A 115,343-nucleotide genomic window follows, 5' to 3' on the forward strand; every position below is an offset into this window, starting at 1 on the left:
GCCGCCCGCCTCGACGGCCGCGTCTGCGGCAGCTGCTTCATGGAGCTGTCGCACTCCACCGTCCGCGAGCTCGACGCCCTGCCCGCCGACCGCATGCCCGAATGCCCCGAATGCGGCGCCTGGCTGGTGCGCAGCCCCGCCATCGCCGCCGCGGGCGCCGACGCCCGCGCCCTGCTGTCCGACGACCCCGCCCGCCCCGGAGGTGCCGCATGACCGACCGACACGACGACAGGGTTGCAGATTCCGCGGGTTCCGCGGGTGCCGACGGCTCGACGGGCGTCGGCTCCGCCGGCCCGGGCTCCGCGGGCGCCGACAACCCGGCGCGCACGGCGGGCTCGGCGATGGGCTCCGGCAACGCCGCCCCCGGCGCCGGCTCCGGCCGCACCGGCGGCCCCGGCTGGACCGGCGCCGTCGGCGCCCCCACCCGCCTGGTGCTGCTGCGCCACGGCCAGACGCCCATGAGCGTCGACCGCCGCTACTCCGGCTCCGCCTCCGACCCGTCGCTGACGGACCTCGGCCGCCGCCAGGCCCGCCTCGCCGCGCTGCGCCTCGCCGAATCCGGCTGGGACTTCGCCGGCATCGTCTGCTCCCCGCAGGCCCGAGCCCGCCAGACCGCCGCCTACGCCGCCGACGAACTCGGCCTCGACATCGCCGTCGACCACGACCTCCGCGAAACCGACTTCGGCGAATGGGAGGGCCTCACCTTCGGCGAGGCCCGCGCCCGCGACGCCGACGTCCACTCCGCCTGGCTCACCGACCCCGGGCTCGCCCCGCCCGGCGGCGAGGCCTTCCAGTCCGTCGACGCCCGCGTCGCCGACGCCCGCCGCCGCATCACGGAGAAGTGGGGCGCCCGCGACATCCTCGTCGTCAGCCACGTCACCCCCGTCAAGGCCCTGCTGCGCCAGGGCATCGGCTGCGGCTTCGAGCTCTACACCCGCCTGCATCTCGACCTCGCGTCGCTGTCCGTCGCCGAGTTCTACGCCGACGGGCCGACGTCCGTCACCCTCGTCAACGACACCGCGCACCTCTGACGGGGCGGCGCCGCACGGCCGCGCCCGGCCCGGCCCCGTGACGGCCCCGTCGCCGTCCCGCGCGCAGGCCCCGCGGCGGCCCCGCCGCAGACCCCGCGGACGACCCCGCGCGGCGGGGGCGGGGAGCCGGGGCGGGAGACGTCGTCACGCACCGTTTCCCGCAACACCCGCACCCTGCACTACACTCACCCACCGTGAGCGAGCCGGCCGGATGGCCGCGGCACGGGGACCAGCGCACCAGCGCCCGGCCCGGCGCCGAGGAAAGTCCGGACTCCACAGGGCACGGTGGTTGCTAACGGCAACCCGGGGCGACCCGCGGGACAGTGCCACAGAAAACAAACCGCCCGGCCACGGCCGGGTAAGGGTGAAACGGTGCGGTAAGAGCGCACCAGCGCCACGGGCGACCGCGGCGGCTAGGTAAACCCCACCGGGAGCAAGGCGAAGAACGCGCACCGGCATGGCGACATGCCGGTGCGGGTGCGCGGACGACCGAGGGCTGCCCGCCCGAGTCCGCAGGTACGCCGCTTCAGGCGCCCAGCAATGGTGCGTCGAGATGGATGGTCATCGCCCCGCGTGCGCGAAAGCCGCGCGGGGAACAGAATCCGGCTCACAGGCCGGCTCGTTCACCACTTTTTCTTTGTGCCGGGGCGGGGAGACGCACTGGAACAGGGATGCGACGCCGAACACAGCGTGACCTGGCGTTTTGGCTAGTACGGCGGCGAATCGTTCCTGCCCGGCGCCCGACTGCGGGGGAGAGATGCGGCTGGTTCCACCGCCGCTGTGGGGGTTAACGCCCTTTAGCGGGCCCAACACCTCAAATCGGGAGGCAAACCCCCAGGACCGATCGTGCGTCTGGCCCGCTAAAGAGCATTAACCTCGACCGCAGGGGCAGGAGGCGCTGCGATCGATTGGCTGCTGGAGCAGCGCGTGGCGGGAAATCCGTGAATCCGGCGGCAGGTGGAACCGTCTCAGGGGCCGCTGCGTCACATGGGGCATGGAGAACCAATCTGACATCGAACTTCGGAAGGCCCATCAGCCGAACGACCCCGGTGCATCCGTAGGACCCGGGAAGGCGGCCGGCTCGGCGAGCATCCGGGCCTGCCGGGACATCGAGTGGGCGCATCCCGCGCCGGCGGCGGCCAAGCCCGGCGTACCTGCACTGTTCCGCGGGCGCGACGGGGTCGAGCGGGAAGTGCTGCGCCGCAGGGCGCAGGCGGGAGTCCTCGTCCTCGTCGGCCGGAACGTCTACGTCGCATCCGAGGAATGGAACGGCCTGGACGAGCCGGCGCGCCGCAGGCTCCGGCACATCGCGGCCGGACTTGGCGCTCCCGGGTCGGTGCTCACCGGCCGCAGCGCCGCGTACGTCCACGGTCTCGCGGTGCTCGACGACGGGACGCAGCCTGTCGAACTCGGGCATTCGGGCGATCGACGGACCCGCGAGAAGGCCGGGATAGTCCGGAGGTGGCTGCGATGGGGAGGCGACGACATCGTGGAAGTCGATGGCGTGCAAGTGACCTCCGTCGCCGCGACGGTTGTGGACGTGGCCAGGTGGCACGGGTTCGCCGAGGGATTGATGGCGGCGGATTCGGCGCTGCGGCTCGGGCATTGCCGGTCGGAGCTTGCGCTGGCGGCCTGGTCGCTGCGTACCCCGGGGGTCGCCGCGGAGGTCGTCGCCCATGCTGACGGGGCGGTTGAGAGTCCTGGCGAATCGGCGGCCCGGGCGCCCCTCCTGCTGGGTGGCATCACCGGCATCGTGCCGCAGGTCAATGTCTTCGGGCCGGACAAGATCCTCGTCGGCCGCGTCGACCTGCTGTTGCCGAAGGAGCTCGTCGCCGTCGAATACCACGGAGGCGGGAAGTTCAGCGGAGCGTACGGCGACGGCGGCGACCGGTTCGCGGGCGAGTGGTGGCGGGAGCGCAACCTGCTGCAGGCGGGGCTCGGAGTGGTGCGGATCGGCTGGTCGGACGTTCAGGAGGGGCGTGTGTCGGACATGGTCCGGGAGGCGATCGCCGAGCGGGCCCGGATGCTCGCCGCCGGCGTCGGGTTCGCGGGATGGTTCCTGCCGAACGGGCACAGGTGGCCGGACGGCTTCACCACCCGGTCCCGGGCCCGGAGGGACGGTGCCGCGTGACGATGCGGGCCTTGCGTGGTCGTCGTGCCCGTCATGGCTGTCGAGGCTGGGCGGAACCGGGGCGGGGGCCGGGGGGTAACGCTCTTTAGCGGGCCAGACGCACGATCGGTCCTGGGGTTTTACCGCCCGATCTGAGGTGTTGAGCCCGATAAAGGACGTTAACCGCAGCGTATGCGAGGGGCCGATGGTTGAGGCCGGCCGTATGGGGCGTACGAGCGGGCGCAACGCAGGCGCCGCAACAATCCGCAAAGAATCTCATCCGCCCCATAGGTCACATCAGTGCCGCGGCGTCCCATGTATTACGCTGTACGGAAGTTGTTGCCCCGTCGCCCGTCGGTCACCGGCCGAAACGCCGCGACCGACGACGCGCAGGGCAGTCGATCGGCCGCCGCCACCCGCGGCGGTCACCCGGCGCCGGGCCCGCCCCGGCGGACGACCGACCCGACCGACCACCACCGACCCCCAGGTAGAGGAGCAGCCGTGGCCCCCACCGAAGCCCATCTCGCGGAGCATCCGCGCCTGGCGCCGTTCGGGCGCCTGCTGGACGACTGGGGCATCGCCTGGCGCGACACCGGCACGTCGACGGGCGACGCGGCCATCGAGTTCAGCGTCGGCGACTTCACCATCCTGCTGTCGTGGGCGTCGGTGCGGTCGACCTTCACCGTCGACGCGCGGTGGCGCGGCCTGGTGCCGGCGGACGACTACGCGACGGCCCTCGACTTCGTCACCGGCTTCAACGCCCGCCACGTCGCGCCGCGGGCCGTCGTCGACGCGGACGGCGGGTTGACGCGGGCGCAGGAGCTCGGCGGGCTCATCCACCTGTCGGCGCAGACGTACCTGCTGGCGGGTTCGGGCATCTCGGACGGTCAGGCTGAGCAGTTCCTGAAGCGGTCGCTGGTCGTGGTGGGCGACCGGTTCCGGCCGGCGTGCCTGGAGACGTGGCCGGGCGTCGACGTCGCGGCGGCGCCGTTCGAGGCGGATCCGAGGGCGGCGGCGGACCTCGCGGCGAACGCGGGCGACGCCGACGCAGCCGACGACGCCGACCTCGCGGACCTCGCCGGCGAGGCCGACGCCGACGACACCCCGACCGCCGTCTTCTCCTCCCTGCCGGAGGACTCGGGCGTGTCGATGGAGCTGCAGCCGCAGCCGGTCGTGCTGTCGGACGTCGTCCGCTACCTGACGGACCTGGGCATGCCGGACGTGCCGGTGGTCGACGACGCGGCGTGGATTGAGTCGCGCGGCACGGACGTCGACATCTACCTGCCGGGCGAGGGCACGGCGGACGCCGGTTTCCTGGTGTTCATGGCGCATGCGCCGCTGCCGCGCGAGTGGGAGGCGGATCTGACGCACGTCGGCCACCTGTGCAACGAGCGCAACGTCCGCACGGCGCTGACCACGACGACGGTGACGAATCTCGCGGGCGCCGGCCACGAAGGCTGGACGCTGGTGTCGACGGCCGCCGTCGACGTCGCCGAGGGCCTCACGAACGCGCAGCTCACCGAGGCGATGCGCGCGTGTCCGCAGACCGTCGGCCGCTCGGTGCGGTGGACGCTGGAGGCCCTGGCCGCCGATTCCTAGGCACCGGCCCGCGCGCACGAACGCCGACGGCGGCCCCGCAATCACCTGCGGGGCCGCCGTCGTCGCGTTTGCCCTACCCCGGCATCCCGACGGCGACGGCGTGCACGAGGCTGCGCTGCCCAGGGTTGAAGTTGTCGTCGGTGGCGATGAGCAGCACGCGCCGCCCGTCGGCGAGCTCCGGCCCCCACGCCATCGCCTCGACGTTGTCCACGTTCTCGCCGTTCGGGGACAGGTCGAGCAGGTGGTGCTTGACGACGGTCGCCTCGTCGCCCGTCAGCGCCGCCGCGGACAGCACGTCGTCGGCGCCGTCGGGCGTGACGACGGACAGCCGCCCGACCGTGCCCTGGCCGGGGATCCAGCTGCGCTCGAGGACGATGAGGGCGTCGTCGCCGGCGGCGAGGATCTCGCTGGCGCCGCGCTCGTCGGAGCCGGCGGGGACGCCGTCGAGGGGGTACACGTGCTCGGCGACCGGGGCGCCCGTGGCGACGTCCCAGATGGTCAGGCGGGCGGGGGAGCCGGGCTCCGCGGCGGGGACGGGGCCGTCCTGGGCCAGCGGGGCCTCGACGAGGGTGGCGGCGCGGCCGTCGCCGAGGAGCGTCAGGCCCTCGTAGGCGAGGTTGTCGCGGACGCCGCGCCCGTCGCCGGGCAGGTGGTGGGCGGGGACGTCGAAGCGGCGCAGCTCGCGGCCGTCGGCGCCGGCGGCGACGACTGCCGGGGCGATGCCGGAGTCGGCGCCGCCCTCGGAGGTCCACGCGAGCTCGCCGCCGGGCAGGACGCGGATGGACTCGGGGTCGACGGAGTTCTTCCCGTACGGCGCGCCGTCGGGGCCGGTCAGTGTGATGGCGCCGTCGACGGAGGCGCGGGCGGCGTCGACCGCCCCGGAGTCGTCGAGGGGGAGCGTGAGCTTGTAGGCGCGGGCGGGGCCGCGGTCGGCGCGGTCGTCCGACAGGGCCAGGTAGCGGTCGCCGCCGAGGTGCTCCAGGCCGGAGATGCCGCCGAAGGGAGCGTCGCCGACGGCGTCCGCGACGGCGGGGGCGACCGGCGCGCGGCCGAGGTCGATGGTGCCCAGGGGTTCGGCGGTCCAGCCGGCGGCCTGCGGGAACGCGGCGTCCGGGGCGGCGGCGCCGGGGCCGGGGGCGGCCGCCGACGGCGGGGCGGAGGAGCCGGGCGCCGGGAAGATGGCCGCCGCGGCGGCGCCGGCGGCGGCGACGGGCAGGATGGCCGCCGCGGCGATGACGGCGACGGCGGGGGAGGTCCGCCAGCTGCGCCGGACCGGGCGGGCGGCGCGGGCCGGGGTCGACGGGCGGGCGTGGTCGTCACGGGCGGTGGCGGGCATGCCCGCCATCATGGCGCCCGACCGTTGCCCTCCGGCCAACCCCGGGTTGCCGCCGGGTGAACGCGTCACCGCGGCGCGGGTGCCGTCGTCACGCGAAAACTACGTGAACTGCGCGTACGCGGGCAGATCGAGGAACCCGTTGCCGGACAGGCCCACGACGATGACGGGGCCGGACCCGGGCGCGCCGGTGGTGTGCTCGCGCGCGACCTCGATGGCCTTCGCGATGGCGTGGTTCGACTCCGGGGCGGGGACGGTGCCCTCGGTGCGGGAGAACTCGACGCCCGCGGCGAACGCCTGCTCCTGCGGCACGGCGTGGGCCTCCATGAGCCCCAGCTCGACGGCGTGGGACACCATCGGCGCCATCGCGTGGTAGCGCAGGCCGCCGGCGTGGATGGGGTCGGGGACGAAGTCCTGGCCGAGGGTGTGCATCTTCAGCAGCGGCGTCAGCCCGGCGACGTCGCCGTGGTCGTACCGGTACTCGCCCTGCGTCAGCGACGGGCACTTCGCCGGCTCGACCGCCAGGACGCGCGGGTCGGAGTCAACGCGGAGCTTCTCGCCGATGAACGGGAACGCCAGGCCCGCCAGGTTGGAGCCGCCGCCGGCGCAGCCGATGACGTAGTCTGCGCCGTCCTCGCCGAACATCTCCAGCTGGGACAGGGCCTCCTGGCCGATGACCGTCTGGTGCAGCATCACGTGGTTGAGCACGGAGCCGAGGGCGTAGCGGGCGTCGTCGGAGCCCATCGCGACCTCGACGGCCTCGGACACGGCCATGCCGAGCGAGCCCGGGGTCTCCGGGTCCTTCGCCAGCATCGCGCGGCCGGCCTCTGTGCGGTCCGACGGCGACGGGTGGACGGTGGCGCCGTAGACGTCCATGAGCATGCGGCGGTACGGCTTCGAGTCGTAGGAGGCGCGGACCTGCCACACCTCGACGTCCTGGCCGAAGAACCCGCCGGCGAAGGCGAGGGAGGCGCCCCACTGGCCGGCGCCGGTCTCCGTCGTCAGCTTCGTGATGCCGTCGAGCCTGTTGTAGTACGCCTGCGCGACGGACGTGTTCGGCTTGTGGGAGCCGATGGGGGAGACGGCCTCGTTCTTGTAGTAGATGCGGGCCGTGGTGCCGAGGGCCTTCTCCAGCCGCGGGGCGCGCGCCAGCGGCGAGGGTCGCCAGATGCGGTAGATGTCCCGGATGGGCTCGGGGATCTCGATCCACCGGTCGGTGGAGAACTCCTGCTCCACCAGGCCGGTCGCGAACAGCGCGCCCATCTCCTCCGCGGTGATGGGCTCGCGGGTGGCGGGGTGCAGGTGCGGCGGCAGCGGCTCCGGGAAGTCCGCGGCGAGGTTGTACCAGTGGGTGGGGGCCTTGTCCTCGGGGAGGAGGGCCTTCGTCATCTCTGTCATGCCGCTCACCCTACGGGGCGGGTCGTGCGTCGCCGCAGGTGGGTGCGGTTTTCGCGTGACGACGCCCCGATCCGGCGGCCCGGGCCCGGTGCGGCGGGGTCCGGGCGGCGCGGCCGGGCGCCGGGGGCGGTGCCGCGGGCGTGCCGGTCCCCGCCGCAGGCGGGCTCGATTCAGCGGGGCCCTGCGGGGTCCGGGCGGCCTACTCCTCGCCGGTGACGAGGCCGCCCTGCCGGGCGCCGTCCAGCGGCAGGGTGCCCGCCCCGGCGGAGCCGAGGGCGGCGGCGACGTCGGCGGCGTCGTCGGCGCGCGACCACGCGACCAGGGCGGCGGCGGGTTGCTGGCAGCAGCGCACGGCCGCGCCGGCGTCGGCGGCGGCGCGGGCGGGGGCGTGCAGCGGGGCGCCCTCGCCGGGCTCGGTCTCGCGGAGGCGGACGTCGAGGCCGACGGCGTTGAGCGCCGCCGTGACGTCGCCGTGGCGGAGGTGCCCGGTGACGGCGCGGGCGCGGTCGGAGCAGCCGGAGGCGTCGTCCAGCCAGCCGGCGGCCTTCCCGGTGGTGGGGATGTCGGCGGTGCCGTCGCCGTTCTCGGCGTCGAGCTCGAGGCGGGCGTTCAGCCACTCGAGGACGCGGTCGTCGGCGTCGGGCAGGCGGTCGAGCGTCTCGACGCCGAAGGCCTGGCAGGCGTCGGCGAAGAACGACGGGCGGGCCGTGGCGGACGACCCGGCGGTGACGTCGGGCGACCAGGCGAGCGTCAGCGCGAGGTGCTCCGGGCGGGGCAGCTGGCGGACGGCGCCGTCGACGTGGTTGTGGACGACGACGGCGTCGCCGGTGGCGCGCAGCGCGACGGTCCACGGGTGCGGCGGCAGCGGCACGCCGGCGCGCTCGCAGGCGGCGGCGTGGAGCGCGGCGGCGATGCGGGTGCGGGTCGGCACGTCGTCGCGGTCGCCCCACAGGTGGTTGAGGGCGATGGCCAGCGCGGACTGCAGCGCGGCGGTCTCGCCGAGGCCCCGGCCGGCCGGGATGTCGCACGCGACGGAGACGTCGAGGCCGCCGCCCGGCTTCGGCGCGAGGTGGGCGCCCTGCTGCAGCGCGGCGACGGCTGCGGCGACGGAGGCGGCGCGCGGCGGCAGCCCGTCGACGGGGGCGTCGGGCATGGGCACGCGGTGGACGTCGGAGCCGTCGCGGATGACGAGCTCGCCGCCGTCGGTCTCCGCGACGGCGACGGCCGCGTCGGCCGGCAGCGCCGCGGTGAGCAGCATGCCGCCGGTGGCGGCGCAGGGCTCGCCGAGGAGCTCCACCGACCCCGGGGCGCGGGCGACGACGACGTCCCCGGCCTGGGCCGCGGCCGCCGTTTCGCGGGCGCGTTGCGGGGCGGGGGTGCTGGGCATGCTGAACCTTTCCGGCGCTGGGGTCATGAGGACAACCCCGCATCCTAGCCCGTCGGGGTAGCGTGGACGCCGTCGGGCCGCGCCGCGGCGCCGGCGTCCCACGACGAGAGGAGCATCCCCGTGTCCGAGCAGAAGTGGTGGTACGACCCCGAGTCCGGCGAGGTGTCGCACGGCAAGGAGCGGGCGTGGACGAACCGCATGGGCCCGTACGACTCGGAGGCCGAGGCCCGCGCCGCGATGGAGCGCGTCGCCGCCCGCAACAATGCGGCGGACGACTGGGACGAGAAGGACGACGACTGGGGCGAGGGCTCCGAGTAGATTCCCCGGGTCGATCAGACGACGACGTCCCCCGGACCCGCAGGGGCGGGCCGGGGGACGTCGTGAGCCCGGGGGTTGTCCCGGGAGGGGAGGGGGCCTAGGCCGCGACGCGCTTGCGGCGGGCGAAGGCGTTGTCGACCGCGATGCGGCCCGCGCCGAAGGCCGCGAGCAGCAGGGCGCCGGCGGCGATGACGATGACGAGCTCCGGGCCGCCGTCGCCCACGAAGATGGTCGGGGCCGAGGAGTGCGCGAAGATCCAGGCGCCCGCCATGACGACGGCGACGAGGATGCCGACCAGGCGCGTCGCCAGGCCCGCGATGAGCAGCACGCCGCCGACGAGCTCCACCAGCGCCGCCGCCCACGCCGCGATCTCCGGGGCCGGCACGCCCATCTGCGCGAAGTTCTGGGCGGTGCCCTGGATCGTCCACTCGCCGAACTTCTGCAGTCCGTGGAGGATCAGCACGACGCCGAGGCCGACGCGGGCGATGAGGGCGAACAGGTCGCCGAGGAAGTTCGTGGTGGCCATGGGGTCTCCTAGGGGTCGTTCGGGGAATCCGTCGGAACGCCACACTAGGGGTCATATCAACAATGGCGCTACGGGAACGGCCGGATTGCCGACGTGATTGCGGTCACGTCAGCATCGAGTCCGGCCGGTGGGACGGGAGGTGCCGGCGGGGCGGCGCCGTCGCTTCCGAAGCCCGCCTCCGGGGCCGTGGCGGGGAGGTGGCCGGGCCGGGCCGCACCCCGCCGGCCCGCCCGCGGACACGCGAAAACCCCGGCGCGCCGCCGGGAGGGCGGCGCGCCGGGGCGAGGTGGCCGTCGTCACGCGAACGACGGGCGACGCGGCGCGGACGCTACAGCTTCTTGCGGAGCTTCGCGAACGCCTCCTCGATGCCCTCCATCCGCTCCTCGTAATCCGCGAGCGCCTCGACGCCGTCGGCGTACTCGATCTGGTACAGCACGCCGTAGCCGAACGTGTCCTCGCCGCGGCGATGCGCCCGCTCGGCCTTCTTCCGCAGCACCTCGCGCGCCGTGACGGTGTCCTGGAAATCGCCCAGCGACGACTGCATCGCCTTGCACGCCTTGTACAGCTTGCCCGTCTTCAGGCCCGAACCGCCCGCGGCCTCCGCCGAGTAGCGCAGCTTCTTCGCCGCCTTGCGCACGTCGTGGAACCGCTCCTCGCGCTCCTCGCGCGGCAGATCGTGATCGCCCCAGTCGCGCATCGCCTTCTTGTGCTTCTTCATCAGGGACTTGTGGGCCTTCGCCAGGTGCTCGCCCAGCACGACGCCCGTGTCGCGCGGCTTGCCCTCCGCCTCGTCGACCGCCAGCGGCGGATCCGCCAGCAGCGCGTCCAGCTCGTCCAGTAGCGTCAGGTAGCGGTCGCTGTCCAGCGCGAACACCACGTGGCGGTGGGCGCGGCGGTACTCCTCGCGCATGTCCTCCGCCAGGCGCTCCCGGATGTGGGGATCGAGGCCCTGTGCCTCGTCGCGCTCCAGGAGGTTCTCGAATCGCTCCGCCACGACCTCCGCGTCGCGCGCCACGCCGAGAATCGACGCCAGCGTCTTCAGCTCCCGCTCCACCAGCTCGAACCGCTCGCCCTCCAGGATCCCCCGGAAGGTCTGCAGGTGGCTGCGCAGCTCACGCGTCGCGACGCGCATCTGGTGCACCGAATCCCACTCGTCCGCGCGCACCGCCGGATCGAGCTCGACCAGGCGATCGCGGTTGGCCTCCAGCGCGTCGACCACCGCGCGGGCCGGGGAGCCCGCCGGCGGCTTCGGGGCGTCCTCCGGCAGCTCCACGTTGTCGACGGAATCGCCGAGCGCCGTCGACAGCTTCGACGGGCTCTCCGAATCCTCCGCGCCCGCCGCCAGGAACACCTCGCGGGCGTGGTTCAGCAGCACCTCGCCGCGCGTCGTGCCCGCCACGCGGTCGTCGAGCTCCAGCTCCCACTCGCGCCACTGCGTCTCCTCGCCGCCCGGCAGCAGGGAACGGGCCGTGACGTGGTCGTCGCAGAACTCCGCCACCGGCTCGCCCGCGGCATCGCGGAGGATCCAGACGTGGCGCTCGTTGTCGACCTGGGCGATCGGGTCCAGCCGGTCGCGGCGGATCAGGGAGCGCACCGGGCCGAGGACGTCGGCCGGCGGCGGCGCGCCCTCCTCGCCCAGCGGGCCCTGCACCTCCATGCGGCCGCGGTCGGCGGCGGCCGGGGTCTTCAGGTGCCAGCCCTCGTCCGGGCCGCCGGTGCGGCGGCGCAGCGTGCGCTTGCTCCGCGTCAGCCGCAGGTCCGCCGTGTCGTGGTAGATCGCCGACAGCCGGCGGACGTCCGGGCCGTCCGCCGACACGACCTCCGCCAGCGCCGTCAGCGCAGGCACCTCCACGTCGGGGCCGACCGCGAACTTGACCTCGATTTCCAGGGACTTCCGTGCGCTCATGCCTGTCCATGGTACCCGCCGGGGTGTCGGCCGGGCGGGCGTCGGCCACGGTCGGGGGAGGGGTCGGCGCGGGGTAGATGCGGTGCGGGTTCCCGGGTGGCGTCGGGTGCGGGGTCGGACGTGCCGGCGGCCGGCCGCTCCGCGGGCGGTCCGGGCACATCGGTTCCGGTGGCGATGATGTGGGGTTTCTGCGGCGGAGCGTGCCGGGGCGTCGGGGTCGCGGGGTGTCGGGGTCGTGCGGTGTCAGGCGTCGAGGTTGCCGGGTTGCCCGGGGTGCCGGGTTGAGGGGCGTCGGGTGCCGAGGTGCTCGGAGTTCGGGCCCGCGGATGGTTATGAGGGCGGGGTTAACGCGCTGTAGCGGGATCAACGCCACGAAATCGGCGGCAAAAGCCCAGGACCGATGTTGCGTTGATCCCGCTAAACGGCATTAACCCCCTCCGGAGTCCGGAGGGGGCGGGGGTGTGCGCGGGGTAGGCGGCCGATTGGGCGGCGACCAGCCCCGCTACTCCCCGAAGCTGTGGTCCGCGTCCGGGAACTCGCCGGCCTCGACGGCCTCGCGGTACGCCCGCGCCCCGTCGGTCATCGCCCGCCCGACCTCGGAGAACGTGCGGACGAAGGAGGGGCGGCGGCCGCCGTCGGGAAGCGCCATGGCGTCCTGCCACACCAGCACCTGGGCATCGCACCCCGCGCCGGCGCCGATGCCGACGGTCGGGATCGGCAGCTCGGCCGTGATCTCCTCGGCCAGCGGGGCGGGCACCATCTCGAGCACGACGGCGGAGGCGCCGGCCTCGGCGACTGCGCGGGCGTCGGCGCGGAGCTGGTCGGCGCCGTCGCCGCGGCCCTGGACGCGGAAGCCGCCGAGGTTGTTGACGGACTGCGGGGTGAAGCCGATGTGCGCCATGACGGGGATGCCGGCGTCGACGAGGGCGCGGATGCGCGGGGCGATGCGGACGCCGCCCTCGATCTTCACCATGTGGGCGGCGGATTCGCGCATCATGCGGGCGGCGGACAGGACGGCCTGCTCGTCGGAGGCCTCGTAGGTGCCGAAGGGCAGGTCCGCCACGACCAGGGACTTCGGGGCGCCGCGGACGACGCCGCGGGCGAGCGGGATCATCTCGTCGAGGGTGACCTCGGTGGTGGTGCCGTAGCCGTAGACGACGTTGGCGGCGGAGTCGCCGACCAGCAGCACCTCGACGCCGGCGTCGGCGAATGCGCGGGCGGTGGAGTAGTCGTAGGCGGTCAGCATGGCCCAGGGGCGGCGCTCGGCCTTCCAGCGGGCGAGATCGTGGAGGCGGATCTGCTTCGTGCTCATGCCCCGAAGTCTGCCATGCGCGGGTGCGGGTCCCCCGCGTCAGGGGAGGCTCGCCGCCCGCGTCGGGCGGTGCTTTGCGACGTCTCCCGCCCCGGCCCGTCGCCCGCCGCGCGCGGGCCGGGGCTCCCGGCGGCCGCCGTCCGCGGGCGTCCCGCCGTCGTCCGGAAGCCCCGACGGCGTCCCGTCCCGGCCCCGGCGCCGTCGTCGGCCGCCCTCCGCGCGCCCGCATCTCCCGGGATCGGGGTAGGTCGTGTCGGGCGTGTTTCGGCCCGGTTAACGAATCGCGGTCGCCGGGATCCGCCGCGTAGGGTCGGGCCCATGAACCGTCAACAGGAATTCGTGCTGCGCACGATGGAGGAGCGTGACATCCGGTTCATCCGGCTGTGGTTCACGGACATCCTCGGAAGACTGAAGTCCGTCGCCGTGGCGCCCGCCGAGCTGGAGGGCGCGTTCGAGGAGGGCATCGGCTTCGACGGTTCGGCCATCGAGGGCTTCTCCCGCCTGTCGGAGGCCGACACCGTGGCGCTGCCGGACCCGTCGACGTTCCAGGTCCTGCCGTGGCGCGAGGACGACGACGAGCTGCACAGCGCCCGCATGTTCTGCGACGTCGCGATGCCGGACGGCCAGCCCAGCTGGGCCGACCCGCGGCACGTCCTGCGCCGCCAGGTGCAGGCCGCCGCCGACCAGGGCTTCACGCCGATGGTCCACCCGGAGATCGAGTTCTTCCTGGTGGAGTCGCTGCGTACGGACGGGCAGCCCCCGATCCCCACCGACAACGGCGGCTACTTCGATCAGGCGGTGCACGACAAGGCGCCGGGGTTCCGTCGTCACGCGATCACCGCGCTGGAGGCGATGGGCATCCCGGTGGAGTTCTCCCACCACGAGAACGCGCCGGGCCAGCAGGAGATCGACCTGCGCTACGCCGAGGCGCTGACGATGGCGGACAACGTCATGACGTTCCGCTACCTCATGAAGCAGGTCGCCATCCGCAACGGCGTCCGCGCGACGTTCATGCCGAAGCCGTTCGCCGACCAGCCGGGCTCGGGCATGCACACCCACTTCTCCCTGTTCGAGGGCGACGACAACGCGTTCCACGATCCGGACGACGAGTACCAGCTGTCGCCGACGGCGCGGTCCTTCATCGCCGGCATCCTGGTGCACGCCCCGGAGATCTCCGCGGTGACGAACCAGTGGGTGAACTCCTACAAGCGCACCGTCTTCGGCGACGAGGCGCCGACGGCGGCGACGTGGGGCATGGCCAACCGCTCCGCGCTGGTGCGGGTGCCGATGTACTCGCCGGGCAAGGCGTCGTCGCGCCGCGTCGAGGTCCGCTCGCTGGACTCGGCGTGCAACCCGTACCTGGCGTACTCCGTCGTCCTGGCGGCGGGCCTGCGCGGCGTCGCCGACGGCTACGACCTGCCGGAGCCGGCGGAGGACAACATCAACGAGATGACCCGCCGCGAGCGCCGCGCGTTGGGCTACCGCGACCTGCCGACGTCGCTGGAGGAGGCGCTGAAGGAGATGGAGCGCTCCGACCTGATGGCGGACGCGCTGGGCGACCACGTCTTCGAGTTCTTCCTGCGCAACAAGTGGCGCGAGTGGCACGACTACCAGAGCCAGGTCACGTCCTGGGAGCTCCGGCATAACCTGGACTACTAGAGACGACCCCGCGCCCCGGGGCCGCCCCCGCACCGGGGGCGGCCCGCGGCGCATCCGGAGGAGGAACCGGCGATGAGCATCCGGCCGCGCACGACCCGCAGCGTGCTGCCCCGCCCCGCCGCCCTGGGCCTCGCCGACGGCGAGCGCACCATGGCGGACCTGACGGATCTGGGGTGGTGGAACGAGGACTCGCTGGAGCTGCTCTGGGGGCTCGCCGGCGCGGCGGACCCGAACCTGGCGCTGGGGGCGCTGGTGCGGCTGAAGGCCCGGCTGGACGCGGGGCGTGACGACGGGTCCGTCCCCGAGTGGTCGTCGTGGCAGGCCCTCGACGCCGCGATGCGCCGCACGGTGATGATGCGCACCCGCGTCTTCGCCCTGCTCGGCGCGTCGAGCACGCTGGGCGACCACCTCGTCGCCAACCCCACGACGTGGATGCTGCTGACGGCGGACCTGCCGACGCGGTCGGACATGTTCCGCGACATGCTGTCGTCGGTGGAGGCGACGCCGGAGACGCCGGTGCTGACCGACGAGGAGTCGGTGGCGGCGGCGGAGGAGCTCGACGCCCGGCCGCTGCCGGAGTCGTCGCCGGAGCTGGAGGGCCCGGGCCTGTACCGCGCCGGGATGACCGGCGTCGAGGCGGACCGGGCGATGAAGCGGGCCTACCGCAACCTCATCATGCGCATCGCCGCGGCGGACCTGGCGGGCACGTACCCGCGGGGGCCGCGCCGGGCGGGCCAGCCGCCGGTGCCGTTCACGGAGGTCGCCGGCATGCTGTCGGACCTGGCCGACGCGGCGCTGACGGCGGCGCTGTCGGTGGCGGTGGCGCAGGTCTTCCCGTCGAAGCCCGTGTCGACGCGCCTGGCCGTCGTCGCGATGGGCAAGTGCGGCGCCCGGGAGCTGAACTACATCTCCGACGTCGACGTCATCTTCGTCGCCGAGCCCGCCGACGCCCGCGCCACCCGCCTGGCCGCGGAGTTCGTGGCGGTGTCCAGCCGCTGCTTCTTCGAGGTCGACGCGGCGCTGCGCCCGGAGGGCAAGTCCGGCGCGCTGGTGCGCACCCTCGACAGCCACGTGGCCTACTACAAGCGGTGGGCGAACACGTGGGAGTTCCAGGCGCTGCTGAAGGGCCGCCCGATGACGGGCGACATGGACCTTGGCGCGGAGTACCGGAAGGCCCTGGAGCCGATGGTGTGGGCGGCGTCGGAGCGCGACGACTTCGTCGACGACGTGCAGGCGATGCGCGTGCGCGTCATCGAGAACGTGCCGGACGAGCTGCTGTCCCGCGAGCTGAAGCTCGGCCCCGGCGGCCTGCGCGACGTGGAGTTCGCCGTCCAGCTGCTGCAGATGGTGCACGGGCGCTACGACGAGTCGCTGCGCCCCGTCGCCACGATCACGGCGCTGCAGGCGCTGGTGGAGGCCGGCTACGTCGGCCGCGACGACGGCGACAGCCTCATCCACTGCTACGAGTTCATGCGACTGCTGGAGCACCGCCTGCAGCTGCAGAAGCTGCGCCGGACGCACATGCTGCCGGAGGAGTCGGACCACCAGGCGCTGCGCTGGCTCTCCCGCGCCTCGGGCATCCGCGCCCGCGGTGCGGAGGATCCGGCGGAGGCCCTGATGCGGGAGGTGAAGGACACCGCCGTCCAGATCCGCACCCTGCACCGCAAGCTGTTCTACCGCCCGCTGCTGAACTCGGTGGCGGAGCAGGACATCGGCACGATGCAGCTGTCCGCGGAGGCGGCGAAGCGCCAGCTGGCGGCGCTGGGCTACCGCTACCCGGACCGGGCGTTCGACCACCTGTCGGCCCTGGCCGCCGGCGGCTCCCGCAAGGCGCGCATCCAGGCGATGCTGCTGCCGACGCTGATGGAGTGGCTGTCCGGCACCGCCGATCCGGACGCCGGCCTGCTGAACTACCGCCGCCTGTCGGACGCGCTGCACGGGCAGACGTGGTTCCTGCGGATGCTGCGCGACGAGGGCATCGTCGGCCAGCGCCTCATGCGCGTGCTCGGCAATTCGCCGTACGTGTCGCAGCTGCTGCTCGCCGCCCCCGACGCGGTGAAGCTCTACGGCGACGGCGCCACCGGCCCGAAGCTCATGGAGACCGACCCCGGCACCGTCGGCCGCTCGCTCGTCGCCTCCGTCAGCCGGCACGACGACGCCGCGAAGGCCATCGCCGTCGCCCGCGCGCTGCGCCGCAACGAGCTCGCCCGCGTCGCCTCCGCCGACCTCCTCGGCCTGATGTCGGTGAAGGAGGTCTGCGACGCGCTGTCCCTCGTCTGGGACAACGTGCTGGAGGCCGCGCTGCGCGCCGAGATCCGCGAGTGGAAGGCGAAGAACCCCGGGGAGAAGGTGCCGGCGCGCATCAGCGTCATCGGCATGGGCCGCCTCGGCGGCGGGGAGCTCGGCTACGGCTCCGACGCCGACGTCATGTTCGTGTGCGAGCCGGTGCGCCCGGAATCGCGTGACGACGGGACCTCCTCCGGCGACGCCGCCGGATCCGGCGGCGACGGGGCCGGGGAGGGCGCGTCGTCACGCCCCGGCGGAGCCGGCGACGTCGACGAGAACGAGGCGGTGCGCTGGGCGATCGGCCTGTGCGACCGCATGCGCCGGCGCCTCGCCAAGCCCGGCCAGGACCCGCCGCTGGAGGTCGACCTGGACCTGCGGCCCGAGGGCCGCTCCGGCGCGCCCGTCCGCACCCTCGACTCCTACCTGCGCTACTACGAGCGGTGGGGCGAGACGTGGGAGCGGCAGGCGCTGCTGCGCGCGACGTGGATCGCCGGCGACCGCGACCTCGGCGAGCGCTTCCTGCACGGCATCGACCGGTTCCGGTACCCCGACGACGGCGTCGACGGGAAGATCGTCCGCGAGGTTCGGCGCATGAAGGCGCGCGTCGACAACGAGCGGCTGCCGCGCGGCGCCAACCGGCGCACCCACGTCAAGCTCGGCTCCGGCTCGCTCACCGACATCGAGTGGACCGTCCAGCTGCTCACCTTCCAGCACGCCCACGACGTCCCGGCGCTGCACAACACCTCGACGCTCGAGTGCCTCGACGCCATCGAGGAGGCGGAGCTCATCCCCGCCTCCGACGTCGCCGACCTCCGCGAGGCGTGGCTGACCGCCACCAAGGCCCGCAACGCCCTGGTGCTGGCGAAGGGCAAGCGGCACGACCAGCTGCCGCAGCCGGGCCCGCAGCTCGCGCCGGTCGCGGGCGCCGCCGGCTGGGACCCGTCCGACTCGACCGGCTTCCTGGAGCACTACCTGCGGGTGACGCGCCGGGCGCGCCGCGTCGTCGACCGCGTGTTCTGGGGCGAGGAGAACCCGGACCACGAGTAGCGGCGGCCGCGGCTCCGGCTGCGGTGCCCGCTGCGGCTCCGGCTGCGGTGCCCGCTGCGGCTCCGGCTGCGGTGCCCGCTGCGGCTCCGGCCGCGGTGCGTCCGAGGCCGGCCCACGCGCCGCGGCCCGCGCCACCGGCCACGGCGCCGGCGGCGACGCCGGCTGAGGCGCCGGCCGTGGCTCCGCACGTGACTCACGTCGCGCGCCGCCACGGGGTCCACCCGAAAGGTCAACCGGAGGGTTATATTCTGTGGCGATGATGACGACGCGACCGGGATCCCGTTTCCCCGGCGGCAGCGGCGCCGAGAAGGCGATGTTCGCGGCCGCCGGCGTCGTCACGCTCGTCGTCGCCGGCTCGATCGTCCTCGGCGGCGGCGACGACCGCGACATCGGGGTGGGGCCGAAGGAGCCGCTGCCGGCGGCCGTCGTCACGGACATCGTGGACACCGAGCTCTCCGACGTCCGCCTGCCCCCGTACCGCGAGCAGGACCTCCGCGAGGACGTCGCCGCCGCGGGGCTCACCGACCAGGAGGAGGTCGTCGGCTACGTCGACCGCCGGCTGGGGGAGTGGAACCTCACCCTCGACGGCGACCTGCGCGAGAACCACTGCCGGCCCGAGGCGGCGGCGTGCGTCGACGTCGGGAACCTCATGGCGTGGCTGCAGGAGAACGGCGAGGTCATCTACGGCCCCGTGCCGGTCGCCGTCGGCGGGCCGGAGACGCCGACGCCGACGGGCGACTTCTCGGTCGTCGACAAGCAGGTCGACGACCTGAACCCGGTGTGGGGCCTGCCGCCGCGGCCGTTCGCGGTGTTCCTGGACTGGAACGGGCTGGCGCTGCGGCAGGGGCCGCTGATGACGCCGTCGGAGGGGGCGGTGCACCTCGACGCCGCCGACGCGCCGACGTTCTTCGACCGCCTCGAGGTCGGCGAGGCCGTCCAGCTGCTGTAGCGGCGGTTGCCTGTTCCGCAACCTGCGCCCCGCTTCGTCGTCGGCTCTGCTGCCGCCGCTGCTACCGCCTTTGTCGCCGTCTAGTCGGCTTCGAGTGGCGGTTCCATTGCGGGCCATTCCGGCCCTCCAGGGGGTTAACGCGATTTAGCGGCCTGAACGCGACAAAAATCGCCGCGAAAGCCCAGGTGGCGAATCGCGTTTGGGTCGCTAAACGGCGTTAACCCCCAGTCGGCTTTCCGCCTACGGCATTCAACGGGATTCGTTGCCGCCGGCGGCCGCCCCGAGGTCGCCAGGCCGCGCATCCGGCCGCCCCAGCCGCGCCCGCATTCGCCGCCGGCACCGCCTCCAGGCGGTTAACGCGCTTTAGCGGGCCCAACACCTCAAAAACGCCGGCAAAACCCCAGGGCCGATCGTGCGTTGGGCCCGCTAAAGGGCATTAACCCCGCCGACTTCCCGGTCGAGGGCATCCAGCGAGGGGTCGCCGGCCCCGGCGCCCGCCCCGGCAACACCCCCGACCCGAAAAACGCCCGTCCCCCGCGGCCTCTCGGGCCCCGGGGGACGGGTCGGAAAGCGAAGGCGCCGGGCCGGAGCCCCGCTACGCGGTCCGGGGAAGAGGACCCCGGCCCGGTCGCCGGTCCGTCAGCCCAGCAGTGCGTCGAACCCCATGTCGGCGTCCGCGGCCAGGTCCTCGATGTCCCCGTTGTCGTCGTAGACGCCGTCGCCGTCGGTGTCCTGGGCGTACTCGTCGGGCTCGCCGTCGCCGTCGGTGTCGACGACCATGACGTCGGCGACGTCGTCCCCGTCGGTGTCCATCTCGACGGTCTCCAGCACGCCGTCGTCGTCGGCGTCGGTGACCAGGGCGTCGGCCTCGCCGTCGCCGTCGACGTCGATGGTCATCGCCTCGAGGTCGGTGTCGCCGTCGTCGTCGAAGGCCTTGGCGTCGACGTCGCCGTCGCCGTCGAGGTCGATGTGCATCGTGTCGTGGGAGCCGTCGCCGTCGGTGTCCTCGATGTCCTCGACGGAGATGGTCGTGGCGTCGATGGCGTCGATGTCGAGCGGCTCGCCGGTGGCTTCGCCGACCTCGAGGTCGCGCTCCTCCGCAGCCGGGCCGGAGCCGGAACCGGAGCCGCCCGAGTCGTCGTCGGTGTCCGCGATGGGCGTCGACCCCGCGCCGGAGCCCGAGCCCGACCCCGCCTCCTCGTCGGCCGGGTAGACCCCGTCGGAGCCGGAGAGGACGTCGCCGATGCCGTTCTCGACGACGTCGTCCTGCTCGGCGGTCGGGGTGCCGGAGCCGACCTCCTCGTCGTTGATGCCGTCGCCGTCGGTGTCGTAGCGGTGGACGTCCATGGCGCCGTCGCCGTCGACGTCGAAGCTGGAGACGTCGACCGTGCCGTCGCCGTCGGTGTCGGCCATGCGCATGTCCGTGGCGCCGTCGCCGTCGGAGTCGATGCGGATGGCGTCGATGACGCCGTCGTCGTTGTGGTCGAAGGTGCTGTTGACGCGGGCGTTGCTCATTGTCTTCCTCCTGCTGGGTGGGGCGTGCCCCGTGTGCTGTTGTCGTCGATGTGACGGGGCGGGGCGCGGGTTTTGTTCCCGGATGGGCGGTTTTCCGCGGGTTTTTTCGTTTCCGCTGGTCAGATGGTTCAGGCGGTGCTTTGCGACGCTCCCCGCGCGGCCGCGACCCCGCCGCCGGGGTCCGGGGCGGGGTCGCGGGGAGGGGAGCTGCGGGCCCCGTCGTCAGGCGTCGGCGGCGAGGTCCGCCGGGGTGCCGTCGGCCGGCGCTTCGGTGTCGTACCAGCCGTCGCCGTCGGTGTCCTCGTACATGGTGTCGAGGGTGCCGTCGCCGTCGCCGTCGACGCCCTTGACGTCGGCCATGCCGTTGCCGTCCATGTCGGCCTCGATGGTGTCGACGGTGCCGTCGCCGTCGGCGTCGACGAGGATCATGTCGGTCCTCGCGTCGCCGTCGGAGTCGACGGAGACGTTCTCGATGTCGCCGTCGCCGTCCCGGTCGTGGGCGACGGCGTCGATGTCCCCGTCGCCGTCGAGGTCGATGGAGTAGGTGTCGGGGGTCCCGTCGCCGTCGAGGTCCGTGCTGCCGATGACGCTGATGTTCTCCTTGGAGATGGCGCCCGGGTCGAGGGGCTGCCCGTCCTTCGCCCCGCCGCCGGCCGCGCCGCCGGCGGAGTCCCCGGCCGGGGCGCCCGCGTCGCGCGACGCGTCCTTGTCGGCCGGCGGGGCGGTGGCCTCGGCGCCGTCGCCCGCGTCGTCGCCGGCGCCGACCGGCGGGGCCTCGCCACCGCCGAAGACGGCCGCCTGCTGCTCCGGCGTCGCGCTGCCGCCGCCGTAGACGATGTCCGCGATCCCGTCGCCGTCGGTGTCCGACATGGAGGTGTCGAGCGTGCCGTCGCCGTCGGTGTCGAACTGGACGTGGTCGGGGTCGCCGTCGTCGTCGAAGTCGGCCACGCGGGTGTCCTCCACGCCGTCGCCGTCGGTGTCCATGTAGAAGGCGTCGGGGTTGCCGTCGTCGTCGAAGTCGTAGCTGTCGGTGACGGTGGCGTCCGGGTCGACGTCGAAGGCGCCGCGGGCGGGCACCTCGTGGGGCGGGGTGGCGCCGTCGGCGAAAACGGCGTCCTTCTGCGCCTGGGTGGGGTCCTCGGTGCCGTCGACCATGTCCAGGTCGCCGTCGTCGTCGTTGTCGGACATGGAGGTGTCGATCTCCCCGTCGTTGTCGACGTCGAAGCCGACGTAGTCGGGGTTGCCGTCGTCGTCGAAGTCCACGACGTTGACGTCCCGGACGCCGTCGCCGTCGGTGTCGAGGTAGAGGGAGTCGACGTTGCCGTCGTCGTCGAAGTCGTAGCTGTCGGTGACGGTGGCGTTCGGGTCGATCTCGACGGAGCCGCCGCCGGCGGGCTCCCCGGAGGAGGAGTCGGCGGCCGGCGCCTCCGCGGCCGGGGTCTCGTCGGCCGGAGCCTCGTCGGCCGGGGCCTCGCGGGAGGCGTCCTTGTCGGCAGGGATGTCCTCGGCCGGGGTCTCGTCGGCCGGGGCCTCGCGGGAGGCGTCCTTGTCGGCGGGGACCTCCTCGGCCGGGGCATCGGCGGCCGGAGCCTCCGCGCCCGCCGGGGTGAGCGCACCGTCGATGCCGTTCTCCGCGACGTCGCGCTGCGCCTGCGTCGGCGGGGTGTCGCCGTGCGAGCCGTCGATCACGCCGTCGCCGTCCTGGTCGACCTCGCCGTAGTCCATCACGCCGTCGCCGTCGACGTCGTAGCTGGCGTTGTCGATGCGGCCGTCGTAGTCGCCGTCGCCGAGGCGCATGTCGGCGACGCCGTCGCCGTCGGTGTCGACGCGGACGGAGTCGACGCGCTCGTCGTCGTTGTGGTCGAAGGTCTCGGTGATGCGGGGTTCGGTGGTCATGGTGTCCATCTCCTCGGATGTCGCCGGGGCCCTCGCCCCGTCTCTGCCGTGCTGTCGTCGATGGGACGGAGCGCCCACCGGGTGTTGTTCCCCGGTCGCCGGAAACTTTCCCCGGAGAATACGTGCTGGTGGCGCGGAGCGCAGCGTCGTTTTTCGAGTGACGACGGCACCCTCGCCGCGCGCAGTGGCGCGCAACGCCGTCTCCGCGTGACGACGGGGCCCTGCCGCGCCCGCGCCCCCGCCGCGGCGGGGAGCGTCGTCACGCGAATGCCGGGCCACCCGCCGCGGCGGAGGGGACCGCTCCGCGGGGGCGCCGCCACGCGGTGCCCGGACACGCGCCGACCCCGCCGCCGGCTGCTGCCGGGGCGGGGTCGCGGAGGAAGTGGCGCGGTGCGGGGGGACTAGACGTCCATCGCGTCGGAGTAGTCGGCGTCGCCGTCGCCGGCGTCGCCCACGACGTCGTCGAAGTCCCCCTCGGTGTCGTAGTAGCCGTCGCCGTCGGTGTCCTGGTGGACGACGTCCAGCTCGCCGTCGCCGTCGGTGTCGACCGCCATGACGTCGCCGATGGCGTCGCCGTCGGTGTCCATCTCGATGGTGTCCGGGTTGCCGTCCGCGTCGGTGTCCATGACCAGCGCGTCCGCGTCGCCGTCGCCGTCGATGTCCACGGCCATGGTCTCGATGTCGCCGTCGCCGTCGTCGTCGTACGCCTTCGCGTCGATGTCGCCGTCGCCGTCCAGGTCGATGGAGGCGGTGTCGACGACGCCGTCGCCGTCGGTGTCCTCCATGTCCTTGATTTCCATGGTCTCCGGGCTCATGTTGTCGATGTCCAGCGGCTCGCCGTTGCCCTCGCCGACCATCGGGTCGACCTCGCGGCCGGTGTCGCCCGGGGTGCCGGAGGGGGCCGCCGCGTCCGGGGCCGGGGCCTCACCGGCCGGGGCCTCGGCGTCGTCGGCCGGGGCGGCGTCCTCGGCGGGCCCGGTCTCCGCGGCGCCCGCGGCACCGGAGCCGGCGGCGTCGGCGGCGCCCGCGGCACCGGAGCCGCCCTCGATGACCGCGTCCTCCTGTGCCTGGGTCGGCGTGCCGTCGCCGTCGGTGTAGTCGATGACGCCGTCGCCGTCGGAGTCGCCGACGGAGGTGTCCATCGCGCCGTCGCCGTCGGTGTCGAAGTCCGCGTGGTCGATCTGGCCGTCGTCGTCGAAGTCGGAGGCGCGGACGTCGGCCTCGCCGTCGCCGTCGGTGTCCATGTAGGCGACGTCGACGTTGCCGTCATCGTCGAAGTCGTAGGAGTCGGTGATGGTCGCCTCGCCGGAGGCGCCGGCGCCGCCGGTCGCGTCCGCCGCGCCGGAGCCGGACCCGGAGGTGCCCTCCTCGTCGGCCGCCGGGGTGGCGGAGCCGGAGTCGTCGGTCGGGGTGACTGCGTCGTCGACGCCGTTCTCGGCGACGTCGCGCTGGGCGGCGGTCGGGGTGCCGGAGCCGGAGGTCTCGTCGACCCAGCCGTCGCCGTCCGTGTCGACCTCGGTGTAGTCCATGTCGCCGTCGCCGTCGACGTCGTACTCGGCCTTGTCGATGCGGGTGTCGCCGTCGGTGTCGGTGACGCGCATGTCGGCCACGCCGTCGCCGTCGGTGTCGACGCGGATGGCGTCGACCTGGCCGTCGTTGTCGTTGTCGAAGGTCTCGGTGATGCGGGGCTCGGTGCTCATGATGTCCAGTTCCTCACGTGGTCGTCGGGGCGTCTCCGCTCCCGTGTGCTGTTGTCGTCGATGTGACGGAGGGGGTGCTCCGTTTTGTTCCCCGGGTTCCGGGGATTTTTCCGGGATTTCCTCCGCCGCAGGTCAGAGGAGGAAAGCCACCGTCTCAGAGGGCGTCGGAGCAGTCCGCGGCGTCCGCCGCGCCGGATGGTTCTCCGGCGGGATCGCCGTAGTCCTCCTCGGGCATCTCCGCGACGGGGTCCTCGGCCGGGGCTCCGTAGTCCTCCTCGGGCATGTCGGAGGCGGGCATGTGGGTGCCGATGATGTCGACGGTCTCCAGCGAGCCGTCGTTGTCGTAGTCGCTGACCATCCGGTCGGCGTCGCCGTCGCCGTCGACGTCGGTGATGACGTGGTTGTGGATGCCGTCGCCGTCGGTGTCGACCTCGATGCGGTCGGCGATGCCGTCGCCGTCGAGGTCGATGAGCTGCGTGTCGACGGCCCCGTCGCCGTCGGTGTCGAGCTGCACGGTGTCGACGGCGCCGTCGCCGTCGGTGTCCGCGGAGCCCCGGACGCCGGCGGCCGCGGGATCGGTCGTGGGCATGGGGACGTCGGCGCCGCTGTCGCCCGTGGAGGCGCCGTAGGTGGTGTCGGTCATCGTGACCAGTCCTTCCGATGTCGAAGGGCCGGTGGCGGGTGCCGGTGGCCCGGTTTCAACCATGGGACGGGGCGTGCGGCCGGGATTGTTCCCGGGCCGTGTCGGATAGTTTTACCCATGATGGCGCCGAGTGGCGGATTATCGCCGCTTTCGGCCGGTGGGGAGACGAAACGGGGCAGGGGACCCTATGCTGGCTGCACCTGACGACGGCGGCCGCCCGGGCCGCCGCGCAACCGACGGGAGGAGATCTCGCGATGACGGGCGACGCGGGAGGCGGGGCCACGCCGGCGCCGGAGGAGGCGCTGCAGACGGCGGTCAAGATCCTGCGGCGCTACGGGCGCAACGGCACCGCGGCGCTGGCCGAGAGGCGGTTCCGCGACACCCTGCGCGTGCGCCGCGTGGTCGTCGTCGGCGAGGTCAAGCGCGGCAAGTCCAGCCTGGTCAACGCGCTGACCGGCCGCCGCGGCCTGGTGCCCGTCGGCGTCGGCCTGTGCACCTCCGCGCCGATCCGGGTGTTCACCCAGGCCGGGGAGGTCGACGAGTCGACGGTGACGCTGCACCGCGCCGGCGGGACCCGCGAGGTCCCGCGCACGGAGCTGACGGACTGGGTGCGCTTCGGCGAGGGTCACGTCGCGGAGGCGGGGGAGGACCTGCCCAGCGCCGTGTCCCTGGACATCGGCGGCAGCCCGCTGCCGGACGTCACCGTCATCGACACCCCGGGCGTCGGCGGCCTCGACGAGGGCGCCATCCGCCTGGCGCTGCACGAGTGCCGCAACGCCGGCGTGCTGGTGATGGTGTGCGACGCGTCGACGCCCATCACCGCACCGGAGATGGACGTGCTGCGCCGGGTGAAGGACGAGGGCGGCGCCGTCGTCGTCGCCGTGACGAAGGCGGACAAGAACCTGCGCCGCTGGCGCGACGTCGTCGCGGAGGACCGGCGGCTCATCGCGGAGCATCTCGGCCGGGAGGTGCCGGTCATCGGAGTCTCCAGCCTCCGCGCCCTCGACGCCGTCGACCTGGCGCTCACCGACCCGGAGCGCGCCCGCCGCATCGAGGAGTCCAGCGGCATCGCCGCGCTGCGCCGCGCCATCGTCGACGCGCTGGCGCTCGGCGACGCGCTGCCGCGCCTGGCGGGCCTGCGGGCGGCGCAGGACGGGCTTCGGCACGTCCTCGGCGTCGTCGACAAGGACATCGAGGTCGCCGGCCGCGGCGCCGACCTGCTGCCGGAGCTGGAGGCCCGCCGCGCGGAGCTGAAGGAGCTGCGCGAGCACGGCCAGGAATGGGAGCACTACATGCAGCGCTCCCTGACTCTGGACCGCACGGAGACGCTGAAGCGGCTGGATGCGGAGCTGGAGGAGCTGCAGCAGCGGTGGGGCGAGACCATCCGCAACCTCGGCATCCGCACGCTGAGCACCCGGCCGCAGGTGTTCACCGCCCAGATCGAGGCGGAGATGACCGAGGTGATGCAGCGCGCCGTCGGCTCCACGCTGGAGTCCCTGGAGCGCGAGACGATGCGGCTGTTCGACGACCCGGCGCAGTGGTCGTCCGTCGCCGCGTTCGCCATGGAGACGCTGGCGCCGCCGGAGGTGAAGGGCAAGGCCGTCGGCAAGCGGACGGAGAACCTGCTGGACCCGTCGCTGGCGACGATGGGCGTGATCGGCGCCGGCATGCTCGCCACCATCATCCCGCTGGCCCCGGTCGCGGGTGCGGCGTGGATCGCCGTCAACATCGGCTACCGCGCCATGCGCAACGGCCGCACCGCGCTGCTGTCGTGGCTGCGGGAGACGTGCCATACGACGCGGACCGCGACGGCGCGGATGATCGACGCGACGACGGCGGCGGTGCGCCCCGAGCTGGTGCTGCGCTACCGCGCGCACCTGCGCGACGAAGTCGAGGAGGTCACCGCCCGCATCGAGGAGGCGAAGGCCTCCGCCAAGCGCGGCGAGGCCGAGAGGAAGGCGACGATGGAGCGGCTGCGAAAGAACCGGGTGATCGTGGAGAAGGTCTCGAAGCGACTCGACGACGCCATCGCGACGGTCCGTGCGGAGGCCGGGGAGACCGCCCGCGCGGCCGGTGCCCCGGCGGCCGCGCAGGCGGCCGCGGTCCAGGCCCAGGGGGCGGCCCGATGAGCGCCCCGGTCAACGGCGCCCGCCCGGACGCCCCGATGGACCCGGTGTCGAAGCTGTTCCACCAGTGCCTCGACGCCCTGGCCGCCGGCGGCCACGACCTGCCGGACCACGCGGCCCGGCTGCGCTCCATCCTGGAGTCCCCGCCGCGCGTCGTCATCGTCGGACGCCTCAAGGCCGGCAAGTCGACGCTGGTCAACGCCCTGACCGGCAGCAAGGTCGCCGCGACGGCGTCGCTGGAGTGCACCAACGCCGTCGCCGTCTACCGCAACGGCAGCCCGGCCCGCGCGGAGGTCGTGGGCCTCGACGGTCGCCGTGAGCGCCGCGACCTCGTCGGCGGCATGCTCACCGACCTCGGCCGCCCGGCGGAGGAGGTCGCCTACGTCGACCGGTTCCTGCCCAGCCGCGCGCTGGAGGGCATCAGCCTCATCGACACCCCGGGCCTGGCGACGCTGACGACGGCCAACGCCGACGCCACCGGCCGCGCCCTCATCGACGGCTACGACCAGACCCGCGGCGCCTCCGTCGACGCCGACGCGGTGGTGTTCCTGTTCGACACGGCGCCGCGCCGCGACGAGCTCGACTTCCTCGGCCGCCTGGGCTTCACCCCGCTCAACGCGGTCGGCGTGCTCAGCCGCGCCGACGGCTTCGGCGAGGGCGCGATGGGCGCGGCCGATCCGCTGGACGCCGCGGCCGCCCACTGCGCGGGCATGAGCCGCGACCTGGCGTCGTCGGTGCGCCGCGTCGTCCCGCTGGCCGGCCTGCTGGCGGAGTCCGCCCGCGGCGGCCAGGTCACCCAGGCCGTCGCCCGCACCCTGACGGCGCTGGGCTCCCTCGACCGCTGGGACCTGCTGGAGGAGCTGGAGGCCGAGCGGCCCACCCGCGTACCCGCCGCGGAGCGGGACGCGGCGCTGGACCTGCTGGGCGAATACGGCGTCATCCACGGCGCCGCCGTCGCCCGGGACCGGGGCGCGGTCGGCCTGGCGGAGTGGCTGACGGAACGGTCCGGCATCGTCGAGCTGGAGCACGTGCTGCACGACGACGTGATGCCGCACGCCGCGCTGCACCGCGCCGGGCGCATCCTGGAGGGCCTCGACCGGCTGGCGTACTCGCACCCGGGCCGGGACCACATCCGGCAGGTCATCCACATCCTCACCTCGCAGCCGCTGCTGCGGAACGTGCTGCTGCACCGCAGCTTCCGCGGTCTGCTGGCGTCGGCGCCGCAGTCGCCGCTCATCCCCGCGGTCGCGGACCTGCTGCACTCCGGCTCTCCGGCGCGCCGTCTGGGCCTGACCGTCGGGGCGTCGCCGGAGGAGGTTCGCGCCCGCCACGCGGAGCTCATCGCCTGGCTGCAGGGCATGGCGATGGGCGTGCTGTCCGCCGCGGAGGAGGACGCGCGCGTGCTGTCGCTCGGCATCCTCGACGCCATGCGGCCCGACCTGCCCTGACGGCGAAGGGGGATGCGATGAGCGCCGGGAGGAGACTGGACGAGCGCCTGCGCCGGGCGGCGCGGGGCGACGGCGACGGGCGGCTGCGGATCCTCGCAGTCGTCATCGGGCCCCGCCGCACGTCCGCCGCGACGTGGACCCCGGGCGCGGTCGACTGCCCGGCGGTGCGCATCGGCGACGGGCCGAACGGGTCGATGCCGTCCGCGGTGGCGTGGGACGGCACCGGCTACGTCGTCGGCCATGCCGCGGAGCGCCTCATCGCGGCGTACCCGGCGGCGGGGGTCGCCTCGCCGTCGCCGCTGATGGGGCGGAAAACGGCGCAGATGGCAGGAGGCGAGGTGCCCGTCGACGAGCTCGTCGCGGCGATCCTCCGTCACGTCCTCCACGCCGCCGGGTACCGGGCCGGCGACGGCACGGTGGTGGTGATCGCGCGCCCGCGGGAGCTGGTGACCGCCGGTGACCGGGCCCTGATGAGGGGCGCGCGGCTGGCGGGCGTTCCCGACGCGGAGCTGGTGCTCGGGGACCTCCCCGGGGAACCGGGCGGAGCCGACGATCCGATGGCCGCGGCCGCCCTGGCGCTGAACCGGTCGGATCCGCGGGCCGCCAGGCGGCTGGTCCTGCGCCGCGCCATGGACGGCGGGGCGTGGGGGGGGCGCAGCACCTCCGGCTACGGCCGGAGGCTCCTCCGTCGTCTGCCCTGGGTTTTCGCCGTGATCATCCTGTTCTTCATCGCGCTCGCCGTCTACGAGGAGGCGGTGAAGGCGGACGCGTTGCCGGCCGACGTGCCGGGCGTGGAGCAGACGTGGAGCGTGGCGCCGCCCGAGGAGGCGCGCGTGCCCTCGCCGGGAATTCTCGGCGCCATGCGGCCCGAACCGCGGTAATCGGAGGGAACGAGGACCATGAACACCGGACATCAGTCGTATGGGGACGCGCAGCGGTCCGGGCGGGCCGGCGCCGGAGGGCCGCCCGGCATCATCGCCGTCGTCATCGGTCACCACAGGACCTCGGCCGCGGAGTGGACCCCCGGCACGCAGGGGTGCCCGTCCCTGCGGATCGGCGACGGGCCGATGGGCTCGATGGCGTCGGCGGTGGCGTGGAACGGGGAGGGCTACGTCGTCGGCTCGACCGCGGAGCGACTGATCGCGCACGATCCCTCGGCGGGCGTCGTCTCGCCGACCCCGCTGACGGGGCAGTACGCCGTGCCGGTCGGGGACCGTGAGGCGCCGGTCGAGGAGCTCATCGCGGCGATTATCCACCACGTCCTCCGCACGGGCCGGTATCGCCCGGGCCGTGGCACGAGGGTCGTGCTCGCACGACCGGAGGGCGTGGGGTCCGGCGGCGACCCCGTCCTGGCGGAGGCCGCCCGGCTGGCGGGCGTGCCGGCGCCCGAGCTGGTGATCGACGATCTGCCCAGGACATGGGAGGGCGCCGACGACCCCGTGGCCGCGACCGCCCTGGGGGCGGTGCAGTCGAACCCCGAGCTGGCCCATCGGGTCCGCGAGTCCACACGGGGTCCGGGAGCGCGGGATGCCTCCGACGGGCGGGACCCGTCGATGTGGATCGCCGTGGTCATCGTCGTGGCCACCGCGGTCGTCGGATTGCTCATCGGAGGCTTGCTCGCCCTCGAGGAGGCGGACCAGGGGCAGTCGTCGGGGTCGTGGTCGGCGGAGACGTCGGAGTCGTCGTCGGACGAGTCACCGGGCGAGTCGCCCGGCGGTGCAGCCGGCGGGGAGCGGAGGACGCTCGAGCGCGTCGATCAGGTTCCCGAGCCGGCCCGCGGCGTCCTGCCGTCCGCGTTCGTCGACGCCGCCGACTGGTGCATCCACACCGAGGGCGATGACGACTGGTTCTGCGGGTTCGAGGAGCTCCCGGGCCGCGACGGCCGCGCCCGGACCGTGAACCTGGCGATGACCCCGGAGGCGGTAGCCGGGGAGCAGTGGAAGTTCGAGGACCCGCCGCGGGGATTGCGCGCCGAGACGTTCGCGGACGCGGAGGGGCGCGGCGGCGTCGTCACGCTCTTCCCCGCGACCAGGGGCCCGGATCAGTCGTGGTACGTCATGGCGCACTATCCGGACGAGGGGATCGCCGCGACCTCGTTCGGCTTCGACGGGCGTGACGAGGCGGTGCGTTTCCTCGTTGCCCTCGGTTTCCTCGATGAGGGTGACGCGGGGTCCGGCGACGCCGGGGCGGACGGCTCCGGGGACGGCGCGGGCGGCTCCGGTGCGGGCGACGCCGACGCGGACGGCGGCGGCTCCGGCGCGGACGGCGGCGGTGACGCCCCGCGCCAGGGCGGTCGGCTGAACCGATGACGAACATCGTTTCCTGCGTTAAAGTTCGGTCCCATCCGGACCCCGTGACATACGGCACGCTTACACCGAGGATTCGCGAATATGAGTTCCTGGCATCTGGCCATTGATTTCGGCACGTCGAATACGGCGGCCGCCCACACCTCCGCAAGCTCGGGGGAGGTGGAGACTCTCCCGCTGTCGCACCAGGGCAACCTGATGCCGTCGGCGGTGTTCGCCGATGAGAAGGGCATCTACGTCGGGCATTCCGCCCGCAACCACGCCGGCTCCCGCCCGGACGCGTTCCTGGCGTCGCCGAAGCGCGTCATCGACCACGACGCGGTGACGCTCGGCGGCCGCTCCGTCGAGGTGTCGGACCTGGTGGGCGCGGTGCTGCACCGCGTCATCGAGACGGCGAAGAAGCAGCACGGCGGCGCCGACCCGGAGACCGTCACGCTGACGCACCCGGAGGCGTGGTCGGCGCACGCGCTGAACAACCTCAAGGCCGGCGCCGCGAAGGCCGGCGTCGACGCGTCGTCGCTGCACACGATTTCGGAGCCGCGCTCGGCCGCGCGCTTCTACTCCAAGGGCAAGGGCCTGGTCACCGGCGACCGCGTGGCGGTGTTCGACTTCGGCGGCGGCACGCTGGACATCGCGGTGCTGGAGAGGCGTGACGACGGGTCCTTCCAGGTGGTCACGGCCCGCGGCGACAATTCGCTGGGCGGCCGCAACGTCGATGCCCTCATCCGGAACTGGGTGCTGCGTCAGCTGGAGGAGGACGAGCCGCAGCTGGCGGGGTACCTGCGCTCCGCTCCGGCGAGCGTCACCGTCTCCCTGGACCACTCCATCCGGGAGGCCAAGGAGATCCTGTCGGACACCCCGTCGGCGACCATCACCGTGTCGACGCCGCAGGGCGAGACGAACCTCCTGCTGACGCGCGACGAGTTCGAGGAGCTGCTGGTCACCGACATCGATCGGGCGGTGGCGCTGACGCAGGCGACGCTGCGCGACGCCGGCGCCGGGGCGGAGACCGCGACGCTGTACCTCACCGGCGGCTCGGCGCGGATCCCGTACGTGCAGCAGCGCCTGGGCGAGGTGTGCCAGGTCGCGACGCTGGACGACCCGAAGACCGTCGTGGCGCGCGGCGCGCTGATGGCGACGCTGTCGGGTGCCGGGGCGGGCGATTCCGCGGCCGACGACAATCCGTTCGCGGGGATGTCCGGCGGCGCGGCCGCCGGGGCGGCGGGCGCAGGTGCGGCCGGAGCGGGTGCCGCCGCTGCCGCCGGCGCGGCCGCCCAGCAGGGCGAGACCGAGGTGCCCCGTCCGGCGGGCGTCGGCGCCTCCGACGCCGAGGCCGGGCGAGACCAGTCGGGCGACGGCCGCGGCGCCGGGGCGAACGCGAACCCGTACGGCGGCCCGGGCGCGGGGGCTGGTGCCGGTGCGGCCGACGGGGCCGGTGCCGCCTCGGGTGCCGCGGCTAACCAGTGGGGTTCGGGCGGCCCGCAGGGGGTGGCCAACCAGTACGGCTCCGGCGGCCCGCAGGGGCCGGGCAACCAGTACGGCTCCGGCGGCCCGCAGGGTCCCGGCAACCAGTACGGCTCGGGGGCTCCGCAGGGGCCGGGCAGCCAGTACGGCGCCGCTGCCCCGTCGTCGTCCTCGAAGGAGTCGGGCGGCTCGAAGGCCGTGCCGATCGCCATCGGCGCGATCATCGTCCTGGTCGTCGCCGTCGGCGGCTTCTTCGGCGTCAAGGCCCTGACGGGCGGAGGCGACTCCGCCGGGGAGGAGACCGCCGCCGAGGGCGCCGGGGCGGTGCCGATGGGAGGCACCGTCGAGGGGCTTCCCCAGGAGGTCGCGGACAAGCTGCCGACGTCCTTCCTGGAGTCGCTCGTGGAGTGCCATGGTTCGTCCCCCCTTTACTGCGATTTCACCGAGGAGGCGTCGACCTCGCTGGGCGGTGTGAGGAGCGTGACCGTCCAGGCGCCTGCCTCCGACACGACGGGAAAGAGCCTCATGGAGTACGCGGAAGAGAGCGACGACCCGGCGCCGATCGTCCTCAACGAGGCGAATCCGCGTGCCATCGTCGCGCCCAATCACGGCTCCTCCGAGGCGGCCTTCTACGTGTACTACGAGGACTCGGACATTCTGGTGTCCCGGTCGGGTGCGGGTACCGATTCCAACGCGAAGGCCCTGGCGGACCACGCCCGCGGGGTGACGAAGTAACTCCGCGGCACCCCCTTTCCGGCCGGTGAATGCATGCGCGAATACATGCATTCGCCGGCCTTTCGCATGCCCGCCTCCGCGGTAATGCCGCGCCCGCACGCGGTATTCGCCGCGCAATTCCCGCCATTTCCCTGGGCGGGGGCGCGCAGCTCCGAAAAGCGCTGCGCACCAGCGTATTCGTGGTGATAGATCCACTAAAAATGGTGACGGATCCGTTAATGGTGATTACCCCGAAATATCCGCCGGTTATGCGATGACGGGCCGCGAATCCTCGATTAATGTTCGTCCCACGACAGCCCATGTGAGCTCCCGCACACGGATACGAGGATCGCGTACATGACCCCCTGGCATCTCGCCATCGACTTCGGCACCACCAACACCGCTGCCGCGCACGCCGACGACGGCGCCCGTCCCGCGGTCCTCGCCCTCACCGACGACGGCGCGTCCATGCCGTCGGCCGTCTTCGCCGGCGACGACGGCCTGTACGTCGGCGTGGCGGCCGTCGCTCGCGCCGCCGCGGATCCCTCGGCGTTCACGCCGGCGCCGAAGCGCGCCATCGAGATGGAGTCGGTCCGCCTGGGCTCCCGCGACGTGCCGGTCGCGGAGCTCGTCGCCGCCGTCCTGCACCGCGTGCTGGAGCGCGCCCGCGCCGCCCACGGCGGCACCGACCCGGAGACGGTGACGCTGACGCACCCGGAGGCGTGGCCGCCGCGCGCCCTGGAGAACCTCCGCGCCGCCGCGGTCCTCGCCGGCGTCCCGGAGGCCGCGCTGCGCGAGGTCTCCGAGCCCCGCGCCGCCGCCCGCTTCCACGCCGCCGCGGCCGCCGGCTCCGATCCCGCCGGCCGCGTCGCCGTCTTCGACTTCGGCGGCGGCACCCTCGACGTCGCCGTGCTGGAGCGCGACGGCGCCGACTTCCGCGTCGTCGCCGCCCGGGGCGACAACTCCCTCGGCGGCCGTACGGTCGACGCGCGCCTGCGCGATCACGTCATCGCCCGCCTGGAGGACGACGACCCGGACCGCGCAGCGAAGCTGCGCTCCGCCGCGCCGGGTGCGACCGCCGCGTTCGACGAGGCGGTGCGCGCGGCGAAGGAGACGCTGTCCGAGTCGCCGGAGGCGGTCGTGTCGCTTGACGACGGCACCCTGGTCACCGTCACCCGCGGCGAACTCGAGGAACTGCTGGCCGATGACGTGGCCCGCGCCGCCGACATGACGGAGGCGACGCTGCGCGAGGCCGGCGCCGACCCGGCCGAGACGACGCTGCACCTGGCCGGCGGGTCGTCGGCGGTGCCGTGCTTCCGCGCGGAGCTGGAGCGCCGCTTCCGCGTGACGACGGCCGAAGACCCGAAGACCGTCGTCGCCCGCGGCGCCCTCGCCGTCCCGGCGGCGGGGGAGGAGGCGCTGGCTCCGGCGCCCGCCGAGTCCGCCGCCGCGGGCGGCTCCGCCTCCGGCGACGGCGTGGACCCGTCGGCCGGCTCCGCAGCCGTCGGCGCAGGACCGGCGGGTGCGGGAGCGGCGGGCGCCGCGGCGACCGCGGCCGCGCAGCCGGCTGCGCCCGCCCGGCCCGGCGCCTCCGACTCCGTCGACCACCCCGCCACCGCGGAACCGCAGGATGACGGGTCCCGCGGCCTCGCGCTGCCGATCCTCGGCATCGTCGTGCTGGCGGCGGTGCTGGGCACGGCGGCGTTCTTCGGCACCCGCGCGTTCCTGGAGCGCGACTCCGGCGGGGAGCAGGCGCAGGCCGCCCCCGCGGCCGCCGCTCCGGCCCCGCAGGACGGCCCGCGCACGCCGGTGCCGCTGCCGGCCGGCGCCCCGATCCAGGGTCTGCCCGAGGAGTTCGCGGAGGCGCTGCCGGAGGCCTACGCCGACCACCTGGAGAAGTGCTGGGAGGACACGGCGCCGGACTACCAGTGCTTCTGGAAGGACCCGGACGGACAGGAGCAGCGCGTTGGCGTCGGCTCGACGCACATCCACGCCGGCCGCGATGTCGCTGAGCGGAAGAAGAACGAGGTAGACGCCGAGCGCGGCGGCCGCGACGTCACCCGCGTCGGCGGCCAGGGCGGCGGCCCGATGGCGTACCTGTACGGGCCGTCCGGGGACGGGGGCTACGCCGTCCACTACCTGGACCGGGAGGCGGGGCTGTACGTGACGGCCGAGCCCATCGGGACGCGCGAGCAGGCGGACGCGTTCATCGCGGACCTTGGGCTGGAGGCCCCGTGATCGCGCCCGCCGCCACCACCGCCCGCGCCGCCGCGGCAGCCCGGCCCGCATCCGCGCCCGCCGCCACCGCCCCCACCGCGCCGACGCGACGAAAGGCACGACGAGCATGACCACCCCCTGGCATCTGGCCATCGACTTCGGCACGTCGAACACGGCGGCCGCGCACACCTCGGCCTCCGGCGGCCGCGTGGAGACGGTCGCCCTGACCCACCACGGCGCGCTGATGCCGTCGGCGGTGTACGCCGACGCCGACGGCATCGAGGTCGGCCACGTCGCGGTCAACCGCGCGGAGCGCCGGCCGGAGTGCTTCCTGGCCTCCCCGAAGCGCCTGATGGAGCACGACGAGGTGCCGCTGGGCGACGCCCGCCACCGGGTCGCGGACCTGGTGGGCGCGGTCCTGCGCCGCGTCGTCGACGTGGCGTCGTCGCGCCATGACGGGCAGCCGCCGGCGTCGGTGACGCTGACGCACCCGGAGGCGTGGCCCGCCCCGGCGCTGGCGAACCTCCGCGCCGCGGCGGCGGCCGCCGGCATCGACGACGGCGCGGTGCACCTGGTCTCGGAGCCGCGGGCGGCGGCGCGCCTGTACGCGCTGCGCGACGGCGGCGTCTCCGCGGGCGACCACGTGGCGGTGTTCGACTTCGGCGCGGGCACCCTCGACATCGCGGTGCTGGAGCGAGTCGGCGCCGACTTCCGCGTCGTCGCCGCCCGCGGCGACAACTCCCTGGGCGGCCGCAACGTCGACGTCGCGCTGCGCCGCCACGTGGAGCGCCGCCTGGACGCGGAGCACCCGGCTGTCGCGGACTACCTGGTCACCGCGCCGCCGAGCGTCGCGCTGACGCTGGGGCATTCCGTGAGGCAGGCGAAGGAGCTGCTGTCCGACGCGTGGACGGCGACGGTGACGGTGTCGACGCCGCTGGGGGAGACGAACCTCATCATCACCCGCGGGGAGTTCGAGGAGCTGCTGGCCGACGACCTCGACCGCGCCGCCGCCCTCACCCGCGCCGCGCTGCGCGACGCGGGCGCCGACCCCGCCACGACCGCCGTGTACCTCACCGGCGGCTCCGCCCGCATCCCGCTCGTGCAGGAGAAGCTGGCGGAGGCCGGCCGCGTCGCGACGCTCGACGACCCGAAGACCGTCGTCGCCCGCGGCGCGCTCATGGCCACGGCCTCGGAGCTGGGCGCCGAGTGGCGCGACGGCGGCGCCGAGGGGTCGGCCGCCCCCGCCCCCGGCGCGCACGCCCCGGCGCGTGCATGGGGCGGGGAGGGCGCCGTCGTCACGCATCGCGCGGATCACCCGCAGCCGCGTGACGACGGCGACCGCCCCGCCACCCTCGGCGAACTCGACCGGGGACGGCGCATCGGCGCGATCGCGGCGAGCGTCGTGCTGCTCGTCGCCGCGATCGGCGGCGGCGTCTACGCGTGGCGCGAGGGCCTCATCCCGGGGCTCGCGAAGGAGCGCGACACGACGGCGACGGCGAAGGGCCTGCCGGCCTACGTCGAGGAGGCGCTGCCGGACCGGTTCGCCGCCGTCATCGACGGGTGCGCGACGCACAAGTCCATCTACGGCGAGAGCCCCGAGCTGAAGAACCTCCAGAGCACCACCCGCTACGAGTGCACGAGGGTCGACGGCAACGTCTCGGCCGAGTACGGCATCAACTTCGGACCCCACTTCGAGACCGACGCCGAGAGCGCGGAGAAGAGCGCGGACACCTGGGCCGACCGCGCCGACGAGGGGATGCTGCGGAAGGTCCACGACGCCGACGGCTACGTCGTCTACGTCGACGCCGAGGCCGACGAGCAGGGCGTGTGGGGCGCGCAGATCGTGCTGCGGGACGCCGACTCCGGGCTCCTCATCGCCTGCGACAGCGAGGCGCAGCTGCAGCGGCTGCTCACCGACATGGGCTTCATGGGGGAGCGGGCGTGACGGCGGCGAGGGGAAGCGGCGGCGCGCGTGACGGCGCCGGCGCGCGTGACGGCGCCGGCGGTGGCGCGGCGCACGGCGGCGCCGGCGGCAACGGGGCAGCGGGCAACGGCGGAGACACGGGAGGCGACATGACCTGGCACCTGGCCATCGACTACGGCACGTCCAACACGGCGGCCGCGCACGCGGAGGCCGGCGGAAAACCGGCGGCTCTGACGCTGTCGCGCCACGGCGCGCTGCTGCCGTCGTCGGTGCACCTGCGCGACGGCGAGCTGGCCACGGGCGACGAGGCCCTGGCCGGCGGCGCCGCCGACCCGGCGGGCTTCCTGCCGTCGCCGAAGCGCGTCATCGACCACGACCGGGTGCCGCTGGGCGGCTCCTCGGTGGAGGTCGCCGACGCCGTGGCGGCCGTGCTGCGCCGCGTCATCGCCTCCGGCGCCGAACGCCACGGCGGGGCGGCGCCGACGACGGTGACGCTGACGCACCCGGAGGCGTGGCCGCCCGGCTCCGTCGCCCGGCTGCGCGCGGCCGCCGTCGCGGCGGGCGTCGACGAGGACGCCGTGCTGACCATCTCCGAGCCGCGCGCGGCGGCGCACTTCTACGCCGCCCGGGCGGCCGAGGGCGGCGACGCCGACGGCACGGGCGCGGATGGTGTGGGCGCGGTCGCGGACGGTGACGGGGCTTCGGCGGACGGCGCGGGCGCCACGGGCCGTGTCGCCGTGTTCGACTTCGGCGCCGGCACCCTCGACGTCGCCGTCCTGGAGCCCGACGGCGCGGGTCACCGCGTCGTCGCCGCCCGCGGCGACAACTCGCTCGGCGGCCGCACGGTCGACGCCCTGGTCCGCGCGTGGGCCCTCGACCAGCTGGAGCGCGACGAGCCGCAGCTGGCCGAGTACCTCGACTCCGCGCCGCCGAGCGTCGCGATGTCCCTCGACGGCTCCGTCCGCCAGGCCAAGGAGATCCTGTCGGACGCCGCATCCGCGACGGTGACCGTGTCGACGCCGCTCGGCGAGGCCGACCTCCTGCTCACCCGCGACGAGTTCGAGTCCCTCCTCGCCCCCGAGATCGACCGCGCCGTCGACCTCACCCGCGCCGTGCTGCGCGATGCCGGCGTCGACGGGCCCGTGCCGCTGTACCTCGTCGGCGGGTCCTCGGCCATCCCGATGGTGCAGGACCGCCTCGGCGAGGTCGGCCGCGTCGCGACGCTCGACGACCCGAAGACGGTCGTCGCCCGCGGAGCCCTGCGCGCCGCGATGGACGGCGCCGCCGCCGACGCGTCCGGCCTCACCGCGCCGGGCGTGGCGGGTGCGGCCGGATCCGGGGCGGCCGCCGCCGGCGCGGGTGCCGGGGCCGCCTCCGCCGCGGGCGGGGGAACGGGGGAGGGGGACGGCGCAAAGCCCCGCGCCTCCCGCGGGCGCGTGCTGGCGCTGTCCGCGGTCGCGGCCTCCGTCGCGGCGATCGCGATCGGCGCGGGCGCCGGCGCGATGACCGCCGACGACACCGTCGAATGGACCGCCGCCGAGACCCGCGAGCCGGTCCCCGGCCTGCCCGAGTCCGCCGACGCCACCGTCACCGACGAGATGCGCACCGCGCTGGAGTACTGCACCGAATACGAGCTCAACCGCCTCAACCCCTCCGGGCAGAAGGACCCCGGCACGGTGTTCGACTGCTCCGTGCGGATGAGCCAGCAGAACGTCACGGACCGTCCCGTGCCGTGGTCCCCGACGTTCATCGTCGGCGGCTCGACGTGGGAGGACGACGTCGCGACGTTCGCCGACGCCTACGAGCCGCTCGGCGAGGAGGTCCACGACATCACCGAGGGCGGCATCCGCGCCATCGCGAAGACCGAGCGCGGCGGCGAGGCAGTCGAGATCCTCGTCCTCTACCCCGGCGAGGTCGCGCTGTACGACGACGTCCGGCCCATCGACGCCGGCCCCGACCTCGTCGAGTGGGCGCGCGACTACGTCCGCACCTACGTCCTCGGCGAGCCGCCGGCGTAGCCGCCGCCCCACCGAACGGAGCCCCGCATGACCGGCACCTGGCACCTCGCCGTCGACTTCGGCACCTCCAACACCGCCGCCGCGCACACCACGCCCGACGGCGCGGAGGCCCTCGCCCTGACCCACGAGGGCCACCTCATGCCGTCGGCCGTGTTCGCCGGCGACGACGGCATCCACGCCGGCCCCGCCGCCGTGAACATGGGCGCCTCCCGCCCCGACGCGTTCCTCGCGTCGCCGAAGCGCATGATCGACCACGCGACGGTGCCGCTCGGCGGCCGCGACGTCGAGGTCGCCGACCTGGTCGCGGCGGTGCTGCGGCGCGTCATCGACGTCGGCGCCCGCCGCCACGGCGGCGCCGCCCCGGCGACGCTGACGCTGACACACCCCGAGGCGTGGCCGGCGACGGCCCTGGCGACGCTGCGGGAGGCCGCCGCCCGCGCCGGCGTCGACCCCGCGGCGACGGCGCTCGTCTCCGAGCCGCGGGCGGCGGCGCTGCACCACGCCGCCGGCCACGGCGTCCCCGACGGCGGGCACGTCGCGGTGTTCGACTTCGGCGGCGGCACGCTCGACGTGGCGGTGCTGGAGGCCCGCGGTGGCGGGGCGTTCGACGTCGTCGCGGCCCGCGGCGACAACTCCCTCGGCGGCCGCAACGTCGACGCCGCGCTGCGCGCCCACGTGCTCCGCGAGCTCGAGGACGAGGACCCGGAGGCCGCGCGCTTCGCCGCCTCCGCGTCGCCCGCGGCGCAGCTGGCGTTCGACCAGTCGGTGCGGCGGGCGAAGGAGATCCTGTCGGATTCGACGTCGGCGACGGTCGCCGTCGTCACGCCCGACGGGCCGCGCGGCGTCGACGTCACCCGCGCGGAGCTCGAGGAGCTCCTCGCCGACGACGTCGCCCGCGCCGCCGATCTCGTCCGCGCCGCGCTGCGCGACGCCGGCGCGGACCCCGCGTCGACGCCGCTGTTCCTCGTCGGCGGGTCGTCGCTCATCCCGCTGGTGCGGGAGGTGCTTGACGACGTCTCCCGCGTCACCACCCTCGACGATCCCAAGACGGTCGTCGCCCGAGGGGCGCTGGCGGAGGCGGCGCGCGCGGCGGCCGCCGGCGAGGTGGGCGGTTCGGCCGGCGGCGGGGCGGGCGCGGGCGGAGCCGGGGGCGCCGATGCCGCGGCCGACCCGGACAACCCGTTCGCGTCGCTCACGGGCGCTGCGGCGGGCGCGGGCGGAGCCGGGGGCGCCGATGCCGCGGCCGACCCGGACAACCCGTTCGCGTCGCTGACCGGCGCCGCGGGCGCGGCCGGCGCATCCGGGGCGGACGCCGACGCGACCGCCGGTGCCGCCGACGACGCGGCCAACCCCTTCGCATCCCTCATGGGAGGCGCCGCAGCCCCCGCCACGCGCGACGGCGACGACGCGGAGACGGCGGCACAGGCGGGGGAGGACCCGTCGTCACGCGCACGACGGCGACGGCTGATCACCGTGTCCGTCATCGCGGCGGTCGTCGCCGTCGGCGGCGGCATCGCCGCATGGACCATGGCCTCCGGCGGCGGCGAGGAGACGCAGGCCGAGGCCGCCCCCGCCAGCCGCGTCGACGGCCTGCCCCCGGCGGTCGCGGACGTGCTGCCGGAGGAGCTCGTCGCCAAGACCGGCCGCTGCCTGCCCGCCGCCGGCGGCTACACCTGCGACTTCTCCGACCACATCGCCGCGCAGACCGACTACGCCATGTTCCACTACCGCATCCTCGACGACCCCGCCCAGATGACCGAGACCCCCGAGGGCGACGTGGTGCGCGAGTCGGGGCCGCGGGTCGTCATCAAGGAGGCGTCCAACGCCACCATCACCGTCGACTGGGACGAGGGCACGCGCGTCCGCCTCGAAGCCGAATCGAACGTCCGCAGCCAGGCCGACAAGTTCGTCGACGACATGGGCCTGCGCTGACGCGCGGCGGGCGCCGACCCGCGGCCGGGCGGCTCCGCTCGCGGCGGGCGGGACGGCGGTGGCGCGGCACCCGTCGTCACGCAACTACAGCAGCGGCGCCAGCTCCGCCTTCAGCTTCGACCGCGCACGGCTGATGCGCGACTTCACCGTCTGAATGGGCACGCCCTGATGATCGGCGATGGCCTGGTACGTCATCTGCGCGTACTCCCGCAGCACGATGGCCTCCCGGAACTCCGGCGCCAACGCCGCCAGCGCCTGGCCGACCGCGGAACGCTCCGCGATGACCTCGTCATGTCCGACCGCGCCGTCCGCCACCTCCGGCGTGTCCTCGCCGTCGATGTCGTCCGTCTGCTTCCGCGCGCGGACTACGTCGATGGCGGCGTTCGACGCGATGCGGTGCGCCCACGTGGAGAAGCGGGAGCGCCCGTCGAAGCGATCGAGGTTGCGCCACGCCGCGGCCAGCGCGTTCTGCAGCGCGTCCTCGGCGTCCTGCCGGTGGCCGGTCACGCGCAGGCAGACGGCCCACAGGTGCTCGTAGCTGGCCTGCACCAGCTCTCCGAACGCCCGCTGGTCGCCGCCGCGGGCGCGCTCGAGCAGCTGGCGCTCGCGTTCGCGGGCGGCGTCGCGGGCGGTGTCGCCCGCGGGGTGGCCCGCGGAGTGGCCCGACTGGGCGGGCCGGGTTGTGCGGATATCAGGAGAGGGCATCGTCCCCCCATCCGTCATCGGGGTCGTCGACGGCGGCTCCCGAGGGGTCGGCCGCGTCGGCGGAGTCGGCGTAATCGTCGGACGGGGCGGCGGACCAGTCGTCGACGACCGGGTCGGCGTAGCCGGCCCCGAAGTCGTCGCCGGCGTCGATGCCGGCGTCCACGTCGAGGTCGTCGTCCGCGTCATCGAGGTCGGAGAGGTCGTCGTCGGCCGCGGCGGCGCCGGACGCGCCGCTGTCCAGGTCGGACAGGTCGACGTCGTCGGCCTCGTCGGCGGCTGCCGGGTCTGCGGCGTCGGTGGTCTCGTCGTCGGGCTCGAAATCCCCGGCGTCGGGGATGAGGTGGTCGAGGCCCTCGCCGTCGTGGGCGAAGGCGCCGGCCAGGATCCCGTCCAACGGAGGGGGCTCCGGCAGGTCGTCGACCGCGGGCAGCCCCAGGAGATCGGTGTCGGTGGTCATGGCGTTCCTCGCAATCGGGGTTGTCGACAGGGTATCGGTTTCACCGATGGGACTGTCCCGGTTGGGCGTTTTGTTCCCGTGAGCTGCGTCAAGACCCCTGGTCCGGATGCTCGGGGACGACCAGGGTGGGTGTTCCGGGGTGCGCGGAGAGCCCATCGGCACGCGCGAACGGCTGAGCAGGATGCGCCGAGGCCGGCTCCGGACGTGCGGAGGTCGGATCAGGGTGCGCTGTGTGAGGAACGGGGCGCACGAAACGGCAGCGGGGCGCAGTCGGGAGGCCCGAACCGATGGTCCGGGACCGCTCTCGGCGGTTCTCCTGCGTTTCAGCGTGGTTCGCGGGCTCGGGGGGAGGGGGGGGAGGGGCTGCATGGCGGTCAAGCGCAGGAAATCGGCCCGAAATCCTGCGTTTGAGCGTCACTCAGCGGCCGCCGCAGACGCGTGTACTACGTCCAAATGCAGGGCCCAATCGGGCATCCCGCGAAAACGCCCTCAGGGCCCCTCAGCGGCGTCGAGGGCGATTCCGGCATTCGGGTCCGGGAGCCTCCCGAAAACGGCTCAGCGGCCGATATGGCGCGTCCGTCCGAAAACGGCCCCGGATTTCGCGGGACGACGGCGCATGCATGACGACGCCCCGGCCACGCGGGCGGCGTGGACGGGGCGGTGGGTGAGGCGCCGACTGCGCGGGTGAGGCGGCGGGCCGGCCGGTGGACCGGGACCCTAGGAGGCCAGCTTGACCAGCTCGTCGAGCATGGCGTTCAGCTCGGCCTCGCGGCCCTCGGCGGGGACGAAGGAGCCGTCCTTGGCGAGCTCCTCGCCGAGGCCGATCCCGACGTGCTCGGTGACGGCCTGCATCTTGAGGTTGCCGACGATGTCGCGCCAGTGGGCGACGGCGCGCTCGCCGTGGTGGAAGCCGTAGCCGACGAAGGCGACGGGCTTGCCGGTCCACTCGACGAAGAGCAGGTCGACGGCGTTCTTGAAGGCGGCCGGCGGGGCAGCGTTGTACTCGGGGGTGATGAAGACGTAGCCGTCGAGCGGGGCGATGACCTTCGCCCACTCGGTGGTCTTCGGGTCCTCGTACTCGCCGTTGGCCATGCCCGGCATCGTCGGCTCGGTCAGGAGGTTGAGGTCCTGGGCCGCGAGGCGGATGTCGACGAACTCGGCGTCGTCGCGGCCGGCGGCGACCTGGTTGACCCAGTCGCCGATCTTCTGGCCGTTGTTGCCCTGGCGGGTGGTGCCGGTGATGATGCCGATCTTCATGCGGTGATGCCTTTCGTCGTGGTGGTCGTGGTGGTCGCCGGCCCGGGGCTGGCGGGCGCGGCGGGTGCCGTTCGCAGTCGTTCATGGTCGACGTCGGCGGGCCGGGGTGGGGCCGCGCCCCGCCGTGTTGATATGACAACACCTTGGGGTGGAGTTGACATGCCCGCAACCCTTGCGTGTGGTGGCGTGCATCACATCCCGCTTGTGGTGCCGCGTGAGGTGGCGGTGCTTGACGACGTCACCCGCGCCGCGCGCTCGCCACCGACGGAGCCCACGCCACCGACAGAGCGCATGCCGCCGTCCGCGCGTGCCGCGCAGGGGTCAGCACTTGTCGACGTCACCCGCGCGCCGCCGACGCCCCGCACAACGAAAAGCCCCCGCCCCGCCGCGTGGGAGGCGCGGACGGGGGAGGGGGCCGTCGTCAAGCAAACGTCACTCGGGGCGGTCGGAGCGGTACTCGCGGACCTCGGCGTTGGTGACCCACGTCGGGGCGTGGCAGCGGGAGTGGTCGAGGAGCTCCTGGGGGTCGTTGACGTAGACGTCGACGCGCTCGGCGGTGCCCTGGAGCAGCTCCTCCATGAGCCCGCGGGCGAAGCGGCTGATGGAGCGGACCTCGACGAGGTCGAGGAAGAGCGACGTGCCGGCGCGGGCGCCCTCGACGACCTCGCGGTCGATGGACTCGTAGGCCGCGAAGTCGATGTCGCCGTAGAGGCGCAGGAGCGTGGTCTCGCGCTCGCCGTCGTCGTCGAAGTCGACGAGCGCCCGGTTGCGCAGCGCGCCGGTGGGGCGGCCGGTGATGCGCATCATGTGCAGGCCGAGCTCCTCGGAGGCGGTGCGGAAGAACGCGGCGCCGCGGACGGAGGTGCCGACCTCGTCGAGGCGCGGGGAGAACGACGCGAGCGCGAGCTGGCCGGGGATGACGCCGAGGATGCAGCCGGAGACGCCGGACTTCGCGGGGACGCCGACGGTGTTCATCCAGCTGCCGGCGGCGTCGTACATGCCGCACGTCGACATGACGGAGAGGATCCACTGGACGGTCTCGGCGCGGAGGACGCGCTCGCCGGTGTCGGGCTGGATGCCTCCGTTGGCCAGCGTCGCGCCGATGGCGGCGAGGTCGCGGACGGTGACCAGGACGGAGCACTGGCGGCAGTAGCCGCGGTAGACCTCGCGCGGGTTGGAGATGATCGTCTCCGCCGACCGCAGGAGGTTGGCGATGGCGAGGTTGCGGTAGCCGGTGGCCTCCTCGTCGGCGAAGAGGTCCTCGTCGACGCGCAGCGGGCGGCCGGCGAGGCGGGAGAAGCCGTCGAGGATGAGCGCGTCGACGTCCGCGGCGCCGGAGCGGCAGTCGGCGAGCCGGTCGTGGAGCAGCCCGTGGACGGCGAGCGCGCCGGCGTTGATCATCGGGTTGACGGGGCGGCCGGACTTGCCGAGGGAGATGGAGTTGAACTTGTCGCCCGACGGCTCGACGCCGACGTGCTGCAGCACCGCGTCGAGGCCGAGCTCCTCGATGGCGAGGCCGTACGCGAGGGGCTTGGACACGGACTGGAGGGAGAACTCGACGTCGACGTCGCCGAACGCGTAGAGGTCGCCGCCCGGGGTGACGATCGCGGTGGCGTAGAGCTCCGGATCCACCTTCGCCAGGCCCGGGATGTAGCCGGCGTTCTGGCCGCCGGTGACGGTCAGGCAGCGCTCGGTGATGTCCGCGAGGGTCTGGCGGAAGGGGGAGTGCGTCGTGCGGTTGTCCATGGTCCGGGATGGTACGTGGCGTTCACCGGCGCGTCGCGGCGGGGTGCGGTGGCCGCGCGGCTCACCGCGGGTGCGGGGGAGGTGCTTTGCGACGGCCACCGCCGCGGCCCGCGCCCCGGATCGGCGGCGGGGCCCGGACCGCGCCAGTGTGCGGTGCCGGGCCCCGCGGGGCGGCGTGCGGGGGCACCTAGTCCAGATCGATGTGCTCGTGCGCGGGCTTGCGGATGACGGCGGACAGGCCGACGGCGACGAGCATGATGACGCCGCCGACGATGAACGCGACCCGCGTGCCGGCGAACTGCGCGTCGGCGGGGGCGGCCCCGCCGGACGCGGCCGCGCCGAGGCCCACGGTCATCGCGCCGATGAGGACGGCGACGCCGAGGGCGGCGGCCAGCTGCTGGAGGGTGTTGAGGATCGCGGAGCCGTGGGCGTAGAGCTCCTGCGGCAGCGACGACAGCGACAGCGTCATCAGCGGGGTCATCACCAGGGCCAGGCCGACGCAGAGGGCGCAGTGCATGACGATGAGCAGCCAGACCGGGAAGCCGGCGCCCATGGTGGAGAACACCCACAGCGCCGCGGCCATGAGCACGGTGCCCGGGATGACCAGGGGGCGGGGGCCGACGGAGTCGTAGACGCGGCCGATGAAGGGGCTGACGATGCCCTGCAGCACCGCGCCGGGCAGGACGATGAGGCCGGTGGCCAGCGCGGAGACGCCGACGCCGTTCTGCAGGTGCAGCGGCAGGACGGTGACGGTGCCGATGAGCATGCCCAGGCCGATGGCGATGACGGCGACGGACAGGACGAACGTGCGGACGGTCAGCGGGCGCAGGTCCAGCAGGGCGCGGCCCTGCGGGCGGAGCTTCTTCTGGCGCAGCACGAACAGCGTGAGGGCGACGATGCCGACGGCCAGGGCGACCAGCGGCACGTAGGTCGCGCCGGCGATGACCTGGCTCATGGCGCCGATGGCGTAGACCAGGCCGCCGAAGGCGAAGACGGAGATGATGACCGACGGGACGTCGAGGGCGGTGCGGCGGATCTCGCCGACGTTCGGCAGGAACACCAGGCCGCCGACGAGCATGGCGAGGCCGATGGGCAGCATCAGCCAGAACAGCCAGTGCCACGTCGCGTGCTCCAGGATGAAGCCGGACGTCGTGGGGCCGAGCGCGGGCGCGGCGGAGATGGCGACGCCGATGATGCCCATGACGAAGCCGCGCCGGGCGGGCGCGACGATGGTGAGCACGACGGTCATCAGCAGCGGCAGCATGATGGCGTTGCCGGTGGCCTGGATGGCGCGGGCAATCATGAGCACGGGGAACGCCGGGGCGAGCGCCGCGACGAGGGTGCCGATGCTGAAGGCGCCGAGGGCGACCGTCAGCATCGTGCGGGTGCTGAAGCGGTTGAGCAGGTAGCCGGTCGTCGGGATGACGATGGCCATGGTCAGCATGTAGCCGGTGGTCAGCCACTGGGCGGTCGAGGCGGCGATGCCGTAGTCGTCCATGATGTACGGCAGCGCCACCGACAGCAGCGTCTCGTTGAGCAGCATGATCATCGCGCCGAGGACGAGGATGCCGAGCACGAGGCCGGTGCGGATCTCCGGGGCGGGGTCGACGCGATCGGAGTCGACGGCGGTCGCGGGCGCGGGTGCGCCGTCGTCCGCCGCGGCCGGGCCGGGTCGGGTGTGCTGGTTCGGGGTGCCGTCGTCGTTCCGCTGGGCCACGGATCGCCGCCTTCCTGTCGTCATGGGGACCGGGATCGCGCGCGGGCCGCGGGGGAGTCGTCGACTCCGCCGGCGGCCCATCATGCGGATCACGATGATCCGCCGTCATCGACGTGTGCGCAAATCGGGTGGGACGCCCCCGGATCCGCATCATCACGGCGGAACAGGGTGCCGGAGCGACGATTGTCGGGGCCGGATCGTCGTCCGCCGAATGCGGTGACCTGCGTCGCAGTAACCCGATCCACCCCCGGCGGGCCGCCCCACCTGCGCAAATGCGCCCGTAGATATCGTGGTGGAAAGTATGGCGCACCGCCCCGGCGATAGACTGGGGCTCATGAGCCTCCGAGATGAACCGCCCCAGACCGCCGTCCGCATCGTCCGCGCCGACATCACGACCCTGTCCGTCGACGCGATCGTCAACGCCGCCGACCACAAGCTGCTCGGCGGCGGCGGGGTCGACGGGGCGATTCACGCGGCGGCCGGCCCGTCGCTCCTGCGCGAGTGCCGCGACCTGCGGGCGGGCCGCTTCCCGGTCGGGCTGGCCGCCGGCGGGGCCGTCGCGACGGGGGCGGGAGATCTGGACGCGAAGTGGGTCATCCACGCAGTCGCCCCGAACCGCCACATCGGTGAGCGCCGCCCGGAGCTGCTGCGCCGGGCGTTCAGGTCCGCGTTCGACGAGGCGCAGGCCGTCGGCGCGGAGACGGTCGCCGTGCCGGCGCTCGGCGCGGGCGCGTTCGGCTGGGACGCGGAGACGGTCGCGGAGGTCGCCCGCCGCGTCATCGAGTCGGGCTCCATCGTCGGCTACTGGCCGACCATCCGGGAGGTGACGTTCTGCGTCTTCACCGACGCCGTCGAGAAGGCGTTCCGGGGGAAGTTCCCGGACGCCGGCGGCGCGGACGGCGACGCCGAGGTCGTGGGGGAGTAGGGCGCCGTCCCCGCGGGGTGCGCCGGGGGAGCGGCGCGGGTGCCGTCGTCACGCGACGGCGCGCTGACCCGGGCTACGCCCGCAGCGTCGTGCGGCGGCGGGGGCGGCGGTGCGTCAGCCAGGACGACGCCGCGAGGCCGACGAGGCCGACGGCGATGACGCCGACGATGCCGACCATGTAGGCGGCGCGGAAGTCGTCCCACTCCCACGGGCCGCCGCCGGCGGAGGCGTCGAGGACGATGCCGATGATCTGCGCGGCGATCATCGTCGCGGTGAAGCCGCCCATGTTGGACAGGCCGGTGCCGGCGGCGAGGGCGCGGCGGTCGACGCGCTCGCGGACGGTGTCGAAGCCGATGTTCGCCACCGGCGTGATGACGGCGACGGGGATGAGGATGGCCAGCAGCCCGAACGCGGTGCGCGGCTCGTCGGAGGCCATGAGCGTCGTCCAGCCGACGATCATGAGCACGCCGACGGCCAGCGCCAGAAGGTCGCGGCGGCGGCCCGCCCAGCCGGACAGCATGCCGATGAACGGGCTGGCGATGATGCCCGCGACCGTCACGGTCACCAGCGTCACCGACGCCGTCGGCTGGTCCAGGCCCATGCCCAGCGTCATCAGCGGCATGCCCCACAGCAGCGCGAAGGTGTTGACGCCCATGAGGCCCACCCAGTGCGTGAAGAAGCCCTGCCAGCAGGCGGGGTGCTTGACGACGACGCGGAGCGCCGCCCACGGCCCCAGCCGATCCTCCGGCGCGGCGGCCTTCCTCTTCCTCTCCTTCCTGGCCTTCCGGGGGTCGCGGAGGCCGGCCTCGGCGGGGGTGTCGCGCACCAGCACGGCGGCGAGCAGGGCGATGAGCACACCGACGGCGGCCAGCGACGTGAACGCCGGGGTCCAGCCGGCGGCGGTGAGCAACGCCAGGAAGGGCACGGCGGAGAGGAACTGGCCCATCTGGCCGATGGCGCTGGTCAGCTGCGTCAGCAGGGGCGTGCGGCGCATGTCGAACCAGGCGGGCAGCAGGCGCATCACCGACAGGAACGCGGTGGCGTCGCCGGCTCCGATGAGGACGCGGGCGCCGATGGCGACGGGGTACGACGCCGTCAGCGCCAGGATGAGCTGGCCGGCGGCCATGAGCAGCGCACCGTACATCAGCAGGCGGCGGGCGCCGAAGCGGTCGATGAGGATGCCGACCGGGATCTGGGAGACGGAGTAGACGCCGACCTGGACGGCCGTGAACACGGCCAGCTGGGTGGCGTCGACGCCGAACCGGTCGACGGCCTGGACTCCGGCGACGCCGAAGGACGTGCGGCCCAGGACTGCGACGAGGTAGACGGCCACGGCGACGCCCCACACGGCCAGCGCGCGGCCCTTGGCGGGCCTGTGTTCGGCGGTGGCGGGGGAGGTCGTCGGAGTCGTCTTTCGCGTCGTGTTCTGGGCTGGATCGGTCACGGGCGGGGATTGTATCGGGGAAATCCGGAGTTTTTTCGGGCGGGTCGCGTGCGCGCGTGCGCATACGCGCAAATGGGGGCGGGTCCTGGGGCTTTCCCGCGACATGGCGTGTCCGCGACCGCATGACCTGCGGGGACGTGAATCACCGTCATTTATGGGTTGAGCCTTGAGGGCCGACTTGACGGCTTCTACGTTCGGCCCCATGAAGGCGAACAAGAAGAGGACCATGCACATCGCGGTGGCCGTTCCTGCCGCGCTTCTGATGACGACGGCCTGCGCGTCCACCGACGCGGACGGCGCCCTCGGCGGCGCCGACGCGAAGGCGACGAGCGTGACGTCCGCCCCCGCCCCGGGCGGCGACGACGCGGCCGGAAAGGACGGGGAGGCCGGCGGGAACGGCGCCGGCGGCGGCAACGGCGGCAACGGCGGCGGCGACGCCGGCACGACCGTCACCACCGTGACCGAGACCGCGGGCAACGGCGGCGGCAACAATGGCTCCGGCGGCAACGGCGGCGGCAACGGCGGCGACGGCAACTGCGAGGCCACGACCGCCCAGGAGGCGATGGACGCCCACATCGGCTCCGTCCCGCCCCCGCCCACCGGCGGCGGCTGGCGCTACGTCGAGGACACCTTCGACACCTGCAGCGACCTGACCTACATCCGGCTGGAGCAGGCGCACCAGGGCAACTCGCAGTTCGCGACGAAGCTCATGTTCTTCCACAAGGGCGAGTACCTGGGCGTCGACACGAACAACGCGCAGCAGGTGCAGTCCATCACCGCCGACGGAAAGTCCATCCAGGTCGTCTACCGCGACTGGGAGCAGATGGAGAAGGACGGCGCCGCCAACGTCGAGGCCCCGCGGTACAACCAGGACGTGCGCTTCTACTGGGACGGCGAGAAGGTCGCCCACGAGGGCCACATCCCCGGCGACAACTGACCTGGGCTCCGAACCCGGCTCCGCGGCCGGCCCCGCGCCGGCCGCGCCCGCGCCGCGCACGTGACCGCGTGACCCGCGCGGCAGACGACGAGCCCCCAACCGCGCCCCGCCCGGCCTCCCGGGCGGGGCGCCCGGCTGCGCGCCGCCGCGCGCCGCGGCCGGGGCGGGCCGCGCGCGGAGCGGGCAGCGGGGGCGCCGCGGCGCGGCACCCGTCGTCAAGCAACCACGGACGTCGCCCCCGACCCGGCGACCCGGGCCCGCGGCACCCCGCCCACCCGCTAACATCCACCCCGTGGACTACATCTCGACGCGCGACCCCCAGGCGGCCCCGGCCCGCTTCTCCGACATCCTGCTCGGCGGACTCGCCCCCGACGGCGGCCTGTACCTGCCGGCGGAGTACCCGCAGCTGGACGACGCGACGCTGACGCGCTGGCGCGGCGTCCTCGCCGACGGCGGCTACGCGGCGCTGGCGGCGGAGGTGCTGAAGCTCTTCGTCGACGACATCCCGGCGGAGGACATCGAGGCGATCACCGCCCGTGCCTACTCGACGCCGAAGTTCTCCGACCCGGACATCGTGCCGGTGACGGAGCTGGAGGACGGCCTGCACATCGGCCACCTGTCCATGGGCCCGACCGCGGCGTTCAAGGACATGGCGATGCAGCTGCTCGGCGAGCTCTTCGAGTACGAGCTCGCCCGCCGCGGCGAGACCCTCAACATCCTGGGCGCCACCTCCGGCGACACCGGCTCGTCGGCGGAGTACGCGATGCGCGGCCGCACCGGCATCCGCGTCTTCATGCTCACCCCGGCGGGGCGCATGACGCCGTTCCAGCAGGCGCAGATGTTCGGCCTCGACGACCCGAACATCTTCAACATCGCCCTGGACGGGGTGTTCGACGACTGCCAGGACGTCGTCAAGGCCGTCTCGGCGGACGCGGCGTTCAAGCGGGACAACCGCATCGGCGCGGTGAACTCCATCAACTGGGCGCGCCTGATGGCGCAGATCGTCTACTACGTGTCCTGCTGGATCCGCCTGACGGACTCCAACGACCAGCGCGTCAGCTTCTCCGTCCCGACGGGCAACTTCGGCGACGTGTGCGCCGGGCACATCGCGAAGGCGATGGGCCTGCCGGTCGACCGCCTCATCGTCGCGACGAACGAGAACGACGTCCTCGACGAGTTCTTCCGCACCGGCAACTACCGCGTGCGCACCTCGGAGGAGACCGAGGCGACGTCCAGCCCGTCGATGGACATCTCCCGCGCCTCCAACTTCGAGCGCTTCATCTTCGACCTGCTGGACCGCGACGCCGACCGCGTCGCCGACCTGTTCGGCGTGAAGGTCAAGGAGGGCGGCTTCTCCCTCGTCGACGACGCCGCGTTCCCGGACGCCTCCGCCGTCCACGGCTTCCTGTCCGGCAAGTCGACGCACGCCGACCGCATCGCGACCATCCGCGACATCCACGAGCGCCTCGGCGTCATGGTGGACCCGCACACCGCCGACGGCATCCACGTCGCCCGCGGCCTGCGCGACCGCGTCTCCACGCCCATCGTGTGCCTGGAGACGGCGCTGCCGGTGAAGTTCTCCGAGACCATCCTCGAGGCCACCGGCCGCGAGCCCGACGTCCCCGAGCGCTTCGCGGGCATCATGGACGCCGGCCGGCACGTGACGGACCTGCCGAACGACGCCGGCGTCGTCAAGCGCTTCATCGAGGAGTCCATCGCGGGCACCGACGTGCGGTAGCGCGGTCCGCGCCGCGTGCGCGTCACGTGGGGTCCGCGCGTGGTGCTTTGCGACGGGGCCCGCCCCGGCTGTTCCGGCCGGGTCGGGCCCCGTTTCCCGTGCGGCGCGCCGGACGGCGCCGGCGTGCCCCGCGGAGCCGTCGTCGCCGGATCCCCGTCCGATGACGCCGACCCGGGCGAAATCGGAGCGGGGCGAACCGAAGTGACGGCGGGGGCGGACACCGGCCGGGACACCTGCGCGTTCCCCGGAATGCGGGAGCGGCCCTGGGGCCCTACGGTCCCTTCCCATGGCCACCTCACCCCGCCGCCCGTCCCGCCATTCCCGCCGCCACTTCCTCGGTCTCACCGCCGCGACCGGAGCCGTCGCCGGCGCCGCCACGCTCCTGCCGCCGTCGCTGGTGCACGCGCTGCAGCGGCCCCGGCCGGAGGGCTCGCTCGACGACGTGGAGCACGTCGTCGTGTTCATGCAGGAGAACCGCAGCTTCGACCACTACTTCGGCACGATGCGCGGCGTCCGCGGATTCGCCGACGCCTCGGCCCTGCCCGGCGTGTTCGACCAGGACGGGGTCCGCCCCTTCCGCATCCGCGACGCCGCCAACCGCGGCGAGCTGTCCGTGGAGTACATCGCCTCCCTCCCGCACGGGTGGGAGGACGGCCAGCAGGCCCTCGCGGGCGGCCGGTGCGACGGCTGGATCGGCGCCAAGGGCCGCGGCACGATGGCCTGCTACGACCGGACGGACATCCCGTTCCAGTTCGCGCTGGCCGAGACGTTCACGGTGTGCGACCACTACTTCTGCTCGTGCCCGACGTCGACGAGCCCCAACCGGAACTACCTGTTCTCCGGCACGAGCGGGGACGAGCCGTGGGGCGGGCGCGCGGTTGGCAACGCCGCGTACGAGCCGATCCACCCCGGCTACGCGTGGCGCAACTACGCCCAGGACCTGGGGGACGCCGGCGTCGACTGGCGGGTGTTCCAGGAGTGGGACAACTACACCGACAACAACCTCGACTTCTTCCGGGACTTCCGGTCGATCGGCACCCGTGCGGTGAAGGCCGCGGGGGAGGAGGGGCCCGACCTCACCGGCTTCTTCGACACGCTCCGCGAGGAGGCCGGCGACGAGCCCGGGCGGGAGCACCTGGACCGGGCGCAGCGCGTCCATGATGCGGCGGCCGCGCTCGGCGAGGCGGAGCGCGACATCTACGACCGTGCGCTGTACCGAGGCGAGCCGGGCTCGCTGGTGCCGCGGTTCCGCCGGGCCGTCGAGTCGGGGACGCTGCCGCAGGTGTCCTGGATCGTCACCACCGCGGCCGATTCGGAGCATCCGTCGGCGTCGTCGCCGGTGCAGTCGTCCAGCATCACGTACAAGCTGCTCGACATCCTGGCGTCGAACCCGGAGACGTGGGCGAAGACGGTCGTCCTCATCATGTTCGACGAGTTCGACGGCTACTACGACCACGTGGTCCCGCCCCTGCCCCCGGAGGGCGAGCCGGACGAGTGGTACCTCGGCAAGCCCATGGGCCTGGGCTTCCGCGTCCCCATGACCGTCATCTCGCCGTGGTCGGCCGGCGGCCGCGTGTGCTCCGAGGTGCTCGACCACACGTCGGTCATCCGGTTCCTGGAGCGCGTCACCGGCGTCGAATGCGCGAACATCTCCGATTGGCGGCGCCGCATCTGCGGGGACCTCGTGAACACGCTCGACTTCTCCCGCTCCGATGGTCTGACGGTGCCGGAGCAGCCCGGGCCGGTGCCGCCCTTCGTGGAGCGCTGGGAGGCCGAGCCCGGCGGGGATTTCCCCGGGCAGGAGGAGGGCTCCTCAGTCGCCCTGCCGACGCCGTACAAGCTGGACGCGGCGGTCGTCGACGGCGTCCTCCGCCTGGTCAACGACGGGGAGCGGGACGCCGTGTTCTCCGTGCACCGCGACGGGGGCGTCAGCCACCACACCGTCCGGGGGACCGAGGAGGTCGATCTCGGCGGCGACGATCACGTCACGATCTGCGGCCCCGACCGTTTCCTGCGCGTGCTGAGGTTCGCGCCGGGCGCCTCGACCGCGCGGCTGGAGCTGGACCACGCCAACCGCACGCTGCGCGCGGGCGACCATGACCTGACGCCGACGCAAGTCCGCGACGGCTGGTACGAGGTCACGGTCGACGCCCCGGAGGGACGCCAGTTCTTCACCGGCCGCCTGGAGAACGGCGCCGCCACCGCGACGTGCCCGTTCCGCGCGGACAACGGGTAGGGGAGCGTGACGACGGGGCCCGCCCCCGGCCGCGATGGCCGGGGCAGGCCCCGTCGATCGGATGGACCCGCTTTCGGCCACTCCGACCCGGTTCTAATGGGGTCGGAACGGCCGGAAGCGGGTCCGGATGGCGGCCGGGTTCGCCGGCCGCCGTCACGTCGGGCGTCGCGCGCTAGACGTCGTAGTGCGGGTCGTCGTCGTAGTCGACGTCGCGCGGGGCGTCGGCCTTGCCGGTCCTGCGGCCGAACGCGAAGCCGACGCCGACCAGCAGGCCGCCGATGATGGCGCCGATGATGCCGGAGCTCACCGCGGCGAGCGGGGAGACGGCGCTGGTGGACTCGACGTCCGCGGCGTTGGCGCTGTTTCCGCCCTTGCCCATGTTGCCGCGCTCGCGCTCCTTGGCCTCCTGCTCCTTCTCCAGCTCGGCGGAGCGCTCGCGGGCCGCGGCCTTCTCCTCCTCGGAGCCGGCGACGGCCAGGTCGGTGGCGGTGTCCTGGGAGCGGTCGGAGGAGCCGTGGGCCGCGAAGGTGAACAGGGCGCACTGGTTGTCGACGCAGTTGCCGCCCGGGAAGACGGCCTCGGCGTCGACGGTGGTGGTGAAGGAGCCGCCCTCGCCCATCTCGGAGGCCTTGACGAACACGGCGCCGCTGAAGACGGACGCGTCGACGTGGCTGAACTTGGACTTCTCGGCGACGCCGACGTAGATGCCGGGGCCGTCGGTGGAGAAGCCGGTGCCGGTGACGGTGATCGGGGTGACGCCCTCCGGCGACAGGGTCGTGGTGGAGAGGTTGACCGTCAGGTCGCCGGAGTGGGTGGTCGCGCCGGTGGCGGAGGCGCCCGCGGCGGTGCCGGAGCCGGAGCCGGTGGAGGTCGTCGAGCCGGAGCCCGAGCCGGAGGCGGTGGCGGTGGTGGTGGAGTTGCCGCCGCCGTAGTTGCCGCCGGTGGCGCCCGCGCCGCCGCCGGAGCCGCCGGCGGCCATGGCCGGGGCGGTGGCGGACGGGCCGACGCCGCCCGTGAAGCCGACGCCGACGGCCGCGTCCTGGGAGCGGTCGGAGGAGCCGTGCGCGGCGAAGGTGAAGACGGAGCACTGGTTGGCCAGGCAGTCGTTGCCGTTGCCCGTGGCCTTCACCGGGAACTGCTTGCTGAAGGAGCCGTCGGAGCCCATCTCGGAGGAGCGGACGAAGATGGCGTCGATGAACGCGTCCTGGTTGGTGGAGCTGAACTTGTCGTTCTGCGCCAGGGCGACGTAGATGCCCGGGCCGGAGGTCTTGTAGCCCTTGCCGGAGACGGTGACGGTGTCGCCGTCCGGGTTCAGGCCGGTGTACGGGCTGACGGTGACGGAGGCGCCGGAGGCGGTGGTCGCGGAGCCGTTGCCGGTGGCCTGGGAGCCGCCCGCGGAGGCCGCGCCCGCGCCGTCGCCGTTGCCGCCGTCGCCGCCGGCGGAGTTGCCCTGGCCGCCGCCGTTGCCGCCCTGGCCGCCGTTGCCGCCCTGGCCGCTGCCGGCGCCCGGGTGGGTGCCGCCGTTCTCGCCCGGGGTCGGGGCCTTCGCGTCGGAGGCGAAGCTGATGGGCGCCCAGTGGTCCTGGGTGCGGTCGACGAGGTTCGGGAAGGCGGTGAACGACGCGACGTAGCACTGCGTGGAGCGGCAGTCGACGTCGTTGAAGCCGGTGTTGACCGGCATCTCGGCGGTGAACTCGCCGTTGTCGTCCGGGGTGACCTTGACGGCCTCGCCGTAGTTGGAGGGGAAGCCGGAGGACGGCTTCTCGATGGTCTGCGTGAGGTAGACGCTGTCGCCCGGGCGGTAGCCCTTGCCGCGGATGGTCAGCGTCTCGCCGTCCTGCAGGTCGTCGCTCTTGGACAGCTCGAAGGACGGGCCCTCCTGGTTCTGGTCCTTGCCCGGCAGCGGGAAGGGCAGGTCGGAGGAACCGGGGAGCTCCGGGAACTCGAACGCCGGCGGGCTCGCGGCGGCGGTCGGGGCGACGGCGAGCGGGGCGATGGCCAGCACCAGCGCGGAGGCGCCGGTCACGCCGGCGGTGCGGCGCAGGTTCCGGTGGGCGGGGCGCCCGGCCGGGGTGCTGTCGTACTTCTTCACGTGACTCCTCCACGGGTCGGCAGCGCCATGAGGCGGGTAAACCAAATCGACAGCAGCCTAACCTAAAACAAAGCTGAATGACGAAACCGATTTCGCGTTGGGGGACGTGACCTCGATCTCGTCTGCGCTGGGGCGACGCCGGGTTTCCGGGTGGCCGCGGGCCCGGGGCGTCGTCACGCGGGGACCCGGTCCCCGCGCGGTGCGGCGCGCGCGGCGCGCTACGGTTCCCGTCATGGAGGAGAGCGTGACGACGGCCGCCCCATCCGGCCTGGTCGTGGGCGACGACGGGCTGGCGCGGCCGGCCTGGGCGGCCGCCGACCCGATGCTGCGGGACTACTACGACCGGGAGTGGGGGATGCCGGTGCGCGACGAGCGGGGGCTGTTCGAGCGCCTGAGCCTGGAGGCGTTCCAGTCGGGGCTGTCGTGGACGGTCATCCTGCGCAAGCGCGACGGGTTCCGGCGGGCGTTCGCGGGCTTCGACCCGGACGCCGTCGCGGCATTCGGGGAGGGCGACGTGGAGCGACTGATGGCCGACGCGTCGATCGTGCGGAACCGGCGGAAGATCGAGGCGACCATCGGCAACGCGCGGGCGACGGTGGCGCTGCGCGGCGAGGGGCCGGGCGGCGGCGGGCTCGCGGAGCTCATCTGGGCGCACAAGCCGGAGGCGACGCCCGCGCCGCGGACGATGGCCGAGGTGCCGACGACGTCGCCGGAGTCGGAGGCGCTGGCGAAGGAGCTGAAGCGCCGGGGCTTCCGCTTCGTCGGGCCGACGACGATGTTCGCGCTCATGGAGGCCGTCGGCATCGTCGACACGCATCTCGCGGGCTCGCACCGGAGGGGCAGCTCGGGCGTCTGGTGACGGCGCGCGGGGAGCGTCGTCACGCACCGGGGTGCGGGGGCCGCGCGCAACGGGGTGCGGGAACTGCCTGCACCCGTGCGCGGGGCGCGATAGCGGGGCCGCGCGGACGCGTCCCGGGGGTGCGCAACCGGGCATGGAATCGCGGGATCGCGCGAGAGCACGCCCGTTTCCGGACGTGTTACGGGGGTGGCGATGAATCGATCGGGCCACCCCCGGGCCGCCATTGTGAAACGCGCCGTCACGCCTGGTAGCTGGGGATTTTTCCCGGCAAATGCACCGTGTGGCGCACGTCATGGTCACTTCTGTTAACAGGTGTTTCGCGGCGTACCGGATCCTCTATTTCGGGCGGTAGCTTGAAGGAGGCAACAGCTCAACGGACATCATCGTCAGGAAAGGGGATCCAGATGAGCAGGATCCGCACGATCGCGTCGGCCCTCGCGGCCGCGGCGCTGATCGGCACCATCGGCGCGGGCTCCGCCGCCGCCGAGATCGAGGCCCCGCAGGCGGGCGCGACCATCGTCGACCGCGGCGCCATCGGCCAGGCCGGCAAGTGGTACACCGACGGCGACGGCCGCGCGTTCCTCACCGCGGGCGTCAACATGGTGTACAAGCACCACCCGTACACCCCGGAGGCCGGCGGCTTCAACGAGGACGACGCGCAGTGGCTGGCGGACAACGGCTTCGACTCCGTGCGCCTGGGCATCATCTGGAAGGCCGTCGAGCCGGAGCCCGGCGTCTACGACGACGAGTACCTGGCCTCCATCCGCCGCACCGCGGACCTGCTGACCAGCCGCGGCATCGCGGTGCTCATCGACGCCCACCAGGACATGTACAACGAGCGCTTCGAGGGCGAGTTCGCCCCCGACTGGGCGGTCATCGACGACGGCGTGCCGTCCGTGCTGAAGGTCGGCTTCCCGACCAACCAGGTCGTCAACATCGGCCTGCTGCGTGCCTACGACAACTTCCTGGCCAACCGCGAGGGCCCGGGCGGCGTCGGCCTGCAGGACCGCTACGCCAACATGTGGTCCCACGTCGCCGCGTACTTCGCGGACATGCCGGGCCTGATGGGCTTCGACATCATCAACGAGCCGTGGCCCGGCTCCGCGTACCCGCTGTGCTACCTGGCCATGGGCGACTGCGGCCCGGCCTCCGACAAGCTGAACGAGCTGCACGAGAAGGTCGGCCAGGCCATCGTGGCGCAGGACCCGGACGCGATCGTCCACTACGAGCCGTACTCGATGTGGAACATGGGCTTCAACACCCGCCCGGCCCGCCCGAACGTCGACAACGCGGCCCTGAGCTGGCACGTCTACTGCCCGACGAACGCCGTCGCCGGCACGTACCACGGCTGCGGCATCCCGGACGGCGCGACGTTCAACAACGCCTCCTCGCTGTCCGGCGCGCAGGGCAGCGCGACGCTGCTGTCGGAGTTCGGCGCGACCGATGACGCCCCGACGCTGAACGGCGTCCTGGGCCTGGCCCGCGAGCACATCACGGGCTGGCAGTACTGGTCCTACTGCGGCTGCAACGACCCGACGACGCAGAACCAGCGCGAGCAGGGCATCGTCGCCGACCCGCTGGTGCCCGGCCCGGTGACCCCGGACGCGGTGAACCAGGACAAGCTGGCCATCCTCGCGGCGCCGCATGCCCGCGCGGTCGCCGGCACCCCGACGGCGACCAGCTGGGACGGCTCCGCGAAGGTCTACGAGGTCTCCTGGACCGCCGACCGCGTCGACGGCGCCGGCGTGTTCGGCCCGGGCTCGGTCTCCGAGATCGTGGTCCCCGCCATCAACTTCCCGAACGGCTACCGCGTCGAGGTCACCGGTGGCCAGGTCGTCTCCGCCCCGAACGAGATGAGCCTGCAGATCGCCTCCGACGGCACCGGCCCGGTCACCGTGAAGGTGCTGCCGGCGTAGCCCGCGCGCGCATGGCGTGACGACGCCCCCGGGCCCCGCATCCCGCCGGATGCGGGGCCCTCGCCGTGTGCGGGTGGCGGTGCATGACGACGGGACCCGCGCGGCTCGCCGGTCAGACGCTCGGCCTGCGTGGGCCGCCGGGCCCGCGGGACGGCGCCCGCGGGACGGCGCCCGCGGGACGGCGCCCGCGGGACCCGCGGCCGCCGCGCCGCGCGCCCGGTCACCCTCCCCGTCAGGCGGTGGGGGAGGGGCCGGGGCGGTGGACGTCGTCACGCGCATCCCGCTCCAGCCGGTCGAGGCGCTCCGCGATGGTCTCCAGCGTGCGGTGCACCCGCCGCACCTCGTCCGACAGCTTGTCCACGTCCGACTTCAGGAACAGCTGCCCGTGCAGCAGCAGGGCGTTCAGCTCGAACTCGTCGCGGTAGCGCTGCCCCTTGCCGTCCCGGTACTCCAGCGCGATGCGCTGATCGACGGGCACGCCCTCCGCCGACACCGTCGAATCGATGCCGTCGCGATGCGGGGTGTAGAGCGCGTGGACCGTCGAAAAACCCGGCGGCCACGTCGAGAACGTCTTGTCCACCAGGATGCGCTTCACGATGTCCGCCAGCGACGCCTCCGGCCGGCCGATGCCCGGGGCGGAATTCGCCTCGATGACGTCGGGGTCGAGCGTCGGCAGGGGAGGGTCGAAGGTGATGCGCACGTCGTGCGCCGACTTCGCGCCGACATTCGCGATGCGCACCTCCAGCGACTGCAGCGGATCCACCGGCCGCTCGTAGTAGGCGGCCATCACCGGGCGGTTCGTCGCCCGGTACTCCTTGCGCATCTCCTGGATCTTCGCGATCGCCGCCCATGCCGCCACCACCGCGACGATCGGGGTGAGGATCGGCGCAATCTGATCGAGCAGGTGCAGCATCGCGACCGTCCTTTCCCCGGGGACGCGCGGCGGGCCGAATCCCGTCGCTTCCAGGGCCGATCCTGGACCCGGCAGCGGGCAGGGGGAGGGGTGTGACGGGCATCGCACACGGCGTCCGGGATTCTTGATCGATGTTTAAGCGTCCTCTTGTCACACCCCCGTAGCTTGGCGCCCCATGACCAACCGAACCCCGGCCGGCGCGGGCGACACCGCCGGCCATGACACCGGCATCGCCGCTTCCGCCACCGGACCCGCCACAGACGCCCCCGCCACCGGCCCCGCAGGAGACGCCGTCCACCCGCTGCGCCGCGCCATCCCCGAGATCGCCGTCGCCATCGCCGTCCACGCCCTCATCTCCGCCATCGGCTTCGGGCTGCTCGCCCGCAACGGCATCGGCTACACCGACGCCCCCATCCTCTGGTGGGGCATCCCGCACATGATCGTCACAGCCCTGTGGGTGTGGGTCATCCAGCGCCGCCACTTCTCCGGGCACCGCCTGTGGCCCGACGGCTTCCGCGAGGCCACCGCACGCCGCGTCGCGCTCTGGCCGGTCCACACGTGGGCGCTGCGCGTCCTGCTCATCTCCGTCGTCGTGTCCATCGCCGCGACCTTCGTCGAATCCGGCGTCCGCGGCCTGTTCCACCCGATGATCATCAGCGCCCTCATCCTGTCGCTGCTCATCGGCTTCAGCGAGGAGGGCCTGTACCGCAAGTTCATCCTCGACCGTGCAGGCGACGGCACGACGTCCAAGGTGCTGTTCCTGCTGGCCTCCGCGCTGCTGTTCGGCTTCGTGCGCATGGTCAACGTCACCACCGGCATGGCCGCCGCCGACGCCCTCAACCAGTCGCTCTCCGCCGTCGTCGTCGGCCTCTTCTACCTGGAGACCCGAAGCCTTTTCGTCCTCGCCCTCTGGCACGCCAACGTCGACTTCCAGCTCTTCGCCACCCACCTCGGCGACGCCACCGGGGACACCCTCTACGCCGCGCCCGTCATCGGCATCGTCGTCGACGGCGCCGCCATCGTCCTGCTCGTCGCCTGCCTGGCGAGCATGGCGCAGCGGGCGCTCGGGCAGCGTCGCGCCCGGAAGACCGCGCAGGCCCGGACCGCCGCCCCCGCCGGCGGGCTGCGCCACCTATCCGGCGCGGACCCGCACGCCGCCGCGCACTGACGCGGCACGCCGGGCCCGCGGCCGGATGGCGACGTCCCGGACAATCCGGGGCGGCGACATCCGCACGCGTCCCGCGCCCCGACACGGGCGCGGGGGTCAGGAGAACGGCCATGCAGCCCGTTCACGTCCCCGCCCACCGCATCCGCCAGGTCCTCGAGGAGGACCGCGAGTGGATCACCGCCCACGTCCTCGCCGACTGGGAGTACGACGCGGCCCGCCGCGTCCTCGTCCTCCGCGCCGGCGAGTGGACCGAGCACGCCGGCGACTGCTCCGTGACCGTCGACCCGGACGGGGTGCTCGCCTTCGAGCCGCCCGCCGGCGCGGACGAGGACGGCGACGTGGAGTAGCCCGCGCACGCGACGACGCCCCGGCCGACCTCGACGTCCGCCGGGGCGTCGTCATGCTTCCTGGTTAGGGGCCGTTTTCGGGCCGGGGCGCCGAATCGCCCGCTGCGGCGTTTTCGCGCGATGTCCGGGCCCCAGTTCCGGAACGCCCCTCCACCCGTCCACGGCCCGTTCAGCGCCCTTTCCGGCGATGCCGATTCCGGGGGCCGGAGAACGCCCGGCCGCCGTACCGGCGAGTGCCCCTCGCCCCCCCTCCGGCCGGTGCCCCAAGGGCATTCGTCGGTACGTTTCGGGGCCGATTCCGTACCGGCCAGTGCCCTTGGGCGCGCAGCCGGGGCGGGTGAAGGACATTCGTCGGTACGCGGGGGCTTTTCGCTGGCCCGCCGCGCTCCGGATCGCCCCCCTTTCCGCTGTCCGAGGCCGTTCGACGGGCGTCGGACGCGGAGTGCCGTGGCGGCGCGAGACTTCCGCGCCGGGCCTAGCTCAGGACCGGGTTCTCCCACAGGTTCAGCGTCGTGCCGATGCCCTTCGCCTTCGCGTTCTCCAGCACGTCATGCGCCCACGCGACGTCCTCCACCGGCATGCCGCCAATGGAGTAGCAGAAGATCTGCTCCGCGTTCTCGCGGCCCGGGGCGCGGCCGGCGGCGATGTCGCCGATGTTGACCAGGCGCTCCTTCGGCAGCGTGCCCTCCTCGGCCATGTCCCACCAGCGGTTGCCCGGGATGCCCAGCAGGCGCTCGTAGGTGACGTTCGGGCCGTTCTCGTTGAACCACTCCTCGTACAGGCCCGTGTAGTCCACGACGAGGTTGGCGTCGTCGGAGGTGATGAAGTCGTCGTCGAAACGCGCCGCAGCGGGGCACAGGACGAGCGCGCCCGGCTTGATCCACTCCTTCTTGAAGTACGGGAAGCCCGACGGGCCGTCCTGCGACGTCGACGTGCCGGCGATGAGGATGTCGGAGCCCTCGATGGCCGCCTGCTCCGAATCGACGATCTCCACCGAGTCCAGCTGCGGGTACTTCTCCGTGAAGTACTCCGCCACGCGCTGCGTCGACTTGGGGGAGCGGCCCTTGATCTTCAGCTTCTTGATGCCCGGCCGCTGGGAGATGGCGGCGTCGAAGATCGTGCGGCTCATGACGCCCGGGCCGATGATGCCGACCGTCTCCGCGTCCTCCACGGCCAGGTGCTTGACGCCCACGCCCGGCACGGCGCCCGTGCGGTAGGCCGACAGCAGGTTCGCCGACATGATGGCCGTCGGCGCGCCCGTCACCGCGTCGTTCAGCACGAAGACGTGGATGGAGCGCGGCAGGTCATGCTCGCGGTTCTCCGTGTTGGAGCCGTACCACTTCACGCCGGAGGCGCGGAAGCGGCCGCCCAGGTACGCCGGCATCGCCATGAAGCGGCGGTCCGGGCCGTTGGCGGGCATGCCCTCGTGCTCCGGGTCGTCCGGGAAGTTCACCTGCGCGCCGTGGGAGTTCGCCGACGCGCCGGCCATGCGGTAGTCGCCGTCGGCCAGCAGGATCAGGGTCTCCTCCATCGTCTCCACGCAGGCGGCGGAGTCGGTCACGCCGGCCTCGATCATGTCGGGCTCGGAGAGGTAGAGGAAGTCGATGCGGGGCATGCCGTCGTACGGGTCGCGGGTCATGGCGTCCTTTCGGTCGTGTCGGCCGTATCGGTCTGGTCGGGTCGGGCGGGCGGGCGCCGGAGCGGCGTCCGAAGGCTGGCGCCGGGGCCGGCGGGAAGCGGTCGCGGCGGACACGGCCGCGCCGCCGGCCGCGCCGGGCCGTGCGGCCGCCGGGTGCGGCGGCGCCGGGCCGGTGCGGGTCCCGCCGTCACGCAACTCATGGTGCCGCGAGAACCGGGACCCCGCAGCGGAACCCGGGGGCTACGCGTCGAAGTACGTCTCGTACTCGTAGGGCGTCGGGTGCAGCAGCGACGGCGCGATTTCGCGCTCCCGCTTGTACGCCACGTAGGCGCGCAGCAGGTCCCCGGTGAACACGTCGCCCTCCAGCAGGAACTCGTGGTCCGCCTCCAGCGCGTCGAGCGCGTCGGACAGCGACGCCGGGGTCTCCGGGATGTCGCGCGCCTCCTCCGGCGGCAGCTCGTAGATGTCCTTGTCCACGGGCTCGTGCGGCTCCGTGCGGTTGCGCACCCCGTCCAGGCCCGCCATGAGGATGGCGGTGAACGCCAGGTACGGGTTCGCCGACGGATCCGGCGCGCGGAACTCGATGCGCTTGGCCTTCGGGTTCGAGCCCGTGATGGGGATGCGGATGGCCGCCGAGCGGTTGCGCTGCGAGTACACGAGGTTCGTCGGCGCCTCGAAGCCCGGGATGAGGCGGCGGTAGGAGTTCAGCGTCGGGTTCGTGAACGCCGTCAGCGCCCGCGCGTGCTCCAGCACGCCGCCAATGAAGTGGCGCGCCATGTCGGACAGGCCGGCGTAGCCGTCCTCGTCGTGGAACAGCGGCTCGCCGTCCTTCCACAGCGACACGTGGGCGTGCATGCCGGAGCCCGCCTCCCGGCCCAGCGGCTTCGGCATGAAGGTCGCGGCCTTGCCGGCGCGCCGGGCGGTGTTGCGCACGACGTACTTGAACACCTGCATGTCGTCCGCCGCGTGCAGCAGCGAGTTGAAGCGGTAGTTGATCTCCTGCTGGCCGCCTGTGCCGACCTCGTGGTGCTGGCGCTCCAGCTGGAAGCCGCACTTCTCCAGCACCAGCGACATCTCGTCGCGCAGGTCCTGGAAGTGGTCGTACGGCGCGACGGGGAAGTAGCCGCCGGTCATGCGGGTCTTGTAGCCCAGGTTCGGGGAGCCGTCGGGGTTCTCGTCGGCGGAGCGGTTCCACCAGCCCTCGACGGAGTCGACGTGGAAGAAGCCGGTGTTGACGTCCGCGGCGTAGCTGACCCTGTCGAAGACGAAGAACTCCGCCTCTGCGCCGATGAAGCACGTGTCCGCGATGCCCGTCGACTCCAGGTACTCCTCCGCCTTGCGGGCGATGTTGCGGGGGTCGCGGGAGAACGGCTCGTGCGTGAACGGGTCGTGGACGAAGAACTTCACGTTCAGGGTCTTCGCCTCGCGGAACGGGTCGACGTGCGCGGTGGCCAGGTCGGGCAGGAGCGTCATGTCCGACTCGTCGATGGTGGTGAAGCCGCGGATGGAGGACCCGTCGAACGCGAGGCCCTCCGTCATCGCGTCCTCGTCGAACATGGCGGCGGGGATGGTGAGGTGCTGCTCGGTGCCGGGGACGTCCGTGAAGCGGACGTCGACGAACTTCACGTCCTCCCGGTTGATGAAATCGATGACTTCCTGGGCTGTCGTGAACGACACGGGGGACTGTTCCTCGTTTCCGGGGTCGGCTCGTGGGGAGGCGCCGGCGCGGGTGGTGAGCGCCGGTCACTCATGAAGTTCAGCCTATGGAATTCGGGGGAGAATGCACTTCGGCCCGATTTTTCGGGGGAGATTATGACATCGCCGCAGGTGCTGCAGCGCAGGCCGGGCGGTGAATCGCACCGTCGCCACGCGGGGGTGCTTGACGACGGGACCCGTGCCGCGCCGTGGGCCCCGCCGCCGCGGCGGGACCCGTCGTCACGCGAACGATGCGGACCGCGACACGACGACGGCCCCGTCCCGGGGAACCGGGGCGGGGCCGTCGCCTGCATCAGTCCGCCGTCACGTGGCGGGAACGCCGGCCGGGGCCGGGGGAGAGGCGCTCTGGGTACTTTCAGACAACTCACCGGCCAGCGGCAGCCCCACCCACGCCGCGCACCGATCCTGGGAAATAGGTGCCCCAATTCCCGGCCACAGAGTCCTGATTTTCGAGCATGGGCCAAACCGACTATAAATCTCCGCTACCGGCACATACGCAACACGGGCCAGGCTGACACAGTCCCCCGGAGTACCACCCGCTGCGCCCCCGTTGCGGGGCCCCAACCTCGGTGTGCAATGACGACCCTTTGCGGCCAGTGGGGGGTGAAAGGGGGGGGCACGCAGCGAGACCCGTAGTGGGACCGGTTTTCGACACCGCTGCGAAACCCGAAGTGAGGTCCGCGGAGTGTGCCATGAAGCCCACGACGATAACCGTCGCGGTCTACAGGCCATGGGGGAGCGCCGAAAAACGGCGAATTTGGCTGCTGCGTTTCGTGCCCCTGCACCGTCTCCCGGCACCAGTGAACCCCCGGCTCCCTCGTGGGGGAACCGGGGGTTTCGCTGGTCAGTTAGTTGCCTGAATCAGACCACGTGAGTTGTCTGAATGTGCCCTCCGGGGGATTTCGGAAAACCCGCTGGCCTGCCGCAGGGCCGACGTCCGGGGAACCCGATCCCCTCGCGGTGCGGGGAAATCCCCTAAGTAAAGATTCCGATGACCGTGGCAATAAGGGTGAGGGTCGCAATCGCCAGAACCCACCGATTCCAGCTCGTGGCGCTCGTGTTGCCGGATTCCAGACGCTCGTCGACTTCCGTCATTTTCTCATTGAGTTTCTGCATCTGGGCCGCGACGGCCTGCATCGTCTCCAACGATGCTTCTGCGGTGTCATCCTGCCGCCGTTCGCGGTTCGCCCTCGCCTGCATCGCCTCCTTCATCCCGTCCATCAACTCGGTGTGGGCGAGTGACGGGACATCAGTGGCCGGGTGTTTGGGAAACTCGTAGGGTGCGGGGCTTACAAACCCACGTATACGGGCGGCATCGTGCTGACCATGGAACTGCTGAAAAATCTCGTCGACGTTGACCTGCGAAGCGACGCTCTCGCGGTACTTCTGCAGAGCTGGGGCGAGGTTCTTCGCCGCGTCGGCATTATGTCGGCGCGCCTCCTCATGCCTGGGATGCGACTCGTCGTTGAGCGCTGCCTGAATCTCCGGCAGCGTCATCGGCGGAAGCTCCGCGGCCGTGCCGTTGTTCTCGTCGCCGTTCTGGGTGTCGTTGTTGTCCGCCATGTGGGCCTCCGTGTCCGCTGTGCGAGCCGTGGTCGCGGCCCGCGTCTGCGCGTGAGGCTGCCGGGCTAAGGGGAGGCGGGGGCACCCTTCGGGTGGCCGCCGAGCGCACCGGCCGGCGGCAGCCTACGACTGAACGAATCCCGTCCGCTGCTTTAATTCGTCCCAACTATCCGACGCGGCGATGTCGGACTCGGTGGCCAGCAGATAACCCCAGCGAACGGTGTCGAACCGATCATCCGCGGTCAGCGTGCGCATGACCTTCTCGGCGGCCGCGCGCTTTTGCATGACCTCGTCGTTGTTCGCGTCACGGTTGGACTTTCCCTCGACGATCCACAGTTCTCCGTCCGTGTCACACACGACGAAGTCGGGGTAGTAGGTGTTCCGCGGAGTCCACGCGAAGTGCGCCTTATCCTCGCGGTACAGTCGCTTCCACCATTTCACCTCGTCGTCGGCGTCGACGAGCGCTGCCAACTTGTACTCCGCAGAGAACGAATCAAACCTGGCGCGGTCAAACAAACCTCGATCCCAATCCCCGTAGTACGTGCTCGTGTTGAACTGTGCCGACGGGGTGTCGCGGAGGAGTCCGGCCACTGTCGCCGTGGAGGGGAGAACGAACTCGGAGGCGATGGGCAACTTCCGAGGTTCGATGTCGATTTCCAACCGTGCAGCCCGGATATCGTGTTCGTCCGCGACCTCCGTGATGAGTTTCGCGATGCTCTCGCGCGCGGTGGTGAGGGCCTTTTCAGTCCACGCCCCCTTGTCCATTGCGGCGTCCATGAAGGGGCCGACGATACGGCGGTCGAGCAGTCGGAGCGCCCCTGCCGTGACGGTGAAGCGGCGCGTGCCCTGCGCGGCCTTCATCAGCTCGGCGCGGACATGGTCGTCTGTGACCGGGTCACTTCCGCCTGTAACGCGGGTAAGGCTGGTGGTTGTGATCTGATTGTCCCGGGCGACGATCTTATGACGGTCGAGTTTCACGCTCCCCGCGACGACGCTGGCGGCGGCCGTGGTTACGGCGTCGTCGGTGATGTCAGCCAGGTCGAATGCGGGAATGTGGGTTGACATCGACGACGAGGGGAACAGGAAGGACTCGTTTGCGAACTTCGAGTTGATGCGTATGACCACCGGAGCGGGCTCCTGGGGCGGGGGCGCGATTTCATCGTCATCACCGAGCTCCCGGGTGCCCGCCGCTGGACGCCCAGTACCGGTGGGCGGCTGCGGGGCGGTTTCGGTGCGGTCGTCATCGTCGGCCGCCAGCCACCCGCCGTCATTGCCGACAGTGGCGTTGTCCTGGTCGGTCGGTTCGGAATCGTCTGCCGCAGACATGTCGTCCGGCGTCGACTCCCCACTGCCGGGCGTGACCTGAATGCCGGATTCATCGACCGCTTCCAGTGCCCCGTCCGGGGCCAGCGCGTCATCCAGGCCGAAGTCTTTGAGCACGTCCTCGCTTTTGAGGTAGTCCCTATAGGACTTGTGAGCGATGATGTCGAGCTGGTCGATGGCAGGGTCGCCGGTGTACTTGCCAAACGGCAGTCGCAAACCGCGGCCCATCGTCTGCTGGGTGAGAATCTCCGAGCTCGATGCGCGCAGCGTTACGATGACGGCGACGTTGCTCACATCCCAGCCTTCACGCAGTTTGGAGACGGCCACCACGGCGCGTACCGGCGAGTCCGGGGCGTCGAGGTTGTCCAACTTCTCGCGGGTGGCGTCGTCGTCGTGCTTGGAGTCGACCTGGAGCACCGCATCGGTGTCAGCGACATAGCCGGCGCCCCGCAACAGCGTCGTCACGGCCGTGGCGTGGTCGATGTCGGAGCAGGTGACGAACATGACCGGTTTGACCGGCTTGACGTCGGGGTTGTCCTGGATGAAGCGGCGATACGCCGCCTCCTTTTGGCGCAGGACGGCCAGGCCGTCGCGCAACTGCCGTTCGTCGCCGTCGGCGTTTTTCTTGTAGCCGTTTTTTCGGTAGACCAGCACCGGCTGCTTGACGTACTTGTCGGCGATGGCGCGGTAGAGCGGGTATCGGTAGACGACGTCATCATCGGCGGTGGCGGAGGCGGTCAGGCCGATGGTCGCGGCCGGGTCGAGTTCGGTCAGCGCGGCGGAAAACGCCTTTGCCGACTTTCCGTACAGGTGCGACTCGTCGGCGAAAATCACCAGGTCATCGAGCGACTGCAAGTGCGCGTAGAGGTTGCCTCGGTTCTCGTCGAACTTGCGGATTTTCGCCTGCTTGGCGGCGAGCGTTTCGCCCGTGGTGACTTGAGTGGTTGATCTGGGTGCCAGCAGCGTTTGGACGTTGAACACGAATATCTGGGACCCCAGGAAAGTGTCGGCGAGCGATCCCTGGCCGGCATCGCGGGCATCGCGCCACGAGCGCTGGTTTTCCGGGGTGATGATGTCGGGCTGGACGTCGAAGCCGCCGATGTACTTGCGGTGGGACTTGGTGAAGTTGGCGACGGTCTTGTTCTGGATGACCAGGCCGGGGGTGACGACCATGATGTTGCGGTGGCCCATCTCGCGCAGGTACTCGATCAGCGCGCCCATGACATAGGTTTTGCCGACGCCGGTTGCGTGATTGACCACTAGTGGTGTCTGCGGTTCGTAGTCGCCGTCGGCCAGACGGCGAACGGTGGCGTCGAGGGCCTCGCGGTTGGGGGTACGCAGGTCGAACTTCGTGGCGACGATGTCGATGATGGCCTCATCGTAGGCAATGGCGAGCGGCATGGCGTCAGTTCGTCCTTTCGACGCGGCGGGTCTGGAACAGGTCACCGGGGATGTGGGTGACAACGCAGCCGCGCTTGGCTGTGCGCAGGTGGGCGGAAACGCCGTCGGTGACGCCGGTGGCCGCGATGGTTAGCAGGTCGCCGTCGTCGAGTTTGGAGATGAGTTCGTCGGCCAACTCGGCGGTCAGCGTGCCCTCGAGGACGGCCAGGCGCATCCGCCCACGTACGCCGTCGAAGTCGGGGTGGCCGGGCGTGCGGCGGTAATTCATGTTCGCGCACACCGAGTCGACGAGCACGTCGCCGGTGGCGGCCTCGGTGAGCGTGACGGTGTCGTACTCCTCGTCGTAGTCGAAGCACGCGGGCGACAGCTTCGCGACGGTGAATCCACCGCCCCCGCGCCAGTTGATGGTGTCGGGCGACTTGGTCGTTTTGACCATCTGCTTGATGGCGCGGACGTCGGCGGACTTCTTGAGTGCATCGTCGCCGCGGATTGCCTTATTGAGCAACGAGGTGAGTTTCTGCGCCTCGTCGGCGGTCAGGCCCTCGGGCAGACCGTCGGAAGTGGCGTCGACACGTTCGCCCTTGGTCAATGTGATTCCACCGGGGTCGTCGCCGGCTACCACCTTTTCCAGGCGCGGCCGGGTGAAGCGGTTCATCGTATCTTCGATGAGTTCGCAGGTGACCCAACGGCGCCCCATCTTGTGTGCGACGGCGGCGGTGGTGCCGGAACCGGCAAACACGTCGAGGACGATGTCACCGGGGTTTGTGGCGATATGGATGATGCGTTCGAGCAGGCGCTCGGGCTTGGGGGTGGTGAAGGGGGTGGAATTAGGAAATAGTGCTTGAATTTCCTTCTTGGCCCCGTCCGTATGGCCAACCTCTTCGTAAGGCATGAAGTTTGTCGGCGTGCGTCCAGGCATACCAGCCAGGTACGACTTTCGACGGAATCCGCCACGGCCACCATGGGTAATCATGTAAATGGGCCAGTCGCCTCGTTTGTACCGTTCGATGGCTCTCTGTCGGTGAGCGTCATCCCAATTAGGAATGATCAGTGGCTTGATGTCCTCACGAATTTCCACCCCAGGGCCGATGATTGTTCGGCGAGCCGCGCGCTCCTCGTCAGTAACCTCGCCGAACTCATAATCCCCCCAACCGCGCATAATATCAAGCATCTTGCCAGGGGAAAACCGCCAACAAGTTTTCGCGGCAGGATAAACCATTTCTCCGGTAATCGGGTGCTGAATGCCAAATGTAGAGGGGTGTTGACGAGTGCCGGTTGTGGGTGCACAGGGGTTATCCATCGTCCACGATCCTCGCGTATCGCCATCCGGATTCTGGTACCGTGCATCCATTTCTGCAGTTCGAGGTAGCCTGTTAGGGGAGAATGTGGAGGATTTTCGATAGGCTAGAATAACGTCCGTGGACATGGGAATGCCTGTCGAATCATTTCGTGGCGAGTAAGTCTTCTGCCACTGCATTTCGGCGACATAGTTCTCCGGCCCGAACACCTCGTCCATGAGAACTCGCATCCGGTGGTTTTCGACGTCGTCGAGATGCACCCAAATCGACCCGTTATCGGACAGCAAAGCGTGAAGGTGCTCAAGGCGGTCGCGCATCATGGTCAGCCACACTGAATGCTGCAGATTGTCTTCGTAGTTCGCGAAGGTCTGCGCCGTGTTGAACGGCGGGTCGATGTAGACGCACTTGATCTTGCCGAGGTACTTGTCGGAAAGCTCCGGTACGCGCGTCAGTGCTTCGAGGACGTCGCCCGATTCGCCGAGGATCAGCAAGTTGTCCGTGGTTGGGTCCAGATCGGCGCGCTCGGAGTAACTGCGGCCCTCCTCCTTTGGTGCCTGCGTGCCGTCGACTCGGTCGGTGATGGTGAGCGTGTGGGTTTCGCAGTAGCGGGGGTCGGAGGGGTGGACCCACCGGTAGCCGTAACGGCCGGTTTCGGCTGGGACCAGTGCCAGCTCTTTGTTGGGCCACATCAACTGCAGGGTGTTTTTGGGCATCGTCTCTCGCACTGTCGAAGGTGGTAGGTAAATGTCTCACTAATCCTACGGCTGCGATTCCCCACACGCCCCCACCCGGTAACCTCACCCGCCCCAAAGTGAGGGCAGACCATGTGACCTGCACTGGTGAAAGAAAGAACCGATTGCGCTGCGGGTTACCACTTTGTCATTCGGAGCTTCCAGGCTGGGGGCATGAAGGAAAATCACCCCGAAATGGGTCACTCGCCCTTGAGGCTGGACTCCGCGCGATGATGCGACGGCCACAGGGACTTCCCGCACGCGACCTCCAACGCGGCGATGGTCAGCCCGTCGGGGACGGCGTCGCCGTTGATGAGCTTGGTCAGCGTCGAATGCGGAAGGCCCGCGGTCTCGGCGAAGGCGCGGCGCGACACGACGCGACCGGCGTCGATCTCGGCGGTGATGAACTCGTCGAGACCGGCGACGAACAGGCGCAGCCGCTCGTAGATGGGATCGCCGACGCGGTTGTTGGGCCAACCGTGGTACCGCTGACGCGGCGGCGTTCTCGAAGCGCGGGACATGCTGAAAATGTACCCCGGGAACAACGAAACCGCAGGTGGGGGCGGGTGTAGCGCCCCGGGTGGTGAAAGAAAGAACCGGAAATCCGGGACGAATGTCATAGTTGTCGGTGAAATAAAGAACCGCGCTCGCGGCTCAAATCCTCCGATGGGCGCACGTCACTATGGGGGAACGGCAGCGGGCGCCTGTCGAAAAACGGAGTCCGCCATGGACCTCATCGCCAACTACGAACCGAGGAAAATCACCGCCGACCGGTGGGCCGTCGTGTCCTGCTTCGTCCGCGCCACCGTCGCCGAGTCCTACACCGACGACGACTCACTCGTGGCCGTGCGCAACGCCGCCGGCCTGCTGGCCCGGCTGGCCGAGTGGGTTCACATCGTCCACGGTCACCCGCTCGATGCGACGCATGTGCTCGATCACGAGTTGATCGAGATGTTCGTCGCCCACGAACTGTCCGATCTGTCGCAGCGCACGCGCGGCCGGTCGCGGTCGATCCTGCTGCGCATGGCCCGCACGTCCAACCCCGTCTGGAACGGTCCCGCCGAGGGTCCCCAGTACGGCTACCGGGGTCCACTGGCCCCGTACACCGCCGCCGAGCTCGCGCTGTGCCGGGACTGGGCGTTCGGGCAGCCTACGGCCCATCGCCGCCACGCCTGCTCGCTGGTGCTCGCCCTGGGGCTCGGCGCGGGCCTGCGCGCGGGGGAGATGGGCACGCTGCGGGTGCGCGACGTGTTCGACGACGGCGACGACGGCATCATCGTCCTGCCGTCCGGCTACCGGGGCGCGGGCCCGCGCGACGTGCCCGTGCTCGCGCGCTGGGAGGACACCCTGCGCGCCGAGATCTCCGGGCTCGGTCCCGATGCCCGCGTGTTCCTGCCCGGCCGTCCCACCGACTCGACCTCGGCGGTCCACAACCTGTTCAAGGAGACCACGCCGGTGGCCGGGTTTCGGCCCGATACCCGGCGCATGCGCACGACATGGATCGTCGGCCACATCTACGCCGAGATTCCCGCCACCGCACTGGCCGAGGCCGCGGGGCTATCGAGCTTGCGCCACTTCGAGCGATGGACGAACAACGTCCCCGGCCGCACCGCCCTGGAAGTCCGCCAGTGGTTGCGCCGCCGGCCGGACGGCACCACGGCCGCGCGGCCCCAGAACGACGACGTAGTCCGGCAGGCGGGCCGACCGCATCTGACGGTGGTCGAGTAGGCCGCCGGTTTCCCGTCACGAGATACGAAAGGAGGTGAACCGACATGGACCCGGTGATGATCGACCGCGTCGATGGAGCGCGCATCGCGCGTGCCGCCCGCATCGTCGATGACGCAGGCGTCGTCGCCATGCTCGACGGCTGGCGCGGCGACGACGGCCGCGGCGTCGGTGGTCGCCCGCGGTTCATCTCCGACCGCGCGATGCTCACCCTCATGGTCGTCCTGGCGACCGAGGGCAAGCCCCCTCCACGTCACCGCCGCCCGCGACATCATCTGCCACCGCGCCACCGACGGTGCCCTCGACCGCCTCGGCCTGCCGGGCCGCGGCGATGCCGACTACACCTCGCGGATGGCTCAGTCGCGGTGGTACGACCGGGCGTGGAATGCGATTCACCGGATTCTCGACCCCATCGACCTCTAACCGGAGATGCGCTACCGCCGCCGCTACACGAAGAGCGAGTACGTCGAGCTGGTCGCCACCCGCGACCCCGAACTCGTTGCCGTCCGGCGCGAGCGTCTGACGCAGATGACCAACGCATTGGTCATGGCGTCGGTACACCGGATGCCGACGTCCGTCCGCGAGAAGTGGAACGGCGACGTGGTCGTCGACGCCACGCCCATCCCGGCCGCGCGGCTGGGCACCTCGAAGCGGTCGTCCCGGGTGTCCAGCGAGCCGGACGCCGGGTGGTACACCCGGCGCGACGACCACGACGGCGGCGACGGCTCGGAGGGCACGGTGTCGTGGGCGTACGAGGCCACGCTCATCGCGGCGATGATGCCCGACGGTGCGCCGCACCCGATCATCGGCATCGCGCTCGACAAGCCCGGCCACCAGCCGCACATGCGCGCCCGAGACGCATTGGCCCACATCACCGCCGACGCGGACATGCCGAAAGGAAACTTGGTCGGCGACATGCTCTACCACCCCAACGGCAAGCCCGAGACGTGGCAGTTTCTCATGCGCCGGGCCGGGTACACGCTCGTCGGTGATCTCCCCATCAACACACGCGGCGTCACGGCCAACTACGCCGGGGCCGTCCAGGTGGGTGGTGCGTGGCATTGCCCGGCGATGCCGACCCACCTCCTCGCCGCCGGGGACGACCATCGGGCCGGAATCATCGACGACGATCAGTTCGCCGAGCGGATCGAGGCCCGCACCGCGTTTGCATTGCGCGTCAAGGAGCGCCTGCCGGGCGGCGGGGCGAAGTACGCGTGCCCGGGACGCGGTTCGGGCGCCACGGTGTCGTGCCCGCTGGTCAAGGGCAGCGGGAAGGTCGGCAGCCAGCGGGTCAAAATCTTCCGCTCCCAGGTGCCGGCGGCCGGCGAGCGCGGACGGTGCTGCACCAACTCCTCGTCGGTGACGATCCCCGTCGAGGAGGGCGCGAAGTTCGCCCAGCAGGGTCCGGCGTGGCGGACGAAGGCGTGGCGGGCGGCGTACCAGCCGCCGCGGGCGACCATCGAGTCGCGCAACGCGATCCTCAAGACCGGCACGGGTGCCGGCCTCGGCGACACCACCCGGCGGATGATCCGCGGGTTCACCGCCGCCGCGCTGTTCGTCACCCTCGGCGTCGTCGCCGTCAACGTCGCGCTCATCGCCCGGTTCATCGGACGGGGTGGGACAACGGGCGGTGCGCCGGTTCCGCCGTCGCCGTCGTCGCGTCGCGAAAACGGGCTCGATGAGGCCGCTGCGGTGCCCAATGCGCCGCCGTTGGCCGCGTAAACGAAGCTTCGACCGTCCCCGTTTCGGGCACGGTCTACGGGTGCTTCCGGGGCCGCGTTTTCGGGCCGATTATGTGGCGCGGAACCGGCCGGCGGGGCGCGAGAACGGTGCCGCGAAGGCAGAAAACCGCCCATCTCCCGGTGAGGGAGGTGGGCGGCGTTCTTTGTGCCGGGGTTTTCCGAACAATCAGCGCCGATAGTCCGAACCCCCCCCTCCGACTTAGCAGTCGAAGTACATCTCGAACTCCTGCGGGGTCGGGCGCAGGCGGGTCGGGGCGATCTCGTTGTTGAACTTGTAGGAGATGTAGGTCTCCAGCAGGTCCTCGGAGAAGACGTCGCCCTCCTGCAGGAACTCGTTGTCCTCCTCCAGGGCCTTCAGCGCGGCCTCCAGCGAGGTCGGCGCCTGCGGGATGTCCGCGGCCTCCTCCGGCGGCAGCTCGTACAGGTCCTTGTCGACCGGGGCGTGCGGCTCGATGCGGTTCTTGATGCCGTCCAGGCCGGCCAGCATCATCGCGGAGAACGCCAGGTACGGGTTCGCCGACGGGTCCGGCGCGCGGAACTCGAGGCGCTTCGCCTTCGGGTTGGAGCCGGTGATCGGGATGCGGACCGCGGCGGAGCGGTTGCGCTGCGAGTACACCAGGTTGATCGGGGCCTCGAAGCCCGGGACCAGGCGGTGGTAGGAGTTCAGCGTCGGGTTGGTGAACGCCAGGACCGCGCCGGCGTGCTCCAGGATGCCGCCGATGTAGTAGCGGGCCATGTCGGACAGGCCGGCGTAGCCGGATTCGTCGTGGAACAGCGGCTTGCCGTCCAGCCACAGGGACTGGTGGGCGTGCATGCCCGAGCCGTTGTCGCCGGCGAGCGGCTTCGGCATGAAGGTGGCGGCCTTGCCGTTCAGCCACGCGGTGTTCTTGATGATGTACTTGAAGGACTGCAGGTCATCGGCCGCGTGCAGCAGGGTGTTGAACTTGTAGTTGATCTCCTGCTGGCCGCCGGTGCCGACCTCGTGGTGCGCGCGCTCCAGGTCGAAGCCCGCGTTGTGCAGGTTCATGCACATCTCGTCGCGCAGATCCTGGTAGTGGTCGTACGGCGCGGTCGGGAAGTAGCCGCCCTTGACGCGGGTCTTGTAGCCCAGGTTGGCGGACCCGTCCGGGTTCTCGTCCTTGCCGCGGTTCCACCAGCCCTCGACCGAGTCGACCTCGTAGAAGCCGGTGTTCATCTCGGTGGCGTAGCGGACCTTGTCGAAGAGGTAGAACTCCGCCTCGGCGCCGAAGAAGCAGGTGTCGGCGATGCCGGTCGAGGCCAGGTACTCCTCCGCCTTGCGGGCGACGTTGCGCGGGTCGCGGGAGAACGGCTCATGGGTGAACGGGTCGTGGACGAAGAACTTGACGTTCAGCGTCTTGGCCTTGCGGAACGGGTCGATGCGCGCGGTGTCCAGGTCGGGCAGCAGCGCCATGTCGGACTCGTCGATCGTCGTGAAGCCGCGGACGGAGGAGCCGTCGAACGCCAGGCCCTCGGCGATGGCGTCCTCGTCGAAGGCGGAGGCCGGCACCGTGAAGTGCTGCTCGTGGCCCGGCACGTCGGTGAACCGGACGTCGACGAACTCGATGCCCTCGTCCTTGATCTTCTTGGCGATGTCTTCAGGGGTGAAACCCACGTCGGCTCCTAGCTCTGGTTTCTGGCTGGGTACTGAAATGAAATTATGCGCCGCGTATTTCCCGACCGGTTCTGCCCTGTTAATCCGATGTAACGCACGCTGTGACGTGGATCACGTCCGATGCGGCCTTGTGGGCGACCGCGGGGAGACCGGGCGGGGACCGGGTGGCCGCCGCCGTAATGTCTTTTTCCGGTTGACTCCAAGTTACCCGCCCGCGGTCCCCGACGGGGGTCAGGACACCCTCACCCGCTAGACTGACGGGCATGGCCGAGAAGCACAGCTGGCTCGAAGGACCCCAGGTCCCGGGCGAATACGACGATCCCGAGCACCTCTCCGAGTACCCCGGACAGGCGCTGGGCCTGGCGAAGTCCGGCCCCGGCTCCCGCGCGAGCCTGGGCCGCCGCCTCGGCGGCATGCTCATCGACTGGGTGATCTCCGTGCTCATCGCCCAGGCCTTCTACCCCTTCTTCGGGCCCGACCCGAAGCAGATCGAGCAGTTCGGCGACCCGTTCATCGCCTGGCAGTCTTTCACCGCGACCTGGGCGTTCTTCGCGTTCTTCTTCCTGGGCACCATCTCCGTGTGGCTGTTCGCCCGCACCCCCGGCCAGGCCGTCATGGGCATGGGCGTCGCCCGCATCGACGCCACCGAGCGCGTCGGCCTGTGGCGCGCCGCCGTCCGCTCGGCCCTGACGCTGCTGCTCCTGCCGCCGATCGTGCAGGACACCGACGGCCGCGGCATGCACGACCGCGCCACCGGCACCGCCGTCATCCGCGGATAGCGGCTGCGCGGCCGGCGGACGTCACGCTGCCTCGGGCCGCGGCCGGCCCCCGGCGGCCTGCGACGTCACCGCCGACGGACCCCGTTCGGGCGGAACGGACCCTCATGTACCCGGGTCCCTTCCGCCGGAACGGGGTCCGTTCGCGTCGGGGAGGGAGGACGGGACGGGCTGCCGGGGGCCTGAGGAGCGCGACCTCGCCGCGGCCCCCGCCCTCAACACGGCCAATGGGGTCGTTTCGACCCATCTCGACCGCCGGTATCGGCCGCCCGCAGCCGTCAGACCCACTTACGGCCGTTCCGACCCAGTTAGAACGGGGTCGGGACGGCCGTAAGTGGGTCTGGCCGGGAGGAGGGGCGGCGCTAACGGGGTCGGAACGACCTGGTTCGGTGCGAGGGGAGCGGGGGCGGGGGAGGACCGGCGGCGCCAACGGGGTCTTAACGACCGTGTCGCACGTACGGCCGGGTCAGCCGACGCCCCAACGGCCACGCACCCACCCCGCGAATGCCGACGGACCCCGTTCCGGCGGAACGGACCCCGATGCACCGGGGTCCCGTCCGCCCGAACGGGGTCCGTCCGAGGTGGGGGTGAAGCGGCGTGGCGGCGGTGACGCCGCGGGGGACGCGCCGCCGCGCACCCGCCCGCTACACCAGCAGCACGATGAGCACCTGCGCCAGGATGATCTTCACGATCATCGCCATCGGGTACACCGTCGTGTAGCCCATGCCCGGCAGCTCGTTCTTCGTCAGGTCGTTGACGTAGGTCAGCACGGCGGGGTGGGTCTGCAGGCCGGCGAGGATGCCGGCGGACTGGCCGAAGGGGATCTTCAGCACCTTGTGGCCGACGATGAGCGTGATCAGCGCCGACGCGAACGCCACGATGGCGGCGAGGCCCAGGACGACGAGCGACGACGGGTCGGACAGGGCGTCGCGGAAGCCCGCGCCGGCGGTGGTGCCGATGCCGGCGAGGAACAGAGCCAGGCCGACCTGGCGGAACGCCAGGTTCGCGGAGTACGGGATCGGCCACACGAGCGGGCCGGTGCGGCCGAGGGCGCCGAGGATGAGCGCCACGACCAGCGGGCCGCCGGCGGAGCCGAGCGTCAGGGTGACGCCGCCCGGGATCGGGATCGGGATCATGCCGACGAGGACGCCGAGGAGCAGGCCGAGCACCATCGGCAGGAGGTTGACGTCGGAAAGCCTCTTGTAGGAGTCGCCGAAGAACCGCGTCGCCTGGTTGATGTGCTCCGGGGCGGCGACGACGCGGACGCGGTCGCCGAGCTCCAGCTTCATGTCGGGGGAGGCGACCATGTCGATGTCGCCGCGGCGGACGCGGGTGATGACCATGCCGTGGATCTGCTTGTGCAGCACCGACAGCGGCACGCCGCAGACGCGGTCGGAGGACACGAAGATGCGGCGGAAGTCGAGGCGGCCGTCGCTGGTCGGATCGCCCGGCAGCAGCTCGCCGATGCGCGCGGCGGCGCTGTCGATCTGCTCCTCCGTGCCGACGACGCTGATGATGTCGCCCGGCTCGACGGTGTCGGAGTCCTCCGGCACGAACAGGCGGCCGGAGTGCTCGATGCGGGAGATGGAGAAGTCCAGGCCGTAGACGCCGGCCATCGCGCCGACGGTGGGCAGGCCGGCCTCGGTGACCTTGACGCGGCGGGAGTGCAGCGGCAGCGCGGCGACGCCGGCGTCGATGGCCTCCTGCTCGTGGTCGACGCGGAAGACCTTCGCCATGATGGCGATGGACGCGATGACGCCGAGGACGCCGATCGGGTAGGCCAGCGAGTAGCCGATGACCGGCAGGGCCGCCGCCTCGTTGAGCCGCTCGCCGTCCTGGATGAGGCCCGGCAGCGCGTCGACGACCGCGGCGAGCGCCGGGGTGTTGGTCAGCGCGCCGGTGAACGTGCCGGCGCCCTCGACGTGGTCGACGGGCATGAGGCTGATCGCCACGTAGGCGATGACGGCCAGCAGGACCAGGACGCCCGCGCCGAACAGGTTGTGCTTGATGCCGCGGGAGCGGAGGCTGCGGAAGAACTCCGGCCCCGATTCGAGGCCGATGGTGTAGACGAACAGGGCCAGGCCCACGATGTAGATGATGGGCGGCAGCTCGATCTCCGGCTCCACGGTCGCGAAGCCGAGGCCCACGAAGAGGACCGCGGCGACGCCGAGCTTGAAGCCGCCGATGCGGATCTGGCCCAGGGCGATGCCGATGCCCATGATGACCAGCAGCGCCAGCAGGTGGTTGTCGACGAGGATTTGCACGTGCCCCATAGTGGCACACCCCGGGCGGCCCCACCGGCCGGGCGGAACCGGTCCCGGGCCGCGACCTGCGCCGATGCCGCGGTCGTTGCCGAAGGTTGCCGGTCGCCGTGATCAAGCACACGCGCCACCGTGATCCACGCGGCCCCGCTGCGTGACGACGGCCACCGCCCCGGCCCCGCGCCGCCCGCCCGGCGCCGGTTCCCGCGTGGTCCCGCGGAGGGCCCCGCGCGGGCGCCCCGGCCCCGCGCCGCCCGCCCGAACGCCCGCGCCGACCCGGCCCCGCATACGCGGAAGGCGCCGCGGGCCCCGTGCGGGATCCGCGGCGCCGGAGGCGTCGATGGCGGGGGAGCGGCCGGGCGGCGGGCTCCCCGGCCCGGTGCCTAGCCGCGCTTGTTGCGCTGGGCGGCGCGGCGGGCGCGGCGGTTCATGCCGGCCATCTGGTTGGCGTTGGCGCCGCCGGGCATCGGGCCCTTCGGCAGGCCGCCGCGGGCGCCGCCGAGGACGCCGTCCATGGACGCCAGGCGGGACTGCAGCTGGTTGGCCTGGTCCTTGTTGTAGTTGCGCGGGTAGCGCAGCAGCTCGCGCTGGATGCGCTTGACGGGGACCTGGCCCTCGCCGGTGCCGACCATCATCTCGTAGATCGGGGTCTCGCCGACGAAGCGGGCCAGCGTCTTCTTCTCCTTGGCCATCATGGAGCGGACGCGGGACTCGTTGCCCTCGCCGACCAGGACGATGCCGGGGTTGCCGACGACGCGGTGCACCGCGTCCATGTGCTGGTTCGCCTGCGCGCCGGTCTTGACGTGCCAGACGACGCCGACGCCGGAGCGCAGGTTGTCCAGCGCCCACGCGGCCGCGCCGGCCTGGCCCTCCGCCTCGCCGTACACGGTGGCCTCGATGCGCTTGGAGAAGATCCACATCGCCACCATGAAGCCCAGCGAAATGCCCAGCAGCGGCAGGAACCACGCCCAGAAGCCGCCGATGAGCAGGCCGATCACCAGCAGCACGAGGATGGGCGCCAGGAAGCCCAGCGCCATGTACGGGATGAGCTTCTTGTCCCGCTCCTTCTGCAGCTTGAAGGCCTGCCACAGCTGGGAGCGCGTCTGCTTCCGCTTCTCGCGCTTCGCGGCCCGGGCCGCCTGCTTGCGGGCCTTGTCGTCCTTGGTGCTCGCCATCATGACGCCCGATTCTAGGGGATGGGACCGCCCGCCCATGCACCGAGGCCCCCGGTCGAAGGGATGCCCTCCGCGCCGTCGCACGCGGCCGCCAAACACCGAGGCCCCCGGTCGCGCGGGGAGCGCGGCCGGGGGCCGGGAAGCCGGGGCGGGTCACGTCGTCAAGCGACGGCGCACCCGGCGGGGACCTAGGCGGTGACCTTGTCCCCCTCGCGCGCGCGGTCGCCGGTGACGCGGCGGCGACGGCGGAACGACGACACCTCCGTGTCGCGCGACTTGCCGTGGCGGTGCAGCAGCGCCGACGCCTCCTGCAGCGCCGTCTCCTCGCCGCCGGCGGCCAGGTCGGACAGGTGCTCCGGCAGCTCCTCGCCGCGCGACTTCAGCGCGCGGGCGTACAGGCGGCCGGCGCGGTAGGACGAGCGGACCAGCGGGCCCGCCATGACGCCGTGGAAGCCGATCTCGTAGGCCGCCTCCGACAGCTCCACGAACTCCTCCGGCTTCACCCACCGGTCGATCGGGTGGTGCATCGCCGACGGGCGCAGGTACTGCGTGACCGTCAGGATGTCGCAGCCCGACTCGTGCAGCGCCTGCATCGCCTCCAGGATCTCGTCCCGGGTCTCGCCCATGCCGAGGATCAGGTTCGACTTCGTCACCATCCCCGCCTTGCGGGCGCGGGAGATCATCTCCAGGGAGCGCTCGTAGCGGAACGCCGGGCGGATGCGCTTGAAGATGCGCGGGACCGTCTCCAGGTTGTGCGCGAACACCTCCGGCTTCGCCTCGAACACGGCCTCCGCCGCGGACATGTCGCCGCGGAAGTCGTCCACCAGCAGCTCCACGCCCGTGTTCGGGTTCAGCTCGTGGATCTGGCGGCACGTCTCCGCGTACAGCCACGACGCGCCGTCCTCCAGGTCGTCGCGGGCGACGCCGGTGACCGTCGCGTAGCGCAGGCCCATCTCGCGGACGTTCTCCGCCACGCGGCGCGGCTCGTCGCGGTCCAGGGGCTCCGGCTTGCCGGTCGCGATGTTGCAGAAGTCGCAGCGGCGGGTGCACTGGTCGCCGCCGATGAGGAACGTCGCCTCGCGCGACTCCCAGCACTCGAACAGGTTCGGGCAGTTCGCCTCCTGGCACACGGTGTGCAGGGACGCCCCGGCGACGCGCTTCTTCATCGCCTTGTACTCCGGGCCGGTCTTCGCGGTGGTGCGGATCCAGTCCGGCTTGTGCTCGATGGGGGTCTCCGCGTTCTTCGCCTCGATGCGCAGGAGACGTCGGCCGTTGGGTGCTTGAGCCATGTGCGTCATCCTACAGATCGTGCCCGGCGACCGGCAGTGCGCCCTCGAGCGCTCGTTCGATAGCCTCGACCATGGGTTCCCGCAGGTCATCGACGGTGACGTCGCGCCCCAGCTCCTCCGACAGCGTCGTCACTCCGGCGTCCGCGATGCCGCACGGGACGATGTGCCCGTAGTGCTCCAGGGTGTTGTCGCAGTTGAGCGCCAGCCCGTGCATCGTCGTGCCGTGGGTGACGCGGATGCCGATCGCCGCGACCTTCCGCGCGGGCTTCAGCTCGCCGTTCCGCACGCCTGGCGGGAACCACACGCCGGAGCGCCCGTCGACGCGCCCCGCGTCCGTCAGGCCCAGCGAATGGACGACGTGGATGACTGCCTCCTCGATGCGCCGGACGTAGTCGACGACGTCCATCGGCTCCGCCAGCTTCACGATCGGGTAGCACACCAGCTGCCCCGGCCCGTGCCACGTGATGCGGCCGCCGCGGTCGACCTTCACCACCGGCATGCCGTTGTCCGGCATGTCCTCCGGCTGCGTGCGCTTGCCGGCGGTGTACGTGCTCGGGTGCTGCAGCGTCCACAGCTGGTCGGGCATCTCGCCGGCGGCCACGGCCTCCGCGGTCTCCTGCTGGCGGCGCCACGTCTCCTCGTAGTCGACCGTCCCGAGGTCGCGGACCTCGAGCGGTTCCCGGGAGGCGCGGATGGGGGAGTCGGGTGAAGCGCTCATGGCGACCATCGTAGGCAAGCGCGTGACGACGGGTGCCGCGCAGCGGCGCGGTCCTACCGCCGGCACCGTGGGCGGCGGGCGCCGCCGCGGCGCGGCGGGCGTCGTCACGCGAACACGGCGCCGCGCGCACGGGGACTCCGCGCGCACGGGGGCGCCCCCCGGACCCGCGTGGGGTCCGGGGGGCGTCCCGGCGGAAGGGGGAGGGCGGCCGGAGGCCGTCCCCGCGAGCCCTCCTAGAGCTCCAGGTCGGACTGGAAGTTCGCGACCTGCAGGCGATCGACGACCGTCGTCATGAAGCGGCCGGCGTCGGCGCCGTCGATGAGGCGGTGGTCGTAGGTCAGCGGCAGGAACGCCATCGCGCGGATGGCGATGGAGTCGTGCTCGCCGTCGGAGATGACCACCGGGCGCTTGCGGATGACGCCCGTGCCCATCATCGCCGCCTGCGGCGGGACGAGGATCGGGGTGTCGGTCAGCGCGCCCTCGGAGCCGATGTTCGTGATGGTGAACGTGCCGCCCGAGATGTCGTTCGGCGTCAGCTTGTTGTTGCGCGCGCGGTCCGCGATGTCGGCGATGGCCTTCGCCAGCTCCGGCAGCGACATGTCCTGCGCGTCGTGGATGACCGGGGACAGCAGGCCGCGCTCGGTGTCGACGGCGATGCCCAGGTTCACCTTGTCGTGGTAGGTGATCTCCTTCGTATCGTCGTTCCAGGACGCGTTGATGTTCGGGTGCGACACCAGCGCCTCGACGACGGCCTTCGCGAAGAACGGCAGGAACGTCAGCTTGACGCCGTGCTTGTCCTCGAACGCCTTCTTGGACTCGGCGCGCAGGTCCCAGACCTCGGACATGTCGACCTCGTGGACCTGGGTCAGCTGCGCCGCGGCGTGCAGGGACGCGTGCGTCGTCTTCGCCGTGATCTCGCGGATGCGGTTGACGCGCTGGGTCGTGCCGCGCAGCTCCGCCATCTCCGGGCGCACGCCCTTGGTGGAGGCGTTGGACTTCGGCGCGTCGTCCTTCTTCGGCTCCTCGCCGCCCTCGGCCGCCTTCGCGGCCTTCAGGACGTCCTGCTTGCGGATGCGGCCGCCGATGCCCGAGCCCTCGACCTTCGTCAGGTCGACGCCGTGCTTGTCGGCCAGCTTGCGGACCAGCGGGGTGACGTACGGGACGTCCTTGTCGCCCTTGCCCCCGGACTTCTTGTCGTCCTTGGACTCGGACTTCTTCTCGTCCTTCTTCGGCTCGTCCTTCTCGGCCTTCTCCTCGGACTTCCGGCCCGGCTGCTCGTCGGCGGCCTCGTCCTCCTTGGCCTCCTTCTGCTCGGCCTTCTTCTCCGCGGCCTCCTCGCCGTCGGAGTCGGAGACGTCGTCGGAGTCCGCGGAGTCGTCGGCCGGGGCGGCGTCGGCGTCGCCGATGCGGGCGATGACGGCGCCGACGTCGACGGTGTCGTCGATCTCGGCCAGGATCTCGACCAGGGTGCCGGCGACCGGGGACGGGACCTCGGTGTCGACCTTGTCGGTGGAGACCTCCAGCAGCGGCTCGTCGACCTCGACCTCGTCGCCGACCTCCTTGAGCCAGGTGGTGATGGTGCCCTCGGTGACGGACTCGCCGAGCTCCGGCATGGAGACGTCGGTGGCCTCGCCGGAGCCGCCGGACTTCTTCGGCTTCTCCTCGGAGGACTCCTTCTTCGGCTCCTCCTTCTCCTCCGGCTCGTCGTCGGAGTCGTCGGAATCATCGGAGCCGCCGGAGGCTGCCGCGTCGGCGTCGCCGATCTTCGCGATCACGGCGCCGACGTCGACGGTGTCGTCGACCTCGGCCAGGATCTCCAGGAGGGTGCCGGCGACCGGGGAGGGGATCTCGGTGTCGACCTTGTCGGTGGACACCTCGAGCAGCGGCTCGTCGACCTCGACCTCGTCGCCGACCTCCTTGAGCCAGGTGGTGATGGTGCCCTCGGTGACGGACTCGCCGAGCTCCGGCATGGAGACGTCGGTGGCCTCGCCGGAGCCGCCGGACTTCTTCGGCTTCTCCTCCTTCTTCGGCTCCTCCTTCTCCTCCGGCTCATCGTCGGAGTCGTCGTCGGAGGAGTCGTCGCCGGAGGCGTCCGCCTCGTCCGCGTCGCCGATCTTCGCGATCACGGCGCCGACGTCGACGGTGTCGTCGACCTCGGCCAGGATCTCCAGGAGGGTGCCGGCGACCGGGGAGGGGATCTCGGTGTCGACCTTGTCGGTGGAGACCTCCAGCAGCGGCTCGTCGACCTCGACGGTGTCGCCGACCTCCTTGAGCCAGGTGGTGATGGTGCCTTCGGTTACGGATTCGCCCAGTTCCGGCATCTCAACAGAGGTCGCCATGTGTGCACTCCTCGACAATCGCTAAAAAGTTGGTGATCACGAACAAGGGTACCGCCTGAACGACGAGCGCGCCGCACCCCGTCCCGCCCGCCGGAAACGGGGGGAGGGGGTGCGGCGCGCCCGCCACCGGCTATCGCCGGGGCCTATCGCGGGCCCCGGCCGCGGCAGGGTGCACCCGCCGTGCCGGACCCCGGCGGCTACTCGGAATCCGCGTCGGCCTCCGCGGCCTCCGCGGCCTCCGCGGCCGCCGCCTCGCCCGCGGCGCCGCCCGCCGCGATGTCCTCGAGCGCCGCGAGGATGGTGCGCACCGGCACGCCCGTGCCGCGCACCGGGGTGTAGCCCCACGCGGAGTGGGTGTTGTACGCCGGGCCGGCGACGTCGATGTGGGCCCACTCGACGCCGTCGGCGACGAAGTGCTCCAGGAAGGACGCGGCGACGGACATGCCGCCCTCGCGGCCGGCGCCGATGTTCTGCAGGTCGGCGATGGGGGACTTCAGGCCGTCGGCCAGCTGCTCCGGCATCGGCATGGACCAGCCGCCCTCGCCGACCGAGCGGGACAGCTCCGCGACGCGGTCGCGGAAGTCGTCGGTGCCCATGACGCCCGGGTTGCGGCCGCCGAGCGCCACCAGCTGCGCGCCGGTGAGGGTGGCGGTGTCGATGAGGTGGGAGACGTCGTCCTCGCAGGCGCGGACGATGGCGTCGGCGAGGATGAGGCGGCCCTCGGCGTCGGTGTTCTGCACCTCGACGGTCGTGCCGCCGTACTGGGTGATGACGTCGCCCGGGCGGTAGGCGCGGGCCGACGGCATGTTCTCCGCCATCGGCACCGTCGCGATGACCTCCAGCGGCAGGTCCAGGCGGGCGGCCAGGACGACCGCGCCGATGACGCCGGCGGCGCCGCCCATGTCGCTGATCATGTTGCCCATCTGCGCCGACGGCTTGATGGAGATGCCGCCGGTGTCGAAGGTGACGCCCTTGCCCACCAGGCCGACGCGGCGGGACGCGTCCGCCCCCTCGCCCGCGCCGCGGTGGATGAGGCGAACCAGGCGCGGGCCGCGGGAGGAGCCGCCGCCGACGGCGGTCAGGCCGCCGTAGCCGCCCTCGGCCAGGGCCGGGTCGTCCATGACCTCGACCTCGAGGCCCTCCGCCTCGCCGAGCGCGCGGGCGGCGTCGGCGAAGGACTCCGGGTACAGGTGCGACGACGGGGTGTTCACCAGGTCGCGGGCGATGCACACCGCCTCGGCGACGTGCTGGGCGCGCGCCGCCTCCTCCGCGGTGACCCCCAGCACGGTCACCTGCTGGACGTCGTCGTCCGAGCCGTCGCGGGAGGCGTCGTCACGCTCCTCCCCGGAACCCTTCAGCCCGGTGTAGGAGTACGCGCCCAGCGCCGCGCCCTCCAGCGCGGCGGCGGCGTCGATGGCGCCCAGCGCGGAGGCGACCACGCCCGCGCCGGACAGCGCGCGGGCGGCGGCGCCGGCGGCGCGGCGCACGTCGTCGGACGACGGATCCTCGGAGCCCAGGCCCACCGCGACGACTGCCGCGGCGGCGACGCCCTCCGGCGCCGGGACGCGGGAGACGGACTCCAGCGAGCCCTTCGCCTCCACGGCGGACAGCGCGGCGAGGACCTCCGCGTCATGGCCGGCGAGCGCGGCGGAGCCGATGAGCTCCAGGCCGTCGTCGCCGTCGAGCACGCCGACGACCAGCGCGTCGGCGCCCTCCGGCACGGAATCGCCGCCGGAGAGCAGGGCGCGCCGGCCGACGGCCGGCAGTACGGACAGGAGGGCGGAGGTCGCGTGGACGTCGCTCATGGGTGGATCACCTGGTCCCTTTCGCATGTCGTTTTCGTTCGTCGTTGTCGTTCGTCTGATGCGCTTCTGGCGCGCGGCCCCGGGGAGCGCCCGCGGGGCCGCCGGCCGGGTCCGGCCGGGTCGCCACCACGGTACGCGGGGGCGGACGGGCGTGGGGCGGGACCGCGGTGACTAGGATTGCCCGCATGGCAGCACTGAACTTCGAGATCCGCCCGAACCCCAGCCCCCTGTCGGACGCGGAGCGCGCCGAACGGCTGGCCAACCCCGGCTTCGGGCGCTACTTCACCGACCACATGGTCGTCATCGACTGGGACGCCGACCGCGGCTGGCACGACGCCCGCGTCGAGGCGTACGGGCCCATCACCATGGATCCGGCCTCCTCGGTGCTGCACTACGGCCAGGCCATCTTCGAGGGCCTGAAGGCGTACCGGCAGCCCGACGGGTCCATCGTCACGTTCCGCCCGGAGCAGAACGCCCGCCGCTTCCAGCGCTCCGCCGAGCGCATGGCGATGCCGCAGCTGCCGGAGGAGGACTTCCTGGAGGCGCTGCGCCTGCTCGTGGACATCGACGCTGCGTGGGTGCCGCCGGCCGGCGGCGAGGAGTCGCTGTACCTGCGCCCGCTGCTGTTCGCGACGGAGCGGACCCTCGGCGTCCACCCGTCGACCAGCTACACCTTCATCCTCATGGCCTCGCCGGCCGGCGCGTACTTCTCCGGCGGCATCAACCCGGTGAAGGTGTGGCTGTCCCGCGAGTACGTCCGCGCCTGCCCCGGCGGCACGGGCGCCGCGAAGTTCGCCGGCAACTACGCCGCCTCGCTGGCCGCGCAGGCGCAGGCGGAGGAGAAGGGCTGCGACCAGGTGGTGTGGCTCGACGCCATCGAGCGGAACTACATCGAGGAGATGGGCGGCATGAACCTCGCCTTCCTCTACGGCTCCGGCGACGACGCCTCGGACATCACCCTGGTGACCCCGGCGCTGTCGGGCTCCCTGCTGCCGGGCATCACCCGCGACTCGCTGCTCACCGTCGCCGCGGACATGGGCATGACGGTGCAGGAGAAGCGCGTGTCGACGCAGGAGTGGGAGGACGACGCGACCTCCGGCGCGATGGCGGAGGCCTTCGCCTGCGGCACCGCCGCCGTCATCACCCCCGTCGGCCAGGTGGAGTACGAGGGCGGCTCGTTCTCCATCAACCACGGCGAGACCGGCACGTGGACCATGCGCCTGCGCGAGCGCCTGACCGGCATCCAGCACGGCGACGTCGAGGACGTCCACGGCTGGATCCGCACCCTGGTGCCGGCGGGGGAGTAGCCCCCGCCGCGGGCGCCCCGGGTCGCCGTCTCCGCGCGGTTGCGTGACGACGGGACCCGCACGCCCCCGCGCCGCCCCCGCGGCGGGGAGCATTCCCCGCCGAACGAACGCCCGCCATCCCCTGAACGGGGGTGGCGGGCGTTTGTGGACTGGAGTAGTGGACCGGCGGGCGGCGGCGCCCGTTCCGCTGCGGCGCGGGCCCGATCCGGCGGCGCCGGCCGCGCAATGGAAACACGCCCCGCAGCAGGGCTGCGAGGCGCGTATCCGGTCCTTATCAGTGAAAATGGAGGCCCGATTTGGCAGCTCGTGCGTGGCGCCCCGGCAAACGGTCGACGCTCGAGTGAATGTGGGCGAGCTCCGGAACCGGGCCTCCGACTCCGCCTCATCGGCGGTGTGACTCCGACTCTAAACCCCACGCAACGCCCCGTCAAGGGTTTCCGTTCACGGAGGTGAACCGGGGGTGGATTACGCGGTTCATGCAGGTCGCGGCCGCCCCCGCCGGGGCCCTCGCGGGACCGTCGCCGGCGTCAGAGCCCCGGACCCAGGCCCAGCACGACGGCCGCGGCCGTCGCCGCCGCCTCGATGACCGCGCCGAGCACGTCGCCGTTGACGCCCCCGAGGCGCCGCACCGCATGCCGGGCCAGCACGACGCCCGCCCCGGCGGCCGCCGCCGCGGCCACGATGCCGGCGGCTCCCGCCACCGCGAACCCCGCGAGCGCGAGCAGCGCGAACCACACGGCCGGCACCCAGGTGGGCTGCGTGGCGGCGACGAGGCCGCCGAAGCCGCCCTCCCGCAGCGGCGGCCACCCGCGCCGGCATGCCGCAGTAGCCGCGGCCCGGCCGAGCACCGCCGGCAGGGCGGCCGCCCCCGCCGCGGCCCACGCGGGCAGCCCCGCGCCCGCGACGGCCGCCAGGCCCGCCGCCTGCGTCAGCAGGGCCAGGACGACGGCGCCGACGCCCATCGGGCCCGTCGCCGCGTCCGCCAGCACCGCCCGCGCCTTCTCCCGGTCCCCGTAGGAGCCCAGGGCGTCGGCGACGTCGGCGACGCCGTCCAGGTGCATCCCCCGCGTCAGCGCCACCTGCGCCAGCACCGCCACGGCGCCGACGAGGGGAGCGGCCGCGCCCGGCACCCCGGCCGGGCCCGCCGCCCACGCGCACAGGCCGACCACGGCGGCCGCCGCCAATCCGGGCACCAGGCCCGCCACCGGCAGGGCCGCGATGGCGCGGCGGCCCGTCGTCCGGTCGAACACGGACGCCCCGCGCAGGGGGACGACGGTGAGCCACGACAGGGCCGTCGTCACGCCCTCGACCAGCGCGGGGCCGTGTTCGCCGGAGCCTTCGGGGGAGAAGCCGGCCTTGCCGGACACCTCAGCCCTTCTCGCTGACGCCCGCGGAGGCGAACGTCGCCATGTCGCGCATGATCGCGACCGCCGACTGCAGCACGCCCAGCGCCAGCGCCGCGCCCGAGCCCTCGCCCAGCCGCATGCCGTAGTCCAGCAGCGGCTCCAGGCCCAGGTGCTTCAGCGCGGCCCCGTGCGCCGGCTCCGCGCCGAGGTGGCCGGCGAACATCCACTTCGCCGCGCCCGGCGCCAGCTCGTCGGCCATCAGCGCCGCCGACGTGACGACGACGCCGTCCAGCAGGATCGGCGTGCGCCGCGACGCGCCGCGGGCGATGAACGCCGCCATCGCCGCCAGATCCGGCGACGAGGCCTTCCGCAGCACCTCCAGCGGCTCCCGGCGCAGGCGGCGGACGCGGAACATCGCGTCGCGCACCGCCGCGCACTTGCGCTTCCAGCCCTCGTCGTCGACGCCCGTGCCGCGGCCGACGACCTCCACCGGCTCCCGGCCGGTGACGTGGCCGACGAGCACGGCCGCCGGCGTCGTGTTGCCGATGCCGAGGTCGCCCGGGATGAGCAGCTGCGCGCCCGAGTCGATCGCGTCGTCCGCCAGCTTGATGCCCGCCCGGATGGCGCGGTCCAGCTCATCGGCGTCCATCGCGTCCTCCCGGTCGATGGAGCCGCAGGAGTGGCGGACGCGGAACGGCGCCGACGCCTCGTCGACGTCGCGGTCCAGGCTGATGTCCGCCGCGTACACCGAGGCCCCGTGGCAGCGGGACAGGACGTTGATGGCCGCGCCGCCGGCGACGATGTTCCCGAACATCTGGATGGACACCTCCGCCGGGTACGCAGAGACCCCGCCCGCGGCGACGCCGTGGTCGCCGGCGAAGACCACCACGCGAGCGTCGTCCAGCGACCGCGGCGGCACCTCGCCCATGCACGCCGCCAGGCGGCAGCCGATGTCCTCCAGCCGGCCCAGCGAGCCCGCGGGCTTCGTCAGCGTCGCGTGATGCGCCCGGGCCTCCTCCGCGATCTTCTCGTCCGGAGGGGTGACGGGGGCGAAGTACTCCTGGCTCATGCCACGAGATTAGCCCGACGCCGCGCCCGGCTCCTTCAGCGTCAGCGGCAGCCCCGCCACCACGAGCACCACCCGGTCGCAGACCTCCGCCAGCCGGGCGTTGAGCGTCCCCAGCTCGTCGCGGAACAACCTGCCGGAACGGTGCTCCGGGATGACCGACAGCCCCACCTCCGGCGTGACGACGACGAGGTCGCCGTGGCTCCCCCCGGACGGCCACGCCGCCACGGCCGCCGCCAGCGCGTCGCACCGCGCCGCGACCGAGCCCCGCGGCGCGTCCCACAGGCCCCCGTCGTCCAGCTGGTGCGTCAGCCACGTCCCCGCGTCGTCGACCAGCGTCGGCGGGGCGGGGGAGCGGGCGCCGAGCTCCGCCAGCGCATCAGCGGCGTCGGCGTCGTCGACGGTGCGCCAGCAGGCGGGCCTGCGGCTCCGGTGCACCGCGATGCGCGCCTCGAAGTCCGCGTCGAAGCCGTCCGCGCCCGGCCACGGGCGGGCCGTCGCGACGTAATGAACGGGGGCGCCGCCGCCGGCGCCCCCGCCCAGGAGCGATTCGGCCCACGCGGACTTGCCCGACCGGGCGCCGCCGAGGACCAGGACCCGCACGGCCCTAGAACTTCCCGCCGATCTCGACCCGCGGGCGCGGGGTGCGCAGGCGGCGCGGCTGCGAGGCGCGGGAGTAGGCGTAGAAGCCCAGGCCGAAGCCCGTGTTCGGGGACTCCGGCATCCGCTCGCGCACGATGGTGTTGGCCTTGCGGCCGATCCAGATGCCCTCGATGACCAGGGCCAGGATGAGCACCATCGACACCAGCGACGTGATGTTCGCGACGGCCGGCAGGGCCTGGCCGACGATCATCACCAGCAGCAGCACCAGCGCGAACGGCAGGAAGATGTTCGCGATGAAGCGGCGCGAATCCACCCAGTCGCGCACCAGCTTGCGCTCCGGGCCCTGGTCGCGGGGCAGCATGTACTTCGGATCGCCGGCGGCCATCCGCTCCTCCGCGACGCGGCGCTGCTCCCGGCGCTCCGCCCGCTCCCGGGCCTTCTGCGCCTTCAGCTCCTCCTTCGTCATGGAGGCCTTCTGCTCCTTGCGGCGCTCGCGCGCCTCCTTCGCCGTCAGCGGCGGCTTCACCGGGCCGCGCAGCTCGCCGTGGTCGCGGCGGACCTCGTTGCGCTTCGGCGTCGGGCGCCCCTTCTTCGGCGTGTAGGCGCTGCCCTTCGCCTTCTTCGACGGGGTCGCGGCGGTCCCGTCGTCACGCGAACCGCGATCCCCGCGGCCGGCGGAGTCCCCGGCGGCGTCGCCGTCGGCCGGCGTCGCGTCCAGATCCTCGGGGGTGATGGCGCGGGCGGTGCCGCGCTCGGCGTCGTCGTTCTTGTTCCAGGGCAGCTTCACGGGGACCAGACTAGGCGATGCGCGGGCACGGGAATAACGCGCCCCGCCGCGTCATTGAGCGGGATGTGGCGGTCGGCCGGGGCCCACCATGTAGTCTGGGGCAATCCCGACGGCACATCACCGCCACGACGTACCGACCAAGGAGACACCGCATGACCACCGCCCAGACCACCGGCGTGACCCTGACCGATGCCGCCGCCGCGAAGGCGAAGGCGCTGCTGGATCAGGAGGGCGCCACCGACCTGTCCCTGCGCATCTCCGTCGCCCCCGGCGGTTGCGCGGGCCTGCGCTACCAGCTGTACTTCGACGACCGCGAGCTCGACGGCGACCTGTCCGAGGAGTTCGGCGGCGTCCGCCTCGTCGTCGACCGCCAGTCCGCCCCGTACCTGATGGGCGCGACCATCGACTTCGCCGACACCATCGAGCAGCAGGGCTTCACCATCGACAACCCGAACGCCACCGGCTCCTGCGCCTGCGGCGACTCCTTCAACTGACGCCCTGACGCGCGGCCCCCGCGCCGCGCACGCGACACCGCCCCGGTCCACGGCCATCACGGCCGGACCGGGGCGGTTTTTCGCGCCGCACCGGGGACGCGCGCCGGACGACGGCCGACGCGCGGTACCCCGTACCGCGGCGGCCGCCGTCGTCACGCGACGGCGGGGGAGCGGCGCCCTACAGCTGGACCGGGTAGTCGCGGTGCGGGATCTCCGGGCGGATGCGCTCCTCGATGAAGATGCCGTGCCAGATCATGAAGGCCAGCACCGTCCACAGGCGGCGGGAGTGGTCGCGCTCGGTCGGGTGGTGCTCCTCCAGCATCCGCAGGACGGCGGCCTTGTCGATGAGCTCGTCGGTCTGCGAGGAGCGGATGACGTCCTCCGCCCAGCCGCGCAGCTCGTCGCCGGCCAGCCAGTGGCGGATCGGCACCGGGAAGCCCAGCTTCCGGCGGTTCAGCACGTGCGCCGGAACGATCTGCTCCATCGCCTTGCGCAGCGCGTACTTCGTGGTGCCGTTGGCGACCTTCATGTCGACCGGCAGGGTCTCGGCGACGGAGAAGACCTCCTTGTCCAGGAACGGCACGCGCAGCTCCAGGGAGTTCGCCATGGTGATCTTGTCGGCCTTCACCAGGATGTCTCCGCGCAGCCACGTGAACAGGTCCAGGTGCTGCATGCGCGTCACCGGGTCCATGTGCTCCGACCGGGCGTAGATGGGCGCGGTGACCTCGCGGTGGTCCATGTCGCGGGTGGCCCACGGCAGGACGTCGTGCCGCTGCTCCCAGTTGAAGGAGCGGGCGTTGCCGTAGTAGCGATCCTCCAGCGGCGTCGTGCCGCGCTGCAGCAGCGACTTGCCGCGGACGCCGTCGGGCAGCGCCTCGCCTACGCGGGCCAGGCCCTTCTTCAGCAGGCCGGGCACGCGCTCGAACGGCTTGAGCGACAGCGGCTCCTTGTAGATGGTGTAGCCGCCGAACAGCTCGTCGGCGCCCTCGCCCGACAGCACGACCTTCACGTGCTTGCGGGCCTCCGCGGCGACGAAGTACAGCGGCACCAGCGCCGGGTCGGCCACCGGGTCGTCGAGGAACCAGATGATCTCCGGGATGACGTTCGCGAACTCCTCGGGGGAGACGACCTTCACGATGTGCTCCACGCCGATCGCCGCCGCCGACTCCGCGGCGACGTCGACCTCCGAGAAGCCCTTGCGCTCGAAGCCCGTGGTGAAGGTGAGCAGGTTCGGGTTGTGGCGCTTCGCCAGCGTCGCGATCGCGGTGGAGTCGATGCCGCCGGAGAGGAAGGAGCCCACCGTCACGTCGGCGCGCATGTGCTTGGCGACGGAGTCCTCCATCACCTCGGCGATGCGATCGAAGACGGCCTGCTCCGAACCGGCCGGCACCGGGCGCACCGGGAACCGGGGCTCGAAGTAGCGGACCTGCTCCACCTCGCCGCCGGGCTTCACGGTGGCGTGGCAGCCGGACTCCAGTCGGCGGACCGCCTTGTGCAGGCTCTCCGGCTCCGGCACGTACTGCAGGTCGGTGTAGTGGACCAGCGCGCGGCGGTCGAGCTCCTTGGCGTCGAAGCCCATCTCCGGCGCCATCTCCAGCAGCGACTTCTTCTCGGAGGAGAAGGCCGTGCCGCGGTCCGTCGTCACGTAGTAGAGGGGCTTGATGCCGAAGCGATCGCGCGCGAGGAACATCACGCGCTCCTTCGTGTCCCAGATCGCGATGCCGAACATGCCGCGCAGGTGCTTGACGACGTCCGGCCCCCAGTGGTGGAAGCCGACGACGATCGGCTCGCCGTCGCCCTCCGTGTTGAAGGAGTAGCCCGCGTGCGACAGCTCCTCGCGCAGCTCTACATAGTTGTAGATCTCGCCGTTGAACGTCATGGCGTAGCGGTCCGGCTCGCCCTCCGGGCCCCACGTCAGCGGCTGATGGCTGTGCTCGAGGTCGATGATGGACAGGCGGTTGAAGCCGAACACCGCGTCGGCGTCGTGCCACGTGCCGTCGGAGTCCGGGCCGCGGTGCCGCATGCACGGCAGGGCGCGCTCGACCGCGGGCTGGAGATCGGCGGCGTCGCCCTTGGCCGCGAGGATGCCGAGGAGACCACACATATGAAACGGGGGACCTTTCGTGCGAGGGTGCGGCCGCGGCGGAGGGTGCGCCGGCGGGGCCGCGTTGCGGTTCGTCGCACCAGCCTAGCGCCGCGGGCGCCCCGGACCGGCATCGCGGCGGGCGCGCCGCTGGGGAGCGCGGCGCGCAGCGCCGCGGGCGGGGAGGCCGGTCCGCCGCGGGGGAGGCCGGCGCGCCGGCGAGGGTGCCGTCGTCAAGCGTGATCCACATCACGGGACACGCCGCCACCCCCGGAGGCCGGGGGCTTCTCAGGCTTTTATCAGCAGCGTTATACTTGCAGCCACCCCAGCGGCCCATCCGGTGTGGAGAATTCACAGGAATGGGATACCCTGCATGGGAAAGGATCATCCCTGCCCCGTCGCCTCACCCGTGATCGGGACCTCCCAGGGAATGTGTGGATCAGGAAGGCAGACACACGTGAATCAGCGTAAAGAGCACGGCGCACTCCGTAAGCTCGGCCTCGCCGGCGCCCTCGCCGGCGGCGGCGCCCTCCTCGCGGGCTGCGACGTCGCCCCGCCGGACAACGCGTTCTTCCAGGCGCTCCGCTTCGGCTGGCCGCAGGGCGTGACCCCGGAGTCCCAGGCCATGGGCAACTTCTGGGTCTGGGTCTGGGTCGCCGCGTGGATCATCGGCATCATCGTCTGGGGCATCACCCTCTACTCCGCCGCGGCGTTCACCGCGAAGAAGGCGGAGAAGCGCGGCGACGACGAGTTCCCGCGCCAGACCGCCTACAACGTCCCGGTCGAGCTGGTCCTCACGGCCCTGCCGATCCTCATCGTCATGGTGCTGTTCTTCTTCACCGTGCAGACGCAGGACGAGGTCACGGCCCTGGACAAGGAGCCCGAGGTCACCGTCGACGTCACCGCCTTCCAGTGGAACTGGAAGTTCGGCTACGCCAACGTCTCCGGCGAGCTGCTCGGCGGCGAGGAGTACACCGGCCGCATCCCGGGCGAGGACCCGGAGGTCTACTTCTCCGAGTCCGGCCACCACGCCGCCCCGCATGACCCGAACGCCCCGCAGCAGAAGGACTACCCGATCCACGGCCAGTCGACCGCGGACATGTCCTACCTGAACTTCAACGAGATCGAGACCCTGGGCTCCACCGACGAGGTGCCGGTCCTGGTGCTCCCGACCGAGACCGCCATCGAGTTCGACCTGGCCTCCGCCGACGTCGTCCACTCCTTCTGGGTCCCGGAGTTCCTCTTCAAGCGCGACGCGTTCCCGCACCCGGAGGCCAACAAGGCCCAGCGCGTGTTCCAGATCGAGGAGATCTCCCCGGAGCTGATGGAGTCCCGCCCCATCGCCAACCCGAACGATGAGGCCCGCAACGCCTTCGTCGGCCGCTGCGCCGAGATGTGCGGCACCTACCACGCCATGATGAACTTCGAGATCCGCGCGGTCTCCCGCGAGCAGTTCGCCGAGTACATCAACTTCCGCCGCGAGAACCCGCAGGCCACCAACGCCCAGGCCCTCGAGCACATCGGCGAGCCGGGCTACGCCATCTCCACCTCCCCGTTCAACCCGGGCCGCACCGACACCCGCGACATGGGCGACCGTGGCGCGAACACGGTCGACCTCAACGCCCAGAACTAATCAGGGACACGAAGGAAAGGCACGGAAATGAAGTCCTCCGCCAAGCTGTTCTACGCCCTCACGGTGTTCCTCGTCGTCATGGCCGTGGTGTACATCTTCGCCACGATGTACGTCCAGGACACGGGCAACGTCATCAACGAGAACCACGGCCGCCTCGAGTGGGTCGGCGCCACCGGCCTGGTCATGGCCGCCCTCCTGACCCTGATGCTCGGCGTCTACCTCCATTTCACGGAGAACCGCTCCGACATCACCCCGTCCGACTGGGAGGAGGCCGAGATCTCCGACGGCTCCGGCACCCTGGGCTTCTTCTCCGCCAGCTCCATCTGGCCGTTCGTGATGACCATGGGCATCTTCCTCATGGGCGCCGGCATCGCCTTCTGGCAGATGTGGCTCATCGTGGTCGGCGCCGTGGTCCTCATCTGGGCCGCCACCCGACTGAACACCCAGTACCTCATCCCGCCGGAGAAGCACTAGCACTCCGCCCGCCGCGCCGGCCCCGGCCGCGCACGGCACGGGACGACCGCCCCTCCACCAGGCCTTCCGGTGGAGGGGCGGTCTTTTCGCGTGCGCGGGGCACGGCGGCGCCCGTCGTCACGCGCATGAAAGAGGGGCGCCCCGCCGCACCGGGTGCGGACCGGGGCGCCCCGTCGTCGGGCCGCGGCCAGGCGCGTGCCGTCGCGCGCCGTCGCGCGCCCGCCGTCAGGCGTACTCCACCGGGCGCTGGCCGCGCGGCAGCTCCGTGACGTGGCCGGACTCCACGACGAGGTGGCGGGCCTCCAGGCGCTCCACCATGCGGCGGTCGTGGGTGATGACGACGACGGTGCCCTCGGCGGCCGCGATGGCGTCCTGGACCTCCTCGATGAGGTCGACCGACAGGTGGTTCGTCGGCTCGTCGAGCAGCAGCACCTCCGGCGGATCCGCCACCACGAGCGCGAGCGCCACGCGGCGCTGCTGGCCCACCGACAGGTCGCCGACGGGCCGCTCGGCGTCCTCCGGGCTCAGCAACCCCAGGTCGTCGAAGTCGACGGTGGAGGACTGCAGGTCCTCGTAGAGCTGCCGAGCAGACTTCGTCGGGTCCGCCCAGTCCTGCTCCTGGTGCAGCACGCCCACGCGCGCGCCCAGGCCAATGCGGGCCTCGCCGGCCTGCGGGGAGGTCTCTCCGGACATGACGGACATCAGCGTCGACTTGCCGGCGCCGTTGGGGCCCGTGATGACGACGACGTCGCCCGGCCGCACCGTCAGCGTGCCGACGTGGATGCGGTCCGGCACCACCACGCCCCGCAGGCGGATGTGGAAGTCCTCGTCCGAGCCCGCCGCGACGCGCTTCGTCGACGGGGGAGCGGTGATGGGCGCGTCGAAGCCGAGGAGCGCCGGCGGCTTCGTCACGCCGTCCTCCTCCAGCTCGTCGAGGCGCTGGCGGGCGGCGCGGATGCGGCGGGCGCGCTGGCGCTCCACGCGACCGCCGGCGGCGTCGAACGCCATCTTGTCGTTGTCGGAGCGCACCAGCTCGCGCTCGTCCTCCGCGTTGGCCTTGTCGATGGTCCGCGACAGGCGGTCGCGCTCGTGCTCCTCCGTGCGCCACTGGTGCTCCCACAGCTGGCGGGCGTGGCGCCTGTGGCGGTCGTAGGCCGTCCAGTTGCCGCGGAACATGCCGAGGCCCCCGCGGCCGGGGATGAGGTCGCCGATGTGCGTGCACACCTCGTCGAGGAAGTCGCGGTCGTGCGTGGCGACGACGACGATGCCCGGGTGCTCGTGGATCGTGTCGATGATGAGGTCCCGGCCCCGGTCGTCGAGGTGGTTCGTCGGCTCGTCGAGGAGCAGGATCTCCGGCTTGCGGATGAGCGTCAGCGCCAGGCCGAGGCGCGCCCGCTGGCCGCCGGACATCTCCACCGTCAGCTGGTCCAGCAGCGGCCCGTCCGGTCCGTCGCCCGTGAGCCCCAGGTGGTCGAGGACGACTTCCGCGTTGTGCTCCGCGTTCCAGTCGTCGTGCGCCATGACGTCCGAGAAGACGTCGCCGTAGCGGTTCTCCGCCTCCGCGGACGCCTCCTCGGTCGTCGCCTCCGCCATGGCCTCGGAGGCGCGCTCCAGCTCCTCCAGGCGGCGCCGCGACGGCCCCAGCGCCTCCTCCACGAGCATCCGGCCCGTCGAGTCGAACGGGGCGTTCAGCTCCTGCGAGCCCAGCGCGCGGACGCCCTGGTGCGTCACCTTGCCGGACGTCGGCTTGCGCCGGCCCGACAGGATCCACAGCAGCGTCGACTTGCCGGAGCCGTTGTCCCCGACGAGGCCGAGGACGTCGCCCGCCGACAGCGTCAGGTTCACCCCCTCCAGCACCGGCGTGCCCTCGTAGTCGTAGTGGACGTCGTTGGCGACGAGCTGGGTGGCGCCCGCGTCCACGGACCCGGTGACGGTGGTGGCCATGGCTTGCTCCTGGGGTAGGGGAGGGGCCGCGCCGGAGCTGCGGCGTGACCCCTCCATGATACCGCGCGGGGATGCCCGGAAATCGCAGGCGGCGCGGGGCCCGGGGCGTCGTCACGCGCACGCTGAGCGTGCGCCTCGGTTGCGTTCGCGTGTCGACGGCGACCCCTGCCGCGCGGCGGGCGCCGGTGCGCGGCCGCGGTGGCCGGCCCCGGGGGCGGCGCCCCGTGCCGGCCCGCGCGGACGCGAAAAACCGCCCCCTCCCCGGGTGACCCCGGGGAGGGGGCGGCGTGAGCGCAGTCTCGGGGCGGTGCCCCGCGGCCCGGCCTAGTGGTCGCGGTTGGCGCGATCCTCGGCGTTGCGGGCCTCGAGCTGACGGAACATCTCCGTCTCCTGCTCGTGGTTGTCGTGCGCGATGCGGTCGGCCTCGGCGGTGATGTGCGCCGGGTCGGACTTCAGGAACCCGCCGCGGGCCGGCAGGCCGGCGGAGCCGAGCTCGTTCATCTGCTTCGGCACGTAGGCGCCCTGGTACTCCAGCGGCACCGCGTGGCCGTGCTCGTCCACCGGGCCGAGCGGCTGGTGGACCTCGATGAACTCGCCGGACGGCAGCTGCTTGATGACGCCCGTCTCGATGCCGTGCTCGAGCACGGCGCGGTCGGAGCGCTGCAGGCCGATGCAGATGCGGTACGTGACGAAGTACGCGATCGGCGGCAGGATGATGAGGCCGATTCGGCCGACCCAGGTCATCGCGTTCAGCGAGATCTGGAAGTGGTAGGCGATGAGGTCGTTGCCGCCCGACAGGGTCAGGATGGCGTAGAACGTGATCGCCGCGGCACCCAGGCCGGAGCGGACCGGAACGTCGCGCGGACGCTGCAGCAGGTTGTGGTGCTTGTCGTCGCCCGTCAGCTTCGCCTCGATCCAGGGGTAGGCGAACAGCAGGATGACCAGCACGCCACAGAGCAGGGCGACCCAGAACACGGCCGGGATGGTGTAGTTGCCGAGGTAGAGCTCCCAGGCCGGCATGACGCGGGCCGCGCCGTCCGTCCAGAGCATGTAGATGTCCGGCTGGGAGCCGGCGGAGACCTGCGACGGGTTGTACGGGCCCAGGTTCCAGATGGCGTTGATCTGGAACAGGCCGCCCAGCAGGAACAGGAAGCCGACGTTCAGGGCTCCGAACGCGACGGACTTGACGGCGAACACCGGCATGATGCGGATGCCGACGACGTTGTTCTCCGTGCGGCCGGGGCCGGGGAACTGGGTGTGCTTCTGGTACCAGACCAGCGCCAGGTGCGCGGCGATGAGGCCGAGCAGCAGGGCCGGGATGAGCAGCACGTGCGCGATGTACAGGCGCGGGATGATCATGTCGCCCGGGAAGTCGCCGTTGAACATCATCCAGTGCATCCAGGTGCCGATGACCGGGAGGCCGATGATGATGGCGGACATGATGCGGAGGCCGACGCCGGACAGCAGGTCGTCCGGCAGGGAGTAGCCCATGAAGCCCTCGGCGACGGACAGCAGCAGCAGGACGCCGCCGATGACCCAGTTCGCCTCACGCGGCTTGCGGAACGCACCCGTGAAGAAGATGCGGAACATGTGCGCCATGATCGAGATGGCGAACAGCAGCGCGGCCCAGTGGTGGACCTGGCGGATGAACAGGCCGCCGCGCACCTCGAACGAGAGGTTCAGGGCGGTCTCGTAGGCGCGGGACATCTCCACGCCGTTCAGCGGCGCGTACGCGCCGTCGTAGATGACCTTCGACAGGGACGGGTCGAAGAACAGCGTCAGGTAGACGCCCGACAGCAGCAGGACGACGAAGCTGTACAGCGCGATCTCGCCCAGCAGGAAGGACCAGTGGGTCGGGAAGACCTTGTTCAGCTGCCGGCGCATGCCGGAGGCCATCGTGTACCGGTCGTCCATGTTTCGCGCGGCATGCGCGATGCGGGTGGTGTTGGTCATGACTTACGCTCCCAGAAGGCCGGGCCGACGGGCTCGCGGAAGTCGCCGTCGGCGTAGAGGAAACCTTCCTCGTCAACATTGATGGGCAGCTCGGGCAGGGCTCGGGCGGCCGGGCCGAAGACCGGCTTGCCGTACTCCAGAGCATTGAACTGCGACTGGTGGCAGGGGCACAGGATGCGGTTCGTCTGCGCCTCGTACAGAGAGGTCGGGCAGCCGATGTGCGTGCAGATCTTCGAGTAGGCGAAGAAGTCGCCGTAGTGGAAGTCCTCCTGGCCCTCGCGGAGCACGGCCTTCGCCGCATCCTGCGAGCGCAGGCGGATGAGCATCACGGGGTTGCGGGAACCGTGGATGGAGTGCATGTGGTGCTCGTAGACGTCGGCGTGCGCGTCGTAGCGGTCGCCGTCGTTCACGTCGCCGTCCAGCAGCGGGAACACGGTCTCCATCGCGCCGGCGGACAGGTCCTCCGGGCGGATGCGCACCAGGCGGGAGACGCCGTGGGTGGAGTAGCCGTGGTGGCCCTCCTCGGCGATGGCGCCGGTGTCGCGGCCCAGGTAGACCTTCTCGCCGTGGGCGGCCAGCGTCCAGCCGGTGGTCCACAGGGTGCCGTCGCCGGTGACGTCGAGCTCGTGGCGCGGGCGCCACGGGTTCTTGATCATGCCGCCGAGGGGGAGGACCATGCCGATGCCGGCGAGGACCGCGCCCGTGCCCAGCAGGCCCGCGAGCGCCTTGCGGCGGCCCAGGGTGGAGGTCTGCCAGGAGTCGTTCAGCAGGGCGACGATGGTCTTCTGGTCGACCTCGTCCGACGGGCCGTCATGGCGGCGCTGGACGGAGATCTCCTCCGGGATGAACTTCTTGGTGTACTTCACCGCCGCGACGCCCAGGGCGACGACGCAGCCGCCGAGGGTGAAGCCCAGCAGCGGGGTGTAGGCGGTGTAGAGGCCGAGGCCCTCCTCGCCGTGGCCCTTGTACTCCCAGGGCCAGAAGAGGTAGACGGCGATGAACGCCACGCCCAGCAGGACGGACGCGATGAGCCAGTAGATGATGCCGCGCTCGGCGCGCTTCTCCGCCGGGTCGCCCTCGATCGGCCACCGGTCCTTGCGGTACGCGATGGTGACGTCGTCGAGCTCGGTGCCGAGGCGCGCGAGCTCCTCGTTGCTCATCTTGGACAGCTCGTCGGAGCTGTAGTTCTTCTTGATGTTGTTGTCGCTCATCGGCGGGATCCAATCCACATAGCCGTCGCGACGAGCGCGACGATGCCGGCAATCCACATGAAGAGGCCCTCGGCGACCGGGCCGATGCCGCCGAGGCCGTAGCCGCCGGGGTTCGGGGTCTCCTTGGAGGCCTTGATGAAGGCGATGATGTCCTTCTTCTCGTCCTCCGACAGCTGGCGGTCGGAGAACTTCGGCATGTTCTGCGGGCCGGTGAGCATGGCCTGGTAGATCTCCTGCTCGTTCGCCGGGTCGAGGACCGGGGCGTACTTGCCGGAGGACAGCGCGCCGCCACGACCGGTGAAGTTGTGGCAGGACGCGCAGTTCAGGCGGAACAGCTCGGAGCCGCGGGCGATGTCCTCGGCGTGCAGCTCACCGTTCTCGGTGGACTTGCCGCGGAGGGTCTCCATGGCCAGCTTGCCGTCCTCGTCGCGGACGAGGGAGGCGCCGCCGCCGTTGGAGTGGACGTAGGCCGCGAGGGCCAGCGCCTGCTGCTCGGAGTAGCGCGGGGTCTTGCGCTCGGCCTGGGCGTCGTTGGCCAGCATCGGCATGCGTCCGGAGTGCACCTGGAAGTACACGGCGCCCTCGCCGACGCCGATGAGGGACTTGCCGCGGCCCTCGACGCCCTGCAGGTTCACGCCATGGCACGTGATGCAGGCGACGTCGTAGAGCTCCTTGCCCTCCTTGACCAGGGCGACCTCGTCCTGGTTGGCCTGGGCGGTCTGCGCATCGGGGGTGACGGCGGAGGCCACGAAGCCGGCGCCCGAGAGCGCCAGGGCCAGGGCCATCGCGCCGGAGGCGGTGCGACGCATCTTGCGGCGGCCCTTCTTGCTGCGGGCCGCCGGCCGGGACGTGCCGCGCCCCGGCTGGTCGGTGTTGGTGGTTTCCATCTTTTTCCCTTTGAGACTGGTCGGAAAGTGGATGGGCTGTAGGCCGCGCGTCAGGTGCGGCCGCTACGGCCTACTTGATGAAGTAAATGGTGATGAACAGGCCGATCCACACGACGTCGACGAAGTGCCAGTAGTAGGACACGACGATGGCGGCGGTGGCCTGGGCCGGGGTGAACTTCGCACGGGCGGTGCGGATGAGGACCACCACGAAGGCGAGGACGCCGGCCAGGACGTGGGCGGCGTGGAAGCCCGTCGTGATGAAGAACACCGAACCGTAGATGGAGTTCTGGATGGTGAGGCCGTGGCCGACCAGGGTCATGTACTCGTACGCCTGGCCGACCAGGAAGATCGAGCCGAGGACGATGGTGAGCAGGTACCACCGGCGGAGACCGAACACGTCGCCCCGCTCCGCCGCGAACACGCCCCACTGGGCGGTGAACGACGACGACACCAGGATCACCGTGATCAGAAGGGCGTAGGGCACGTTCAGGTGCCCGGTGCCCCAATCCCACGACTGGCCCTGCCCGTTCGCGCGCGACACGAAGTACATCGCGAACAGGCCGGCGAAGAACATCAATTCCTGAGACAGGAACACGATCGTGCCGACACTGACCATGTTGGGCCGGTTCAATGTCGCGGCACGACGCGGTGCTGTCATACCTTGGTTTTCAACTGCGCTCGTCACATAGAACAGTATGGACTCTTCTTAGGTTCTAGTCACGTCGCAACCCCCGTTTTGACCCCGTTTTTTCCAAAAGTCCAGGTCGCGAGTCGAGGTTCCTGAGATTTTTCAAAGATTCCGGGGTGGCGGGAACTCTTCGGGCGCTTCATCCGACGGGCCGTGCGAGCGGTCCGGGCGCGGCCGCCGCGCGGCCCCGTCCCGGGCGGCCGGCGGGCCCCGCCGCGCATCCCCCTCCGCGCGGCGCCGCACCCGTCGCCGGGTGCTCCGACCGATCCTACCCCACCCCGCATCAGGCACCGATTCGGCCCGCCGCACGGGGGAGCGGCGTGCGGGGAGGGGCCGGACGGGAGGGGTCGTCGTGCCGGGGTTGCCGCGCCCGCGGTCCGTACCGATCGGTATGCTTCCCCGTGACGGGCGCCCGCGCGGGCCGAACGGCACGCGGCGGCGCGCCCCATTAAATACAGTGCAATCGAGGAAGCACCGCGGAGGCGGCGGCCGGCCGGGCGAGGCGCCCGGCCCGCGCCCCGCCCCGCGCCACCGACGACGTGAGGAGCCGACGCATGACCGGAACGACCGAGCGGACCACCCAGCAGACCTGGCGGCGCGTGCTCGGCGCGATCGGCGCCCGCCGGGAGGTCCCGGCCGAGGACGTCCGCTTCGCCATGGACGAGATCATGTCCGGCCGCGCCGACGACGCCCACGTCGCCGCCTTCGCCTTCGGCATCTTCGCCAAGGGCATCACCCCGGCCGAGCTCGACGCCGCCGCCGACGGCATGCTCTCCTTCGCCCGCGAAGCCGACGTCGAGGACCTCGACCGCTCCGTCGACATCGTCGGCACGGGCGGAGACGGCGCGCACACCGTGAACATCTCCACGATGACCTCCGCCGTGGTGGCCGCGGCGGGCACGCCCGTCGTCAAGCACGGCAACCGTGCGGCGTCCTCGAAGTCCGGCGGCGCCGACATGCTGGAGGCCTTCGGCATCGACATCGCCGACGGGCGCGTCCGCTCGCCCGAGCATCCCGACTTCCGCATGACGTTCCTCTTCGCCGCGACGTATCACCAGGCGATGCGCTTCGCCGGCCCGGTGCGCGGCGCGCTCGGCGTCCCGACGCTGTTCAACCTCCTCGGCCCCCTGACCAACCCGGCGCAGCCGCCGGCGTCGCTCATCGGCTGCGCCTTCGCCGACCAGATGGAGACGATGGCCAAGGCGTTCGCCCGCCGCGGCCAGCGCGTCCTGGTCATCCGCGGCCGCGACGGCCTCGACGAGGTCACCGTCACCGCCCCGACCGACGTCTACGTCGTCGAGGACGGCGAGGTCCGCGCCGACGTCATCGACCCCGCCGACTACGGCATGGACTACGCGCCCGCCGACGCGCTGCGCGGCGGCACCCCGGAGTTCAACGCCGACGTCGCCCGCCGCGTGTGGGCCGGCGAGGACAAGGGCCCCGTCCGCGACGCCGTTCTGCTCAACGCCGCGGCCGCGCTCACCGCCGCCGCCGGGCTCGGCGGCCGCCCGCTCCGCGAGGTCATGGCCGAGAAGCTGGAGATCGCCCGCGAGACGCTCGACTCCGGGCGCTGCATCGGCATCATGGAGTCCGCCGCCGGCCGGTAGCCGGCGCGGGGGAGTCGCATCCCCGGGGCGCGGGGCGCGGTGGACGGGGTCCGCCGCGCCCCGCGCCCCTTCGTCGTTCCTTTCCTTATTTAATAGGGCGACTGTGGCGGACCGGGTTGTCGCGGCGTCGGTGGGCGTGGATGCGGGGGCCGGGCGGGATGCGTGTGACGGGCGGGGTGCGTGGGAAGCTCGTGAGAGGTCCGATCGCGTGGGGACGGGTCCGGCCGGGCGGGGCCGGTTGCGCTCACCGTCAGTCACCGAAGGGGAGTTCGGCGGCGCCGGGTTCGGGGGAGCCCCCGGGCGCGTCCCCGGTCGAGGAGGCCGATGCGGTTGCGCGGCCGGCCCCGCGGGTGGAGCCCCGGGCGGCGCGATCGGCGTCCCGCTCCGCCTCCCGGGCCTCGTCCCGCGCCGCGCCCGCCCGGCCGGCCCACGGCAGCCACCGCGCCGCCGCGTCCACGGGCTCCGCCCACGGGACGCCGCCGTCGACGGGGCCGGTGCGGACATCGTCGCGCAGCAGCCACCGGTGCAGCACCATCAGCTCATGCGGGTTCGCGCCGCGCAGGGGAGCGTCGTCGGGCACGACGGCCGCTGCGTTGTCCGCCAGCAGCGTCGCGACGTGCGCCGCGTTGGCGCCGCGCGGGGCCCGTCCCGCGGCGACGAGACGACCATGGCCGATGACGGCGAGATCCCAGCCGCCCTCGCCGTCCCACCGGGCCGCCTGCAGGCGGGGCACCGCCGCGAGGGCCGCGAGCCGCTGCCGGCGCGCCGTCGCCGAGATGAGCGATGCGACGACGTCGCGGTCGTGCGCCGCGCGGCGGTAGCGGCCCGCGGCGGCGAGCGCCCCGACGTGCTCGACGAGCGAGCCGAGGAGCTCCGCCCCGCCGGAATCGAGCGCCGCCGCGGCCTCCGCGAAGGAGCCGCCCGCGACGTCGGCGATGATCCCGCGGGCGCCGAGCGCGTCGGCGCGCGTGCGGAACGGGCCCACCGCACCCGCCGGGGCGGCGGGGGAGCGGGATGCGCGGGCTCCGCCCTCGGCCCGCGGCGACGGCACGAGGTACCAGCCGCGGCCCGGCTCCGTCGACCGACGGTTGTACGGCGGCCGCAGCGAGGCGAGCATCCGCGCCTCCCGCACGTTCGCCTCCAGCTCGTGGGCGCACTCGACGACGTCGACGGACTCCGCCAGCAGCACCATCTCGTGGATGCGGCGGCGCGGATCGGAGCCGTTGAAGTACTGGTTCAGCCGGCGGCGCAGATCGCCCGCCGTGCCGATGTAGAGGGGATCGCCGCCCGCGCCGCGGAACACGTAGACGCCCGGGCGGTGGCGGACGCCGTCGATGAGCCGGCGCTTGTCGCGGATGCGCGGGTCGACATCGGAGCGGAAGGAGCGGACGCCCTCGACCGTGTCGACGTCGTGGCCGCCGAGGCGCTCGATGAGCGCGTGCAGCACGTCGACCGTCGCCCGCGCGTCGTCCAGCGCCCGGTGGGCGCGCTCGCGCCGGATGCCGAAATGCCGGCACAGGCTGTCCAGCCCCCGGGAGCCGACGACGTGCTTCGGGATGAGCTCGCGGGCAAGCTGGAGCGTGTCGACGGTCGCCGGCCGCGGCCACTCCAGGCCCAGCTCCTCGCACGAGGTGCGCAGGAAGCCCACGTCGAACGGCGCGTTGTGCGCCACCCACACCGCGCCAGCGGCGAAGTCGAGGAAGCGGGGGAGGATCGTGCCCAGCTGCGGGCGGCCCTCCAGATCCGCGTCCGTGAGGCCCGTGAGCTCCACGATGAACTCGGGCAGCGGCACCCCCGGGTCGACGAGCTCCGAGAACTCGCCCAGGGCCTCGCCGCCGCGGACGCGGACGGCGCCGATCTCCACGATCTGGTCCCTGCCCGCCTTCAGTCCGGTCGTCTCGAGGTCGACGACGACGAATTCGGCGTCATGGAGGGGAAGATCGATGGGCACGGGAACCACTGTAGGACGGCGGGCGACACGGCCGAGAGGCGCGGTGCGGGCATGGCGCGGATGGCGGGCGGATGCGATGCGGACGCGGCTCGGACGTGGTGCGGACGTGACTCAGGGGGCGGAATGTTCCCCGAATATCGCGACTGTGACGAAGGTCACATTCGTCCGAGTTGCGCGATCGTGGGGCGGCCGCCGGATGCCGGTGCCGATATATGCATGTTCACGCAAATGCCCTGCTCGGAACCATCGTTACGGCACCGTTACGGTTCGGGGGTGATGGCGACGACCCTTCGGTAACGCGTCGATAACGGGTTGGGGTGCACGACGGTCACGGTCTGATTTCGGGACGATCGGCCGCGTGTCGCTGGACAAGCTCCGATCCCGTTTCGTAACCTTTCGGAGACATCGCAGCGGGGCCACACCGGTGGTCGCGCTCATGCAAAGGACACCAGGCCTAATCGCCGAAGCCCGCGAGGGTGGACGCGAGCCGGGGGCCCACCCTTCACCGGGGTGAATCCCACCGGTCCACAGCCGGTGGGTAGGAAGTCTTCCTTCCGAACCCGTCAGCTAACCCGGTCGGCCCAAAACAGGAAGATATCGGAGTTTCACACCATGGGTAAGCACCACCGCATCACCAAGCGCACGCGCAACATCGCCGTCGCCGGCACCACCGTCGTCGCCGCCACCGCGCTGGCCGTCCCGGCCGCCGTCGCCAACCCGCTGAACGACGCCATCAACGCCGTCGAGTCCGTCGCCGGCTCCCAGCTGCCGGGCTCCGTCTCGGACGTCATCGACGGCGGCCAGCTGCAGGAGGCCATCGGCGGCCAGGGCGAGACCTTTTCCCCGGTCCAGGCCGTCTCCGCCGGCCAGCAGATCGTCTCCGCCGCGCGCTCGAAGATCGGTTCCCCGTACGTGTGGGGCGCCGCCGGCCCGAACCAGTTCGACTGCTCCGGCCTGACCTCCTGGGCCTACCAGCAGGTCGGCAAGTCCATCCCGCGCACCTCCCAGGAGCAGGCCGCATCCGGCCAGCGCGTCGGCCAGGGTGCCGAGCAGCCGGGCGACATCATCGCCTTCTACGGCGGCGCCACCCACGTCGGCATCTACTCCGGCGGCGGCAACGTCGTCCACGCGCCGCAGGCCGGCGACGTGGTCAAGGAGGTCCCGATGTCCTACATGCCGTACCACTCCGCCGTCCGCTTCTAAGACGGCCCGCGCCGCCACGGCGCACCACCGGTCACACGCGCAACATGCGTGCTGACCTGCCCGGAAACCCCGCGTCCCGCGTTGGCGCGGGGTTTCGGCGTTGCTACGATGACCCGTTGACGAACGCCGCCCGCGCACCCGCGCCGCAGCGCCCGCCCGCGCCGCCGCGCGACCCCGGCCCGCACCCCGCCCGCACCCAGAAAGGCCCGACCAGGACGTGTCCAGCCCCCGTCACCTCCGCCGCCGCCCCTCCGGCCTCCGCCGCCTCGCCGCCGCCTCCACCGCGGCCGGCGCCGTCGCCGCCCCCGTAGCCCTCGCCCCCGCCGCCGGAGCCCAGGAGCTGACCGCCGACTCCATCATCGCCGAGCTCGAGGAGCTCTCCCGCCAGGCGGAGGCCAACTCCGAGGAGGTCACCGCCCTCGACGGGCAGGTCGCCGAGCAGGAGAAGATCGTCGGCACCCTCCAGAACGACCTCGCCCGCGCCCACGCCCACGCCGAGCGCGTCCGCGACGAGGCCGACGCCATCCGCGCCGACCTCGCCGCCCACGCCCGCGAGCGCATGCGCGGCACCTCCGTCGACCCCCTCACCGCGATGCTCGGCGCCGACGACACCCAGTCCGCCATCGATCGCGCGGTCTACGTCACCGCCTTCGCCCGCGAAGCCGACGCCCTCCTCGACGAGGCGCAGCACACCCAGCGCGCCGCCGCCGACGCCCACGCCCGCGCCGCCGCCGCCGACGCCCAGGCCCGCATCCAGCTCGGCCAGCTCCAGCACCACCGCACCGAGCTCGAGGCCCGCGCCGGCGAACTCGACGCCCGCACGGAGGAGGTCCGCGCCCGCGTCGACTCCCTCTCCCCGGAGCAGCTCGCCATCTGGCGGCAGAAGAACAACCCCCTCGCCGACGGCATCGCCGCCTTCGCCGGCGCCGCCGGCGTCGTCGACGCCGCCCTCTCCAAGGTCGGCTCCCCGTACTCCTGGGGCGCCGCCGGCCCCGACGCCTTCGACTGCTCCGGCCTCATGTACTGGGCCTACCAGCAGATGGGCAAGACCATCCCCCGCACCTCCCAGGCCCAGCTCGCCGGAGGCACCCCCGTCTCCCGCGACCAGCTGCAGCCCGGCGACCTCATCGGCTACTACCCGGGCGTCACCCACGTCGGCATGTACGTCGGAGGCGGCATGATCGTCCACGCCTCCGACTACGGCATCCCCGTCCAGGTCGTCCCCATCGACCAGGGCGGCCCCTACCAGGGCGCCGTCCGCTACTAGGAGCGCCCGTGGCCGACGCGACCGACCGGGGGAGCGGCGCACCGCGCACGCCCCGCATCCTGCTCATCACCAACGACTTCCCGCCGCGCGCCGGCGGCATCGAGAGCTACCTGCGGGACTTCTGCGACCGCCTCCCGGCCGACTCGCTCACCGTCCTCGCCTCCACCCGCACCCCCTCCGAGGAGACCGCCGCGCACGACGCCGCCGTCCCGTACCGCGTCGTCAGGCTCCCCGATCCCTGCCTGCTGCCGCTGCCGCACGTCGCCCGCGCCGCCGCCCGCATCATCCGCGACCACGGCATCGACGTCGTCTGGTTCGGCGCCGCCGCCCCGCTCGCCCTCCTCGCCCCCGCCTGCCGCCGCGCGGGCGCCCGCCGCATCGTCGCCACCACCCACGGCCACGAAGTCGGCTGGTCCATGGTCCCCGGCGGCCACGCCGCACTGCGCAGGATCGGCGACGCGGCGGACGTCGTCACGTACATCTCCCGCTACACCCGCGACCGCTTCGCGGGCGCGTTCGGCCCGCGCACCGCCTTCGAGCGCCTGCCCTCCGGCGTCGACGCCGAGCTCTTCCGCCCCGACCCCGGCGGCCGCGCCATGATCCGCGCCCGCCACGGCGTCTCCGACGGGGAGAAGCTCATCGTCTGCATCTCCCGCCTCGTCGCCCGCAAGGGCCAGGACCAGCTCATCCGCGCCCTGCCCCGCATCCTGCGCGACGCCCCCGACGCGCGCCTCCTCATCGTCGGCTCCGGCCCCGGCCGCGCCCGCCTCGAACGCCTCGCCCGCGCCTCCTCCGCCGCCGACCGCATCATCTTCGCCGGAGCCGTCCCCTACGAGGAGCTGCGCGCCCACTACTGCGCCGCCGACTGCTTCGCCATGCCCGCCCGCACCCGCGGCGGCGGCCTCGATGTCGAGGGCCTCGGCATCGTCTACCTCGAGGCCCAGGCCTGCGGCGTCCCCGTCGTCGCCGGCGACTCCGGCGGCGCCCCCGAAACCGTCGTCGACGGCGTCACCGGCCACGTCGCCCCCGGCCACGACGCCCGCGCCATCGGCGACGCCGTCGCCCGCATCCTCGCCGACCCCGCCGCCGCCCGCGCCATGGGCGAGGCCGGACGACGCCACGTCCTCGACCACTGGACCTGGGAGGCCATGGGCTCCCGCCTGCGCGCCATCCTCGCCGGGCCCGGGACGCGCCCCTGAACGGGTAGGTTGGTCGCATGGCCGACCGAACGAAGCGCGACATCGTCATCGAGGCGGAGCCCCGGCGCATCCTCGACGTCATCGGGGACGCCGCCGCCTACCCCGAATGGGCCGCCGGCACCTCCGCCGGCGAGGTCACCGCACCCGGCGACGCCCCGCTGCGCCCCCGGCGCGCCCGCTTCACCCTCTCCACCGTCCTCACCGACGTCTTCGAGGTCGAATACGACTGGACCGACGACGGCGTGTCCTGGACCCTCGTCTCCTCCGAGATGCAGAAGACCCAGGACGGCGCCTACCGCCTCGAACCCGCCGGCGACGGCGCCACCCGCGTGACCTACGAACTCCAGGTCGCCACCAAGGTCCCGATGCTCGGCATGCTGCGCCGCAAGGCGGAGAACCGCATCATCGAGACCGCGCTCACCGGGCTCAAGGCGCGCGTCGAGTCCGGCGCCGGCGCGTGACCGGCGGACCGGGCGGGGCGAGCCGGGAGGGCCGGGAGGGCCTGCCGGACGGGGGAGCGGCCTGGCTGCACCTCGACTTCACCGGAGGCGCAGGTGGCACGGGAGCCGCGGGGGCCGGCGCGTCCGGCGTCCCGGATGATGCCGCCGTGCTCGAATCGCCCGGCCGCGCCGACCCGGCGATCGTGGGCGAGGCCCTCGCCGACGTCATGGGCACCGGCGACGACATCCACGACACCGTCCGCATGCTCGGCGGCCTCGCAGGCCTCGAGCGCATGGCCGTCTGGTGGCGCGCCCGCGCCCTCGCCGACGCGACGGGCGGCCCCGTCGTCGTCGACTGCTCCGGCGGCGGTCCCGAGGCCGAACTAGCCCGGCTGCGGCTCCTCGCCGCGCCCGGCGAACTCGCCGGGCTGATCGACGCCGTCGCTCCGCGCGTGGACAGGCACCGGCAGATGCCCGCCGTCTTCGGTGAACGCGCCGGACGCGCCCGCGCCCTCGAACTGCTGTGGGGCCGGTGCACCGACTTCGACCGGTCCGTCTTCGGCGGCGGCGCGGTCGTGCACGTCGCGGGCGCGCCGCATGCGTGGGCAGGGGCCGGTGCGGGCGCGGACGCGGGCGCCGGGCCGGACGCCGGCACCGGGGGAGCGGCCGTCGCCGACGCGGCGGCCTTCCTCGGCCTGCCCGTCGTCCGCGGCGGCCGGCCCGCCGACCCCGAGCCGCCGCGGCTGCGCGCCGACGGCGCCGACGACGACGGCACCCTCCGCTTCACGTGGCGCATCCCGCTGCCCGGCCGGCTCGCGGAGGAGACCGGCTGCGGCGCCGACGTCCGCGGCCGCGACCTCGTCGCCTGGGCCGGGCCGTGGTGGCGCCGCATGACGCTCCCCGCGGTCCTCGGGGCGTGCGCGCACGACGGGACGGACGTCGTCACGCGCACCGCCGAACCCGTCGCCCACCGCGCCGCCGATTCGGGGACGGCGCCCGGCGGCGATATCCTGGTGAGGTTCCGCTCCGTCGCCGGCCTTCTGCCCGGGGGCCAGTGAGCGGTCCCGCGCAGCCCCCGGCGCTCGCCGCCGCCCGCGCCGACCGACAGGCCGACCGACAGAAGGAGCACCCCGTGCCCGCCGCCAGCCCCCACGACGCCCCGACCATCGGGTTCGACATCGGCGGCACCAACCTGCGCGGCGCCGTCGTCGCCCCCGGCGGCCGGATCCTCCGCACCGCGAAGCGCCCCACCCCCGCCACCGAGGAGGGGATGGAGGACGCCATCCACGCCATCGTCGACGAGCTGCGCGCCCACCACCCGGACGCCGCGTCCGTCGGCCTCGCCGTCGCCGGCTTCCTCGACCCCGGATGCCGCATCGTCCGCTTCGCGCCGCACCTGCCGTGGCGCGACGCCGACGTCGCCACGCGCCTCGAACGGCGCCTCGGCATGCCCGTCGTCCTCGAGCACGACGCCAACTCCGCCGCCTGGGGCGAATACCGACACGGCGCCGCCCGCGACGCCGGCACCTGGGTGCTGTTCGCCATCGGCACCGGCATCGGCGGCGCCATGATGCACGGCGGCCGCCTCTTCCGCGGCGCCCACGGCACCGCCCCCGAATTCGGCCACCTCACCGTCGTTCCCGGCGGGCGGCCCTGCCCGTGCGGCAAGCGCGGCTGCCTCGAGCGCTACTGCTCCGGCACCGCCCTCGTCACCACCGCCGCCGAACTCGCCCCCGAGTACGCCTCCCGCTCCCCGCTGGCGCGGCGCCTCGTCCGCGCAGGCGTCTCCGGCCCCCAGGTCGGCGGGACCGAGGTCATGGAGGCCGCCGCCGCGGGCGACCCGCTCGGCGCCGCCGCCGTCGACGACTTCGCCACGTGGCTCGGCCGCGGCCTCGCGCTCGTCGCCGACGTCTTCGACCCCGAGCTCATCGTCATCGGCGGCGGCGTCGCCCGCGCCGCCGATCAGTACCTCGGCCGCGCCCGCGAGGTCTTCGCCGAGAACATCACCGGCTCCGGGCACCGCCCGCTGGCCCGCATCGCCCCCGCCGAGCTCGGCGCCGACGCCGGCGTCATCGGCGCCGCCGATCTCGCGGCGCTCGGGCCGGACGCGCCGCGCTGACGCGGCCCACGCCGCGGCGCGGGTGCCGTCGTCACGCGATGATCAAGCAGCAGCGCTTGACGACGCGAGCCGCCGCCGGGGACGGCGTCAGAGCTCGTCCTCGTCCCGATCCTCCGGGCAGTTGAGGAAGATGCGATCGCCGTTGAGCGAAATGCCCGACGTCAGGCCGCCCTGCGTGATCGCGCGGTACTCCTCCTCCGTCAGCACGCCGACCGTCAGCGCCCCGTCGAGCGTCTGCTCGCACTGCGCGATGACCCGCCACCCCTCCGGCGGCACCGCCGGCCGCGGCTGCTCCGGCGCCGGATCCAGGTAGCGGTGGCCCAGATCGATCGGCTCGACGTGCACCCCCTCGTGCACCTCGCCCGACGCCTCCGCCACCGTCATCCCCAGCACATCGGCCGCATCGTGCATGCCGACCGAATGATCGGAGGCGCAGCCGGACAGCGCGCCGGCGGCGAGGAGCGCCGCGGCCGCGGCGGCGGACGTCAACGGGCGGGGCATGGGGGACCTCCAGGAAGCAGGGGACGGGCGGGGCGGGGCGCGGTGCCCGGTACGGCGCGCGGGCCGGACACCGGGATCGTAGCCGCCCCCGGCGGGTGACCCCGGCAGGCGCCGCCGGGGCGCGTCACCAGGGGAGGGGCCCGCGCCTGCGCTATAGTCGCGCCGTGCGCAATCGATGGTATTGGTTCTTCAAGTACATCCTCATCGGCCCCTTCCTGCGGGTGTGGAACCGCCCCTTCTACGACGGCGGCGAGAAGATCCCCGAGGAGGGCGCCGCCATCATGGCGTCCAACCACCTCGCCGTCATGGACTCCTTCTACTTCCCGCTGGTCTGCAAGCGTCAGCTGACCTTCCTGGCCAAGCAGGAGTACTTCACCACCCCCGGCTTCGTCGGCGGCATCCAGAAGTTCTTCTTCTCCTCCGTCGGCCAGGTCCCCATCGACCGCACCTCCGGCGACTCCGCCCGCGACGCCCTCCTCGCCGCCGTCAAGGTCCTCGACCGCGGCGACCTCCTCGGCATGTACCCCGAGGGCACCCGCTCCGCCGACGGCCGCCTCTACCGCGGCAAGACCGGCCTCGCCCGCGTCGCCCTCAACACCGGCGTCAAGGTCTACCCCGTCGCCATGATCCGCACCGACGCCGCCAACCCCATCGGCACCTGGATCCCCCGCCCCGTCAAGCTCGGCGTCCGCATCGGCGACCCCATCGACCCCGCCGACTACCGCGACCGCGGCGACGAATACGCCTGCGCCCGCGCGCTCACCGACGACGTCATGGCCGCCCTCCAGGACCTCTCCGGCCAGGACTACGTCGACGCCTACGCCGCCGACGTCAAGAACTCCCTCACCGAGGGCAACGGCTACCCCGAGGGCACCGAACCCGGCGGCCGGCTCGAGACCCCGCCCGCCCCCGGCGTCCGCGACCGCGTCCGCGCCCTCCTCGCCGGACGCCGCTGACCGCCCGGTAGCCTGGACCCCGTGCGCTACTTCTACGACACCGAGTTCATCGAGGACGGTCGGACGATCGACCTCGTGTCCATCGGCGTGGTCGCGGAGGACGGACGCGAGTTCTACGCCGTCTCCACCGAATTCAACGCGCGCAAGGCTGGCCCCTGGGTCCGCGCCAACGTCCTCAACCAGCTGCCCAGCCCCGGCTCCGACGCCTGGATGACCCGACGCGACATCCGCGATCGGCTCGCCGACTTCCTCATGCCGCCCGGCGGCGGCACCCCCGAACTCTGGGCCTGGGTCGGCGCCTACGACCACATCGCCCTCGTCCAGCTGTGGGGCGACATGACCCGCCTGCCCCAGCGCATGCCCCGCTTCACCCGCGAGCTCAAGCAGCACTGGGAGGCCAACGGCCGCCCCCGCCTCCCCGCCGCCGGCCGCGGGCAGCACGACGCCCTCGTCGACGCCCGCCACAACCTCCGGCGCTTCCGGGCCATCGAGCAGGCCGCGGGCAGGTAGCCGGGGCGGGAGCCGTCGTCACGCGAACGACGCGCAACCCCCGCGGACACCTGCGCACGTGCGCACCCGCGCACCCCGGACGCCGCCCGCTTCGGCCCCGCGCCACCCCGCCCCGTATGATGTGCGGCGTGAGTTGGACCATTGACGTTCCCGTAGACGACCTCCCCGACCTGCCGCCGCTGCCGCAGGACATCCGCGAGCGCCTCGACGACGCCCTCGCCCGCCCCGCGCTCCAGCAGCCGTCGTGGGACCCGGAGGCCGCCGCCGAGGTCCGCAAGGTCCTCGAATCCGTGCCGCCCATCGTCGTCGCCCCCGAGATCCGCCGCCTCCAGCAGGAGCTCGCCGACGTCGCCAACGGCCGCGCCTTCCTCCTCCAGGGCGGCGACTGCGCCGAGACCTTCGAGTCCAACACCGAGCCCCACATCCGGGCCAACATCAAGACGCTGCTCCAGATGGCGGTCGTCCTCACCTACGGCGCCTCCACGCCCGTCGTGAAGATGGCCCGCATCGCCGGCCAGTACGCCAAGCCCCGCTCCAAGGACATCGACGGCGACGGCCTCCTGTCCTACCGCGGCGACATGGTCAACGGCGTCGGCGCCACCGAAGCCGAGCGCGTCCACGACCCCGCCCGCATGATCCGCGCCTACGCCAACGCGTCGGCCGCCATGAACCTCGTCCGCGCCCTCACCGGCTCCGGCACCGCCGACCTCCACCGCCTCCACGAGTGGAACCGCGAGTTCGTCCAGAACTCCCCGGCCG

General features: G+C 72.6%; 86 protein-coding genes, 1 other RNA gene and 1 riboswitch (2 of these 88 cut by a window edge). Of the genes, 44 read left to right on the top strand and 43 right to left on the bottom strand.

The window, feature by feature from the left end; all coding sequences use genetic code 11:
* The 5 genes from QQS41_RS08545 to QQS41_RS08565 form a co-directional block, all read left to right on the top strand.
* On the top strand, positions 1-213 hold the final stretch of the coding sequence (locus QQS41_RS08545) for a zinc ribbon domain-containing protein (RefSeq protein WP_448852279.1). 573 nt of this gene lie to the left of the window's left edge; the window shows 213 of its 786 coding nt (coding positions 574-786); its start codon lies off the left edge, out of view; the stop codon is at positions 211-213.
* Positions 210-1,031 carry a histidine phosphatase family protein gene (locus QQS41_RS08550; RefSeq protein WP_448852280.1) on the top strand — a complete coding sequence of 274 codons (822 nt, stop codon included), beginning with the start codon at positions 210-212 and terminating at the stop codon, positions 1,029-1,031. Before QQS41_RS08545 ends, QQS41_RS08550 begins: the two co-directional genes overlap by 4 nt.
* 199 nt (positions 1,032-1,230) lie before the next feature.
* Positions 1,231-1,657, top strand: an RNA gene (gene rnpB, locus QQS41_RS08555) — RNase P RNA component class A.
* A gap of 368 nt (positions 1,658-2,025) precedes the next feature.
* Entirely contained in the window at positions 2,026-3,162 is a 1,137-nt protein-coding gene (locus QQS41_RS08560) for a hypothetical protein (protein ID WP_448852281.1), read from the top strand.
* Positions 3,163-3,642: 480 nt separating this feature from the next.
* On the top strand, positions 3,643-4,740 hold the full coding sequence (locus tag QQS41_RS08565; protein ID WP_448852282.1) for a YbjN domain-containing protein: 1,098 nt from the start codon (positions 3,643-3,645) through the stop codon (positions 4,738-4,740).
* Between the two features lie 73 nt (positions 4,741-4,813).
* On the opposite strand, the gene QQS41_RS08570 is transcribed toward QQS41_RS08565, so the two are convergent.
* From QQS41_RS08570 to QQS41_RS08580, 3 genes are all read right to left on the bottom strand, one after another.
* Positions 4,814-6,076 (bottom strand): esterase-like activity of phytase family protein, encoded by a 1,263-nt coding sequence (locus QQS41_RS08570; protein WP_448852283.1) that lies wholly within the window; start codon positions 6,074-6,076, stop codon positions 4,814-4,816.
* A gap of 99 nt (positions 6,077-6,175) precedes the next feature.
* Entirely contained in the window at positions 6,176-7,471 is a 1,296-nt protein-coding gene (locus QQS41_RS08575; RefSeq protein ID WP_448852284.1) for a TrpB-like pyridoxal phosphate-dependent enzyme, read from the bottom strand.
* Positions 7,472-7,670: 199 nt separating this feature from the next.
* Positions 7,671-8,858 (bottom strand): GHMP family kinase ATP-binding protein, encoded by a 1,188-nt coding sequence (locus tag QQS41_RS08580; protein WP_448852285.1) that lies wholly within the window; start codon positions 8,856-8,858, stop codon positions 7,671-7,673.
* A 114-nt stretch (positions 8,859-8,972) separates the two neighbouring features.
* On the opposite strand from QQS41_RS08580, the gene QQS41_RS08585 reads away from it, so the two are divergent.
* Entirely contained in the window at positions 8,973-9,176 is a 204-nt protein-coding gene (locus QQS41_RS08585; protein WP_448852553.1) for an SPOR domain-containing protein, read from the top strand.
* A gap of 97 nt (positions 9,177-9,273) precedes the next feature.
* Here QQS41_RS08585 and QQS41_RS08590 read toward each other — a convergent pair whose 3' ends face one another.
* The 3 genes from QQS41_RS08590 to panB form a co-directional block, all read right to left on the bottom strand.
* A complete protein-coding gene (locus QQS41_RS08590; protein ID WP_448852286.1) occupies positions 9,274-9,702 on the bottom strand; it encodes a DoxX family protein in 429 nt (142 codons plus the stop codon).
* Between the two features lie 328 nt (positions 9,703-10,030).
* The gene (locus QQS41_RS08595) at positions 10,031-11,608 is read right to left on the bottom strand and encodes a CYTH and CHAD domain-containing protein (RefSeq protein WP_448852287.1); all 1,578 of its coding nucleotides are present in this window, start codon (positions 11,606-11,608) and stop codon (positions 10,031-10,033) included.
* Between the two features lie 502 nt (positions 11,609-12,110).
* Positions 12,111-12,920 carry a 3-methyl-2-oxobutanoate hydroxymethyltransferase gene (panB, locus tag QQS41_RS08600; RefSeq protein ID WP_448852288.1) on the bottom strand — a complete coding sequence of 270 codons (810 nt, stop codon included), beginning with the start codon at positions 12,918-12,920 and terminating at the stop codon, positions 12,111-12,113.
* Positions 12,921-13,238: 318 nt separating this feature from the next.
* Here panB and glnA (QQS41_RS08605) point away from each other — a divergent pair, with 318 nt between their 5' ends.
* From glnA (QQS41_RS08605) to QQS41_RS08615, 3 genes are all read left to right on the top strand, one after another.
* Complete coding sequence (gene glnA / locus QQS41_RS08605) at positions 13,239-14,579, top strand: type I glutamate--ammonia ligase (protein WP_448852289.1); 1,341 nt, start codon at positions 13,239-13,241, stop codon at positions 14,577-14,579.
* Between the two features lie 72 nt (positions 14,580-14,651).
* Positions 14,652-17,912: a bifunctional [glutamine synthetase] adenylyltransferase/[glutamine synthetase]-adenylyl-L-tyrosine phosphorylase gene (locus QQS41_RS08610; RefSeq protein WP_448852290.1), complete on the top strand. Its 3,261-nt coding sequence runs from the start codon at positions 14,652-14,654 to the stop codon at positions 17,910-17,912.
* 256 nt (positions 17,913-18,168) lie between these two features.
* Entirely contained in the window at positions 18,169-18,861 is a 693-nt protein-coding gene (locus tag QQS41_RS08615; RefSeq protein WP_448852291.1) for a L,D-transpeptidase, read from the top strand.
* A gap of 639 nt (positions 18,862-19,500) precedes the next feature.
* Here the strand turns inward: QQS41_RS08615 and QQS41_RS08620 are convergent.
* The 4 genes from QQS41_RS08620 to QQS41_RS08635 form a co-directional block, all read right to left on the bottom strand.
* Entirely contained in the window at positions 19,501-20,376 is an 876-nt protein-coding gene (locus QQS41_RS08620; RefSeq protein WP_448852292.1) for a hypothetical protein, read from the bottom strand.
* A 222-nt stretch (positions 20,377-20,598) separates the two neighbouring features.
* On the bottom strand, positions 20,599-22,272 hold the full coding sequence (locus QQS41_RS08625; RefSeq protein WP_448852293.1) for a hypothetical protein: 1,674 nt from the start codon (positions 22,270-22,272) through the stop codon (positions 20,599-20,601).
* Positions 22,273-22,673: 401 nt separating this feature from the next.
* Positions 22,674-23,972, bottom strand: a complete 1,299-nt coding sequence (locus QQS41_RS08630; RefSeq protein WP_448852294.1) for a hypothetical protein — start codon at positions 23,970-23,972, stop codon at positions 22,674-22,676.
* 154 nt (positions 23,973-24,126) lie between these two features.
* On the bottom strand, positions 24,127-24,615 hold the full coding sequence (locus QQS41_RS08635) for a hypothetical protein (protein WP_448852295.1): 489 nt from the start codon (positions 24,613-24,615) through the stop codon (positions 24,127-24,129).
* A gap of 254 nt (positions 24,616-24,869) precedes the next feature.
* On the opposite strand from QQS41_RS08635, the gene QQS41_RS08640 reads away from it, so the two are divergent.
* The 9 genes from QQS41_RS08640 to QQS41_RS08680 all read left to right on the top strand — a co-directional run bounded on the left by QQS41_RS08640 (position 24,870) and on the right by QQS41_RS08680 (position 40,764).
* Positions 24,870-26,744, top strand: a complete 1,875-nt coding sequence (locus QQS41_RS08640) for a dynamin family protein (protein WP_448852296.1) — start codon at positions 24,870-24,872, stop codon at positions 26,742-26,744.
* A complete protein-coding gene (locus QQS41_RS08645) occupies positions 26,741-28,189 on the top strand; it encodes a GTPase (RefSeq protein ID WP_448852297.1) in 1,449 nt (482 codons plus the stop codon). Before QQS41_RS08640 ends, QQS41_RS08645 begins: the two co-directional genes overlap by 4 nt.
* 17 nt (positions 28,190-28,206) lie before the next feature.
* Positions 28,207-29,070 (top strand): hypothetical protein, encoded by an 864-nt coding sequence (locus tag QQS41_RS08650; protein ID WP_448852298.1) that lies wholly within the window; start codon positions 28,207-28,209, stop codon positions 29,068-29,070.
* Positions 29,071-29,088: 18 nt separating this feature from the next.
* Positions 29,089-30,498, top strand: a complete 1,410-nt coding sequence (locus QQS41_RS08655; RefSeq protein WP_448852299.1) for a hypothetical protein — start codon at positions 29,089-29,091, stop codon at positions 30,496-30,498.
* 81 nt (positions 30,499-30,579) lie between these two features.
* Positions 30,580-32,694, top strand: coding sequence for an Hsp70 family protein (locus QQS41_RS08660; RefSeq protein WP_448852300.1), 2,115 nt, complete (start codon positions 30,580-30,582; stop codon positions 32,692-32,694).
* 336 nt (positions 32,695-33,030) lie between these two features.
* Positions 33,031-34,911: an Hsp70 family protein gene (locus QQS41_RS08665; RefSeq protein WP_448852301.1), complete on the top strand. Its 1,881-nt coding sequence runs from the start codon at positions 33,031-33,033 to the stop codon at positions 34,909-34,911.
* Between the two features lie 106 nt (positions 34,912-35,017).
* The gene (locus tag QQS41_RS08670; protein WP_448852302.1) at positions 35,018-36,835 is read left to right on the top strand and encodes an Hsp70 family protein; all 1,818 of its coding nucleotides are present in this window, start codon (positions 35,018-35,020) and stop codon (positions 36,833-36,835) included.
* A gap of 128 nt (positions 36,836-36,963) precedes the next feature.
* Positions 36,964-38,832 carry an Hsp70 family protein gene (locus QQS41_RS08675; protein ID WP_448852303.1) on the top strand — a complete coding sequence of 623 codons (1,869 nt, stop codon included), beginning with the start codon at positions 36,964-36,966 and terminating at the stop codon, positions 38,830-38,832.
* Between the two features lie 27 nt (positions 38,833-38,859).
* A complete protein-coding gene (locus QQS41_RS08680; RefSeq protein WP_448852304.1) occupies positions 38,860-40,764 on the top strand; it encodes an Hsp70 family protein in 1,905 nt (634 codons plus the stop codon).
* An 84-nt stretch (positions 40,765-40,848) separates the two neighbouring features.
* Here the strand turns inward: QQS41_RS08680 and QQS41_RS08685 are convergent, their stop codons facing one another.
* The 5 genes from QQS41_RS08685 to QQS41_RS08705 form a co-directional block, all read right to left on the bottom strand.
* On the bottom strand, positions 40,849-41,469 hold the full coding sequence (locus QQS41_RS08685) for an RNA polymerase sigma factor (protein WP_448852305.1): 621 nt from the start codon (positions 41,467-41,469) through the stop codon (positions 40,849-40,851).
* The gene (locus QQS41_RS08690) at positions 41,456-41,926 is read right to left on the bottom strand and encodes a hypothetical protein (RefSeq protein ID WP_448852306.1); all 471 of its coding nucleotides are present in this window, start codon (positions 41,924-41,926) and stop codon (positions 41,456-41,458) included. Before QQS41_RS08690 ends, QQS41_RS08685 begins: the two co-directional genes overlap by 14 nt.
* 717 nt (positions 41,927-42,643) lie before the next feature.
* Positions 42,644-43,183 carry an NADPH-dependent FMN reductase gene (locus QQS41_RS08695; RefSeq protein ID WP_448852307.1) on the bottom strand — a complete coding sequence of 180 codons (540 nt, stop codon included), beginning with the start codon at positions 43,181-43,183 and terminating at the stop codon, positions 42,644-42,646.
* A 432-nt stretch (positions 43,184-43,615) separates the two neighbouring features.
* Positions 43,616-44,929: a glutaminase A gene (glsA, locus tag QQS41_RS08700; protein ID WP_448852308.1), complete on the bottom strand. Its 1,314-nt coding sequence runs from the start codon at positions 44,927-44,929 to the stop codon at positions 43,616-43,618.
* A 187-nt stretch (positions 44,930-45,116) separates the two neighbouring features.
* Positions 45,117-46,520, bottom strand: a complete 1,404-nt coding sequence (locus QQS41_RS08705) for an MDR family MFS transporter (RefSeq protein WP_448852554.1) — start codon at positions 46,518-46,520, stop codon at positions 45,117-45,119.
* A gap of 460 nt (positions 46,521-46,980) precedes the next feature.
* On the opposite strand from QQS41_RS08705, the gene QQS41_RS08710 reads away from it, so the two are divergent.
* Positions 46,981-47,571, top strand: a complete 591-nt coding sequence (locus tag QQS41_RS08710; protein ID WP_448852309.1) for a macro domain-containing protein — start codon at positions 46,981-46,983, stop codon at positions 47,569-47,571.
* A 73-nt stretch (positions 47,572-47,644) separates the two neighbouring features.
* Here QQS41_RS08710 and QQS41_RS08715 read toward each other — a convergent pair whose 3' ends face one another.
* Positions 47,645-49,015, bottom strand: a complete 1,371-nt coding sequence (locus tag QQS41_RS08715) for an MFS transporter (protein ID WP_448852310.1) — start codon at positions 49,013-49,015, stop codon at positions 47,645-47,647.
* A 202-nt stretch (positions 49,016-49,217) separates the two neighbouring features.
* On the opposite strand from QQS41_RS08715, the gene QQS41_RS08720 reads away from it, so the two are divergent.
* The 3 genes from QQS41_RS08720 (at position 49,218) to QQS41_RS08730 (ending at position 53,926) form a co-directional block, all read left to right on the top strand.
* On the top strand, positions 49,218-49,952 hold the full coding sequence (locus QQS41_RS08720; protein WP_448852311.1) for an LppP/LprE family lipoprotein: 735 nt from the start codon (positions 49,218-49,220) through the stop codon (positions 49,950-49,952).
* Positions 49,953-50,244: 292 nt separating this feature from the next.
* Positions 50,245-51,690: a threonine synthase gene (thrC, locus tag QQS41_RS08725; RefSeq protein ID WP_448852312.1), complete on the top strand. Its 1,446-nt coding sequence runs from the start codon at positions 50,245-50,247 to the stop codon at positions 51,688-51,690.
* A 286-nt stretch (positions 51,691-51,976) separates the two neighbouring features.
* Positions 51,977-53,926, top strand: a complete 1,950-nt coding sequence (locus QQS41_RS08730; RefSeq protein WP_448852313.1) for an alkaline phosphatase family protein — start codon at positions 51,977-51,979, stop codon at positions 53,924-53,926.
* 172 nt (positions 53,927-54,098) lie between these two features.
* Here the strand turns inward: QQS41_RS08730 and QQS41_RS08735 are convergent, their stop codons facing one another.
* Positions 54,099-56,018, bottom strand: a complete 1,920-nt coding sequence (locus QQS41_RS08735) for a neocarzinostatin apoprotein domain-containing protein (RefSeq protein ID WP_448852314.1) — start codon at positions 56,016-56,018, stop codon at positions 54,099-54,101.
* A gap of 232 nt (positions 56,019-56,250) precedes the next feature.
* Between QQS41_RS08735 and QQS41_RS08740 the strand changes: the two genes are divergently transcribed.
* Together QQS41_RS08740 and QQS41_RS08745 are read left to right on the top strand one after the other, a co-directional pair.
* Positions 56,251-56,877 (top strand): DNA-3-methyladenine glycosylase I, encoded by a 627-nt coding sequence (locus tag QQS41_RS08740; protein WP_448852315.1) that lies wholly within the window; start codon positions 56,251-56,253, stop codon positions 56,875-56,877.
* A 404-nt stretch (positions 56,878-57,281) separates the two neighbouring features.
* On the top strand, positions 57,282-58,793 hold the full coding sequence (locus tag QQS41_RS08745; protein ID WP_448852316.1) for a cellulase family glycosylhydrolase: 1,512 nt from the start codon (positions 57,282-57,284) through the stop codon (positions 58,791-58,793).
* A 232-nt stretch (positions 58,794-59,025) separates the two neighbouring features.
* On the opposite strand, the gene QQS41_RS08750 is transcribed toward QQS41_RS08745, so the two are convergent.
* Positions 59,026-59,706 carry a hypothetical protein gene (locus QQS41_RS08750; protein ID WP_448852317.1) on the bottom strand — a complete coding sequence of 227 codons (681 nt, stop codon included), beginning with the start codon at positions 59,704-59,706 and terminating at the stop codon, positions 59,026-59,028.
* Positions 59,707-59,881: 175 nt separating this feature from the next.
* Between QQS41_RS08750 and QQS41_RS08755 the strand changes: the two genes are divergently transcribed.
* Together QQS41_RS08755 and QQS41_RS08760 are read left to right on the top strand one after the other, a co-directional pair.
* A complete protein-coding gene (locus QQS41_RS08755; RefSeq protein ID WP_448852318.1) occupies positions 59,882-60,874 on the top strand; it encodes a CPBP family glutamic-type intramembrane protease in 993 nt (330 codons plus the stop codon).
* Positions 60,875-60,984: 110 nt separating this feature from the next.
* Positions 60,985-61,221 (top strand): hypothetical protein, encoded by a 237-nt coding sequence (locus QQS41_RS08760; RefSeq protein ID WP_448852319.1) that lies wholly within the window; start codon positions 60,985-60,987, stop codon positions 61,219-61,221.
* A 475-nt stretch (positions 61,222-61,696) separates the two neighbouring features.
* Here the strand turns inward: QQS41_RS08760 and QQS41_RS08765 are convergent, their stop codons facing one another.
* From QQS41_RS08765 to QQS41_RS08790, 6 genes are all read right to left on the bottom strand, one after another.
* Positions 61,697-62,860 (bottom strand): tyramine oxidase subunit B, encoded by a 1,164-nt coding sequence (locus QQS41_RS08765; protein WP_448852320.1) that lies wholly within the window; start codon positions 62,858-62,860, stop codon positions 61,697-61,699.
* A 240-nt stretch (positions 62,861-63,100) separates the two neighbouring features.
* Positions 63,101-64,537: a type I glutamate--ammonia ligase gene (gene glnA / locus QQS41_RS08770; RefSeq protein WP_448852321.1), complete on the bottom strand. Its 1,437-nt coding sequence runs from the start codon at positions 64,535-64,537 to the stop codon at positions 63,101-63,103.
* A gap of 1,014 nt (positions 64,538-65,551) precedes the next feature.
* Positions 65,552-66,139, bottom strand: coding sequence for a hypothetical protein (locus tag QQS41_RS08775; RefSeq protein ID WP_448852322.1), 588 nt, complete (start codon positions 66,137-66,139; stop codon positions 65,552-65,554).
* A gap of 123 nt (positions 66,140-66,262) precedes the next feature.
* Positions 66,263-68,863 (bottom strand): DEAD/DEAH box helicase, encoded by a 2,601-nt coding sequence (locus QQS41_RS08780; protein WP_448852323.1) that lies wholly within the window; start codon positions 68,861-68,863, stop codon positions 66,263-66,265.
* Positions 68,864-68,867: 4 nt separating this feature from the next.
* The gene (locus tag QQS41_RS08785; RefSeq protein WP_448852555.1) at positions 68,868-70,874 is read right to left on the bottom strand and encodes a site-specific DNA-methyltransferase; all 2,007 of its coding nucleotides are present in this window, start codon (positions 70,872-70,874) and stop codon (positions 68,868-68,870) included.
* 218 nt (positions 70,875-71,092) lie between these two features.
* Positions 71,093-71,413 (bottom strand): helix-turn-helix domain-containing protein, encoded by a 321-nt coding sequence (locus QQS41_RS08790; protein WP_168937772.1) that lies wholly within the window; start codon positions 71,411-71,413, stop codon positions 71,093-71,095.
* A gap of 205 nt (positions 71,414-71,618) precedes the next feature.
* Here QQS41_RS08790 and QQS41_RS08795 point away from each other — a divergent pair, with 205 nt between their 5' ends.
* The 3 genes from QQS41_RS08795 (at position 71,619) to QQS41_RS08805 (ending at position 74,339) form a co-directional block, all read left to right on the top strand.
* Entirely contained in the window at positions 71,619-72,620 is a 1,002-nt protein-coding gene (locus tag QQS41_RS08795; protein WP_448852324.1) for a site-specific integrase, read from the top strand.
* A gap of 72 nt (positions 72,621-72,692) precedes the next feature.
* Positions 72,693-73,040 (top strand): hypothetical protein, encoded by a 348-nt coding sequence (locus QQS41_RS08800; protein WP_448852325.1) that lies wholly within the window; start codon positions 72,693-72,695, stop codon positions 73,038-73,040.
* A gap of 6 nt (positions 73,041-73,046) precedes the next feature.
* Positions 73,047-74,339, top strand: a complete 1,293-nt coding sequence (locus QQS41_RS08805; RefSeq protein WP_448852326.1) for a hypothetical protein — start codon at positions 73,047-73,049, stop codon at positions 74,337-74,339.
* A 219-nt stretch (positions 74,340-74,558) separates the two neighbouring features.
* Here QQS41_RS08805 and glnA (QQS41_RS08810) read toward each other — a convergent pair whose 3' ends face one another.
* Complete coding sequence (gene glnA, locus QQS41_RS08810; RefSeq protein WP_448852327.1) at positions 74,559-75,992, bottom strand: type I glutamate--ammonia ligase; 1,434 nt, start codon at positions 75,990-75,992, stop codon at positions 74,559-74,561.
* Between the two features lie 263 nt (positions 75,993-76,255).
* Here glnA (QQS41_RS08810) and QQS41_RS08815 point away from each other — a divergent pair, with 263 nt between their 5' ends.
* On the top strand, positions 76,256-76,771 hold the full coding sequence (locus QQS41_RS08815) for an RDD family protein (protein WP_448852328.1): 516 nt from the start codon (positions 76,256-76,258) through the stop codon (positions 76,769-76,771).
* Between the two features lie 641 nt (positions 76,772-77,412).
* On the opposite strand, the gene QQS41_RS08820 is transcribed toward QQS41_RS08815, so the two are convergent.
* From QQS41_RS08820 to QQS41_RS08845, 6 genes are all read right to left on the bottom strand, one after another.
* Entirely contained in the window at positions 77,413-79,032 is a 1,620-nt protein-coding gene (locus tag QQS41_RS08820; protein ID WP_448852329.1) for an aspartate:alanine exchanger family transporter, read from the bottom strand.
* 380 nt (positions 79,033-79,412) lie between these two features.
* Positions 79,413-80,204, bottom strand: coding sequence for a DUF4191 domain-containing protein (locus QQS41_RS08825; protein WP_448852556.1), 792 nt, complete (start codon positions 80,202-80,204; stop codon positions 79,413-79,415).
* 188 nt (positions 80,205-80,392) lie between these two features.
* Positions 80,393-81,493, bottom strand: coding sequence for a lipoyl synthase (gene lipA / locus QQS41_RS08830; RefSeq protein ID WP_448852330.1), 1,101 nt, complete (start codon positions 81,491-81,493; stop codon positions 80,393-80,395).
* A 10-nt stretch (positions 81,494-81,503) separates the two neighbouring features.
* A complete protein-coding gene (gene lipB / locus QQS41_RS08835; protein ID WP_448852331.1) occupies positions 81,504-82,211 on the bottom strand; it encodes a lipoyl(octanoyl) transferase LipB in 708 nt (235 codons plus the stop codon).
* A gap of 233 nt (positions 82,212-82,444) precedes the next feature.
* Positions 82,445-84,550, bottom strand: a complete 2,106-nt coding sequence (sucB, locus tag QQS41_RS08840; protein ID WP_448852332.1) for a 2-oxoglutarate dehydrogenase, E2 component, dihydrolipoamide succinyltransferase — start codon at positions 84,548-84,550, stop codon at positions 82,445-82,447.
* Positions 84,551-84,747: 197 nt separating this feature from the next.
* On the bottom strand, positions 84,748-86,355 hold the full coding sequence (locus QQS41_RS08845; protein WP_448852333.1) for a leucyl aminopeptidase: 1,608 nt from the start codon (positions 86,353-86,355) through the stop codon (positions 84,748-84,750).
* A 185-nt stretch (positions 86,356-86,540) separates the two neighbouring features.
* On the opposite strand from QQS41_RS08845, the gene QQS41_RS08850 reads away from it, so the two are divergent.
* Complete coding sequence (locus QQS41_RS08850; protein WP_448852334.1) at positions 86,541-87,662, top strand: branched-chain amino acid aminotransferase; 1,122 nt, start codon at positions 86,541-86,543, stop codon at positions 87,660-87,662.
* Positions 87,663-88,189: 527 nt separating this feature from the next.
* Here QQS41_RS08850 and QQS41_RS08855 read toward each other — a convergent pair.
* Genes QQS41_RS08855 through QQS41_RS08870 form a run of 4 tightly spaced genes read right to left on the bottom strand, consistent with a single transcriptional unit; the run spans position 88,190 to position 91,464 of the window.
* The gene (locus QQS41_RS08855) at positions 88,190-89,029 is read right to left on the bottom strand and encodes an adenosylcobinamide-GDP ribazoletransferase (RefSeq protein WP_448852335.1); all 840 of its coding nucleotides are present in this window, start codon (positions 89,027-89,029) and stop codon (positions 88,190-88,192) included.
* 1 nt (position 89,030) lies between these two features.
* Complete coding sequence (gene cobT, locus QQS41_RS08860) at positions 89,031-90,077, bottom strand: nicotinate-nucleotide--dimethylbenzimidazole phosphoribosyltransferase (RefSeq protein WP_448852336.1); 1,047 nt, start codon at positions 90,075-90,077, stop codon at positions 89,031-89,033.
* Between the two features lie 9 nt (positions 90,078-90,086).
* Positions 90,087-90,677, bottom strand: coding sequence for a bifunctional adenosylcobinamide kinase/adenosylcobinamide-phosphate guanylyltransferase (locus tag QQS41_RS08865; RefSeq protein WP_448852337.1), 591 nt, complete (start codon positions 90,675-90,677; stop codon positions 90,087-90,089).
* 4 nt (positions 90,678-90,681) lie between these two features.
* Positions 90,682-91,464: a DUF3043 domain-containing protein gene (locus tag QQS41_RS08870; protein ID WP_448852338.1), complete on the bottom strand. Its 783-nt coding sequence runs from the start codon at positions 91,462-91,464 to the stop codon at positions 90,682-90,684.
* Positions 91,465-91,616: 152 nt separating this feature from the next.
* Between QQS41_RS08870 and QQS41_RS08875 the strand changes: the two genes are divergently transcribed.
* Complete coding sequence (locus QQS41_RS08875) at positions 91,617-91,958, top strand: HesB/IscA family protein (protein ID WP_448852339.1); 342 nt, start codon at positions 91,617-91,619, stop codon at positions 91,956-91,958.
* Between the two features lie 178 nt (positions 91,959-92,136).
* On the opposite strand, the gene asnB is transcribed toward QQS41_RS08875, so the two are convergent.
* Positions 92,137-94,062 (bottom strand): asparagine synthase (glutamine-hydrolyzing), encoded by a 1,926-nt coding sequence (gene asnB / locus QQS41_RS08880; protein ID WP_448852340.1) that lies wholly within the window; start codon positions 94,060-94,062, stop codon positions 92,137-92,139.
* 436 nt (positions 94,063-94,498) lie between these two features.
* Here asnB and ctaC point away from each other — a divergent pair, with 436 nt between their 5' ends.
* Positions 94,499-95,674, top strand: a complete 1,176-nt coding sequence (gene ctaC, locus QQS41_RS08885; protein ID WP_448852341.1) for an aa3-type cytochrome oxidase subunit II — start codon at positions 94,499-94,501, stop codon at positions 95,672-95,674.
* A gap of 27 nt (positions 95,675-95,701) precedes the next feature.
* On the top strand, positions 95,702-96,148 hold the full coding sequence (gene ctaF, locus QQS41_RS08890; protein ID WP_448852342.1) for an aa3-type cytochrome oxidase subunit IV: 447 nt from the start codon (positions 95,702-95,704) through the stop codon (positions 96,146-96,148).
* Between the two features lie 225 nt (positions 96,149-96,373).
* Here ctaF and QQS41_RS08895 read toward each other — a convergent pair whose 3' ends face one another.
* From QQS41_RS08895 to ctaE, 5 genes are all read right to left on the bottom strand, one after another.
* Entirely contained in the window at positions 96,374-98,092 is a 1,719-nt protein-coding gene (locus tag QQS41_RS08895) for an ABC-F family ATP-binding cassette domain-containing protein (RefSeq protein ID WP_448852343.1), read from the bottom strand.
* Between the two features lie 324 nt (positions 98,093-98,416).
* Positions 98,417-100,045, bottom strand: coding sequence for a cytochrome bc1 complex cytochrome b subunit (gene qcrB / locus QQS41_RS08900; protein ID WP_448852344.1), 1,629 nt, complete (start codon positions 100,043-100,045; stop codon positions 98,417-98,419).
* Positions 100,042-101,256, bottom strand: coding sequence for a cytochrome bc1 complex Rieske iron-sulfur subunit (gene qcrA / locus QQS41_RS08905; protein ID WP_448852345.1), 1,215 nt, complete (start codon positions 101,254-101,256; stop codon positions 100,042-100,044). The genes qcrB and qcrA overlap by 4 nt, the downstream gene beginning before the upstream one ends.
* A complete protein-coding gene (qcrC, locus tag QQS41_RS08910; protein WP_448852346.1) occupies positions 101,253-102,143 on the bottom strand; it encodes a cytochrome bc1 complex diheme cytochrome c subunit in 891 nt (296 codons plus the stop codon). The genes qcrA and qcrC overlap by 4 nt, the downstream gene beginning before the upstream one ends.
* 70 nt (positions 102,144-102,213) lie before the next feature.
* Positions 102,214-102,828, bottom strand: a complete 615-nt coding sequence (gene ctaE, locus QQS41_RS08915; protein WP_448852347.1) for an aa3-type cytochrome oxidase subunit III — start codon at positions 102,826-102,828, stop codon at positions 102,214-102,216.
* A gap of 557 nt (positions 102,829-103,385) precedes the next feature.
* On the opposite strand from ctaE, the gene trpD reads away from it, so the two are divergent.
* Positions 103,386-104,438: an anthranilate phosphoribosyltransferase gene (gene trpD / locus QQS41_RS08920; protein ID WP_448852348.1), complete on the top strand. Its 1,053-nt coding sequence runs from the start codon at positions 103,386-103,388 to the stop codon at positions 104,436-104,438.
* Between the two features lie 250 nt (positions 104,439-104,688).
* Here the strand turns inward: trpD and QQS41_RS08925 are convergent, their stop codons facing one another.
* Positions 104,689-106,389 carry a DEDD exonuclease domain-containing protein gene (locus tag QQS41_RS08925; RefSeq protein ID WP_448852349.1) on the bottom strand — a complete coding sequence of 567 codons (1,701 nt, stop codon included), beginning with the start codon at positions 106,387-106,389 and terminating at the stop codon, positions 104,689-104,691.
* 442 nt (positions 106,390-106,831) lie between these two features.
* Positions 106,832-106,986: riboswitch (cyclic di-AMP (ydaO/yuaA leader) on the top strand.
* A gap of 15 nt (positions 106,987-107,001) precedes the next feature.
* Here QQS41_RS08925 and QQS41_RS08930 point away from each other — a divergent pair.
* The 6 genes from QQS41_RS08930 (at position 107,002) to QQS41_RS08955 (ending at position 112,617) form a co-directional block, all read left to right on the top strand.
* Positions 107,002-107,592: a C40 family peptidase gene (locus QQS41_RS08930; protein WP_448852350.1), complete on the top strand. Its 591-nt coding sequence runs from the start codon at positions 107,002-107,004 to the stop codon at positions 107,590-107,592.
* Between the two features lie 217 nt (positions 107,593-107,809).
* Positions 107,810-108,859 (top strand): NlpC/P60 family protein, encoded by a 1,050-nt coding sequence (locus QQS41_RS08935; RefSeq protein WP_448852351.1) that lies wholly within the window; start codon positions 107,810-107,812, stop codon positions 108,857-108,859.
* An 8-nt stretch (positions 108,860-108,867) separates the two neighbouring features.
* The gene (locus QQS41_RS08940; protein WP_448852352.1) at positions 108,868-110,058 is read left to right on the top strand and encodes a glycosyltransferase family 4 protein; all 1,191 of its coding nucleotides are present in this window, start codon (positions 108,868-108,870) and stop codon (positions 110,056-110,058) included.
* A gap of 17 nt (positions 110,059-110,075) precedes the next feature.
* Entirely contained in the window at positions 110,076-110,519 is a 444-nt protein-coding gene (locus tag QQS41_RS08945; protein ID WP_448852353.1) for an SRPBCC family protein, read from the top strand.
* Positions 110,516-111,556 carry a hypothetical protein gene (locus tag QQS41_RS08950; protein WP_448852354.1) on the top strand — a complete coding sequence of 347 codons (1,041 nt, stop codon included), beginning with the start codon at positions 110,516-110,518 and terminating at the stop codon, positions 111,554-111,556. Before QQS41_RS08945 ends, QQS41_RS08950 begins: the two co-directional genes overlap by 4 nt.
* Positions 111,557-111,630: 74 nt before the next feature.
* Entirely contained in the window at positions 111,631-112,617 is a 987-nt protein-coding gene (locus QQS41_RS08955) for an ROK family protein (RefSeq protein ID WP_448852355.1), read from the top strand.
* 87 nt (positions 112,618-112,704) lie between these two features.
* Here QQS41_RS08955 and QQS41_RS08960 read toward each other — a convergent pair whose 3' ends face one another.
* Positions 112,705-113,118 (bottom strand): hypothetical protein, encoded by a 414-nt coding sequence (locus QQS41_RS08960; RefSeq protein WP_448852356.1) that lies wholly within the window; start codon positions 113,116-113,118, stop codon positions 112,705-112,707.
* A 164-nt stretch (positions 113,119-113,282) separates the two neighbouring features.
* On the opposite strand from QQS41_RS08960, the gene QQS41_RS08965 reads away from it, so the two are divergent.
* The 3 genes from QQS41_RS08965 to QQS41_RS08975 form a co-directional block, all read left to right on the top strand.
* Entirely contained in the window at positions 113,283-114,074 is a 792-nt protein-coding gene (locus tag QQS41_RS08965) for a lysophospholipid acyltransferase family protein (protein WP_448852357.1), read from the top strand.
* A gap of 21 nt (positions 114,075-114,095) precedes the next feature.
* Positions 114,096-114,584 (top strand): polyadenylate-specific 3'-exoribonuclease AS, encoded by a 489-nt coding sequence (locus tag QQS41_RS08970; protein WP_448852358.1) that lies wholly within the window; start codon positions 114,096-114,098, stop codon positions 114,582-114,584.
* 128 nt (positions 114,585-114,712) lie between these two features.
* Positions 114,713-115,343: the start of a class II 3-deoxy-7-phosphoheptulonate synthase gene (locus tag QQS41_RS08975; RefSeq protein WP_448852359.1), read on the top strand. The gene runs 758 nt beyond the window's last position; the window shows 631 of its 1,389 coding nt (coding positions 1-631); it begins with the start codon at positions 114,713-114,715; the stop codon falls past the right edge of the window.

This window comes from Corynebacterium sp. 335C (genome assembly GCF_053525695.1).

Coding starts and splice junctions, on each gene's coding strand:
- glnA (WP_448852289.1), top strand. CDS start 13,239: ATGAACCGTCAACAGGAATTCGTGCTGCGCACGATGGAGGAGCGTGAC.
- QQS41_RS08760 (WP_448852319.1), top strand. CDS start 60,985: ATGCAGCCCGTTCACGTCCCCGCCCACCGCATCCGCCAGGTCCTCGAG.
- QQS41_RS08775 (WP_448852322.1), bottom strand. CDS start 66,139: ATGGCGGACAACAACGACACCCAGAACGGCGACGAGAACAACGGCACG.
- QQS41_RS08805 (WP_448852326.1), top strand. CDS start 73,047: ATGCGCTACCGCCGCCGCTACACGAAGAGCGAGTACGTCGAGCTGGTC.
- QQS41_RS08675 (WP_448852303.1), top strand. CDS start 36,964: ATGACCTGGCACCTGGCCATCGACTACGGCACGTCCAACACGGCGGCC.
- QQS41_RS08595 (WP_448852287.1), bottom strand. CDS start 11,608: ATGAGCGCACGGAAGTCCCTGGAAATCGAGGTCAAGTTCGCGGTCGGC.
- qcrC (WP_448852346.1), bottom strand. CDS start 102,143: ATGGAAACCACCAACACCGACCAGCCGGGGCGCGGCACGTCCCGGCCG.
- asnB (WP_448852340.1), bottom strand. CDS start 94,062: ATGTGTGGTCTCCTCGGCATCCTCGCGGCCAAGGGCGACGCCGCCGAT.
- QQS41_RS08790 (WP_168937772.1), bottom strand. CDS start 71,413: ATGTCCCGCGCTTCGAGAACGCCGCCGCGTCAGCGGTACCACGGTTGG.
- QQS41_RS08780 (WP_448852323.1), bottom strand. CDS start 68,863: ATGCCGCTCGCCATTGCCTACGATGAGGCCATCATCGACATCGTCGCC.
- QQS41_RS08750 (WP_448852317.1), bottom strand. CDS start 59,706: ATGCTGCACCTGCTCGATCAGATTGCGCCGATCCTCACCCCGATCGTC.
- QQS41_RS08755 (WP_448852318.1), top strand. CDS start 59,882: ATGACCAACCGAACCCCGGCCGGCGCGGGCGACACCGCCGGCCATGAC.
- QQS41_RS08930 (WP_448852350.1), top strand. CDS start 107,002: ATGGGTAAGCACCACCGCATCACCAAGCGCACGCGCAACATCGCCGTC.
- QQS41_RS08850 (WP_448852334.1), top strand. CDS start 86,541: ATGGCAGCACTGAACTTCGAGATCCGCCCGAACCCCAGCCCCCTGTCG.
- QQS41_RS08875 (WP_448852339.1), top strand. CDS start 91,617: ATGACCACCGCCCAGACCACCGGCGTGACCCTGACCGATGCCGCCGCC.
- QQS41_RS08685 (WP_448852305.1), bottom strand. CDS start 41,469: ATGCCCTCTCCTGATATCCGCACAACCCGGCCCGCCCAGTCGGGCCAC.
- qcrB (WP_448852344.1), bottom strand. CDS start 100,045: ATGACCAACACCACCCGCATCGCGCATGCCGCGCGAAACATGGACGAC.
- QQS41_RS08550 (WP_448852280.1), top strand. CDS start 210: ATGACCGACCGACACGACGACAGGGTTGCAGATTCCGCGGGTTCCGCG.
- QQS41_RS08635 (WP_448852295.1), bottom strand. CDS start 24,615: ATGACCGACACCACCTACGGCGCCTCCACGGGCGACAGCGGCGCCGAC.
- cobT (WP_448852336.1), bottom strand. CDS start 90,077: ATGAGCCAGGAGTACTTCGCCCCCGTCACCCCTCCGGACGAGAAGATC.
- QQS41_RS08575 (WP_448852284.1), bottom strand. CDS start 7,471: ATGACAGAGATGACGAAGGCCCTCCTCCCCGAGGACAAGGCCCCCACC.
- QQS41_RS08650 (WP_448852298.1), top strand. CDS start 28,207: ATGAGCGCCGGGAGGAGACTGGACGAGCGCCTGCGCCGGGCGGCGCGG.
- QQS41_RS08695 (WP_448852307.1), bottom strand. CDS start 43,183: ATGAAGATCGGCATCATCACCGGCACCACCCGCCAGGGCAACAACGGC.
- qcrA (WP_448852345.1), bottom strand. CDS start 101,256: ATGAGCGACAACAACATCAAGAAGAACTACAGCTCCGACGAGCTGTCC.
- QQS41_RS08945 (WP_448852353.1), top strand. CDS start 110,076: ATGGCCGACCGAACGAAGCGCGACATCGTCATCGAGGCGGAGCCCCGG.
- QQS41_RS08740 (WP_448852315.1), top strand. CDS start 56,251: ATGGAGGAGAGCGTGACGACGGCCGCCCCATCCGGCCTGGTCGTGGGC.
- QQS41_RS08800 (WP_448852325.1), top strand. CDS start 72,693: ATGGAGCGCGCATCGCGCGTGCCGCCCGCATCGTCGATGACGCAGGCG.
- QQS41_RS08615 (WP_448852291.1), top strand. CDS start 18,169: ATGATGACGACGCGACCGGGATCCCGTTTCCCCGGCGGCAGCGGCGCC.
- ctaF (WP_448852342.1), top strand. CDS start 95,702: ATGAAGTCCTCCGCCAAGCTGTTCTACGCCCTCACGGTGTTCCTCGTC.
- QQS41_RS08745 (WP_448852316.1), top strand. CDS start 57,282: ATGAGCAGGATCCGCACGATCGCGTCGGCCCTCGCGGCCGCGGCGCTG.
- QQS41_RS08660 (WP_448852300.1), top strand. CDS start 30,580: ATGAGTTCCTGGCATCTGGCCATTGATTTCGGCACGTCGAATACGGCG.
- QQS41_RS08710 (WP_448852309.1), top strand. CDS start 46,981: ATGAGCCTCCGAGATGAACCGCCCCAGACCGCCGTCCGCATCGTCCGC.
- QQS41_RS08580 (WP_448852285.1), bottom strand. CDS start 8,858: ATGCCCAGCACCCCCGCCCCGCAACGCGCCCGCGAAACGGCGGCCGCG.
- QQS41_RS08625 (WP_448852293.1), bottom strand. CDS start 22,272: ATGACCACCGAACCCCGCATCACCGAGACCTTCGACCACAACGACGAC.
- QQS41_RS08665 (WP_448852301.1), top strand. CDS start 33,031: ATGACCCCCTGGCATCTCGCCATCGACTTCGGCACCACCAACACCGCT.
- QQS41_RS08630 (WP_448852294.1), bottom strand. CDS start 23,972: ATGAGCACCGAGCCCCGCATCACCGAGACCTTCGACAACGACAACGAC.
- panB (WP_448852288.1), bottom strand. CDS start 12,920: ATGAGCACGAAGCAGATCCGCCTCCACGATCTCGCCCGCTGGAAGGCC.
- QQS41_RS08730 (WP_448852313.1), top strand. CDS start 51,977: ATGGCCACCTCACCCCGCCGCCCGTCCCGCCATTCCCGCCGCCACTTC.
- sucB (WP_448852332.1), bottom strand. CDS start 84,550: ATGGCGACCTCTGTTGAGATGCCGGAACTGGGCGAATCCGTAACCGAA.
- QQS41_RS08670 (WP_448852302.1), top strand. CDS start 35,018: ATGACCACCCCCTGGCATCTGGCCATCGACTTCGGCACGTCGAACACG.
- QQS41_RS08825 (WP_448852556.1), bottom strand. CDS start 80,204: ATGGCGAGCACCAAGGACGACAAGGCCCGCAAGCAGGCGGCCCGGGCC.
- QQS41_RS08795 (WP_448852324.1), top strand. CDS start 71,619: ATGGACCTCATCGCCAACTACGAACCGAGGAAAATCACCGCCGACCGG.
- QQS41_RS08815 (WP_448852328.1), top strand. CDS start 76,256: ATGGCCGAGAAGCACAGCTGGCTCGAAGGACCCCAGGTCCCGGGCGAA.
- QQS41_RS08640 (WP_448852296.1), top strand. CDS start 24,870: ATGACGGGCGACGCGGGAGGCGGGGCCACGCCGGCGCCGGAGGAGGCG.
- QQS41_RS08645 (WP_448852297.1), top strand. CDS start 26,741: ATGAGCGCCCCGGTCAACGGCGCCCGCCCGGACGCCCCGATGGACCCG.
- lipB (WP_448852331.1), bottom strand. CDS start 82,211: ATGAGCGCTTCACCCGACTCCCCCATCCGCGCCTCCCGGGAACCGCTC.
- QQS41_RS08960 (WP_448852356.1), bottom strand. CDS start 113,118: ATGCCCCGCCCGTTGACGTCCGCCGCCGCGGCCGCGGCGCTCCTCGCC.
- QQS41_RS08610 (WP_448852290.1), top strand. CDS start 14,652: ATGAGCATCCGGCCGCGCACGACCCGCAGCGTGCTGCCCCGCCCCGCC.
- QQS41_RS08845 (WP_448852333.1), bottom strand. CDS start 86,355: ATGAGCGACGTCCACGCGACCTCCGCCCTCCTGTCCGTACTGCCGGCC.
- trpD (WP_448852348.1), top strand. CDS start 103,386: ATGACCGGAACGACCGAGCGGACCACCCAGCAGACCTGGCGGCGCGTG.
- QQS41_RS08590 (WP_448852286.1), bottom strand. CDS start 9,702: ATGGCCACCACGAACTTCCTCGGCGACCTGTTCGCCCTCATCGCCCGC.
- QQS41_RS08655 (WP_448852299.1), top strand. CDS start 29,089: ATGAACACCGGACATCAGTCGTATGGGGACGCGCAGCGGTCCGGGCGG.
- QQS41_RS08720 (WP_448852311.1), top strand. CDS start 49,218: ATGAAGGCGAACAAGAAGAGGACCATGCACATCGCGGTGGCCGTTCCT.
- QQS41_RS08765 (WP_448852320.1), bottom strand. CDS start 62,860: ATGACCCGCGACCCGTACGACGGCATGCCCCGCATCGACTTCCTCTAC.
- QQS41_RS08895 (WP_448852343.1), bottom strand. CDS start 98,092: ATGGCCACCACCGTCACCGGGTCCGTGGACGCGGGCGCCACCCAGCTC.
- glsA (WP_448852308.1), bottom strand. CDS start 44,929: ATGGACAACCGCACGACGCACTCCCCCTTCCGCCAGACCCTCGCGGAC.
- QQS41_RS08785 (WP_448852555.1), bottom strand. CDS start 70,874: ATGCCCAAAAACACCCTGCAGTTGATGTGGCCCAACAAAGAGCTGGCA.
- QQS41_RS08680 (WP_448852304.1), top strand. CDS start 38,860: ATGACCGGCACCTGGCACCTCGCCGTCGACTTCGGCACCTCCAACACC.
- QQS41_RS08620 (WP_448852292.1), bottom strand. CDS start 20,376: ATGAGCAACGCCCGCGTCAACAGCACCTTCGACCACAACGACGACGGC.
- QQS41_RS08560 (WP_448852281.1), top strand. CDS start 2,026: ATGGAGAACCAATCTGACATCGAACTTCGGAAGGCCCATCAGCCGAAC.
- QQS41_RS08570 (WP_448852283.1), bottom strand. CDS start 6,076: ATGCCCGCCACCGCCCGTGACGACCACGCCCGCCCGTCGACCCCGGCC.
- lipA (WP_448852330.1), bottom strand. CDS start 81,493: ATGGCTCAAGCACCCAACGGCCGACGTCTCCTGCGCATCGAGGCGAAG.
- QQS41_RS08690 (WP_448852306.1), bottom strand. CDS start 41,926: ATGACCACCGACACCGATCTCCTGGGGCTGCCCGCGGTCGACGACCTG.